The sequence below is a fragment of the Sphaerotilus montanus genome, from assembly GCF_013410775.1.
Taxonomy (GTDB): Bacteria; Pseudomonadota; Gammaproteobacteria; order Burkholderiales; family Burkholderiaceae_C; genus Sphaerotilus; species Sphaerotilus montanus.
The window spans coordinates 1-114,155 of record NZ_JACCFH010000001.1 but is presented as its reverse complement, the minus strand read 5'-3'; the positions used below and the strand labels follow the sequence as shown (position 1 = coordinate 114,155).

Below are 114,155 nucleotides of genomic sequence, written 5' to 3'. Positions count from 1 at the left end.
GGGACCGTGAACCGTTCTCCTGGGTGCGCGGCACCAACCGCTATCTGCCCGACGACATCGCGGTCCAGTGGTGTTCTCCGGTCAGTGACGATTTCCATGCACGCAACCTCGCCCGCGGGCGGCGGTATGCCTACATCGTGGTGGAGTCGCCGGTGCGACCGTCCATCGAGAAGGGCTCGGTCGGCTGGACCTTCCGGCCTCTGGAGGCCGAGGCCATGCGCCGCGCCGCGGCCCACCTGATCGGCGAACACGATTTCTCCGCGTTCCGCTCGTCCGACTGCCAGGCGCTGTCGCCGGTGAAGCTGATGCGCGAGATCTCCATCGTGCGCCACGGGGCCTACTGGCGCTTCGATTTCGAGGCGGTGGCCTTCCTGCACCACATGATCCGCAACCTCATGGGCTGTCTGATCGCGGTCGGCACGGGCACGCGGCCGAGCGACTGGGTGGCCGAGGTGCTCGCGTCCCGCCGGCGCGAGCGCGCTGCCCCGACCTTTGCCGCAGACGGCCTGTACTTTCTCGGACCCCGCTACGATGCGCACCATGGCTTGCCGACCCGCACGGCGGGGTTCGACTGGTTGCCTGGTGGCTGGCAGCGCTGAGCACTGCTCGCCCGGTTTCCCTTTTCTCGCTGGTGACGTCCGATGAGCGTTTCGATTGACTTTCCGCCGTCGGGCCTGACCGCGCGGACCCGCATCAAGATCTGTGGCCTGACCCGCGAACAGGACGTCGATAAGGCCGTGGCGGCCGGTGCCGATGCGATCGGGCTGGTGTTCTATGCCCGCAGCCCGCGGTACGTGTCGCTGGAGCGTGCCGTGCAGTTGGTGCGGCGCCTGCCCCCGTTCGTCACGCCGGTCGGTCTGTTCGTGAACGCGGAGCCGGCGCAGATCGCCGAAGCCTGCGCGGCCATCCCGACCTTGCTGCTCCAGTTCCACGGAGATGAAACTCTCGCACAGTGCGAAGCCCCCGGGCGCCCCTATCTGCGCGCCGCGCGCATGATGCCGGGCTTTGATTTGTTAGACTTTGCACAGTCTTGCTCCAGCGCCCAGGCCATCCTGCTCGACGCGCATGTCGAGGGGTATGGCGGAGGCGGAAAGGTTTTCGATTGGTCTCTCATTCCGTCAGGCGTGTCCCGTCCGGTCGTTTTGTCTGGTGGGTTGAATCATGCCAATGTGATCGATGGCGTGCTTCGCGTGCGGCCCTGTGCCGTGGACGTGAGTTCCGGCGTTGAAGTCGGCAAGGGCGTCAAGGACGCCGCGCTGATGCGCCAATTCTGCGAAGCGGTCCGCGAAGCCGATGCCCGACGGGCGGACGCCGACAGCGGATACTGAATTTCCCGAGAGTCACCATGTTTACCTACGACCAACCCGATGCCCGCGGGCATTTCGGGGTCTACGGCGGCAGTTTTGTCGCTGAAACCCTCAGCCACGCGCTCGACGAACTGCGCGGCGCCTATGAGCATTACCGCCACGATCCGCAGTTCATCGCCGAATTCCGGCGCGAGCTGAAGCACTTCGTCGGCCGCCCCAGCCCGGTTTACCACGCCGACCGCATGAGCCGCGAGATGGGCGGCGCGCAGATCTACCTCAAGCGCGAAGACCTCAACCACACCGGCGCGCACAAGGTCAACAACACCATCGGCCAGGCCCTGCTCGCCAAGCGCATGGGCAAGCCGCGCGTGATCGCCGAGACCGGTGCCGGCCAGCACGGCGTGGCGACCGCGACGATCTGCGCGCGCTACGGCATGGAGTGCGTGGTCTACATGGGCTCCGAGGACGTCAAGCGCCAGAGCCCGAACGTCTACCGCATGCACCTGCTGGGCGCCCGTGTCGTGCCGGTCGAGTCGGGCAGCAAGACGCTGAAGGACGCGCTCAACGAGGCGATGCGCGACTGGGTCACCAACGTCGAGAACACCTTCTACATCATCGGCACGGTCGCGGGCCCGCACCCGTATCCGGCCATGGTGCGCGACTTCCAGAGCGTGATCGGCACCGAATGCCTGACGCAGATGCCGGAGCTGATCGCCGAGCTGGGTGGCCCCGCAGGCCGCCAGCCGGACGCCGTGGTCGCCTGCGTGGGCGGCGGCAGCAACGCGATGGGCATCTTCCACCCCTACATTCCGCATGAAGGCACGCGCCTGATCGGCGTCGAGGCGGCGGGCGAGGGTCTGGACACGCTCAAGCATTCGGCTTCGCTGCAACTCGGCAAGCCCGGCGTGCTGCACGGCAACCGCACCTACATCCTGCAGGACGCCAACGGCCAGATCACCGAGACGCACTCCGTGTCGGCCGGGCTGGACTACCCCGGCGTGGGCCCGGAGCACGCTTATCTGAAGGACATCGGTCGCGCCGAGTACGTGGGCATCACCGACAAGGAGGCGCTGGAGGCCTTCCACTACCTCTGCCGCACCGAGGGCATCATCCCGGCGCTGGAGTCGAGCCACGCGGTCGCCTACGCGATGAAACTGGCGAAGACGATGCGTCCGGACCAGCACATCCTGGTCAACCTGTCCGGCCGTGGCGACAAGGACATCGGCACCGTCGCCGACCTGTCGGGGGCCGATTTCTACTGCCGCCCGTCGTGTCGCGGGCAGAGCGTCAAGGGAGGTGCGCTGTGAGCCGCATCCAGACCACCTTCGCGCGCCTGGCCGCGCAGGGCCGCAAGGCGCTGATTCCCTATGTGACCGCAGGCGATCCGTACGCCGATGTGACCGTCGACCTGATGCACGGCATGGTCGCGGCGGGCGCCGACGTGATCGAACTCGGCGTTCCGTTCTCGGACCCGATGGCCGACGGCCCGGTGATCCAGCGCGCCAGCGAGCGCGCGCTGCTCAAGCACATCAGCACGGCGCACGTGCTGGAGATGGTGCGCGCCTTCCGCGAGACGGATGCGACGACGCCGGTGGTGCTGATGGGCTATGCCAACCCGGTCGAGTGCTACGGGCCGGACCGCTTCGTGGACGACGCGAAGAAGGCTGGCGTCGATGGCGTGCTCGTCGTGGACTATCCGCCGCAGGAATGCGAAGCCTTCGCCGCACGGCTGCGCGCCGCGGACATGGATGCGATCTTCCTGCTCGCTCCGACGTCGACTGACCAGCGCATGGCCGAAGTCGGCCGCATCGCCACAGGCTACGTCTACTACGTCTCGCTCAAGGGCGTGACCGGCGCCGGTCACCTCGACACCGACGCGGTCGCGCGCATGGTGCCGCGCATCCGCGCCCAGGTGAGCGTGCCAGTGGGCGTCGGCTTCGGCATCCGGGACGCAGAAACCGCCGTCGCCGTGGCCCGTGTGTCGGACGCGGTGGTGATCGGTTCCCGTATCATCCAGTTGATCGAAAACGAACCGCGCGAGCGGGTGGTACCGGTCGCTGCCGGTTTCCTCCGCGAGATCCGTGCGGCATTGGATACCCTCCAAGGAGAAACCGCATGAGTTGGCTCGACAAGCTGCTGCCCCCCAAGATCCAGCAGACCAAACCCAGCGAGCGCCGCACGGTGCCGGAAGGCCTGTGGGTCAAGTGCGCGTCCTGCGAGACGGTGCTCTACAAGACCGACCTGGAGGGCAACCTCAACGTCTGTCCCAAGTGCGGCCACCACCACCGCATCGACGCCCGCGCCCGCCTGAACGGCTTCCTCGACGACGAAGGCCGCTACGAGATCGGCCAGGAAGTCCTGCCGGTCGATGCGCTGAAGTTCAAGGACAGCAAGAAGTACCCTGAGCGTCTGAAGGAAGCCATGGAGGCCACCGGCGAGACCGACGCACTGGTTGTGATGGGCGGCTCTGTGTTGAGCATTCCGCTGGTCGCCGCCGCGTTCGAGTTCGACTTCATGGGCGGCTCGATGGGTTCGGTGGTCGGCGAGCGTTTCGTGCGCGGGGTCGAGACAGCCATCGAGCAGAAGGTGCCGTTCGTCTGCTTCACCGCCACGGGTGGCGCGCGCATGCAGGAGGGCCTGCTGTCGCTGATGCAGATGGCCAAGACCAACGCCGCGCTGACCCGCCTCGGCAAGGCGAAGCTGCCCTACATCAGCGTGCTGACCGACCCGACCATGGGCGGCGTGTCGGCGGGCTTCGCGTTCGTGGGTGACGTGGTCATCGCCGAACCGAAGGCGCTGATCGGTTTTGCCGGCCCGCGCGTGATCGAGAACACCGTGCGCGAGAAGCTGCCGGAAGGCTTCCAGCGCTCGGAGTTCCTGATCGAGAAGGGCGCGCTGGACATGATCGTGGACCGCCGCGAGCTGCGCCAGACCGTCGCCCGCCTGCTGGCCATGCTGCAGCGCCAGAGCGCGGACGCGGTGTCCTGAACCCGCATTCCACGCGCTGTGCTCACGGGGGCGTCGCAAGACGCCCCTTCGGTTTTTCGAAGAGATCTTCATGCCCCAGACCCTGTCCGACTGGCTCGCGCACTGCGAGCGCCTGCACCCGGTGACCATCCAGCTCGGCCTCGACCGGGTGCAGCGCGTGCGCGAGCGGCTGGGCCTGCAGTTCGACGTGCCGGTCTACACGGTGGCGGGCACCAATGGAAAGGGCTCGACCTGCGCGATGCTCGAAGCCATCCTGCTGCAGGGCGGCTACCGCACCGCGGTGTACGGGTCGCCGCATCTGGTGCATTTCGAGGAGCGGCTGCGGCTCAATGGCGACGTGGTCCGGGCCGAGGTGCTGCTGCCGCACTTCGCCGCGGTCGAAGCGGCACGCCAGGGCGAATCGCTGACCTATTTCGAGTTCACGACGCTGGCCATCCTGCACTGCATCGCCGCGCAGCCGCTGGACGTGGTGATCCTCGAAGTCGGTCTGGGCGGGCGGCTGGACGCCGTCAACATCATCGATGCCGACTGCGCCATCATCACCAGCATCGACCTCGACCACATGGACTACCTCGGCCCGGACCGCGAGGCCATCGGCCGCGAGAAGGCCGGGATCATGCGGGCCGGTCGGCCGGTGATCGTGTCCGATCCGGTGCCGCCGCGCAGCGTGATCGACCATGCCGAAGCGCTGGGTGCAGACCTGTGGCGCTTCGGTCGCGATTTCAACTACGCGGGCGATCGCCAGCAGTGGAACTGGAGCGGGCGAGGGCGCCGCTACAACGCGATGGCCTACCCGGCACTGCGTGGTGCGAACCAGCTGATCAACGCGTCGGGTGTGCTCGCGGCGCTGGACGCGATGCGACCGCGCCTGTCGGTGCCGGCCCAGGCGGTGCGCAATGGTCTGGCGATGGTGGAACTGCCGGGGCGCTTCCAGGTCGTTCCTGGCCAGCCGGCGCTGGTGCTGGATGTGGCGCACAACCCGCATGCGTCCGCCGTTCTGGCACAGAACCTTGACCAGATGGGCTACTTCCCGCGCACGCATGCCGTGCTGGGTGCCATGGCCGACAAGGACCTCGCCGGTCTGGTCGGCCCGCTGCTGCCACTGGTCGATGTCTGGTACCTGTGCGACCTGCCGACACCCCGCGCTGCCACGGCCGAAGCGCTGTGTTCCGTCCTGCGGGCCGCCCGTGCCGCGCGACCTGCAGGCGCGGCACCGCTGCCTGTGGAAGTGCTGCATTGCAGCAGCGATCCGCAGCAGGCGCTCGACGCGGCGGTCAAGGCCGCCGACCCCACTGATAGAATCGTGGTCTTCGGATCCTTCCACACCATCGGCGGTGTCTTGCAACACGGACTGCCGCGCCTGGGCGCCGCACACGTCGGCTGATACGCCTGGCTCCACCACCCCGAGCAACATGGCCTGATGGCTGACACAGATGGGTTTGTTCTCCTTTCTCCAGCGCAAGAAACCGCCGGTTCCCGAAACCCGCAAGCGCACTCCGCCGCCCCAGGATCCTGTCACCGTCGAGGCGTTGCGCACCCGCGCGCGTCGGCGTCTGATCGGCGCGGCGGTGCTGGTCGGTGGCGCCGTCATCGGTTTGCCGACACTGTTCGACAAACCGCCGCGCCCGGCCGAGCAGAGTTTCAGCGTCCGCATGGCTGGTCCGGCAGGTTCGGACGGCTCGGCCAGCGTGTCGGTCAAGGCCCCGGCCGCGGCTGGTTCGGCCGCGCTGGCCCGGCAGGGCAGCGTCGAGGCAGCGCCCTCTGCGGGCGTCTCCGGTACCGCGGTCGCGGTGGCTGCGGCCGGCACGGCGGCAGCAGTCGGGCTGCTGCCGGGGACCGGCAAGAAGCCCCACGCCGATGACACCATCATCACCGAGACCAAGGCGGATCTGGAGGCGGACAAGCTCCGTGCCGACAGGGTCCGGGCAGAAAAGGACAAGGAAAAGGCCAGGGCAGAGCGGGCCAGGGCGGACAAGCTGAAGGCCGACAAGGCGCGCGAAGCCGAGAAGGCGCAGGAAGCCGAGCAGGCACGCGAAGCGGAAAAGGCCCGGCAGGAGCGCCTGGCCAAAAAGGCGAAGGAAGCCAAGGAAGCCAAGGCGGCCCGCGAAGCGCAGGATGCCCGTGATGCGGCCGATGCACGACGCGAAGCCGCCCGCAAGGCGCGCGACGCCCGAGAAGCCAAGGCGTTGAAGGATGCGAAAGAGGCCAAGGATGCGAAGGCGGCCAAAGCCACCAGACCGGATGGCGATGGCGAGAAGACCCGCCGCTACGTGATCCAGGCGGGCTCTTTCGCCGAGGCGTCTGCAGCGCGGGATCTGGGACGCCGCATCGGCAAGCTGGGACTGGATTCGCACGAACAGCGGGTCGAGACCGCCTCCGGCTCGGCCCGCACGCGGGTCCGGCTGGGGCCGTTCAATTCCAAGGAAGAGGCCCTGCGCGCTGCCGCTCGCCTCAAGGCGGCCGGGCTCAATGCCGCGGTGCTGCCGCTCTGAGAGTGAACCATGCTCGGTGACCTCGGCTGGATCGATCTGACGATGCTGGCGGTGCTGGCCTTGTCGGTGGTCGCCGGGATGTTGCGCGGGCTGGTCAGCGAGGTGATGTCGCTGGCGGGCTGGGTGGTGGCGTGGCTGCTGTCCCAGGCCTGGGCGCTGGATGTGGCTGCAGCGCTGCACATCGGCGAGCCGGGCGGGCAGGTCGCCCGCCTGTCCGGGCTGGTGATCACCTTCGTGGTGACGCTGCTGGCTTGGCGGGTGCTCACCTGGCTGCTGCAGCAGGTGATCCACGCGACGCCGCTGGCACCGCTCGACCGGTTGCTGGGTGCGGTGTTCGGCACCGTGCGGGGCGGGCTGATCCTGCTGGTGGCCGTGATGATGCTGGGCCTGACGCCGATGGTGCGCCAGCCGTCCTGGCAGGTGTCGGACGGGGTGCGCTGGCTGACGGCCGCGCAGGCGGTGCTGGCACCGTGGCTGCCCGGAGACTGGCGGCCGCTGACGGGCAGTGCACCGGAGCCGGCGGCCTCGGCACCGCGCTGAGCCGCAACGAATACACGAAGCACGAAGAGAACGAGGATGACCGCGCCGTCCGGCCCGGTGTCCGTTGGGAATGTCTTGAACAGATGGAGTGAGCGATGTGTGGCATCGTCGGTGTGATTTCCAAGTCACCAGTGAACCAGTTGATCTATGACGCGCTGCTGCTGCTGCAGCACCGTGGCCAGGATGCCGCCGGCATCGTCACGGCCATGGGCACGAAGTTCTTCATGCACAAGGCCCGCGGCATGGTGCGCGACGTCTTCCGCACCCGCAACATGCGTGCGCTGCCCGGCACGCTCGGTCTCGGCCAGGTCCGCTACCCGACCGCCGGCAACGCCTACAGCGAGGAAGAGGCGCAGCCGTTCTACGTCAACGCACCGTTCGGCGTGGTGCTCGTCCACAACGGCAACATCACCAACGCCCACGCGCTGAAGAAGGAACTGATCGACATCGACCGGCGCCACCTCAACACCGAGAGTGACACCGAGGTGCTGATCAACATCCTCGCCCATGAACTGCAGGCGGCTGCGCACGACCTGCCGCTGACCCCGGTGGAGGTGTTCAAGGCCGTCAGTGCGGTGCACCGCCGTGTCAAGGGCTCCTACGCCGTCGTGGCGCTGATCGCCGGCTACGGGCTGGTGGCCTTCCGCGACCCGAACGGCATCCGCCCGCTCTGCCTGGGCTCGATCGAGGTGGCTGGCAAGGACACCGAGTGGATGGTGGCCAGCGAGTCCGTGGCCCTCGAAGGCAATGGCTACCACCTCGTGCGCGATGTGGCGCCGGGCGAGGCGCTGTTCATCACGCTCGACGGCGAACTGCACAGCCAGCAGTGCGCGGTGGCGCCGTCGCTGAATCCGTGCGTGTTCGAGTTCGTGTACCTGGCGCGTCCGGACTCGGTCATCGACGGCATCTCGGTCTACCACGCCCGCCTCAACATGGGCGAGACGCTGGCGCAGCGCGTCATCAGCACGATGCCGCCGTCCGACATCGACGTGGTGATCCCGATCCCCGAGTCGAGCCGCCCGTCGGCGATGCAGCTCGCGCAGCGCCTGGGCAAGCCCTACCGCGAAGGCTTCGTCAAGAACCGCTACGTCGGCCGCACCTTCATCATGCCGGGCCAGGCCACGCGCAAGAAGAGCGTGCGCCAGAAGCTCAACGCCATCGGCATGGAGTTCAAGGGCCGCAACGTGCTGCTGGTCGACGACTCGATCGTGCGCGGCACCACCAGCCGCGAGATCGTGCAGATGGCCCGCGAGGCCGGCGCCAACAAGGTCTACATGGCCTCGGCCGCGCCGCCGGTGCGCTACCCGAACGTCTACGGCATCGACATGCCGACCTCGACCGAGCTGATCGCCCACGGCCGCACGATGGACGAGATCCGCGACTACATCGGCTGCGATGCGCTGATCTACCAGGACGTGGACGCGATGAAGCGCGCGGTGTCGTCGCTGAGCACCTCGCTGGCGGGGCTGGAGGCGTCGTGCTTCGATGGCCACTACATCACCGGCGACGTGAGCCCGGCCGATTTCGAGGCGATGAAGACCCAGCGCGCTGCCCAGCCCCAGGACGAGGAAGCGGGTGACCGCGGCCGTCTGGCCCTGCCGAATCCGAGCACCTGAGCGTCTCGATCCCCGACTTCTGGAGACCTGCCATGCGCAGCCGTGACCACACCGACCCGAAGCGCCTGCCGCGCGTGGACCTGCCCGCCGACGCGCGGCTGGACACCCTGGCCGTGCGCGAGGGGCTGCCGACGACGCCCTGGGGCGAAAACTCCGAGGCGCTGTTCCTGACCAGCAGCTTCGTGCACCCGGACGCGGCCACGGCCGCTGCCCGCTTTGCACAAGAAGAAGAAGCATTCGTCTACAGCCGCTTCACCAACCCGACGACGATGATGATGGAGCGCCGCCTGGCTGCGCTCGAAGGCACCGAGGCCTGCATCGCCACGTCGAGCGGCATGTCGGCGATCCTGCTGCTGGTCATGGGGCTGCTGAAGGCGGGTGACCACGTGATCTGCTCGCAGAGCGTGTTCGGCTCGACCATCAAGCTGCTGCAGGGCGAGTTCGGCAAGTTCGGCGTGCTGACCACCTTCGTGTCGCAGACCGACGTGGCCGAATGGCGCGCGGCCGTGCGGCCCGAGACGAAGCTGCTGTTCGCCGAGACGCCGAGCAACCCGCTGACCGAGGTCTGCGACATCCGCGCGCTGGCCGACGTGGCCCACGCCGCGGGCGCGCTGCTGGCGGTGGACAACTGCTTCTGCTCGCCCGCGCTGCAGCGGCCAGCCGATCTGGGCGCGGACCTGATCATCCATTCGGGCACCAAGTACCTGGACGGGCAGGGCCGCGTCGTGGCCGGCGCCATCTGCGGGCCGGAGGCGATCATCGACGGCAAGTTCATGCCGGTGATGCGCTCGGCGGGGATGTGCCTGTCGCCGTTCAACGCCTGGGTGGTGCTGAAGGGGCTGGAGACGCTGTCGATCCGCATGGAAGCGCAGGGCGCCCGCGCGCTGAAGCTGGCCGAGTGGCTGGAAGCGCAGCCGCAGGTGGCGCGGGTGTTTTATCCCGGTCTGCCCTCGCACCCGCAGCACGCGCTGGCGATGGCGCAGCAGAGCGGCAATGGCGGCGCGGTCGTCGGCTTCGTGACGCGCGGTGACACGCCCGAGGCGGCGCGTGCGAACGCGTTCGCGGTGATCGACGCGACGCGGATCTGCTCGATCACGTCCAACCTCGGCGACACCAAGACCACCATCACCCACCCGTCGAGCACCTCGCACGGGCGCCTCAACGAAGCGCAGCGCCTGGCCGCCGGCATCACGCAGGGCATGATCCGCGTCGCCGTCGGGCTGGAGCACGTCGAAGACCTGAAGACCGACCTCGCCCGTGGCCTGGCGTTGATCTGATCCGAACTGATCCCGAGTGAAGACCATGACCCAAGTTCGTACCCGTTTCGCGCCGTCGCCCACCGGCTTCATCCACCTCGGCAACATCCGCTCCGCGCTCTACCCCTGGGCCTGGGCGCGGGCCACGGGCGGTGTCCTGGTGCTGCGCATCGAGGACACCGACGTCGAGCGCTCGTCGCAGGCGGCGGTCGACGTGATCCTCGAAGGCATGCAGTGGCTGGGTCTGGACCACGACGAAGGTCCGTTCTACCAGATGCAGCGCATGGACCGCTACAAGGCGGTGCTGGCGCAGCTGGTGGAGCAGGGCTGGGTCTACCCCTGCTACATGTCCATGGCGGAACTCGACGCCCTGCGCGAGCGCCAGATGGCCAACAAGGAAAAGCCGCGCTACGACGGCACCTGGCGCCCGGAGTCGGGCAAGGTGCTGCCGGCAGTGCCGGAAGGCGTCCAGCCGGTGCTGCGGTTCAAGACACCGCAGGGCGGGTCGGTGGTCTGGGACGACAAGGTCAAGGGCCGCATCGAGATCAGCAACGACGAGCTGGACGATCTGGTCATCGCGCGTCCGGATGGAACGCCGACCTACAACTTCTGCGTCGTGGTGGACGACATCGACATGCGCATCACCCATGTGATCCGCGGCGATGACCACGTCAACAACACGCCGCGCCAGATCCACGTCTTCCGCGCGCTCGGTGTCGAGCCTCCGGTCTATGCCCACCTGCCGACCGTGCTGAACGAGCAGGGCGAGAAGATGAGCAAGCGCCACGGCGCCAAGCCGGTGACGCAGTACCGCGACGAGGGCTATCTGGCCGACGGCGTGGTGAACTATCTGGCGCGTCTGGGCTGGAGCCACGGCGACGACGAGATCTTCAGCCGCGAGCAGCTCATCGCCTGGTTCAACCTCGACCACCTCGGCCGCAGCGCCGCGCAGTTCGACGAGGCCAAGCTGCGCTGGGTGAACGCGCAGCACATGAAGGTCTGCGACAACGGCGTGCTGGCGGGGCTGGTCTCGGCGCAGTTCGCCAGCCGGGGTCTGAGCGTGCCGGCCGACGAGCGGCTGGCGGCCATGTGCGCGCTGTTCAAGGACCGCTGCAGCACGACGGTCGAGCTCGCCGACTGGCTGTCGGTCTACTTCGTCGATGTGCAGCCGGGCGAGGCGGATCTGGCGCAGCACCTGAACGAGGTGTCGCGCCCGGCCCTGATCGCGCTGCGGGATCGTCTGGCCGAACTGCCGGACTGGGATGCCCCATCGATCAACCAGGCGATCAAGAACACCATCGGTGAGCGGAAGGTGAAGATGCCGCAACTGGCGATTCCACTGCGCGTGCTGGTGTGCGGGCGTGCCCAGACACCGTCGATTGATGCGGTGCTGGCGCTGTTCGATAAAAATACTGTGCTCAAACGCTTGCAAGGCGTATGAATCCATTCCATAATCTTGTTCTCGCTTGAACAACGAAGCGCCTGACAAAAGAAACAAGCAATTGTGTCTTGAGGGGGTATAGCTCAGCTGGGAGAGCGCTTGCATGGCATGCAAGAGGTCAGCGGTTCGATCCCGCTTACCTCCACCATCAAAGCGCTTCGAAGTTCTTGAGACAAGTTTGAAGACTCCTTCGTCTAGAGGCCTAGGACACGACCCTTTCACGGTCGTTACAGGGGTTCGAATCCCCTAGGAGTCGCCAGATTTTGTGCCGCTGCGGAGTGGTAGTTCAGTTGGTTAGAATACCGGCCTGTCACGCCGGGGGTCGCGGGTTCGAGTCCCGTCCACTCCGCCACAAGTTGCGCAAGATGTATTTGGGGGTATAGCTCAGCTGGGAGAGCGCTTGCATGGCATGCAAGAGGTCAGCGGTTCGATCCCGCTTACCTCCACCAAATTTCCAGAATGACTCCTTCGTCTAGAGGCCTAGGACACGACCCTTTCACGGTCGTTACAGGGGTTCGAATCCCCTAGGAGTCGCCAAGTTTCAGATGGTTTTGCCACTGCGGAGTGGTAGTTCAGTTGGTTAGAATACCGGCCTGTCACGCCGGGGGTCGCGGGTTCGAGTCCCGTCCACTCCGCCATGTTTCAAGACCCGTCGAAGTTGACTCCTTCGTCTAGAGGCCTAGGACACGACCCTTTCACGGTCGTTACAGGGGTTCGAATCCCCTAGGAGTCGCCAGATTTTCAGTTTCGTACCACTGCGGAGTGGTAGTTCAGTTGGTTAGAATACCGGCCTGTCACGCCGGGGGTCGCGGGTTCGAGTCCCGTCCACTCCGCCAAAATTAGTTAGATCGTCTGTCCATGTGCCCGTTCATCTCCAGTGAGCGGGCATTTTGCATTGGTGGCTGCAGTTTCTGAACAACCGGCAGTCCGGTGGTGGCGCCCGAGGGGTACCTGCCTACAATGCGCGGGTTTCTTTCTATCGAACCAAGGTTCCTCTTTATGCAAGTGATCGCTTCTGCCTTCAAGGCCTATGACATCCGCGGCATCGTCGGCCAGGCGCTCGACGTCGTCTTCGCCGAACACCTGGGCCGTGCGTTCGGCACCGAAGCCCTGGCGCTGGGCGAGCGCGCCGTGGCGGTCGGTCGCGACGGCCGTGTCTCCGGCCCGGACCTGAGCGCCGCCCTGATCCGCGGCCTGGCCTCGACCGGCCTGGACGTGATCGACCTGGGTGCCGTGACCACGCCGATGCTCTATTACGTGGCGGCCACGCGCGGCGACATCGGTTGCCGCAGCGGCATCCAGGTGACCGGCAGCCACAACCCCAAGGACTACAACGGCTTCAAGATGGTGCTCGCGGGGGTGGCCATCTACGGCGACGCGATCCAGGGCCTGCGTGCCCGCATGGAATCCGAGACCTACACCACCTCGGCCACTCCGGGCAGCGTCACCGCCCACGACATCCTGCCCGAGTACACCGCCCGCATCACCGGCGACTGCAAGCTCGCACGCCCGATGAAGATCGTGGTTGACTCCGGCAACGGCATTCCCGGTGCCTCCTCGCCCGGCATCCTCAAGGCGCTGGGCTGCGAGGTGGTCGAACTGTACAGCCGTGTCGATGGCGACTTCCCGAACCACCACCCGGACCCCTCCAAGCTGGAAAACCTGGCCGACCTGATCAAGGTTGTCCACGCCACCGACTTCGAACTGGGCCTGGCCTTCGACGGCGATGGCGACCGCCTCGGCCTCGTCACCAAGGACGGCGAGATCATCTTCCCGGACCGCCAGATGCTGCTGTTCGCGCAGGACATCCTGACGCGCAACCCGGACGGGCTGATCATCTACGACGTGAAGTGCTCGCAGCGCCTGCCGGTGGGCATCCGCGCCGCAGGCGGCGTGCCGATGATGTGGAAGACCGGCCACTCGCTGATGAAAGCCAAGCTGCGCGAGACCGGTGCCCCGCTGGCCGGCGAGATGAGCGGCCACATTTTTTTCGGCGAGCGCTGGTACGGCTTCGACGACGCGATGTACACCGCTGCCCGGCTGCTGGAAATCCTGTCGCGCTTCGCTGACCCGAGCGCGGTGCTCAAGGCCCTGCCGACCAGCTTCAGCACGCCCGAGCTGAACGTCGCGGTGCCGGCGGGCAACCAGCACGCCATCGTCGAGCAGCTCATCGCCCAGGCCGACTTCCCCGGCGCCGAGATCGGCACCATCGACGGCCTGCGTGGCGACTACCCGGACGGCTTCGGCCTGATCCGCGCGTCGAACACCACGCCGGTGCTGGTGCTGCGCTTCGAAGGGCACACCGCCGAGGCGCTGGCCCGCATCGAGCACGACTTCATGGCTGCGCTGCGCAAGGTGATGCCGGAAGCCGAAGTGCAGGCCTCCGCGCATTGAAGGCGGAGGGCTCCTGTTGACCGTGCGGCGCGTCCTGATCGTCAAGCTGTCGTCCCTGGGCGACGTGATCCACGCGATGCCGGTGGTGGCGGACCTGCGCGCCGCACTGCCCGGTGTGTGCATCGACTGGGTGGTCGAGCCGGGCTTCGCGCCGCTGGTGCGCCGGGTCGAGGGCATCGGCGAGGTGATCGACTGTGCGCAGCGGCGCTGGCGCAAGCGCTGGTGGACGGCGGACGTGCAGCGCGAGAAGCAGGCCTTCCGCGCCCGCCTGCAGCAGCACCGCTACGACGTGGTGCTGGACCTGCAGGGCCTGACCAAGTCCGCGCTGGTGGCGCGGCAGGCCCGGACGACACCGGAGGGCCTGCGCTACGCACTGGGCAACCGCACCGATGGCTCGGGCTGGGAAGCGCCGACGCGCTGGCTGGCCGACCGGGCCATCACGCTGGCGCCGCACATCCACGTCGTTGACCGCTCGCGCCAGATGGCGGCCGAGGCGCTGGGCTACGCAGTGAGCGGGCCGCCGCACTTCGGTTTGCGCGCCCGCGTTGTGCCGTCGCCGCAAGCCCGCACGCTGGTCTTCGTGCACGGCACCTCCCGCGACGACAAGCTCTGGCCCGAGGCGCACTGGATCGCCTTCGGCCAGTCGCTGGTGCAGCGTGGTTGGCGCATCGCCCTGCCGCAGGCCAGCGAGGAAGAGGCGCAGCGTGCGCAGCGGATCGCCGCGGGCGTCGGCGCCGCGTCCTGTGATCTCTGGCCACGCATGGGGCTGGATGCGCTGGTGGACTGGATGGGCGGCACGCAGGGGGTTGTCGGCGTGGACAGCGGCCTGTCCCACCTGGCGGTGGCGCTCGACCTGCCGCACGTGCAGCTCTACAACTTCCCGACCGCCTGGCGCACCGGGCCGCTGCCCGAGCATGGCCACGCCCACCAGGTCAGCGTTGGTGGGGACCGTGTTCCCGCGCTGGAGGAGGTCGAGTCCGCCTGGCAGCGTGTGGCGGTGGCCCGCGGGGTGTCGCCTTGAACCTGCGGCAGCGACTGGCCTTGCTGGCCTACGGGGTATTGATGCGGCTGCTGGTGCCGCTGCTGCTGGTGCGCCTGTGGTGGCGCGCCCGGCAGGAGCCGCTCTATGGTCTGGCGATGCCCGAGCGCCTGGGCTTCGGGCCGGCCGCACCGCCCGGGGCGGTCTGGCTGCATGCCGTGTCGCTGGGCGAAACCCGCGCGGCCGAGCCGCTGATCCAGGCGCTGCGCCAGCTGCATCCGCAGGTGCATCTGTTGCTCACGCATGGCACGGCCACCGGGCGTGCGGCCGGTGCCACGCTGCTGAGCCCGGCGGACCACCAGTGCTGGCTGCCGCTGGACACGCCGGGCGCGACGCGCCGGTTTCTGCAGCGCCACCGGCCAGCGCTGGGCATCCTGATGGAAACCGAGGTCTGGCCCCGCCTGCTGTACGAGGCGCAGCGCGCCGCGGTGCCGGTGGTGCTGGCGAACGCGCGGCTGTCCGAGAAGAGCCTGCGCCAGTCGCTGCGTTTCGATGCGCTGCTGCGACCGGCTGCCGCGTCGCTGGTCCAGGCGCTGGCCCAGACGGAGGCCGATGCGCAGCGCCTGCGGCTGGCGGGCGTGCGCCATGTGCGGGTCGCCGGCAACCTCAAGTTCGACCAGCGGCCCTCGCCGGAGCTGCTGGCCGCGGGTGAAAGCTGGAGCGCTGGCCTGGCCCGGCCGGTGGTGCTGGCGGCCAGCTGGCGCGAGGGCGAAGACGCTCCGCTGCTGGCCGCCTGGCAGGCCATGCTCGCGCGTCGGGTGCTGGCCGGCGAGGCGCAGCGTGCACCGCTGCTGCTGCTGGTGCCGCGGCATCCGCAGCGGTTCGACGAGGTGGCGCGTCTGGTGTCGGATGCCGGGCTGACGCTGGTGCGGCGCAGCAGCTGGGGCGCCGGCGGGCCCGGTGCGCTGGCGCGCGAAGCACAGGTCTGGCTGGGGGACTCGATGGGCGAGATGCCGGCGTACTACGCCTGCGCCGACGTGGCGCTGCTCGGGGGCAGTTTTGCGCCGCTGGGTGGGCAGAACCTGATCGAGGCGGCGGCTTGCGGCTGCCCGGTGTTCATGGGCGCGCACACCTTCAATTTCACCCAGGCGGCCGAGCGTGCCGAAGCCGCAGGTGCGGCACGCCGGTGCGTCGATCTGGAGGAGGCCGTCTCCGCCGCCTGTGCACTGGCCGGGTCCCCGGCAGCGCGTGCGGTGGCGGTGGCCGCTGCGCAGACCTACGCGGGGCAGGACCAGGGGGCCGCGTGGCGCATGGCCGAAGCCATGCTGCCGCTTATTTCACCGACAGCAGTGCGTTGACGCCGTCGATGTCGCTGGCGGTCAGTACGCCTGCGGCCTGGCGCAGCTTCAGGCTGTTCACGAGCACGTCATAGCGGGCCTTGGCCAGATCGCGCTGGGTCGAGAACAGCTGCGTCTGCGCATTGAGCACGTCGAGATTCACCCGCACGCCCACCTTGTAGCCCAGCTTGGTGGCGTCCAGCGCCAGCTTGCTGGAGGCCTCGGCGGCTTCGAGCGCCTTGACCTGGGCGGTGCCGGACTGGACGCCGTAGTAGACCTGCCGCGTGGCCTGGGTCACGGCACGGCGGGCGGCTTCGAGTTCGTTGCGCGACTTCTCTTCGAGCGACACGGCTTCACGGACCTGGTTCTCGATGGCATTGCCGGTGTAGAGCGGCACCTTGAGCGTCACGCCAACCGACCGGCTGATCGAGGTGCCCGTGCCGCCGGACGAACTGGCGCCGGAGCCGCTGTTGTGCGCGCCGCCGAGCTGGCCTTGCAGATCGACGGTGGGCAGGCGGGTGGCGTCCGTGCGCTGAGTTTCCAGCTTCGCGATGTCGTAGGCCAGGCGGGCCTTGCGCACGGACGGGCTTTCGTCGGAGCGGTCCACCCAGGCATCGACCGGATCGGGCTGGGCCGGCAGCGTGACGGGCAGCATCAGGCCGTTGGGCTGCAGGCCGACGCGGCCGACGATCTGGTCCAGCGCCAGGCGGCGGGTGCGCACATCGTTGTCTGCCGCGATTTCCTGGGCCGTGGCCAGGTCGAAGCGGGCCTGGGCTTCCCGCGTGTCGGTGATGGTGGCCGTGCCGACCTCGAAATTGCGCTTGGCGGAGGCGAGCTGCTCGCTGATGGCGGTCTTGGACGCGCGGGCGGTGGCGAGCGTGTCCTGCGCGGCCAGCACGTCGAAATACGCCTGCGCGACCCGGACGGCCAGGTCCTGCTCGGCGCTGGCGAGGTCCGCCTGCGCGATGTCGAGGGCCTTGCGGGCCTTGTCGATGGTGAAGCCGTTGGAGCGGTTGAACAGCGGCTGCGTCGCCACCAGACCGAGCGAGGCGGTGTTGGTCGAGCGGGTGCCGAACAGCGGCGTGTCGGTGCCGGCATTCGCCACCCCGGCCTGCAGGCTGACGCTGGGGCGGACCAGGGCATCGGCCTGGGCGGCCTTGTAGCGGCTCGACTCGGCCGCGGCGCGCGAGGCCAGGTACGTCGCGTCGTAGGCCTTGGCCGCCTCGTAGACCTCCTTGAGGTTCTCTGCAGCCACCGGCGCGGACAGGGTTGTCAGGACGGCCGCAGCCAACAGGCCGAACGACAGGGGGTTCTTCAACACGGACATGGTCGCTTCCTCGAACTAGAACGGGAACTCAGTACACGGGCACACGCGGATCCACCTGTCGGGACCAGGCATCGATGCCCCCGGTGATGTTATACACCGAGGGGTATCCTTGCGCTTCCAGAAACAGGGCCACCTGCTGACTGCGCATGCCGTGGTGGCAGAGCGCAAGGATGGGCTGATCCCGGTCGATTTCGGCCAATCTGGCGGGAATTTGCTGCATCGGGATCGTGACCGATGCCGCACCGTCCAGCACTATCCGCGCGGTGGCGATTTCCCAGGGCTCCCGGACGTCCAGCAGCACCGGGTGCAGACCCTGTGCGGCGCAGGTGCGGACCAGCGCGGCGACCGCATCGACTCGGAGTTGCTGCATGGCCGCGTGTCCTGGTTCAGAACTTGAACGACGAGGGCTGCGCGAAGCCTTCGAGGCGCGGGGCCACGGTGTCGAACAGCACTTCGGTGGTGAAGTCGCGCTCGCTGACGCGGCGCACGCGCAGGGCGCGCATCATCGGCTCGTCGCCGACGACGGCCACGAGGCGGCCACCGACCTTGAGTTGCTGCAGCAGGGCCTTCGGCACTTCGGGCACCGAGCCGGACAGCACGATCGCGTCCCACGGGCCGCGGCCGGCGTCGCCGTTCGCACCGTCACCCTGGCGTACCTCGACGTTCATCACGGCGGCGTGGCGCAGGTTCTCGCGCGCCATCGCGACGAGTTCCGGGCGCTTCTCGTAGGTCACGACCTGCTGCGCCTTGTGGGCCATCAGCGCGGCCATGAAGCCCGAGCCGGTGCCGATCTCCAGCGCCTTTTCGTGGCGGTGCAGCTCCAGCTCCTGCAGCAGGCGGGCCTCCAGGCGCGGCGCCAGCATCACCTGACCGCCGGACAGCGGGATCTCCAGATCCGTGAAGGCGATGCTGCGGTGGGCGGCCGGCACGAAATCTTCGCGCTTGACGATGGCCAGCAGGGACAGCACCGACTGATCCAGCACGTCCCAGGGACGGATCTGCTGCTCGATCATGTTGAAACGGGCCTGTTCGACATTCATCTTGAATTCCTCGGGATCATGCGCAACGAAACCTGCCATTTTAGGAGCTGGCTGTGTCGTCGATCTGACGATCTGCAACCCGAGGCGCAATTCGGCGCCGCAGCCACGCCGCCAGATCGTCCATGTAGCCATAAACCACCGGCACCACCACCAGTGTCAGCACCGACGAGGTGACCACGCCGCCGATGACCGCCTGGCCCATCGGTGCGCGTTGCTCCGAGCCTTCCGACAGCGCGAACGCGAGCGGCACCATGCCGAAGATCATCGCCAGCGTGGTCATCAGGATCGGCCGCAGCCGCACCCTGGCCGCCAGCAGCAGGGCCTCCGAGCGCGCCAGCGGCTGCCCCGTCACCTCGCCGGTGCGGGCGCGGATGGCGAAATCGAGCAGCAGGATGGCGTTCTTGGTCACCAGCCCCATCAGCATCACCACGCCGATGATCGAGAACAGGTTCATCGTCGAGCCGAAGGCCAGCAGTGTCAGCACCACGCCCACCAGCGTCAGCGGCAGCGAACTCATCAGCGCGATCGGCTGCAGGAAGCTGCGGAACTGCGAGGCCAGGATCATGTAGATGAAGACCACGCCCATCGCCAGCGCCGACACGGCGTAGCCGAAGCTCTCGGCCATGTCCTTGGTCGAGCCGCCGAAGCGCCAGCGCATGCCGGGCGGCAGGGTCTGCGCCTCCAGCACCTGGCGCACGTCGGCCGAGACCTCGCCCAGCGAGCGGCCGTAGACGTTGGCAGTGATCTCCACCTCGCGGGTCAGGTCGCGGCGGTTGATCTGGTTGGCGGTGCTGTCGGCGCGCACGTCGGCGACCTGGCCCAGGCGGACGAGGCGCGGGCTGCCGTCGGCGTTGCTGCCGGCGACCAGGGTCAGGCGCTGCAGGTCGCCGACCGCGTCGCGGGCTTCGGGCGTCAGCCGCACCTTCACGTCGATGTTCAGGTCGTCGCTGGCGCGCCAGTTGCCGATCGTCTGGCCGGCCACCAGTGCGCGCAGGCTGCTGGTGACGCTGCCGACGCTCAGGCCCAGGTCGGCCGCCACGTCGCGCCGCACCTCGATCGCCACCGTCGGCTGGTTCGGCTTGGCGCTGGTGTCGAGGTCGACCAGACCCGGGATGCCGCGCAGCTTGTCCGCGATGGCGGCACTCTGGCGCTGCAGTTCGGCCAGGTCGCTGCCCTGGATCGACAGTTGCAGCGGCTTGTTGCCCCCGACCGCGTCGAGCAGGCCGACGTGCGTGACCGTGATACCGGGAATGCGCGCCAGCCGCTCGCGCAGCGGGCCGGTGAGCTGGTCCTGGTTGAGCGCGCGGTCCTTGCGGTCGACCAGGCGGATGTAGATCTGCGCGTAGATCTTGCCCTGCGCCTGGCCGGTGTTGATCGTCGCCAGCGTGTAGCGCACCTCGGGCCGCTCGCGGAGGATGGCCTCGACCTCGCGCACCTTGCCTTCGGTCACTTCCAGCGAGGAGCCGACCGGCGTGTTGAAGCTGACGAAGGTTTCCGAGTAGTCGGCCTTGGGCACGAATTCGGTGCCCAGCGACTTCACCAGCGCGAGGCTGGCGATGAAGGTGGCCAGCGCCAGGCCGAGGGTGGCCAGCGGGTGGCGCAGTGACCAGCCGAGCGCCGACTGGTACAGCGTCCCCAGCCCGTGCGCACCGCGGTCCACGGCGTGCGTGACGCGGCCGAGCGTGTGGTCGTAGAGCGTGCGCGGCTGGAAGGGCTGGCCTTCGCTGTGGATCGCCGGGTCGTGCCAGAGGGAGCTGAGCATCGGGTCGAGCGTGAAGCTCACGAACATCGAGATCAGCACTGCGGCCACGATCGTGATGCCGAACTCGTGGAAGAACTTGCCGATGATTCCGCCCATGAAGCCGATCGGCAGGAAGACTGCGACGATCGACAGCGTGGTCGCCAGCACCGCCAGCCCGATCTCTGAGGTGCCGTCCAGCGCGGCGTCGTGCGCCGACTTGCCCATCTGGACGTGGCGCACGATGTTCTCGCGCACGACGATGGCGTCGTCGATCAGCAGGCCCACGCACAGGCTCAGCGCCATCAGCGTGATCATGTTGATCGAGAAGCCGAAGAGCTGCATGAACAGGAAGGTACCGATCAGCGCGATGGGCAGCGTCAGCCCCGTGATGACCGTCGAGCGCCACGAGTTCAGGAACAGGAAGACGATCAGGATGGTCAGCGCAGCACCTTCGAGCAGCGTCTGGCGCACGTTGTTGACCGAGACGCGGATCGGCCGCGAGCTGTCGCGCACCACGCTCAGCTCGACCCCGGCGGGCACCTCGCCGCTGGCCTGCACCGCCGCGAGCGCCTTGTTCAGGCCGTCCACCACCTCGATGGTGTTCTCGCCCTGCGCCTTCTGGACTTCGAGCGCGATGGTGCGCTGGCCGTTGTAGAGGGCGAGCGAGTCGATCTCTTCCGGGCCGTCGACGACGCGGGCGACCTGGCCGAGGCGGATCAGCACCGTGCCGCGGCGGGCGACGACGAGCTGCGCGAAGTCCTCCGGGCGCTGCACCCGGCCGCGGATCTGCACCACGCGCTCGCTGTCGGCCGCGCGCAGCGTGCCGGCGGGCAGGTCCTGGTTCTCGGTCTTCACCGCCGCCATCACCTGCTCGGCGCTGACGCCGGCCGCTTCGAGCTGCTGCGGATCGAGGTAGAGGTTGATCTCGCGCCGCACCGCGCCGACCAGCGCCACCGAGCCGACACCGCGCGCGTTCTCCAGCCGCTTGCGCAGGGTCTGGTCGGCCCAGGTCGAGAGCTGCACGGCGTTGACCCGGGACGGATCGCTCGCACGCACGGCCAGCGTCCAGATCGGGCGGCTGGCCGGGTCGAAGCGCTGGACCTTGGGCTCCTTGACCTCCTCGCGCAGCAGCGGCTTGAGCACGGCCAGCTTCTCGCGCACGTCGTCGGCGGCGCGGCGGCTGTCGAGGTCGAGGTTGAACTGGACGATGACGACCGAGGTCCCCGAGTAGCTGCGGGAATTGATCTGGTTGACGCCCGCGATGGCATTGACCGCTTCCTCGACCTTGCGCGTCACCTCGGTCTCGACGATCTCGGCCGAGGCGCCGGGGTAGTCGATGCTGACCACGACGGTGGGGAATTCGACGCTCGGGAACTGGTCGACCTTGAGCCGCTGGAACGAGAACAGGCCGAGCACGACCAGCGCCAGCATGGCCATGGTGGCCATCACCGGGTTGGTGATGGAGATGCGGGTGAACCACATGGCCGGCGGCTCCGCTCAGTGCGCCGCGGCGACCAGCCGGGCGGGCGTGCCGTCGCGCACGGTGCCGAGGCTGCCGCGCAGGATGCGGTCACCGTCGCGCAGGCCGTCGGTGATCTCGACCGATTCGATCCGGTCCACCAGCCCGCGCGCGCCGGTTTTCACCGTGCGGCGACGCAGTGCGCTGCCGTCGAGCACGACCACGTAGGGCAGGGCGTCGTCCAGCCGCACCGCCGACAGCGGCAGGCTCAGCGCGCGGCGCTGCTCCAGCGCGACCGTGCCGCGGGCGAACAGGCCCACGCGCAAGCCCGGTGCCGGCTGCAGGCTCAGGTAGACCAGCACGGCGCGGGTGCCCGCCTGCGTGGCCGGATTCAGGCGCACGACCTGGGCGCTGACCGGATCGGGCAGGCCTTCGACGCGCAGCTCGGCGGTCGCGCCGGCCCGCAGCGTGCCGGCGTCCGCGGCGGGCAGGGCGGCTTCGAGTTCCAGCCGGCTCAGGTCGACCACTTCCAGCACGCGGGCATCCACCGCGACCCGCTCGCCCGGCTGCGCCAGCCGCTGCGAGACGGTGCCGCTGATCGGCGACTTGAGCACGGTGTCGGCCTGCGCCTTGCGGGCCAGATCGGCGGTGGCGAGGGCCGCCTGCAGACTGGCCTGCGCCGCGGCGTGGTTGGCGACCGAAGTGTCGAGCGCCGTCGCGGAAATGAAACCCTGCGCGACCAGCGCGCGGTTGTTGTCGAGCTGGCGCCGGGCGATGTCCACCTGCGCGCGGGCGGCTTCGGCCTGTTGCACGGCCTGCTTCACGCGCAGTTCGAACTCGGTGGTGTCGATGTCGCCGACCACCTGGCCGGCGCGCACGCTGTCGCCTTCGCGGGGTCCGAGGTGGCGCAACTCGCCCGCGACCTTGGCCTTGACGATGGCCGTGCTGACGGCCCGCACGCTGCCGGAGAGGGCCTGCGTGCGGGACAGGTCGGCCATCTGGGCCATGACCAGATCGCCATCGCGCAGGTCCAGCGCCGGCACCGGCGCCGATGCGGCGGCGCTGGTGGCGGGCGGCGCCGTCGGTGCATCGGACCTGCGACCTTGAACGAGCCGGAAGCCCAGCGCCAGGGCGCCGAGGACCAGAACGGCGAGCGCGAACTTGACGGAGCGGTTCATGGCGTGGGTGACGTCGTGGGTACAGGGGCGCGCAGGCCGCCCAGCAGGAGCTCGATGTGCTGGCGGATGAACTGATGCGGCGCCTGCACCAGCGGATCCACTGCGCTACAGGCGCCGAGGGAATGTTTGTGGATGCACAGCATCACCATGGGCAGCACCAGCGAATGCACCACCCCGCCGACGTCGACCGGACGGAACTCGCCGCGGTCAATGCCGCGCTGCACGACACCGCCGATCAGGTTCTGGCCCGGCTCCACCACCTCGCGGGCGTAGAACTCGGCGATGTCCGGGAAATTGCGCACTTCGGTGATGATGAGCTTGAACACGCCGGAGGCGTCGCTGTCGATCACGTCCTCCCACCAGCGGGAGAGCACCTCCAGCAGCAAGTCGCCGCAACTGCCCTCATGCTCCGCCACCTGGCGCGCCCCTTCGGCGATCTGGCTGGACAGGCGCTGTGCGATGACGGCCTTGAGCAGCTCTTCCTTGCTGGCGTAGTACAGGTAGAGCGTGCCCTTGGACACGCCGGCTCGGGCGGCGACCTCGTCGGTCCGCGTCGCCGCGAAACCCTTCTCCACGAACAGGCTCAGTGCGGCATCCAGCAGTTCCTGCGGACGTTCCGCCTTGCGTCGCTGGTGCGAGGTGGTGGAGGTAGGCTCGGGGGATGGGGTCAAGGTGCAGGTGCGTTAAGTGACTAACCGGTCAGTAATGTAGTCCGTCCCGGTGATCCGGGTCAATCAGGATCGGCCGCAGCGCAGGCTGGCCTGACTAGAATGCGCCGGACGATCTGTCCTGGGAGTGCATAGATGCCTGTTGAACCGATCGATTGCCCTGTTGGCGCGCTGGCCAGGAGCGACCGCCGCCGTTGCCTGCGGGGCGGAGCGGCACTGGCCCTGCTGGGCCTGTCCGCCGGCTGGACGGGCTGCGCCACCAGCGGTCCGCGCGAGTTCACGCTGAGCGAGCGGCAGATCCTCGCGGCGCTGTCCGAACGTTTTCCCGCCAACCGGCGGGTGCTGGAGGTCTTCGACGTGCGGCTGGCGTCGCCTCGGCTGAAGCTGCTGCCGGCCGAGGACCGGCTGATGCTGGGCTTCGACCTTGGCGTGCAGGAGCGCCTGCTCACGTCGCGCGCATTCAAGGGCCATCTCATGTTCAGCAGCGGGCTGCGCTTCGATGCGGGCGACGCGACGGTCCGGCTCGACCGGGTCCGCCGCGAGAACCTGTCGATCGACGGCCTGCCGAGCCTGCTGGCGTCGAACGTGAACCGCTGGGGCGGACTGCTCGCCGAGGAATTGCTGGAGGGGGCGGTCGTGCACACGGTCGACCGTGCCGCTATCGACCAGGCCGCCCGGCAGGGCCTGCGTCCCGGTGCGCTCAAGGTGACGGAGGGCGGTGTCAGAGTGACACTGGACCCCATCCGCGCCCAGGGTGCCTGAGGCATGGCGCGCCGCCGCGTCAAGCTGTCCCCGTTGCTGGCCTCGACCCAGCGATTGACCACCGCCGCTGGCAAGATGGTGCAGCGTGCAGTGAACAAGGCCGTGAAGCAGGGCGTCCGGCAGGCGGTCCAGCAGATCGGGCAGCAAACCAGGGCCCATGCCAAGGCCCACGCACCGCCCCGGACCGGCGACTGGTCGACGGGGCTCGTGTTCGGTCCGGCGGGCGCGAGGCGCTACCGGCTCTACCTGCCGCCGGGCCTGCGTGCCGGTGCAGCGGTGCCGCTGCTGGTGATGCTGCACGGCTGCAACCAGGACGCCGAGGGCTTCGCTGCGCTGACGCGCATGAACCGCCTCGCGGCGAAACAGGGCTTCGCGGTGCTCTATCCGGAGCAGGACCGGCTGGCGAATCCCCAGGGCTGCTGGAACTGGTATGGCACCCGCTCCCACCTGGCCGATGCCGAAGCCGCCACGCTGCTGCTGGCGCTGGACCAGGTGCTGCGCCTGCATCCGATCGATGGCACGCGGGTGGCGGTGGCGGGCTTGTCGGCGGGCGCCAGCATGGCCGCGCTGCTGGTCGCCCGGGCGCCAGACCGGTTCGTCGCGGTGGCGATGCACTCGGGTGTGCCACCGGGATCGGCCGATTCGTCGCTGTCGGCCATGCGCGCGATGTTCGGACATGGGACGCCGGATGCGCTGGGTGCCAGTGCCGCGCACTGGCCGCCGCTGCTGGTGCTGCACGGAACGATGGACTTTGTCGTGTCGACGAACAATGGTGTGGACGCCGCCGCGCTCTGGGCTGCAGCGCTCGATGCGCGTGCGACCGCGGAGCGCACGGTGCAGCGCGGCGAGCGACGGGCGATGCGCATCACCGACTACCGCGTGGGGCGGCAGACGGTGGTGACGCTGGCGCTGGTGACGGGCATGGGCCATGCATGGAGCGGCGCTGCCAAGTCGCTGCCCTTCAGCGATCCGACCGGGCCGGACGCTTCCGCGCTGATCTGGGCCTTCGTGCGCCGCCAGTTTCCACGCTGAAGGGGACTTCCGTCAGCGCAGGCCCGTGCTGGCTCGTTGAACTGGTCTGTTCGACCACAAGGGCGCCGTTGCGCGCTTTGACCGCCATGACAACGACCAAGGTGACTTTCCCGGTGCGACGTGCGCTGGCCGTGACGATGCTGGTGTTCGGCACCGGGCTGGCCGGCTGCGTGGTGGCGCCCTATCCGCATCAGCGAGGCCATGGGGATGGCGGCGTTGTCGTGGTCGAGCCGCCGCCGGTGCGCATCGAACGACCAGGCCCCCCACCGGCTGTTGGCTATCTCTGGATCGAGGGGTTCTGGAACTGGTCCGGCGGGCGCCATGTCTGGATGCCCGGGCACTGGGAGCCGCAGCGCCAGGGGCAGCGCTGGGAGCCACGACGCTGGGAACGTGGCCAGCGCGGCTGGGAGCAGCGCGGCGGCGAGTGGCGCAGGCACTGAGTCCCGTCGCATTGCAGGTGAAAAAAAACCGGCCATCACTGGCCGGTTTTTTCATGTCCTGGCGGTTTGCCCCGCCGGGATTCGATCAGCGCTCAGCGCGGACCGTTGCTGCGCGGACGCATGGCCGGGCGGCCCGCACCGAAGCCACTGCGCGGGGCGCCACGGTCGCTGTCGAAACGGGGCGCGCTGCGCGGAGCACCACGGTCGTTGTCGAAACGCGGGGCGTCGCCACCACGCGGGCCGTCGAACCGGCTGTCCGGACGCGGACCGTCGTGGCGCGGAGCGCCATAGCCGGGGTTCGCACCACGGTAGCCACCGCCAGGAGCACCACGGCCCGGGGCACCACGGAACGGCGGACGACCACCTTCACGCATCGGGCCACGGTTCGGGTTCATTTCCGGCGCCGGACGGGTCGGCTCCAGACCTTCGATGATGCCGATCGGGATGGCACGGGTCGTGAACTGCTGGATGCGGCGGATCATCGACACGTCACGGCGCTCGGCCAGCGTGATGGCGCGACCGGTGCGGCCGGCGCGGCCGGTACGGCCGATGCGGTGCACGTAGTCCTCGGCCTTCATCGGCAGACCGTAGTTGATGACGTGGCTGATGGTCGGCACGTCGATGCCGCGGGCAGCGACGTCGGTGGCCACCAGGATGCGCAGCTCGCCACGGCGCAGGGCCATCAGCGTGCGGGTGCGGCGGCCTTGCGGCATGCCACCGTGCAGCGGTGCGACGGCGTGGCCCAGGTCGTACAGGCGGGCGGCCAGGTCATCGGCGTCACGCTGCGTGCTGGTGAAGATCACTGCCTGCTGCATGTCCTTGTCGGTCAGGATGTGCTCCAGCAGCGCGGACTTGTGGTCCAGGCTGTCGGCCCACAGGAGCTGCTGCTCGATGCTGGCGTGGTTGTCGGTGTGGTTGGCAACCTCGATGCGCTGGGCGTCGTCCTTGAGGATCTGGTCGGCCAGACGGCCCACCTGACCTGCGAAGGTGGCGCTGACCATGACGGTCTGACGCTCGGCGGGCAGCGATTCGGCGATGCGCTCGATGTCCTCGATGAAGCCCATGTCCAGCATGCGGTCGGCTTCGTCCAGCACCAGCAGCTCGACCTGGCCCAGGATGGCCTTGCCGCTGTCGAGGTGGTCGATCAGGCGGCCCGGGGTGGCGATCAGCAGGTCGAGCTGACCACGCAGTGCCGCGAGCTGGGCGCCGTAAGGAACACCACCGACGACGGTGGCGACGCGCAGACCTTGCACGTGGCGGCCGTAGGTCATCGCGGCCTTCGAGACTTGCAGCGCGAGTTCACGCGTGGGGGTCAGGATCAGGACGCGGGGGCCCTTGTTCGGCTGGAAGCCCTTGACGCCGCGTGCAGCGGCGTCGGCACGGGCGGCGAGCACACGCTCCAGGGCGGGCAGGACGAATGCAGCTGTCTTGCCGCTGCCGGTGTTGGAGCACACGCGCAGATCGGAGCCGGCGAGGGCGGCGGGAATGGTGCGTGCCTGGACTTCGGTCGGGGTCTCGTAACCGGAATCGGTCAGGGACTTCAGCAGGACTTCGTTCAGGCCAAGGGTATCAAAGCTCATGGGTTCTCATCTGGCACCGTCGATGGGCGCCGTTCAGGCTAGCGCTGTCAGCACAATACGTGCGACAAGCGCAATGGCGGGCCAGCGTCCATGGGGCGTCATCCGTCAACGCGCCACGCTCGCAAGCTTCAAAGGGGTGGAGAAATAGCCCGCCCGGGTCGAACAGCATCGCCGCCGACCGCGCCTGCAGCCCCGCAAACAAGATCCTGAACAACATCAGGATTCGAATGCCGGAGGGATGAGGGGAAAGAGGAAGGTCAGAGGGGATGAACGAAACAGCTGTGCCTGTTGTCGTTGCTGCCATGCGAAGGTCGATGAAGACGTCGCGGCAGTTGCGTCAGAGACAGCAGCTGCGATTGTAGCGTATTCCCGGGGTTGATGTTGCGCCGCATCATCAAAATGAACACAGAATGAGTCCGTGGTGTAACCGCCGCTGGCTACGATCGGTCATCGAGATGCCTCATTGAGCAAGGACGGTCCTGCCATGCACCCCAACCACCGCCGAGTTGCGTTGATTGCCCACGACAGCAAGAAGAACGAGATGGTGCTGTTGGCCCGGGAGTTCCGCGAGCTGCTGGGCCAGTGCACCTTGTGCGCCACCGGAACGACCGGCTCGCGCCTGCAGGCGGAGGTAGGCCTGGACGTGGAATGTCTGCTGAGCGGCCCGATGGGCGGCGACCTGCAGATCGGGGCGCGGCTTGCGGTAGGACAGATCGACGTGGTGATTTTCCTGCGTGACCCGATGACGCCACAGCCGCACGAGCCGGACATCAATGCACTGGTGCGGGCCAGCGATGTGCACGACGTGCCGTGCGCCACGAATGTGAGCACGGCACGTCTGCTGCTGCGGCAGATGGCCAGCCAGCTGGCCGCAGCAGGATCTGATCAGCCCTGAACCACCTTGTGGTAGGCGGCAGGCACCGGCCAGCCGGCTTCCTGGCAGACCTTGATGATGGCTTCGTTGGTGTCGAAGTAGACCTGCCAGTAGTTGTCGGTGTGCGTGTACGGGCGCACCGAGATCACCGGGCCTTCGAGCTTGAAGTCGAGCAGGTTGACTTCCGGCGCCGGGCTGGCGACCACGTTCGGGATCCTGGCGACCGCCACCTTCAGGCGCGCGATGGCATCCAGCGGATCGACCCCCTGGGCCAACTGGGCGGTGCGTTCGACGCGGCGCGACGGCAGCGCCGAGAAGTTCTGCACCGTGTCACCGAAGACCTTGCCGTTGCCGACCAGGGTCATGACGTTGTCCGGCGTGATGATCGTGGTGGCGAACAGGCCGAGTTCGTGGATGGTGCCGGTCATGCCACCGATACTCACGAAGTCACCGACCTTGAACGGGCGCAGCACCAGCATGAAGGCGCCGGCGGCGAAGTTGCCGAGCATGCCGCTCCAGGCCGCACCGATCGCCACACCTGCACCCGCCAGCATCGCGGCGAACGACGTGGTCTGGATGCCGAAGTAGCCCAGGATGCCGAGCACCAGGGTGATGTTCAGGGCGATCGTGATGATCGAGCCGAGGTACTTGGTCAGCGTCGGGTCGATCGAGTTGCGGTTCATGCCCGCCTGGATCAAGCCCACCACCTTGCCGATCAGCCAACGGCCCACGATCCAGAAGGCAATCGCTGCCAGGATCTTGATGCCCAGGTCCAGAGCGGTCGTGCTCAGGAAATTCTGGATCGCGTTCATGTCCATCGCGGAAGTCCTCAGTCGCTAAGTGCGAAATTGCACGGCACAACTGTGAAGGAATTCCGGAATTAAATCCACCTTCTTTGGTCTGGGTTATTTTGGATCAATGCAGATAGACGCGACTGATCCAGGGTGCGTGCGGCGCCGAAGCCGGCCACGTGCCGGGCCTGAAGAGGACGCAGGCGCACCCAGCGGAAGTCGGGCAACTGCGTGAGTAGTTCCGCTGCCGGATGCCGGGCCAGATAGGTAGCCGACGCGGCCTGGGCGTCTTCGGAATCCACGATCGGCCAGTCTGCCTCCACGTCGAGGCTGACTCTGGCGAGGGCGTGCACGTTGTCGGCCTGGTCCTCGCTGTCGCAGACCAGCAGGCTGGCGCGCGGATGGGCCTGGAGTTGCCGGGTGTGTGCGGCGAGTCCGCTGATCAGGATCACGAAGGTGCCGCTGGCTGTGTCGATGGCGTAGGGAACCATCGACAGGGAGACCTCCCCGCTGTCCGTCAGCGTCCCGAGTGCGGCCGTGCTGCGGGCGCACAACATGGTCAGCAACTCACCGTCGAGGCGTGACAAAGGCAAGGATGGCGTGGCGGAAAACGCATCGGAAGATGTCAAGGGTGCCATGGAGATATTTTCAGTTCAGGCTGATGGATACTGCGCGACGGCCACAAGGCATGCAGGAGACACGCGGGGCGGGGGGCAACGCGGCACCACAGCAGCTTGTCGGCCAATGCAGTGTGACCATCATCCATTTGCCGACTGTCCTGATCGCCTTGGTGACTGGCTACGCCATGCTTGTGCTGGATCTGTTTCTGGCGCGTCGCTCGCTCATGGCCGACAGACCCGAGTTGCGCACCTGGGCCTACGGCAGCTTGCTGCTGCTCTTGGGCTTGTTGGCCATTCCGCTGCGACGCTGGATTCCGCTGGGTCCTGCGATTCTGCTCGGCAACGGTCTGATGGCGATGGGGCTCACGGTGTATGGCCAGGCGCTGCACCAGTTCGTCTGCCAGCGGAACCTGCCGCGTGCCACCTGGATCCTCTTTGGCAGCGGACTGCTTCTGATGGCCTGGACGGCTCTGCACACAACGTCCTACGCCTACTATGCGGCAGCGGCCAGCTTCTGGTTCGCGTTGCTGCTGGTTCCCACTCTCCATGTCCTGTGGCGAAATGCATGGAAACTTGAACCGTCCTTGCGGACCCTCTCCGTCATGTTGGGCGTGTGCTGTGCCGCGCTGACGGCACGCGGTGCACATGCCCTGATGGAACCGGGTCGCTATGTGGATCTGATGCAACCCGGATGGACGCAAGGCCTGACGCTCCTGACGGCATTTCTGGCATTGATCGGAGTCAGCTTCGGCTTTCTGCTGGCCAACTTCGAGCGCACGCAGCGGCAGATGGAACAACTCGCCTCGCACGACGAGCTGACGGGTTGCTACAACCGGGCGACGGCCCGGTCGATGCTGGAGCACCTGCTGGACCGCTGCCGGCGCGAGCGGACACCGATGGCCCTGGTGCTGCTCGATCTGGACCACTTCAAGCGGGTGAACGACGAACACGGCCATCTGGTCGGTGACCTGGTGCTGCGGCGATTTTCCGAGGCGGTGCGCCTGCGCTTGCGGGCGTCGGACGTGTTCGGCCGGATGGGCGGGGAGGAATTCTGCATCGGGCTGCCGCTGACGGACCGGGCCGGTGCGCTCGAACTGGCCGAGGACCTGCGGCAGACCATCGCGGCGCTGTTGATGCCCGGGCGGAACGGGCTGCCCCTGCAGATCACCGTCTCGGCCGGGGTGGTGGCCATTGGCTCGATGCAACTGGAGGATCTGGACACCACCGTGGAATTGCTCTACGGCACGGCAGACGATCTGCTCTACCGGGCCAAGCACCTCGGGCGCAACAGGGTCATGATCGCCTGAGTGCGCCCGAGGTCTGGTCCGGCCGTGGCTCAGCTGGCTTGCTGGATGCCCGCGATGGCCCAGTTGCGGCTGCGGTCACTCGGCTGGATCAGGTGCCACACTTCATCGAACGGCGCCGCCTGCGCACCGGCATCCTCGCGGATCAGCCCGGTGTAGCGCACGCTGACCACGTCGCGCTGCGCTTCGCGGTCGAAGTCGAGGATCTCGGCGTGCACTTCGACCACGTCGGTTTCCTGCTTGCTGCTGCCGCGGTCCTGCAGATCGGTGCGGATGCTCGCGAACATCTCGGGCGTCGTGAACTCGCGCAGATCATTCAGGTCGGCGCGGTCGTTGGCCGCCTGCATGCGGATGAAGATCATGCGGGCGATGCGCTCGAAACCCGGACGATCGAAATCAGGCGGCAGATGCGCGGCGGCGGGGGCCGGACCCGCCTGGGAAAAGCTTGCCGCAGCACTGCCGGCAGCCCCTGCGCCGACCGCGCCGGGCCAGCTCACGCTGTGCGCCGATCGCTCGGTGACACCTCCAGCCTGTGCTGCCGAGGTTCCGAAGCCACCGCCCGTCCCCGCGCCGGCAGAAGCACCTGCCAGTGCCGGACGCTGGCCAGCGCCGGTCGAGCGGCGCTTGAACCATGCGAAGGCCGCCAGTGCCGCCATGACCAGCAGCGCAACCATCAGGAAATTGCCGAAGGCTTCTCCCAGACCGAGATGGCTCATCAGTGCCGCGATGCCGAGGCCCGCTGCCAGACCTGCGAGAGGACCCATCCAGGAACGCTTGCCAGCCGCAGCCGCACCCGTGGCTGCCGCGCCAGCCATCGGGGCGGTAGGCGCAGCCTGTTGCGGAGTCTGAGCCGGTGCGTTCTGGGTGGGCGTGCTCTTGGACGGCAGGCTGCGCTGCATGCCGGAAGAGCCGCCACCGCCCAGGCGCTTGGCCTCGGACAGTGCGGGAGCCAGGGCCGTGCTCAGGGCAAGCACGCACACCGCGGTACGCCAGAATCGGTTCATCATTTCCTCTAGGGTGGACATGGAAGGGCAGGAGCGCCCGTTGACCATGCGGAGTGAGACTGCTCTGCTGCCAGAAAGTTCCGGCGGGTTGACCGGCATCAAGGATCCGGGTTCAGAGCGCAGGTGCGTGGACCCGGATGCGTGTATGCGCCATCTCGACCGTGACCACCTGTCCCGCGCGAATCTTGCAGGTCTTGCGCGATTCGGGCTGGCCATCGACCAGAACGTGACCATCGGCCACCAAGGTCTTGGCGGCGCCACCGCTGTGCGCGACAGCGGTGGCTTTCAGCAGGGCATCAAGGGGAATGAACTCGCCGCGGAGCTCGAAATCGATCAGGTTCATGGTCCGGATCGTACGCCATGCACGGGGCGATTCACTTGAAGATGCGCACCGAGGTCGGGCGACCTTTGCCGGGTGTGTCGACCGATTCGCCACGGGCGCGGCGTTCGGCATCGTCCCGGATCGCCGTGGGCAGACGTCCGAGCAGCCAGCGCATGGCCAGCGGGATCAGCACCAGATCATCGACCACGCCGAGCACCGGCAGCACGTCCGGGATCAGGTCGATGGGCGAGAGCAGGTACGCCACCATGCCGATGGCGCCAGCCTTGAGCCAGCGTGGTGACTGCGGGTGCTGCAGCGCGTACCAGAGTACCCGTGCATCGACCTTGACGAGGGTCCACACCACTGCGAGACGTTTCCACATGATCAACCTCCGGAGCGAACAGTCCACAAGCTGTCGAACAGCCCGTCGCCGCGATTCTGCGGCAGAAATCCGCCCGGTACCTGAAGCAGCCTGAATGGCCTGATTCCCTGGCGGCCAGCCCGTAACGCGGGCTGCACCACCCGAGATGACAGGCCGGATGCCCGGGTCAGCGTGGCGCGGTGACGAAACGCAACTGCGTGCCCCCGTTGGCCGCGATGACCCACTCGTTGCTGTCGGCCGTGACCGTGGCGCTGCCCGAGGTCACGAACGGCGTGCCGAACTTGCTGCGGGGCAGCACCCAGGTCTGGTCCTTCAGCGACGTCGGATGGCTGGCGTTGAAGGTGGTCAGGCCGCTGGCGGTGGTCGCACTCCAGGTGGTGGCCAAGCGCTGCTGCGAGAACGCCGCCATCTGGCCCATGGTGTACCACTTGAACTGTCCGAACAGCTGCAGCAGATCGGCACGTGCCAGCATCGGCTGCAGCGCCGGCAGGTGGCCGCGGGCGCCCGGCGGGTGGTTGTAGAACAGCCGGTTGGTGCGGTGGTTGATGACGAAGTCCTGCAGGTCGATCAGCCACTGGCCCGAGGTGGCGTCCGAGATGCCGAACAGGTCGAACTCCTCGAAGGTGGCGTACTTGCCCAGCGGCACGATCGGGTAGCTCCACAGCGCCTTCGACAGCCGGTTGCCCGCGCGCCACGAGCGCACGCCCGGCGCGCCCGTGTCGCCCACGAAGTACATGCTGTTGACGCCGCGGTTCTCCAGCCAGTTCACCGCCCAGGTCGGGTTGTTGCCGACGGGGGCCGAGTACTCGCGGATCTTCTTGCCGGTGGTGCGCTCGATGGCCGCGAAGTTCAGCTCCAGCCAGGGCAGGTAGGTGGCCTGGTTGGTCTCGTTGGCGCCGAGGCCGTAGAGGTCGTGGTTCCAGCCGCCATGCGAGCCCAGTTCGTGCTGCACCGGCAGCTTGCCCGCCCAGGCGCCCAGGTTGCCCAGGCGCCGCACGAGGTCCTGCGACTTCGCGTTGGTGTCGAGGAACATGCCGTTGTTGTCGCCGAGGGTGACGACGTCGTGGCCAGCCGTGAAGTGGATCGAGAACGGCCCGCGCTTGAGCACCGAGGTGGTGTCGAGCAGCGTCTTCACGTCGGTCAGCAGGTCGTCGCCGTCGTCGACGTGCCAGTTGTAGATCAGCCCGCCCTTGCCGCGCGGCTGCATCGACATCTTCGGCAGCCCGACCTGCTCGGTGGCGAACAGGTTCATGAAGCCGTGCAGCGGGGCGCTGTCGGTGCCGATGGCCTTGAAGTAGCCCAGCGGCAGGTTGACGAACATCACCTTGCCGCTGCCCGTCGGGCGCACGCCGGCCACCAGCCCGTGGTCGGGCGACGAAAGGTAGACCTGACCGGGGAAGGTGCCCTGCGTGATGTAGCTGAAGTAGTCGATCGGCCCGTAGCCGTAGCCGCTGATCGCGTTGAGCTGCTTGTCGGTGGCGGACGTGGTGCCGGTGACGTTCACGGTGCTGGTGCCCTGCAGCAGGGTTCGGATCAGCGTGGTGACGTTCAGCACGTTGTCGCCGAGGTGCTGCGTGATGGCGGGCGAGGCGGTCGACACCCTGGACGTGATCGTCACCGGGGTGCCCGTGACAGCGACCGGGTTGCTGGCCAGACCCAGCAGGTTGCGCAGGGTCTGGTCGCGCAGTCGGCGCACGTTGGCCGAGCCTTCATCGACGCCACGCCTGGCCCGCTCTTCGATGGCCGGGCGCATGTGTTTCGAGCCGCCGGCGTCCGCGGGGGAGGCCGGCACGAAGGTGGCCGCGGCGGCGGTGCCGGCCACGCTGGTCACCGTGCCCCAGGGCGTGTACTTGCCCGGTGGCAGCGACAGGCTGTCCAGCCGCGCCCGCGTGCCCACCACCGGACCGAAGCCGACCACGCGGTCGCGCAGGGCCTCGTACATCACGTAGTCCACGCCCACCAGGTCCGAGAAACGCGACTTGACCGGCGCGTAGACGGTGCTGTCGGTCAGCGCGCCGGCGTCATAGACCAGCATCAGCTTGCCGCCGAGGTTGGCGTACTGCTTGACGGCGGCGACCACCGCGTCGCTGGCCTGGATGTGGGCGCTGTCCGGCACGACCAGGCCGGCGATGTTGGCCGCCGACGTGGTGCCCAGCGCGAGGAACTGCGCGTCGGTCATCGTCTGCAGGCGATAGCCTTCTTCCTGCGCGGTGTCGGTCCAGACCTTGACCTGCCAGCTCGCCAGATCGGCGTTGTCGGGCACGAGCAGCACGAGGCTGTCCTTGATGGGCGCGGCGTGTGCGCTGGTGGCGAGGGCGGTCAGGCCAGCCAGCACCAGCGCGCCGGCGAGGCGTTGCAAGGGATGTCGGTTCATGTGGGCTCCTGCGTCATGTCGTGGTGGTGGATGCGGGGGCTCAGCGCTCCGCGGCGGTGAACTTGAGCGATGTGCCGCGGGTGGCCGTGACGATCCAGTCGGTGGCGTCCGTGGTGGTGACGGTGCCCGTGCCGGCGGTGATGCGCGGCGCGGCGTAGCGCGTCTTGGGCAGCAGCCAGGTCATGTCGGTCAGCGAGCTCGGGTGGGTGACCGTGAACGTCGCGATGCCGAGGTTGCTGGCCGCGTTCCAGGTGGTGGCCAGCCGGCGCTCGCTGAACTGGGCGAGCTGCGTCATCGTGTACCAGCGGAACTTGCCGGCGGCCTGCAGCGTGTCCGCCTTGGTCAGTAGCGGCGTGATGGCCGGCAGGTGGCCGCGCGCGCCGGGCGGGTGGTTGTAGAACATGCGGTTGGTGCGCTTGTTGACCACGAAGGTCTGCAGGTCGAGCAGCCACTGCCCGGAGGTGGTGTCGGAGATGCCGAAGTCCTCGAACTCCTCGAAGGTGCCGTACTTCTCGAACGGCGTCAGCGGGAAGCTCCACAGCGATTTCGTCAGCCGGTTGCCGGCCCGCCAGGAACGGACCGCTCCGGCGCCGGTGTCGCCGACGAAGTACATGCTGTTGACACCGCGGTTCTCCAGCCAGTTGACGGCCCAGGTCGGGTTGTTGCCCTGCGGCGCCGAGTATTCGGTGGTCTTCTTGCCGTACTGGCGCTCGACCGCCGCGAAATTCAGCTCCAGCCAGGGCTGGTAAATGGCCTGGTTGGTCTCGGTGGCGCCCAGGCCGTAGAGGTCGTGGTTCCAGCCGCCGTGCGAGGCCAGTTCATGACCGACCGCCAGTGACTTGATGCGCTTGAACTGCGTCTGCGAGGTGGCCTGGCTGTCCAGGTGCATGCCTTGCCCGTCACCGAGCGTCACGGTGTCGGGGCCGGCCGTGAAGTGGATCGAGAAAGGTCCCCGCCGGAGCACGGTGGTCGTGTCGAGCAGGGCCTTCATGTCGGTGGTCAGGTCGTCGCCGTCGTCGACGTGCCAGTTGTAGACCAGCCCGCCCACGCCCTTGGGCTGCACCGACATGGTCGGCATCTGCACGTGCTGGCGCGCGAACAGGCCGAGGAACCCGTGCAGCGGGGCGCTGTCGGTGCCGATGGCCTTGAAGTAGCCGAGCGGCAGGTTCACGAACAGCACGTTGCCGCTGCCCACCGGGCGGCTGCCGGCGACCAGGCCATGGTCGGGCGAGGTCAGGTAGGGCGTGCCGGCGTAGGTGCCCTGCGTCACGAAACTGAAGTAGTCGAGGTAGCCGTAGCCGTAGCCGCTGATGGCCTTGAGCGGCGCGGTGGCGAGGGCCGTGACCGCGGTGGTGGTGGCCGTGGTGGTGCGGGCGGCCGTGGTGCTGGTGGTCGTGCTGACCGTGGTCGTGTTCGTGACCTTGGGTGCCAGCTTGACGCTGCCGGTGGACGGCAGGCTGTTCAGGCCGAGCAGGTCGCGCAGCGCCTGGGTGGACGTGGTCTGCACGTTGCGCACGTTGCGCGAGCTTTCGTCGATGCGCTTGAGGGCCCGGGCTTCGATGAAGGCCCGCATGCCCTTGGTGCCCACGGGGTCGACCGTGCTGGTCTGCACGAACTGGGTGCTGGCGCTGGCGGTGCGGGCCAGGGTGGTCGGCGCGGTCCAGGTCATGGACTTGCCCGGCGGCAGGCGCAGGGTGTCGAGCGTCGTTGCATCGCTGACGACCGGGCCGAAGCCGACCATGCGGTCGAGCAGCGTGTCGTAGAGCGTGTAATCCACGCCGGCCAGGGCCGAGAAGCGCGACTTGCCTGCGGCATAGACCCCGCTGGCGGTCAGCGCACCGGCGTCATAGACCAGCATCAGCTTGCCACCGAGGTTGGCGTACTGCGTCACCGCGGCCACGACGGCGTCGCTGGCCTGCTGGTGGGCGCTGTCGGGCAGGATCAGGCCGGCGATCTGTGTCGCGGCACCGGTCCCGAGCGCCAGGAACTGCGTGTCGGTCATCGTCTTCAGCCGGATGCCTTCCTCGGCAGCCGTGTCGGTCCAGACCTTGACCGGCCAGTCGGCCAGATTGGCGGTGTCCGGCACCAGCATCACCAGCGTGTCGCGCACCACCGCCGCGTGGGCGACCGGTGCGAGCAGGCCGAGGCCCAGCAGCAGCGAGGCGGTCAGGGTGGTGAGTGTTCGGCGCTTTGGTTGCGGGGGGGTGTTCATTCGGGGCTCCTGAGGGTGGTTTTTTGGGGGAACGGGATCAGTTCGGGGTCGGCAGCGGGGCCTGCGGCGGGCCGGGTTCGGCCAGCCACAGCAGCCAGAGCAGGTCACTGACCTGGAACGGCCAGGCGAAGGGCGCCTGGGGCTTGAGCCAGGCGGCGCGGGCACGCGCCACCCAGTCCACGGCCGCGGCGGTGTCGCCGACGCAATGCGCCGCCACCGCCGCGGCCGGCCACCAGAAGCCGGCCGGATCGACGTTGCGGGTCTGCCACGCGTTGTCGTTGGTGCGCCACTGGGCGGCGGCGCGGGGCCAGGCGTTGCGGGACGCGGTGTAGCCGGCGGGCTGGCTGGCCGAGCTCCAGAGCAGCGGCCAGGCCTGCGCCATCGTGTCGGGATACCAGTGGGAGGTCTGCGGCGAGGCCGCGTCCAGACTGACCCGCCACAGACCCGCACCGGCGTCCCAGAGCTGTTGTTCGACGCCGCTGCTGGCCCGCTGGGCGCGGTCGCGGCTGGTCTGCGCCGCCTGGGGCTGGGCCCAGACCCGCTCCTGTACCGAGGCCAGCGCCCGCCAGCCGGCGGCCACTTCCACGGTGTCCATCAGGTAGGCCACCGGGTGGCTGCGCTTGGCCCAGCTCAGCCCGTTGGCCTGCTGCAGCCGGACCAGCGCGGTGGCCGCCCGCTCCAGCGCGAGGCGCACGGCCGGTTCGCGCAGCAGGGCGGCGTCACCGCCGTTGTCCAGATAGGCCTTGGCCATCAGGAAGACGGAGGCAATCGTGCTGTCGGTGGCGTCGATCTGCTTGCAGTGGCGGGCGTCGATGTCCGGCGGGCACATCGTCTCCTGCGAGCCGTCGGCGAGTACCCAGCGGTCGTAGAGCACACCCTGGTCGAGCCCGCGCAGCGGCAGGTGGCGCACCTGCCAGCGCAGCCAGTCCGCGGCCTCGGTGCGCAGGCTGGGATCGACCCGCAGCGCGCCGATCAGGCCGAGGTTGCCCTCGTAGGCGGCGATGTGGTACCAGGGGCGCTTCTGGGCATCGAGGTGGGCAGGGGCCAGCGCCCGGCGCACGGCGCCATGGCTGGGCTGGTTCGGTGCCCGCACGACCAGCTGCCGCATGGTCAGCACGGCGGCGTCGCGGAACGCCGCGTCCACCAGCGCCCCCGGCGGACACAGGCTGTCCATCGGGGGCGTGCTGGCACTGACCTGTGCACCGGCCGGAGCCAGCACGAAGGTGGCCGCTGCAACTGCAGCGGTCAGGCGCCACGGCAGATGCCGCAGGAACTGCAGGGAGGTCAGGATGGCGGACATGGGCAGCATGGGCTTTCAGGGGATGGGCGTGGATTGCAGGCGTGCGTTGGCCCAGCTCATGGCCCAGCCATAGATCGCCACGAAACCGATGATGGCCACCATCACGCCGAACAGGAGGTGCAGCAGCGGCATGGCGAGCAGTCCCCAGGCGTGCAGCACCAGGGCGTGCAGGGCCAGCAGCAGCGGCGCGAGCAGGAAGAGGTAGGCCCAGGTCAGCGCGGTCAGCGCGATCCGCTGTCCCCAGGTCACGGCGAACAGGTAATAGGTGCAGAGGTGGATCCACGGCGCCAGCAGCATCAGCGCCCAGCACTGCTGCAGGCCATTGCCGACATGCTCGTTGACCGAGTGCGGAAAGCTCGCCGGCCAGATCCAGAAGAACAGCACCGCGGCGCCGTGGATGATCGCGGCGAAGCGCAGCAGGTAGCAGCCGGGGCGCGCCACGTCGGGCAGCATCCCCGCCAGCCACCACACCGCCACCACGCCGATGGCGTTGAACATCAGCGTCGTGGTCTGCGGCGCGCTGACGAACAGCGTGACCACCGGGGTAGCGATCTGGAAGGGCAGGTGGCCGTGCTCCGCCACGGCCGTGAAGCGCCCGGACAGTTCCAGGCGGGTCAGCCACCAGAGCAGCTCGGTCGACCACAGCGTGGCGATCGACTCGCGCAGCAGCACCATGACCGCCGTCAGCGCGAGGGCCAGCAGCACGGACCCGGCCAGCCGGTTCGGCGGCAGGTGCAGGCCCCAGATCGAGCGGTGCATCTGCACCCGACCGCCGCGGGCGCCGCGCGGGGTGAGTTCGCCCAGCACGGCGTGGACCACCGAATGCTGGAAGTCAGGCCGGGCGGGGCGGGCGGATCTGCGGAACATGGACAAGGGCACTCCGTGGGGTCACAACTGCAGGAACAGGCCACCGCCGACCGTGGTGCGGCTGTAGCTCGGGTTCAGATAGCGCTCGGCGTGGACGGTCATGCCCCAGTCCGGCGCCAGCCAGTAGCGCCAGTCGAGGCTGAGCGACTGGCTGTCGAAATCGACCAGCTGCGCACCCGTGCCGACGCTCTGGTAGGCCTCGCTGCCGCGGCTGGCGCGCAGGCTGAGGAACTGCAGCCCTGGCGTGCCCAGCGTCACCGCCAGGTAGGGCATCTGCGAGCGCACCTGGCCGGGGTGGCTGGTGTTGAAGGTGGCGCCGCCCTCGAAGACGACGAAGTGGTTGAGGTAGTAGTTGGCCGAGACGCGCAGGCCCCGGTCACTGCGGCCGGCGTCGAAGTTGGCCCGGTAGCCGCCCAGCGTGGTGACGAACTGCCGCGATGCGCCCCACTTGCGCGAGACGGACGCGTCGATGCGGTGGCGTGCCCAGTTCGGGCCGCCCCAGCCGCGGCTCAGCGTGGCGCTGGCGAACCAGTCCTGGTCGAGGTTCCGGGTGGCACCGACAGCGGCCACGCCCCCGCTGGCGTCGAACTTCCGCTCGGACAGCAGCTCGGCGTTGAGGACCGTGTCCTGGCCGAGCGCCCAGTTGCCACGCAGGTGGGTTGCCCGGCCGCCGGGCAGGCCGGCGCTGTGCCGGCTGTCCTGTCGGCCGACTTCGATCTGGCCGCGGCGGACAGGGGGCGCCTCGTCGGCCTGGGCGGCGCTGCACAGCAGGGGCGCGAGCAGCAGGGTCAGGGTGGCCGCACGCATCTCAGATCCCCAGGTCGTGCTGCAGCACATCGGCGATCTGCTGCGCCGTGGTGCCGTTGCCGAACGGATTGACGGCGTCGCGCATGCGCTGCAGCGCCGTGGCGTCCCGCAGCAGGTGCGACACGGTCTGCACGATGCGCTGGCGGTCGGTGCCGACGATGACGCCAGCGCCGGCATCGATCAGCTCGGGCCGCTCCGTCGTGTTGCGCAGCACCAGCACCGGGCAGGACAGCGCCGCGCCTTCCTCCTGGATGCCGCCCGAGTCGGTCAGCGCCAGCACGCTGTGGTGCAGGCACCAGAGCAGCGCCGGGTACTCCAGCGGCGCACACAGCGTCAGCCGGCCTTCCAGGCGGCGGGCCTTCTCGCCCAGCGCGGCCTGCACCGCGTCGCTCACGGCCGGGTTGCCGTGCACCGGCCAGACCACGGCCAGATCCGGGTGTGCGTCCAGCAGGTCTGCCACGGCGCGGGCGATGTTCTCGATGCCTTCACCCCAGTTCTCGCGGCGGTGGGCGGTGACGGTGACCAGGCGCCACTGGCGGTGCGCCAGACCTTCGCGCAGCCCGTCCAGCTCGGGCGGCAGCACGGCGTGGCCGTCGGCGAGCAGGGATTCCACGCGCACCGTGCCGGCCAGCGCAGCATCGACGGCGGTGTTGCCGACGGTGTGGATGCCGGGCGGGCGCACGCCTTCGTTGCGCAGGTTGATCGCGGCCTTGGCGGTCGGCGCGAAATGCCAGTGCGCCAGGCGCGCGGTCAGCTCGCGGTTCATCTCTTCGGGGAAGGGCTCGCGGTGGTTGAAGGTGCGCAGGCCGGCTTCGACATGGCCGATCGGCACGCCCTGGTAGAACGCGGCCTGTGCCGAGGCCAGCGTGCTGGTGGTGTCGCCGTGGACCAGCACGGCGCGTGGCTGCACCTGCTCGAACACGGTGGACAGGCCCTCCAGCAGCAGCGCGTTCAGGTGCGAGAGCTGGCCGTTGCGGCGCTCCAGCGTGACCTCGTGCTCCGGCGCGATGCCGAAGAACTCGTAGAGCGGCTGCGCCATCTCGCGGTGCTGGCCGGTGTGGACCCAGGCCACGGGCAGGCCGCGGCGGCGCAGTTCGCTGTGGACGGGCGCCATCTTGATGATTTCAGGACGGGTGCCGACGGAGATGAGGATGGGTCGTTGCATGGCAGGGCGTGCTGGAGTGCAGGTCATGTGGTGGGGGTTCAGGAGGGCGCCCTGGCGCCGCGCGGCTCCAGGGGCAGGTGCAGCCGCAGTCCGGTGCCGGGGCCGGCGACCACGCGCCACTGGCCGTCGATCTCGTCGATGACGGCCTGGCCGCTGGCGATGGTCGGCGGGCCGTAGCGGCTGCGCGGCAGCAGCCAGGTCATGCCGTCGAGCGACTGGGGGTGGTGGGCTTCGAGCTGCTGGCTGGGCAGGCTGGCGCTCTGGCTGGAGTCGACGAGCGTCCAGCGGGTGCGCAGACGCTGGTTGGCGAATTCGCTGTACCGGGCCATCGTCATCCAGCGCAGGCGGCCCTGGTCGGCGAGTTCCTTGCCGTTCTCGAGCCAGCGCTGGAAGGCCTGCGGGTACATCACCAGCCCGATCGGGTGGAAATACACCAGCCGCAGCGTGCGGTGGTCGGCGCAGAAGCGGTTCACGTCGGTCAGCCAGGCGGCGACCTCGGTTTCCGGCATCTGGTCGGCCTTGGCTTCCTCGAACGAGGCATAGACGCCGAAGTTCAGCACCGGGTACGACCAGATGTCCGGCAGCGGCCGCACGCCGTCCTGGTAGCTGCGGGTCGGCGCCATGCCGGTGTTGCCGGTGAAGTAGTACGAACGCAGGCCGCGCTTCCTGAGCCAGGCCGTGGTCCAGGTCGGGTGGTTGCCCACGGGGGCCGAGTATTCGTGCACCGCCTTGCCGCCCACTTCCAGCAGCAGCGAGGAGTTGCGCTCGATGAGCGAGGCGGCCACCTCGCGGTCGAGCTTGTCGGCCCGCGAGCCGAACCAGTTGTGGATCCAGCCGCCGTGGCTGCCGATCTCGTGACCGGCCGCCCCCAGGCGGCGCACCCAGTCCTGCGCCTGCGGGTTGTTGGCCATGTCCATGCCCTTGCCGTCGCCTTCCTCGTTGACGTCAGGGCCGGCGGTGAAGTGGATGGAGTAGGGGCCTTGCTTGAACGCGCCCATCTCGGCGGCCCGCTCCAGTGCCGGCAGGGCCTTGCGGTCGTCGATGTGCCAGTTCATCACCACGGCGCCGCGGCCCTGCGGCATCGGCGAGAGCTGCGGCGTGCCGACCACGCGCTCGGCGTAGTACTGCAGGAAGCTGTGCAGCAGCAGGCCGTCGGTGCGCACCTTCAGCTGCGTCAGCGGCAGGTTGACGAAGAGCACCTGCCCCGCGCCGAAGCGGTGCAGTCCGGCCAGCAGGCTGCCATCGGCGGTGGTCATCAGCCGGGTGCCGTCGTAGTGGCCGCGGGTGACGAAGGTCGGGTACTTCAGCTCGCCGTAGACGTAGCCTGCGATCGACAGTGGCTCGTCCGGGCCGGGCGCCGGCTGCGCGCTGGTCTGCGGGCGGCCTTCTGCGCCGCGCACCAGCTTGCCCGGTGGAATGCCCAGCGCCTGCACCTGCTCCGGCAGCACCCAGGCAGGGGTGTCGCGCAGCATGCCGGTCTTCAGTTCGCCATACAGCCCGTACTGCACGCCCGCCAGATCCGACAGCCGCGAGCGTTCCGAACGGTAGCGGCCGTCGATGTCCGACAGGCCGGCGTCATGCACCAGCATCAGCGTGTCACCGGCCCGCACCCGCTCGCGCAGGTGGCCGATCAGCACGTCGCTCATGCGGCGGTGCAGGGTGTCGGGCAGGATGAAGGCGGTGCCCTGCGCCTGGCGACCGGCGCGCATCACCTGCGAGGCGGTCCGGGGGACGAGGTGGATGCCGAGTTCCTCGGCGGCGTCCTGCCAGGCCTGCACCTGGACCGGGTCGTTCGATTCGGCATCGGGCAGCAGCAGGACGATCTGCTGCACGTTGTCCGGCAGGCGGGCGGACCGGACCTGCCACCAGGTGCCGGCGGCGGCGCCGGCCAGTGCCAGCGCCATCAGCAGACGGCCCCAGTTCCATGCGGCCATCCGGGCCATGATTCCGGCGCTCATGCGGCAGCCCTCCCCGGCAGTGCCGGCTGGTGTGGCAGATCGGTCAGGTGCGCATCAAGGTCGACATCGGCGCCGATCTGCAGCGACCCCACCGCATCGCCGCTGGCACCTGCCCAGACCGTGCCGTGCACGACCACGCCGAGGGCGATCTCGATGCGGGGTGCGCAGACCGTGGCGTGCCGCTCGGGGGTGCCGATGGTGCAGCCCGGGCCGAGCACGACCGCGGTTTCCGACACCACCGAGCCACCCACCGTGCTGCCCGCGCCGACCAGGACATCACCCTGCGCGACCACGCTGCCATCGACCCGCACCCCGGCGCCGAGTCCGAGGTCGCCGTAGGCCTTCAGGCTGCCGCGTGCATGGCAGCGTGCGCCCAGTTCCAGGTCCCCCTGGCAGACCAGATCACCGCCCCACTGCCGCAGCGGGGGGATCTTCAGATCCGCGTTCGCCAGACCGCGTCCGGAGACGCTGTTCCAGCGCACCAGTGCCCCGAGGCCGGACTCGTCCATCGGATCGAGGTCCCGGTCGTCCGGGTGACCCACCGCCTGCAGGCGCTGGCCGGACCAGACCGTGCCGTGCACCACGACGCCCTTGCCGATCTCGACCCGCGGCGCGCGCACGGTCGCGTGCGCGCCGGGCACGCCGATCACGCAGCCGGCACCGAGCACGACCAGCGTCTCCGACACGATCGAGGACTGCACCTGCGCGCCGGCGGCCAGATAGATTTCTCCCGGTGCCATCAGCCCGCCTTGGATGGTGCAGCCGGCCCCGATGTTCAGCGAGCCGGCGCGCAGGCTGCCTTCCGCCTCGCAGCCCTCGCCGAGCGAGAGGTGGTGCGCGGCGACCAGATCGCCACGCCAGCGGCGCAGCGGCGGCACGTGCAGCAGGCCCGGCACCCGGCCGATGCCGGTGACGGCGTCCCACCGCACACCGTCCGACGTGCCGATCGACCAGCGGCCGTCCGGTGGAATGATCCAGTCGGCCGCGGCCTGGCCGGTGAACCGGATGGCGGGTGCGTGCAGCAGCGAGAAGCTCACCTCGCGTCCGACCATCAGCACCTGCGTGGCGCTGATGCGGGCGGGCAGCTGGCAGTGGTCACCGATGGCCATGCTGCGGGCGTGGGCCCAGCGGATGACCCGGGTGCGCGGCGACAGCGACAGCTGTGCACCGCTCAGCAGCGCCCGGTAGGTGTGGCCGGCGGCCGAGCGCATGGCCCCGCGGGCCGACATCTCGGCCAGGCAGTGCAGCCGTTCGGGCAGCATGCAGTCGCCATCGGTGTGCCAGATGCGCCGGGTGCGTCCGGAGCGGATCTCCTGGTCGTTCAGCGGCCAGGGCGCGTGGATGGCATTGGCCGGCAGGTGGACCAGCGGCACGCCGCCGAGTTCGATCTGGCCCTTCTCCAGCGCCGGCCCGATCAGGCCCGAAAAGCGCCGGGCCAGGTACTCGGGTTCCAGTGCATCGGTCTCGTCGATCGGCAGCGGCGTCACGTCGGTCGGCTTGCGCCATTCGCGGAAGGCCGGCACCAGCGGCAGCAGCACGATGCACAGCGTCAGCAGGATCAGCAGCAGGGTGGTTCTCATGCCTGTGCTCCCGGTTTCGGTGCCGCGGTGCGGTAGCGGATGGTCTTGTCCCACTGGAACTTGGGGGCACCGATGCGGTCGAGCACCATCTGCTCCAGCGCGCCGCGGGCGATCGCCACCGCGCTGACGATGAAGCCCAGCCAGTTGAACGCCAGCAGCCGGATGCGGTTGTGCGAGCGGTCCATGTGGGTCGCGGCCGCGATCTCGAAGAAGGCGGCGAAGTTGCCCAGCGCACCGTGGGACATGAACGCCAGCAGCAGCAGGGCCGGCGCGATCCACTGCACCGAGACCGTGAAGTACAGCAGCAGGCTCACCACCCAGCCGATGATCAGCACCGGCGCCATGATGTAGACGCCCAGCAGCAGTGCACCGTCGATGCGCTCGCGCCAGCTCAGGTCCGACTGCCGCAGCAGCGCGATGGTGTGGCGCCACATGGCCTGGTTGTGGCCCTTGGCCCAGCGCTTGATCTGGCGCGTGCGCACGGACCAGTTCTGCGGCACCTCCTCGTAGCACTCGGCGCGGTTCTGGTAGATGGTCTTCCAGCTGCCGAGCAGCAGGCGGTAGGTGAGGTCGGTGTCCTCGGCCAGCACGTCGTCGTGCCAGCCGCCCACGGCATGCAGGGCCGACAGCCGGATGCCGCCCACCGTGCCGCCGTACTGCGGCACCAGCCCCAGGTTCATGCGCGCCTGCTGGTCGACCTGGTAGCCGCCGGAGCGCTCCAGGTCGAGCAGCCGCGTCAGCAGGTTGGCGCCGCAGTTCTGCGGGACCACGCGGCCCATCACCGCGCCGACCTCCGGGTCGAAGAAGGGCGCCATCAGCCGCCGGATCAGGCCCTTGGAGGGCAGGTAGTCGGCGTCGAAGACGATGATGAAGTCGGTGTCCACCGTTTCGGTGGCGTCCTTGAGTGCGGCCGCCTTGCCGGGCTTGCCGTCCGTGCGGTGGAACGGCCGGATGCGCCCCGGGTAGCGGGTGACGACCTCGTCGATGATCTCCCGCGTGCGGTCCTTCGATCGGTCATTCACCGGCACCACGAGCATGCGGTCGGCGGGGTAGTCCACGCCCATCAGGTTGACCAGGCAGTCCTCGATCACCGCCTCCTCGTTGTGGGCGGCCACGAAGATGGTCACGCGCGGCCAGTCGGCGCTGACGATGCTGGCGTAGGGGTGGCGCTGGTCGCCGAAGAGCCGGTTCAGCGAGAACCAGTAGTGGCGGAAGGTGTAGGCCGCCAGCAGCACGACGATGGCCATCATCACGACCACCAGGGTCCAGGCCCAGGCCGGGCCGAGCGGACTTTCCAGGGACACGCTCAGCATCGGCGCGCGCGTTGCGGCATGGCTGCCAGCGGCCGACAGCAGCAGGACCGTGCCGATCGAACCACATCGGAACAGGGGAGGGGAATGGCGAGAGTGGGTGCGCAGCATGTGCAGTTCGGGGAATTCGGTGGCGGGACGACCGGTTGTGTCTGTTTGTTCTAAGGGTGTCTATTTGTAAGAATAACCGGAAGTGTGTGACTTTTTGTACGATCCGTGCCCCGTCTTAAGATCTGGTTCGCGTGAACCGGGCCGTTCCCGAGGGACGAATAAACGTGCACCTTCCCGCGAAGGTCTTGACAATCGCGGCTTCTCTGGCGTGGTGGGGTGGCGGCCTGACAGGGGGGCGCGACTTCAGGTTTCACAGGCACTGCCGATGTCCCGGTACCGCGAGGGGGATGGACGAGGACGCTCTTGACCGACAGAACAGCCAGACAGGACGGGTACGGCGTACCCGGTGATGCCCGGATCAGCCGGTGGCTCGGTCGCGGGCTGATTGCGCTGGGGTGCGTGGTCACGCTGATGGCCTGGGGCATGGTGGCGGGTCGCCTGGCACAGGATGCGCAGGCGCGCTTCACTGCGTTCGGGGAGGCCCGGGAGTTGCTGTTCGACCGCCACGTGAAGCGTCTGGTCGATGTGGCCCTCAGTTTCCAGGGCCTGTTCCTGTCCAGCGAGGACGTGTCGCAGGCCGAGTTCAAGACCCATTACGACATCCTCCAGGTGCGGGAGAACCTGCCGGAGGTGGTCTCCGTGCACCTGGATGTCTGGGATGCCGGAAGCCGTCGGCTCTTGACGCGCTACCGCCAGCCGGGTGACAGCGGCCCGCAGGCCGATCCGGCGGTCGATGCCGACCGCGCCCGGTGGATCGAACTGGCACGCGACAACAATGTCTGCACGCTGACACCGCCGTATCGACTGCCCGAAGGCTTCGAGGGCATCGACATCGGGGTACCGGTCTACCGGCAGACCGGCGGCCAGGGCGAACCGGGCTCGGTCGCGCTGCGTCGCCAGTGGTTCCTGGGTCAGGTCAACGTGTCCGTCGATCTGGGTCGGCTGATCGCCAACGTGATGCCCGAGGGGGTCACCTTGCCCTACCAGGTGAAGTTCAGCGACATCGGGACGACAGAAGGTGGCAGCGGGCAGCCGGAGATCATCCTGTTCGAGGGCGGGGGCGGCGCCGATGGCCGTCTGGTGGCACGGCCATGGCTGGACCCGCTGCGCGGGCCGGCACTGGAACGGCGCTACGTGATCGAGGTGGGGCAGCGGCTGTGGATGCTGTCGCTGCACCAGGATCCCGACCTGTATCTGCTGCGGCCCGAGGCGCTGCTGGTACTGCTGTCGGGCGCGCTGGGCACGCTGGTGCTGGCCATGACCCTGCGCCAGATGCAGCGCCGGGTAGACCGGTCGGCGGAGGTCGTTCGCGCCATGGACCAGCAGGCCGAATCCGACAGTGCCCGCCTGCGCGGCGTGATCGACCAGAGCACCGAGGGCATCATCACCTTCGACGCCGACAGCCGCGTGCTGGCGGCCAATCCCGCCGCGCATGGCATGTTCCAGCGCCGGTCGCTGTGCGGACAGCCGCTGCTCGACCTGATCGATCCGGCGGACCGGACCGTGCTGCTGGATTGCCTGCGCGGGCTGGTCCACGCGGGATCGCATGCAGAGGATGTCCGCATCGAGTTGCGGGCGCTGCGTGCGGACGGGTCCGGTTTCCCGGTGTCACTGACCTGCCGGCCGCTCGGACCCGCCGCGCCGCGTGGTGAATGGCTGGGCCTGCTGCGCGACCAGAGCGTGAGCCTGCGCGCGGCGGCGGCGATGCGCAAGCTGGCGCAGCATGACGGACTCACCGGCCTGATCAACCGCGAGGTGTTCCAGAAGCGACTGGCGCAGGCGCTGACCGAATTGCGTGCCAGCGCGGCCACCGGGACTTCGGTGCCGCTGGCCATGATGATCATCGACCTGGACCGGTTCAAGAAGATCAACGAGACGCTCGGGCACCTGGTCGGGGACCGGGTGCTGCTCGAGATCGCCGCACGCCTGCGCGGAGCGCTGGACGACAAGGCCGTGCTGGCCCGCCTCGGCGGCGACGAGTTCGCGGTGCTGCTGGTCGAGCCCGAGGCCTTGCGCCACATCGAGGAACACGCCCGCGGCATCCTCCGGCTGCTGTCCGAGCCCCTGGAGATCGATGGCCACCGGCTGCGCGTGAGCGGCAGCATCGGCATCACCGGGGTCGAGGGCGAAGAGGATCTGGCCAGCGTGGATGGCATCACCCTGATGAGCCAGGCCGATTCGGCGATGTACGTGGCCAAGAACGCCGGACGCAGCCAGCTGCACGTCCACCGCCGCGAGGACCGTCAGCACTCGCCCGCACAGCTCCAGCTCGAAGTCGATCTGCACCGGGCGCTGGAGCGCCGGGAGCTGGAGCTGTACTTCCAGCCCCAGTTCGATTGCCGCACCCGTGTGCTGGTCGGCGCCGAGGCCCTGCTGCGCTGGAACCACCACAGCCAGGGCATGGTCTCGCCAGCCGAGTTCATTCCCATGGCCGAAGAGTCCGGGCTGATCGTGCCGATCGGCCGCTGGGTGCTGGACGAGGCCTGCCGCCACGCGCTCACCTGGCAGGCGGTGGCCGGCCGGCCGCTGTCCGTGGCGGTGAACCTGGCGAGCCGGCAGATGGTGGACGACGACATCGTCAGCGCGGTGCGGGAGTCGCTGGCGCGGCATGCGTTGCCGGCCGCCCTGCTGGAGCTGGAAATCACCGAGAGTTCCGCCGTGACCGATACCGTGCAGGCCCGCGGGCTGCTGGACCGACTCGCCGATCTGGGTGTCGGTGTGTCGATCGACGATTTCGGGGTGGGCTATTCCAGCCTGTCCTACCTGCGCGACCTGCCGGTGCAGCGGTTCAAGATCGACCGATCCTTCCTGGTCAACGTGCCGCACGATGCAGGCAGTTCGCGGCTGGTGACCGCGATGATCGCCCTGGCGCGGAGTCTGGAGGTCGGGCTGGTCGCCGAAGGCGTGGAGACGCAGGCGCAACTCGACTTCCTGGCCCAGCAGCAGTGCGATGTGGCGCAGGGATTTCTGCTGGGTCGGCCGGTTCCGGCCCCTGAATTCATGCGGCGTCTGCGTGACGAGTGGCTGATCGGGTGAGCCTGCAGCTCTGGGGCTTCCCCCAGCCAGTCAGCCCCTGGAATGAACAAATACATGGTGCAACAGGCCTGAAACCCCGCGAAACAGGGGGTTACGACCGTGAATTACTCAGTCATTGTGCGCAGTCAGGCGCTGGAACTCCCCGCATTCAAGGGGTGAGCGAATGAAAGAATGCCGTGCGATCCCGTTACGGTTGGAGCCAGTGGCAGACACTGATCTTCAAACATAAATAGCTCAAGGTCTGAGCCACGCAGCCTTGGGTAAACACGGGAACTGGTATGAACAGCAAAATGATCACGGCACTGATTGCCGCTTCGATCTCGATGGCGGGGCAGGCCCAGACGTTGCACGCGGCGACGGTGACGCTGGACGGAGACTGGTATCTGCAGGCGGGGACGGTGTTGAACCAGTCCGATGCCGGGATATTGGTGACAGGTGTTACCTATTCGATGGGTGCGCAGGAGGATGGTGCTGGCGTATGGGAGGACTATCTCAGCGACGGCCACCACGCGGACCGTCTGGCTGGCAGCAGCACCCATTACTCGTCGCAGGTCTGGTCCGGCCTGCAACTGGCGAGTCAGGAGACCTGGACCTTCGACGGGCTGGATCTGGACCGCATCGTGCATGCGCCGACCGGGGAGGTCGACAGCCAGAACCTGGACTTCAGCGGCGCCTCGCTGCGCCATGCGTATGTGCAGGTGACCTTCAGTGATGGCTACCACGCCCAGGTCCGTCTGGCGGAACTGGGCTGGGACGTGACCCAGGTGCTTCGCATCGGGGAAACCATCGCCCCCGTCCCTGAACCTGCACTGGAGATGATGCTGGCGGCCGGACTGGGCGTGGTGCTGTTCGGCCGGCGCAAGGCCGGTCGACAGGCCTGACCGGATCACCCCGGCCGGGGATCAGCCTGCGCTGGCAGTCTCGCCCGTGCCGGACTGTGGCGGGGGGCCGCCCTCGGCGGGTGCTGACGGATCGGCCGAGACCTGGCCATCGTCGCGGCCGGGGTTGGACTTGCGATTGCGCTTCTCTTCCGTCTTCCGCTTCTTGGCGAGTTCGCGCTGACGTTTTTCGTAGGAATAGTTGGGTGTTGCCATGGCGTGCTCCTGAGCGTGGCGTGGACGAGGCATCCCCCGCGGATCACCCGGCGCAGCCTCGGCGTCGCGATCCGTGGTCGGAACGCGGTGTCGACCGGTTGGCCGGCCTCGCGCGAGATGCCGAAAAGTGGCTCGCAGCATAAGGCATCCCCGCGACCGCACTCCAGTGATGCGCATCGCACGCATGCCGGTGTCCGGGCCCGATCCCCCCGGTGCGTGCACCTTGTTTGTGCGATCGGCGGTATTGATCTGGTTTTGTCATCAATAGGCACTATCTTGGTGCGATTTGAATGCATTTATTTATGACGAGTCCGCGTCAAGTCATGAAAATGACCACGCTTCGGGATTACCCTTGAGCGCTTTGACAAGCCATCGGGAGCCCTCCGGCTCGACACCGCACATGACCTTCCTGAACGCTCCACTTTCTTCCGGACTCGCCACAGACCACGCCGAAGCCGCACTGCGCACTGCACCGTACATCGCAGGCGCCCACGGCTATCGCCTGGACGGGGACCAGATCACGCTCTGGGCGGAGGTCGCCGGGGGGCCTGCCGAGGTGCTGCTGGCGCTGTGGGCCCAGCCCGCCGAGGCCGCCGGGACGGCATCGCGCATCCTCGTCGCGCAGGTCTGCGCCAGGCTGGACGGTGCAGGGACTGCACTGGTCGAAGAGGTGGTCGCCGCGGCCGTGCCTTCCGGTCAGGCCGACTGGCAGATGGTGTTCACGCTGTCGGTGCCCGGCCCTGACGGGCAGGCGGTGGAGTGGGATGCCCGCATCTTCGCGATGACACAGTCGTTCCTGCAGCCGACCCTGGTGGGCGCGCATGCGCTGGTGGCCCGGCCGGTGGTGGGCGGGTTGCAGATCGATCCCGTGGCCGTCACCAATCCGCGCCCTGCGGACAACTTCAGCGGCAGCCTGTGCCTGGAGCTGTGGGCACTGGCGCAACCCTATGCGGGCGGCGCGTTTGCCGGACAGTGCCTCGGTACCCTCCATGTCGGGCAACTCGGCGGACAGACCGGCTGTGATGGCCTGGGCGACCACCTCTGGACCGAGCCGACCGACGCAGCGTCCGAACTGGTGCTGATGCTGCGCGAATGGACGCCGGACGGTCTGCTGACGCGCGATCACCGTGCGGTGGCGCTGGCGCCTGCACCGGCGCCTGCACCGGCACCGGCACCGGCACCGGCACCGGCACCGGCACTGGCAGTGACCCCGCTCCCGGTGGCCAAGCCCAGGATCCGGCCCGTGCACGCGCATCTGCTGAACGTCAATCTCGCGACCGAGGCGCAACTGGTGGCCATCGACGGCCTCAACCGCGCGCTGGCCCGGGCGGTGATCGCCGTGCGTCCGTTCGCGTCGATCGACGACCTGCTCGACATCAAGGGTGTCGGTGAAAAGCGCCTCGCACGGATGCGCCGCCACCTCTGCGTCTGAAGCGGCGCTGCGGCCGGCCTGGGTGGCGGGCGGGTGCCCGCCGGTTCGGAAGGTGAATTCAATCCGTGCTGGCGGTGCGGGCCTCGACCGAAGACAATCGAAGGTTGATTTCTTCACGCATCGAGAGCCCTGCCTTGGCCGCCACCCTGACCGCCCCCACCATGCCCCGCGCGCCCAGAGCCCTGGACGGCTACCGTCCGTACTGGGCCAAACGGTTTGGTGTGGCCAAGTTCCTGCCGATGAGCCGCACCGAGATGGAGCAGCTCGGTTGGGATTCCTGCGACATCGTGCTGGTGACCGGCGACGCCTATGTCGACCACCCCAGCTTCGGCATGGCCGTGATCGGCCGGATGCTGGAGGCGCAGGGCTTCCGCGTCGGCATCATCGCCCAGCCCGACTGGCAGAGCGCCGACCCCTTCAAGGTGCTCGGCAAGCCGAACCTGTTCTTCGGCGTCACCGCCGGCAACATGGATTCGATGATCAACCGCTACACCGCGGACCGCAAGATCCGCAGTGACGACGCCTACACCCCCGGCGGCCTTGGCGGCAAGCGGCCCGACCGCAGCTCGCTGGTCTACGCCCAGCGCTGCCGGGAAGCGTGGAACGACGTGCCGATCGTGCTCGGTGGCATCGAGGCCTCGCTGCGCCGCATCGCGCACTACGACTACTGGCAGGACAAGGTCCGCCGCTCGATCCTGGTCGACTCCAAGGCCGATCTGCTGCTCTACGGCAACGCCGAGCGCGCCATCGTCGAGATCGCCCACCGCCTGGCCGCGCGCGAGCCGGTCGAGCAGATCACCGATGTGCGTGGCACCGCCTTCATGCGCCGCACCAACGACCCGAGCGCCGAAGGCTGGTTCGAGCTGGATTCGAGCGAGGTCGACCTGCCCGGGCGCATCGACTCGCACATCAACCCGTACCAGACCACCTCCGAGCAGGCCGCCGAGCAAGGCACGACCTGTGCCAAGGAGGAGGGCGGCGACGCGGGTGCTGCGCAAGGCCATGTGCAGCCGATTCGCTTCATCCCGACGGCGCGCGCCACCGGCCGCCTGCAGATGCCGCCGCGCGAGCGCACCGTGATCCGCCTGCCGGCCTACGAACAGGTCAAGAGTGACCAGATGCTCTACGCCCACGCCAACCGCGTGCTGCACCTGGAGACCAACCCCGGCAACGCCCGCGCGCTGGTGCAGCGCCACGGCGAGCGCGACGCCTGGATCAACCCGCCGCCGATCCCGCTCACCACCGAAGAGATGGACCTGGTGTTCGACCTGCCGTATGCCCGCAGCCCGCACCCGGCCTACGCCGACGAGCAGGGCGGCCACGACGGCACGACCAAGATCCCCGCGTGGGAAATGATCCGCTTCAGCGTCAACATCATGCGCGGCTGCTTCGGTGGCTGCACCTTCTGCTCGATCACCGAGCACGAGGGCCGCATCATCCAGAGCCGCTCCGAGGACTCGGTGATCCGCGAGATCGAGGACATCCGCGACCGCGTGAAGGGCTTCACCGGCGTCATCTCCGACCTGGGTGGCCCGACCGCGAACATGTACCGCCTCGGCTGCAAGTCGCCCGAGATCGAGGCGGCGTGCCGCAAGCCGAGCTGCGTCTACCCCGGCATCTGCTCGAACCTGCAGACCGACCACGAGCCGCTGATCCAGATGTACCGCCGCGCCCGGGCGCTGCGCGGCGTCAAGAAGATCCTGATCGGCTCCGGGCTGCGCTATGACCTGGCGATCCGCTCGCCCGAGTACATCAAGGAGCTGGTCACGCACCACGTCGGCGGCTACCTGAAGATCGCGCCCGAGCACACCGAGGGCGGCCCGCTGTCCAAGATGATGAAGCCGGGCATCGGCACCTACGACCGCTTCAAGCAGCTGTTCGAGAAGTTCAGCGAAGAGGCGGGCAAGAAGCAGTTCCTGATCCCGTACTTCATCGCCGCCCACCCCGGCACCAGCGACGAGGACATGATGAACCTCGCCGTCTGGCTGAAGAAGAACGGCTTCCGCGCCGACCAGGTGCAGACCTTCTACCCCAGCCCGATGGCCACCGCGACCGCGATGTACCACTCCGGCTTCAACCCGCTCAAGGGCCTGAGCCGCGAGGCGGGCCGCGCCGAGAAGGTCGACATCGTGCGCGGTGACCGCCGCCGCCGCCTGCACAAGGCCTTCCTGCGCTACCACGACGCCAACAACTGGCCGCTGCTGCGCGAGGCGCTCAGCGAGATGGGCCGCGCCGATCTGATCGGCAACGGCAAGCACCACCTGATCCCCACCTACCAGCCCACCACCGACGGCAGCTACCAGAGTGCGCGGCGCAAGAACTCGACGCCGGTCGGCATCAAGACCTCGGTCGCCAAGCCGGCGGGCAAGGCGAAGATCGTGGTGCCGGGGGCGGGCCGCATCCTGACCCAGCACACCGGCCTGCCGCCGCGGGTCACCGGCGCGAAGGTGGCGCCGAAGAAGGGCCGCTGACGCCGCGGACCGGCGCCGAGGCGGGCCCGGTTGGTTCAGCCCTTGACGAGTCCGGTCATCTGGACCACGTCGAAGTGGCTGCCCTTGACCGTCTTCAGTTCGGCGATCAGCCGGCTGTTGTTCCACCGGGCATCTGGCACGCCGCTGAGGTAATAGTTGCTGCCGTGGTCGGCGACGAACATGCCGTAGGTCTTCAGCGCTGTCAGGATGGCCTTGGCCTCGTTGCTGAAGGTGCTCGGGATGACAAAGCCCGCCTTGAGCCGGAAGCGCGCCCCCATCGGCGGCAGGGCCGTGCTGATGTTGCTGGACGCCCAGTGGCTGGCCGGTGGCACATAGGCCTTGCGGGTCTTCGAGACCGTGAAACGCAGCGCATGGCGGATGCCGCCAGCGCCCTTGCTGGCTTCTTCGTAGCGGATCAGGCCGGGCAGGATCGGCAGACCCGCCGCGTCGGCGCTGGTCCAGCCGGGTTTGGCGCCCGGGCGGATCACCATGTTGTCGAGCGCGAAGACAGCGCCGCAGTCGGCATTCCAGCTGCCGTCGGCTTGCAGGAACGCCCGGTAGAGCTCGTAGAGCCGCTGGTTGTCGCGGTCGATGACGATCACGTGGCGGTCACCGGCACTGTTCGGTCCGCCCTCGATCGGCGCCGTGCGGGGTACCGGGTAGGGGCCAGGGTCGCTCTCGCTGCCGTAGGCCGTGAAGCGGATGGCGACCTTGGCCTGCGTGCCCGAGACGACGGTGTACGGGATGCCGATCGGCCCGCCATCCCAGGTGCCGGAGCCGAAGTCCGGGCGCAGGTTGGCGGTCAGGCCGATGCTGGTCAGGATGGAGGCCGACGCGGGATCGACCACGGCCCGGCTGATGTCGGTGTTGAAGGCGTGGCCCGCGGGGAACGCGACCGCGCCGTTCAGGTTGGCGTTGTCGCCCAGACTGGCGCCGCGGAAGTTGCCGTAGACCGGGGCGACCTGCGCGGCGGCGGTGGTCGGCCACAGGGCCGGGCCGGCGCCCATGGCGGCCAGTGCCATCAGCATCTGGCGACGCGGCAGGTCGGGTGCCGCAGCGGTGGGGAGGGGGTGGTGGTGTTGCATGCCTTGCAGTCTGGACGGGTCCGGCGCAAGTGTCTGTGTGGTCTGGTCGGAGCCGGGTAATGGTGGTGTCGCAGCCCCCACAATCCGCCCTTGAACGTTGCAGAGAGAACCAAGAAGTGTTTTTCGCTTTAGAGAAATTCGAGCGCCTGGTCGATCCGTTTCCGGCGGCCGAGATGGCCACGCCACCCCGCGGATTCCTGCGCTTCATGTGGAGCTGCACCGCTGGCGTGCGCCCCTACATCCTGGCCATGGCACTGCTGACCGCGGGCACGGGTGCCTTCGAGGCCTACCTGTTCGGGGTGCTCGGCGATCTGGTCGACTGGCTGGGCCGCACGCCGCCGCAGCAGCTCTGGGCCGAACAGCGGGGCCGCCTGTTCGGGCTGGCCGCCCTGGTGATGGGCAGCACCGTGCTGGTGCTGCTGCAGACCATGTTCAAGCACCAGACGCTGGCGGGCAACTTCCCGATGCGCCTGCGCTGGAACTTCCACCGGCTGATGCTCGGCCAGAGCATGTCCTTCTACCAGGACGAGTTCGCCGGCCGGGTGGCGGCGAAGGTGATGCAGTCGGCGCTGGCGGTGCGCGACACCGCCATGATCACCTGCGACATCCTGGTCTTCGTGGTCATCTACTTCGTCACCATGACCACGCTGGCCGGGCGGCTCGACCTCTGGTTGCTGTGGCCGTTCGCGGTCTGGCTGCTGCTGTATGCGCTGTCGGTGCGCTACTTCGTTCCGCGCCTGTCCCGCATCGGGCAGAAGCAGGCGGACGCGCGTTCGCTGATGACCGGGCGCATCTCGGACGCCTACACCAACATCGCCACCGTCAAGCTGTTCTCGCATGGGCGGCGCGAAGCCGGCTTTGCCCGCAGCGCGATGGGCGAATTCCTGGGCACGGTGCACGGGCAGATGCGCCTGGTCAGCGGCTTCGAGGTGGTCAACCACCTGCTGAGCATGGGCCTGATCGTGTCGACCGCGGGTGTGGCGCTGTGGCTGTGGATGCGCGGCGAGGTCGGCGTGGGGGCACTCGCGGCGTCCACCGCGATGGCGCTGCGCCTGAACGGCATGTCGCACTGGGTGATGTGGGAGATGACCTCGCTGTTCGAGCACATCGGCACCGTGCAGGATGGCATCGGCACGCTCGCGCGTCCGCGCACCGTGGTCGACCGGCCGGATGCGCCGCCGCTGGCGGTGCCGCATGGCGAGATCCTGTTCGATGACGTCACCTTCTCCTACGACGCCTCCGGCCCGCACCGCCCGGTGATCGAGGGGCTGCAGCTGCGCATCCGCCCGGGCGAGAAGATCGGCGTGGTCGGCCGCTCCGGCGCCGGCAAGTCGACCCTCGTCAACCTGCTGCTGCGCTTCTACGACGTGCAGTCGGGGCGCATCGTGATCGACGGCCAGGACATCGCCCGCGTTGCGCAGGACAGCCTGCGCGAGCACATCGGCATGGTCACGCAGGACACCTCGCTGCTGCACCGCTCGGTGCGCGACAACATTCTCTATGGCCGTCCCGATGCCGGAGACGCTGCCATGGTCGATGCCGCCGCCCGGGCCGAGGCCAGCGAGTTCATCCGCACGCTGAGCGACCCTGCCGGTCGCCAGGGCTTCGACGCGCATGTCGGCGAACGCGGGGTGAAGCTCTCGGGCGGGCAGCGCCAGCGCATCGCCATTGCCCGGGTGATGCTCAAGGACGCGCCCATCCTGCTGCTCGACGAGGCGACGAGTGCCCTGGATTCCGAGGTCGAGGCGGCCATCCAGGCCAGCCTGTACGCCCTGATGGAGGGCAAGACCGTGGTGGCGATTGCCCACCGCCTGTCCACCATCGCCGCGATGGACCGGCTCATCGTGCTCGACCAGGGCCGCATCGTGGAGCAGGGCGACCACCAGAGCCTGCTGGCGCAGGGGGGGCTGTATGCGCGGCTCTGGGCGCGGCAGAGCGGCGGGTTTCTGGGTGAAGAGGAAACTGAATGTAACGGTGAAAATTCACCGCTTTGATAATTCAGTTGACCCTTCTCGCTACAGTTCTCATTTGCGTGGCAAGGTGCGCCATTGCGGTGCCATCGAATGGGTACACTCGCCGAATTACCTGCCGTCGATTGATGTCACATGGCTCTAGCCTCTCCGGGAAATTCACCTGCTGTGTTTGATCTGAAAAGCGCCACGCTCACGCTGGTCGCTCTGGTAGTGAAGTCGCCCCACTTGTCGGAACTGGCAGAACAACTCAAGGCCCGCCTGGGGCCATCGACCGAATTTTTCAATCAGGACCCGGTCCTGATCGATCTGGCGCACATCCATGATTCTCCGGACGAGATCGATTTTCGCGGACTGATCGAACTCCTGCTCAACTACAGCATGGTACCGGTGGCGGTCCGGGGCGGATCGCCCGCGCAGATGGCTGCAGCTCAGGCTGCAGGCCTCTGCGAGGTGCCTCCGCAGGAGGGGCCGTCGCCTGCGCGGTCCCCCGCCATCGCGCCCCCGGTCGCCTTGCGTTCATCGGTGGCCATGGTGATCGATCGGCCTTTGCGCTCCGGACAGCAGGTCTATGCCAAGGGTTCTGACCTGGTCATTCTCGCGCTGGTCAACCATGGTGCGGAAGTGATCGCGGACGGCAGCATCCATGTCTATGCTCCGCTGCGCGGCAAGGCAATTGCCGGGGCGACCGGGGACGTGAATGCGCGGATATTCACCACGTGCATGGAGCCGGAATTGATCTCCATTGCCGGGATATACCAGACGACAGATCCGCCGCTGCCGCTGGAAGTACGCGGAAAACCTGCCCAGGTGCGGCTGGATGGTGACACCCTGATCATCGAGCCCATCAAGGGCTGAACCGTGCGCTGCATTTTCAGGGCTGGTGTTTTCCCCAAGTCAGTACATAACAAACAAGTCAACAGAAAGGACCTCGACGGATGGCCAAGATCATTGTGGTGACCTCCGGGAAGGGAGGCGTCGGCAAAACCACCACCAGCGCCAGCTTTGCTTCAGGACTGGCGATCAGGGGACACAAGACGGTCGTCATCGATTTCGATGTCGGTCTGCGCAATCTCGACCTCATCATGGGCTGCGAGCGCCGCGTGGTGTATGACCTCATCAACGTCATCAACAGCGAAGTGCATCTGCAGCAGGCCCTGATCAAGGACAAGCACTGCGAGAACCTGTTCGTGCTGGCAGCCTCCCAGACGCGGGACAAGGAAGCGCTGAACAAGGAAGGCGTCGGCCGGGTGTTCCAGGAACTTGCCGAGATGGACTTCGAGTACATCGTCTGCGATTCGCCGGCCGGCATCGAGACGGGTGCGATGATGGCCATGCATTTCGCCGACGAGGCGCTGGTGGTGACGAACCCCGAAGTCTCGTCCGTGCGGGACTCGGACCGCATCCTCGGCATGCTCAGCTCCAAGACCCTGCGCGCGATCGAAGGCCGTGAGCCCGTCAAGGAGCACCTGCTGATCACCCGCTACAACCCCACCCGGGTCCAGGGCGGCGAGATGCTGTCGATCGAGGACATCCACGAGATCCTGCGCATCAAGCTGATCGGCGTGATTCCCGAGTCGGAAGTGGTGCTGCAGGCCTCGAACCAGGGCGTGCCGGTGATCCACATGGCCGGAGCGGATGCTGCCGAGGCCTACAAGGATGTGGTGGCGCGGTTCCTGGGCGAAGAAAAGCCGATGCGCTTCATCGAACTGGTGAAGCCGGGTTTCTTCAAGCGGTTGTTTGGCGCGAGGTGACCCCATGGGGTTTCTATCATTCATGCTCGGTGAAAAGCAGAAATCCGCGACGGTGGCCAAGGAACGTCTGCAGATCATCCTGGCGCACGAGCGCACCTCGCGCAGTGCCAGCCCGGATTACCTGCCCGCACTGCAGCGCGAACTGCTGGCCGTGGTGACCAAATACGTTTCCATCCATCCGAACGACATCAAGGTCCATCTGGAGCGGCACGACAACCTCGAGGTGCTCGAAGTCAAGATCGAGTTGCCAGAAGGCCCCCGTGTCAGTTTCGACAGTCAGCGCTCCGGTGGCGGCGGTGCCTGACAACGCATGACCGTCGTTTCACCTCGCCAGCCGCAGGGCGTGTAGCGGTCCCAGCGTGGTGCGGGTGTTCCGGCGTCGTCCATCTGCGCTTCCACCGTGTCCCAGGCGCGCACGCCGCGTCTGTCCACCGTCATGCGCAGGACCCAGCCGATGCGTGCTGGCGGCAGGTCGAAACCGTCGAACACGAAATTCCCCAGACTCCAGATGATCGGCCGGCCCTTGTAGGTGTCGGCGCCCTGGGTGACATGGGGATGCCCGCCGACCACCGCGTCGGCGCCCGCGTCGATCAGGCGCCGGGCGAGCTGCTGCTGGCGGGCACTGGTGTGGGGTTCGCGCTCCCAGCCCCAGTGCATGAAGGGAATCACCACATCGGCGCCCGCCCGCCGCGCGGCCCGGATGTCGGCGACGACTTCGCGGTCGTCGCTCCACGCGACGCCCGGCCAGGTGGCGCCGGCCTCGAAGGCCCGCGGCTTGAACTCGTTGTAGCCCAGCACGGCGATGCGCAGGCCCTTGCGCTCGATCCACAGCGGTGCGTGCGCCGCCTGCAGGTTCTCGCCACCGCCGAAGACCGCGATGCCCGCCGCCTTCACGCGCTGCATGGTTTCCACGAAGGCGCCGCGGCCGTAGTCGCCGGCGTGGTTGTTCGACACCGCGAGCGCGTCAAACCGACCCTGCAGCACCGGCAGCACCCGCGGGTCGGCGCGAAAGTTGAAGATCTTGCTGTCCATCGGCTGGCCGGTGGTGGCGATCGGGCACTCCAGATTGCCGATCGTGTAGTCGGCATCGCGCAGCACGGCGTCGAAGGCTGCCAGCGGATCGCCGCCCGCAGCGATGGTCCGCCCTGGGCCATCGTCCAGCATGACGTCGCCGGCAAAGACCAGGCGCACGCTGGTGTCCTGCGCGCGGGGCTGGCCGGCCTGGGCCCCTGCACAGAGGGCGGCAGTCAGCACCAGCACGGCGACGGGTCGGGGCAGGGGGATCCTCATCGGGATGGTTTCCATTCGCACCAATATTGCAGTTCGCCATCGCGGACCGGTTCGTAGACGGCATGGTGTCCGGTGAAGCCGCTGCCAGGGCGACTGCCCTGGCGCTGCGGGGCGGTGTAGCGGCCCTGGTGGATCAGCACCGGCCCGTCGTCGCGGTCGGCGAAGGTCTCGATGCGGACGTCGTCGGGCAGGCCGCGCGTGCGCTGCAGCACGATCCGGAAGCGGAAGAAGGAGCCGATCTCGACCGGCGCGACCGACAGCGCACTGGCCACCGGGGTGGCCTCGATGGTGCGGGTCTCGCCGCCGTAGTCGACGTGGCAGCGCACCCGGTCTGTCGCGCCGGCCCCCAGCGGGAGGAGCAGGGCGGCAGCAGCCAGTGCGGCAAGGCGGGTGTGTTCAGGCTTGGGCATCGAACTGGTCGGCATGGCGCCCGCGGATGTTGGCATAGAAGGCCTTGATGGTGACCATGTCGCGGTCGATGTCCCCGGTCGGGTGAAAGACCGGACCGACGCCGCCCACCTTGCGCGTGTAGTCGAGGTAGGCCAGCACGATCGGCACCCGGGCCTGCAGGGCGATGTAGTAGAAGCCGGTCTTCCAGTAGCGCACCTTGCTGCGGGTGCCCTCGGGCGGCACGATCAGCTGCACCGGACCGTCGGCGTCGACCAGCGCCTGCGCCGCCTCGGCCACCAGGTTGTTGGAGGTTTCCCGGCGCACCGCGATGCCCCCCAGCCAGCGCATCAGGCCACCGAAGGGCGGGCGGAAGATCTGCCACTTGCCCATCCAGTAGATGCGCAGATCCAGCACGAAGGCCACCATCAGCGTGTAGGGCAGGTCCCAGTTGCTGGTGTGCGGGGCGGCGATGACCACGCACTTGCCGACATCGGCCGGCAGCCGGCCCTCGACCTTCCAGCCGGACAGTCGCAGGATGGCCGCGGAGAGGGCCCGGAAGACGCGGTTGACGCCGGGGGTGTCGAAGATGGTGCGGTGCATGGGGGGACATTCTCGCCTGCCCGGATAATCCGCCCATGCAAGAACCTACGAACGCCCCCGATTCCTTTTCGCGCCTGCCGCTCTCGCCGGCGATGCTGGCCAATCTGGAGCAGCTCGGCTACACCCGGATGACCCCGATCCAGGCCGCGAGCCTGCCGCTCGCGCTCGCCGGCCACGACCTGATCGCGCAGGCCAAGACCGGCAGCGGCAAGACGGCGGCCTTCGCGCTGGCGCTGCTGGCGCGGCTGGACGTCGCGCGCCAGGACGTGCAGGCCATGGTCCTGTGCCCCACCCGCGAACTCGCCGACCAGGTTACCCAGGAGATCCGCCGGCTGGCCCGCGCGCAGGACAACATCAAGATCCTGACCCTGTGTGGCGGCTCGACCATGCGCCCGCAGATCGACAGCCTGGCCCACGGCGCGCACATCGTCGTCGGCACGCCCGGCCGCATCGGCGACCACCTGGAGCGCGGCAGCCTGGTGCTGGGCGTGCTCAACACGCTGGTGCTGGACGAGGCCGACCGGATGCTCGACATGGGCTTCCACGACGACATCGCCTCCATCGCCCGCCAGTGCCCGCGCCAGCGCCAGACCCTGCTGTTCTCGGCCACCTACCCGGAAGGCATCGCCAACCTGAGCCGCGAGTTCATGCGGTCGCCGCAGGAGATCAAGCTGAAGGAGGTCCACGCGCCGTCCAAGATCCGCCAGCACTGGTACGAGATCGCCGAGGACCAGCGCCTGCACGCCGTGACGCTGCTGCTGAAGAAATACCGCCCGGACAGCGCGATCGCCTTCTGCAACACCAAGCAGCGCTGTCGCGATCTGGTGGATGTGCTGGTGGCGTCCGGCTTCGAGGCGCTGGCGCTGCACGGCGATCTGGAGCAGCGTGACCGCGACCAGGTGCTGATCCAGTTCGCCAACCGCAGTGCCTCGGTGCTGGTGGCGACCGATGTGGCCGCTCGCGGGTTGGACATCGCGCAGCTCGGCGCGGTGATCAACGTCGACATCACGCCGGACACCGAGGTGCACATCCACCGCGTCGGCCGCACCGGCCGTGCGGACGAGGAAGGCCTGGCCTTCAGCCTCGCCAGCCTGGACGAGATGGGCCGCGTCGGCCGCATCGAGGTGCTGCAGGGCCGCGAGACGGTGTGGTCGCCGCTGGCGGAGCTGTTCAACGCCGAGGTCGAGGATGCGCCCCCGCTGGTGCCGCCGATGCAGACCATCCAGATCCTGGGCGGCCGCAAGGACAAGATCCGCCCAGGCGACGTGCTGGGTGCACTGACCGGCGAGGCCGGCTATGTGTCAGCGCAGATCGGCAAGATCAACGTCACCGACTTCCACACCTATGTGGCCGTGGACACCAAGGTGGCGCGCCAGGCGGCCGAGCGCCTGAGCAAGGGCAACATCAAGGGCCGCAAGGCGAAGGCGCGGCTGCTCAAGGACGTGCTGGCCGAATCGGCCGCACGCGGTTGACCGCCGGGCAGACTGATGGACTGACGGACGGACGCACACAAGGAGCGCAGACCATGGGCAAGGACAAGAACGGCAAGAAGTCGGACGACCACCCCGACCAGGACCGCCTCGGCAAGTCGGACTACGCCGACGCACTGGAGCCGCTGGAGGTGGAACTCGACCGCCTGGCCCGCTGGGTCGCGCACCACGGCAAGCGCGTGCTGGTGATCTTCGAGGGCCGCGACACCGCCGGCAAGGGCGGGGCGATCAGCGCGGTCAGCGACTGCCTGAATCCGCGCCAGTGCCGTGTCGTCGCGCTGGCCAAGCCGACCGAGGTCGAGCGCACGCAGTGGTACTTCCAGCGCTACACCGCGCACCTGCCCGCGGCCGGCGAGATCGTGCTGTTCGACCGCAGCTGGTACAACCGCGCCGGCGTCGAGAAGGTGATGGGCTACTGCAGCGAGGACGAGGTGCAGCGCTTCCTGAAGCAGGTGCCCGTGTTCGAGCAGCAGCTGGTCGACGACGGCATCCTGCTGTTCAAGTACTGGCTCACCGTGGACCAGGCCGAGCAGGAAGAGCGCTTCGCCGAGCGCCGCAGCGACCCGCTCAAGCGCTGGAAGCTGTCGCCGATCGACCTGAAGGCGCGCCTGAAGTACCGCGAATACGGCGCCGCCCGCGACGCGATGCTGGACGCCACCCACACGAAGTCCGCCCCCTGGACGCTGGTGGACTTCAACGACCAGCGCCGCGGCCGGCTGACGCTGATCCGGCACTTGCTGGACCAGTTGCCCGACTGCGACGTGCCGGAACAGCGCATCGAGTTCGAACCGTTGCCCGGTCCCCCGGCGCGAGAGTCGTTCACCGGGCCGCTGAAGCCGATTCCGTCTTTCTGAACGCACCACCACCATGAAACACCTGTTCACCCGCGGCGTGCTGCCGCTCCTGCTGGCCGCCGCGGCGCTGCTGGCCGGCTGCGATCAGCAGAAAATTGCGAAGCTCGAAGAGGGCGTCGCGACCGAGATGGACGTGATGCGCGAGTTCGGCACGCCGCTCGACATCCAGCGCCTGGACGATGGCACGCGGGTCTTCGAGTACACCCGTCAGCCCGAAGGCAGCACCAACTACTTCATCACCATCGGCCAGGATGGCAAGATGACCGGCCTGCGCCAGGTGCTGCACCCGAGCTACTTCGCCAAGGTCCAGCCGGGCATGACCGTGGCCGAGGTGCGCCGGCTGCTGGGCCAGCCCGCCGAGAAGCAGGCCTTCCAGCTCAAGAAGGAAGAGGTCTGGGACTGGCGCTGGCTCGATGGCCAGACGCGCAAGGTCTTCCGCGTCACCTATGACTTCGAGGGCAAGGTGCTGAACGCCGCGTCGCTCGATGACCCGCGCGACCTTTCCCAGAACGGCACCCGATGAGCGCCAGTGCCACCACCACACTCAAGTACCTGCGCGGCTACCCGGCCGAGCTGCAGGCGCAGGTGCTCGAACTGGTCGCCGAGGACAAGCTGGGCGCGCTGCTGGCCCGGCGCCATCCCGAGCCGCACGAGGTCCGCACCGACCGGGCGCTCTACGACTACACCCAGGAACTCCGGAGCCGCTACCTGCGCAGCGCCGAGCCGGTCACCAAGGTGCTCTACGACCAGAAGCTCAAGGTCATCCAGCACGCGCTCGGCACCCACACCACCATCTCGCGCGTGCAGGGTGGCAAGCTCAAGGCCAAGCGCGAGATCCGCATCGCCAGCCTGTTCCGCGAGGCACCGGCGGCCTTCCTGAAGATGATCGTCGTGCATGAACTCGCGCACCTGAAGGAGCGCGAGCACGACAAGGCCTTCTACGCGCTGTGCTGCCACATGGCGCCGGACTACCACCAGCTGGAGTTCGACCTGCGGCTCTACCTGACGCACCTGGACCAGCGCGCTGGTCCGCGGTCAAGCTCCAGTCAAGGGGCCGTTGCGGCGGCCGACACTGCGGAGGCAGCGGGCTCCGCCAGCGGTGCGCTTGCCGCAGCGGGTACGGCGTCGATGCCAATCCGCGCGACCTGACCACCCTGCGCCCATTCGGCATAGCGCCAGTCGTCGCCGACGCGCACGAGGCCGTCCGGCACGACCGGCGTGGCTTCCGGCACCCCGGCCAGGGCCTTGTCCATGAAGCCGATCCAGATCGGCAGGGCCAGCGCGCTGCCGGAGGCCTGCTCGCCCAGGCTGCGCGGCTCGTCGAAACCCACCCAGGCCACCGCGGCGACACTGGGGTGGAAGCCCGCGAACCAGGCGTCGACGGCGTCGTTGGTCGTGCCGGTCTTGCCGTGGAGGTCGCCGCGCTGCAGGGTGCGCTGGGCGAGCGCAGCGGTGCCGCCAGCGCGGGTGACGTCCAGCAGCATCGAGTTGACGAGGAAGGCGTTGCGCGCCGGAATGGCGAGGCTGTCGGCTTCGTGGGGAGGCAGAGGCGGTGGCTGGAACACGACCACGCCCTGTGCATTCGTGATGCGGTCGATGAAGACCGGGGTCGTCTCCCGACCGCCGTTGGCCAGCAGGGCGTAGGCCTGCGCCAGTTGCAGCGGTGTGGTGCTGCCCGAGCCGAGCGCCAGTGTCAGGTCATTCGGCAGGCGTGCCGGGTCGAAACCGAAGCGGTGGATCCAGTCGCGGGCGCTGCCCAGGCCGATCTGCTGCAGCAGGCGCAGGCTGACAAGGTTCTTCGAGCGCACCAGCCCCTGCCGCACGGTGATCGGGCCATCAAACTGGCCGTCGGCATTGCGTGGCTGCCAGCCGGTGACGGCGGTTTCGGTGTCGCCGGTGCCGGTGGGGAGCAGCGGCGCATCGTTGACCAGGGTGTCCGGCATGACGCCCTGTTCCAGTGCAGCGGAATACAGGAAGGGCTTGATGCTGGAGCCCGCCTGTCGCCAGGCCTGCGTCGCCCGGTTGAAGGGGCTGCGCGTGAAATCGAAACCGCCGACGAGGGCCTGCAGCCGCCCGCTGGCTGGTTCCAGCGCGACGAACGCGGCCTGCACCTGTGGCCACTGCGCGATGGCCCAGCCGAAGTCCCGCCGCTCCAGCCGGACGACGGCGCCACGGCGGATCGCACGCTCTTCGGGGGCGTCCGGCAACAGCGCGGCCCGCACGCGGGCGATCCCGGCGCCGGTCAGCTGGATGGTTTCGCCGGTGGCAAGCTGTGCGGTCACGACTCGCTGGGTGGACTCGGTGACGATGGCCAGGCGCAGGTCGGTGTCATCCTGGTGGTCGCGCAAGGCCTGGGCCGCAGCGCGCTCCAGTTCGACACCGCGCAGGAAAGGCAGCGTCTCGTGCGCTTCGGGGCCGCGCCAGGGCTGGTGGCGCTCGTGGTCCAGCACGGTGGCGCGCAATGCGGCGTAGGCGGCCTGCTGCTCGGCGGCGCGCACGGTGGTGTAGACCTTGTAGCCCTGCGTGTTCGCGGTCTCGCCGAAGCGGGCCACCACCGCCTGGCGCACCATTTCGGCGAGGTATTCGGCGTGGACCTCGGTGTGCGTGGGCAACTGGATGGCCAGCGTCTCGGCCAGTGCGGCGGTGCGCTCGTCCGGGGTGATCAGGCCGATCTTTTCCATCCGGGCGAGCACCAGTGCCTGCCGGGCACGGGCACGCGCGAAGTTGGTGACCGGGTTGGCGTAGCTCGGGTTCTGCGGCAGTCCGGCGAGCATCGCGGATTCGGCGATCGACAGCGCCGACAGCGGCTTGCCGAAGTAGACCTGCGCTGCAGCGGCGAAGCCATAGGCGCGCTGGCCGAGGTAGATCTGGTTCATGTACAGCTCCAGGATCTGCGCCTTGCTGAGCCTGCGCTCGATCTGCAGGGCCAGCAGGACTTCCTTGAGCTTGCGCTCCAGCGTCTTGCTGGGCGAGAGGAAGAAATTGCGCGCCACCTGCTGCGTGATGGTCGATGCCCCCTGGCGCATGCCGCCGCCGACGTTGGCCAGCAGGGCCCGCGCGATGCCGATCGGGTCGATGCCGAAGTGCTGCTCGAAGCGGGTGTCCTCGATCGCGAGCACGGCGCCCTGCAGCATCGCCGGGATGGCTCCGATCGGCACGAACTGGCGCCGCTCGGCACCGAACTGCCCGATCTGCACGCCGTCGGCGGTGTAGACGATCAGGGGCTGCTGGGGTTCGTAGTGGGTGACCTTGTCGAGCGGAGGCAGGTCGGGCCACAGGCGGGCGACGGCCAGGCCGAGTCCGAGCGCGGCGACCAGTGCCACGGCCAGCACAAGACCAAACACGATCTTGCCCGTCGTGCGCACAGCCTGCCACCGGCGCCGGGGCGTGGGGGAAATCGACTTCACGGCAGGGCGCGGCTGGTGTGGCAGGAGTGGGTTGGCACACCGACTGTAGCCGTCCGTGCTGTGGGCCGATCCTCGCCTAAGGAATGGGATGAGGGTTTTTCAGTACACACTGGAGCCCATTTTCCGCCTACACCGATGACCGAGCCTTTCAAGCTGTTGCTGGACCCTGCCGTGGTCCGGGCCATCGGGGCGCACCTCCAGCGGGTGGCCCCCACGTTTGACCGCCCCCGGTTCGAGCAGCTGGCGCTCGACGGGCTGGACGCGCTGGAGCTGAAGGCCCGAGCGATGCAGCTCGCCGATGCGCTGGAATCGACGCTGCCCGCCAACTTCGCGGCGGGCGCGGAACTGCTGGAAGCGGCCCTTGCGCCAGTGACCGTCGGTGATGCACCCGGCGGCGTGCGCACCGGCCCGGAGGGCCTGGCCGGCTGGGCGCTCTGGCCGGTGGGCGAGTGGGTGGCGCGCCGCGGGCTGGACGATCCGCACCGCGCGCTGCAGGCGCTGCACGCCCTGACGCAGCGCTTCACCGCCGAGTGGGCGATCCGACCCTTGCTGCTGCGGCATCCGGACACGGTCTTCGCCACGCTGCAGCGCTGGTGCGCCGATCCCAGCCCGCACGTGCGCCGCCTCGTCAGCGAAGGCAGCCGGCCGCGTCTCCCATGGGGCCTGCAACTGCGCCCGCTGATCGCCGATCCGGCACCGACGCTGCCGCTGCTGGCGGCCCTGCAGGACGATCCGAGCCCCTGCGTGCGCCGCTCGGTGGCGAACCACCTCAACGACATCGCCAAGGACCACCCCGCGGTCATCGCGGACTGGCTGCAGCGCCACCTGCCGGAGGCCTCGGTCGAGCGCCGTGCGCTGCTGCGCCATGCCAGCCGGTCGCTGATCAAGGCGGGTGACGCGGCGGTGCTGGCTGCCTGGGGGCAGGGCGAGGCGCTGCTGGGCCGTGCCGAGCTGGCCATCACCCCGGCGCAGATCACGCTGGGCGAACGCGTGCAGCTCTTGGCCACGCTGACCTCGCTGTCACGCCGGCCGCAGGCGCTGGTGGTCGACGTCGTGATCCACCATGTGAAGGCCAACGGCAGCACCTCCCCCAAGGTCTTCAAGGGCTGGAACCTGACGCTGGCACCGGGCGAGACGCGCACGCTGGCGAAGCAGCACGCGGTGCGGCCGATCACGACCCGGGTCTACTACCCCGGCGCGCACCGGGTGGACTTGCAGGTCAACGGCGCCGTGGTGGCCTCCGCCGTCTTCGAGCTGCGCGTGCCGGGTGGCTTCACGCCAGCAACTGGCCGAAGCGCTCCGGGCTGAAGCCGACGGTGTGGCGGCCGTCCGGCCACTGCACGACCGGGCGCTTGATGACACTCGCCTGCGCCAGCATCAGTGCCCGGGCGCTGGCGGCATCGGTGACCGCGGCCCGGGTGGCGTCATCGAGCCGGCGCCAGGTCGTGCCGCTGCGGTTGAGCAGCGTTTCCCAGCCGATCTGGGCGAGCCAGGTGTCCAGCGCCGCTTCGGGCACGCCCTGTTTCTTGAAGTCGTGGAAGGTGACCGCCACGCCGCGCTCGGCCAGCCAGGCGCGGGCCTTCTTGACGGTGTCGCAGTTCGGGATGCCGTACAGCGTGAGGGCGACCGGGTGGCTCATTGGCGCGCCGTCCGGACGTTGACGGGCGCAGCCGCGGGGTGGCTGGTGCGCCAGGGGTTGATGTCCAGGCCGCCGCGGCGGGTGTAGCGGGCGTAGACCTGCAGCTTGACGGGCTGGCAGCGGGTCAGGATGTCCATGTAGATCCGCTCGACGCACTGCTCGTGGAACTCGTTGTGCCCGCGGAAGCTCACCAGGTAGCGCAGCAGGCCGGCCTGGTCGATCTGCGGGCCGCTGTAGGTGATCTGCACGCTGCCCCAGTCTGGCTGGCCGGTGACCAGGCAGTTGCTCTTGAGCAGGTTGGAGGTGAGTGTCTCGGTGACGGGCAGCTCGTCGAGCGCCGCCGTGAGCAGCTCGGGTGCGGGCTGGAAGACGTCGCAGTCGATGTCCATGCGGTCCAGGCACAGGCCGGAGAGTTCGTGGATCGGCTGCGCGTCGAAGGCCTCGGGCAGCACCAGCTTCACGCCGACCCGCACGCCGGTGGCCGCGCTCAGGTCGCGCACCAGCACCTCGCGCACCGCGTCGATCGACGCGAAGCGGGTCATGTTGAAGCTGTTGAGGTAGAGCTTGAGCGACTTGCTCTCGATGATGTTCGGCGATTCGCAGGGCACCGTGAACGTTGCCAGTGCCACCTCGGGCTTGCCGCGCAGCGTGAGCCAGGACAGCTCGTATGCGGTCCAGAGGTCGGCGCCCATGAAAGGCAGGTGGCCTCTGGTGTTGTCGGTGGTGAGGCCGATCTCCTCGCGCTTGGGCGTGCGCGAGATCGGATACAGCAGCTCGGGGGCGTAGGTGTCGCGGTAGGTGGCCACCACCTTGCCGAGGGGCGAGGCGTCGGGGTCGCTGTGGGCGTGGGCTTGGTCGGTCATGGTTCGGGATGGTAGCCAAGCAGCTCGACCGGCGGCTGCAGGCCCAGGCGCTGGGCGTGGCGGGCCAGCAGGGGATCGGCGGTGACAAAGCCGGTCGCGCCCGCCTCGGCGCTGATCGCCAGGTGCAGCGCGTCTGCGAAGTCCATGCCGGCGGTGTGGGCCATCTGGGCGGTCCAGACGGCTTCGATGTCGGGGCAGTGCAGGTTGGGCAGCGCCAGGATGGCGGCGATGGCGCGGCTGAGGTCGTTGTTGCCGATGCGCTTGCTCTTGAGCAGCCAGACCAGTTCCAGCAGCACGGTGCCGGTGACGCCGTAGCGCTTCGGCTGGCGCAGCAGCTCGCGTGCGGCGAGGTAGGCGGCGGGCTGGTCGCGCAGGATGAGCCGTGCCAGCACGGAGCTGTCGAGGAAGATCATGGCTGGCCCCGGCCCAGGCGGCGGTCTTCGCTGCCCAGCAGGGCGACGATGGCCGCCTCGTCCTCGGGGGCGCTGGTCGGCACGGCGTCCGGGCGGTACAGGCAGCCCGCGAGCTGGTCGACCGCCGCGTGGATGGCGTCCAGGTCGAACTCCGGCTCGCGCAGCGGCTCCAGCACGAGGCGGCCGGCGTCGACACTCAGCGCGAACCGGGTGCCGGGCAGCAGGTTCAACTCGTTGCGCAGCGCCTTGGGGATGACGATCTGGCCCTTGCTGGAGAGGCTGGCGGTGTGCATCGGGGTGACTCGGACGTGGGTCGGTCGGTGGAGGACGGGGACAGGCGTGAAGCGTGTGTGAAGTTTAGCGAGTTCTTCACCGGCGGCCGGCAGCGCCCGCGCGTCAGGCCATGCCGGTCAATATCCGCATTCCTCCTGATTTCCGCCGGTTCTCGCCAGATGGAGGCAGGGGCATGCCGGCTTGTTCAGGGGCCGTGCACATGGCCCGTCCTATACTGCCCGATCGATTCATGGTGTGCAGGCTGGCGTGGCCTGCAACGCAAGAGGTGTCCGAAATGGGTAGCAAATTGAAGGTTGCGGGTTGGGTGGCTGTCGGGGCCGTCGCCGGTGCGCTGGCCACGATGCAGTTGCAGGCCACGGCGCGCAGCGCGCTGTCGCCGCTGCCGCTGGAGGACATGCAGCAGCTCGCCGCGGTGTTCGACCTCGTCAAGCGTTCGTACGTCGAGCCGGTGGACGAGAAGAAGCTGATCCGTGACGCGATCGGCGGCATGGTGTCCGGGCTGGACCCGCACTCGGCCTACTTCGAAGGCCAGGCCTACAAGGAATTCCACGAAGGCATCAGCGGCAAGTTCACGGGCGTGGGCATCCAGATCGAGATGGAAGAGGGCCTCGTCAAGGTGGTCTCGCCGATCGAGGGCTCGCCGGCCTTCCGTGCCGGTCTGCAGACGGGCGACCTGATCACCCGCATCGACGAGACCGCCGTCAAGGGCCTGAACATGGACCAGGCCATCAAGCGCATGCGTGGCCCGAGCGGCTCCAAGGTGCTGCTGACCGTCTACCGCAAGGCCGAGAACCGCACCTTCCCGGTCACGATCATCCGCGAGGAGATCAAGACCAAGAGCGTGCGCTCGAAGGTGATGGAGCCGGGCTATGCCTGGATCCGCGTCAACCAGTTCCAGGAGCCGACGCTGCGCGACTTCGTCGAGCAGCTGAAGGAGATCTTCCGCGCCGAGCCGAACCTGAAGGGCCTGGTGCTCGACCTGCGCAACGACCCGGGCGGCCTGCTCGACAGCGCGGTGGGCATCTCGGCGGCCTTCCTGCCCAAGGACGCGGTGGTGGTGTCGACCAACGGCCAGATCGCCGAGTCGCGCAGCGTGCTCAAGGCCTCGCCGATGTTCTATTCGCGGGACGGCAGCGACGTGCTGGCGGGCCTGCCGGCGCTGATCAAGTCGGTGCCGGTGGTGGTCCTGGTCAATGAAGGGTCGGCCTCCGCCAGCGAGATCGTGGCTGGCGCGCTCAAGGACCACAAGCGGGCCATCATCATGGGCTCGCAGACCTTCGGCAAGGGCTCGGTGCAGAGCGAGATGGCGCGCCTGCCGATGCCCAACACCTCGCTGAAGATCACGACCGCGCGCTACTACACGCCGTCCGGCCAGTCGATCCAGGCCAAGGGCATCCTGCCGGACATCCCCGTGGACGAGACCGCAGAAGGCAGTCCGTATGCCGCGCTGCGTCTGCGCGAGGCCGATCTGGACAAGCACCTGATCAACGGCCCGGAAGCCGACAAGAAGGATGCCGCCCGCGAGAAGGCCCGCGAGGAGGCGCTCAAGAAGCTGGAAGAGGCCAACGCGAAGGCCAAGGATGCGAAGGACAAGGACAAGCCGGTCGCCCGGCTGCCCGAGTACGGCGCACCCGATGACTTCCCGCTGCAGCAGGCGCTCAACCGCCTGAAGGGCAAGCCGGTGGTGGCGTCGAAGACGCAGGTCGAGCGCAAGGCCGACGAGCCGAAGCCGAATTGAGCGTGAGCGGGAGCCTGCGTTTGGATACCCTCGACGAGATGAACGACAACCAGCTGCTGCGCTACAGCCGCCACATCCTGCTCGACGAGATCGGGGTGGAAGGCCAGCAGCGGCTCCTGGCGGGACACGTGCTGGTGATCGGCGCCGGCGGGCTGGGCTCGCCGGTGCTGCTCTACCTGGCCAGCGCGGGCGTCGGCACGGTCACCGTGGTCGACCACGACACGGTGGACCGCACCAACCTGCAGCGCCAGATCGCCCACACCGAGGAGCGTGTCGGCCAGCCCAAGGTGCTGTCCGCCGCGGCCTCGATGGCGGCGATCAACCCGGAGGTGCGCGTCCACACCATCGCCGAGCGCGCGGATGCTGCGATGCTCGACACGCTGGTGGCCCGGGCCGACGTGGTGCTGGACTGCAGCGACAACTTCCCCACCCGGCACGCCGTCAACGCGGCCTGCGTGCGCCACGGCAAGCCGCTGGTCTCGGGCGCGGCGATCGGGCTGGATGGCCAGATCTCGGTCTGGGATCCGCGTGGTGCAGCCGACCCGTGCTACGCCTGCGTGTTTCCGCCGTCGGCGGAGGTGCCCGAGGTGCGCTGCGCCACGATGGGCGTGTTCGCGCCGCTGGTCGGCATCATCGGCACGATGCAGGTGGCCGAGGCACTGAAGATCCTGGCCGGTTTCGGCACCTCGCTGGCCGGACGCCTGCAGATGCTCGACGTGCGCCGCATGGAATGGACCGAGATCCGCATGGGCCGCGACCCCGCGTGCCCCGTCTGCGCGGGTCGTCACACCGAAGAACATGGACCAACTTCATCCTGACCTGAAAGCCCGCAACTTCCCCAGCGCGGAGGAAGAAGCCCTTGCCGCTCAGCCGGTGTCCCGCTACAGCGGACCGGAAAGCGCCTACCGGCTGGCGTTCACCGACAACGACTTCCTGCTGCGCGATGAACTGCGCCCGGTCCGCATGCAGCTGGAGCTGCTCAAGCCGGAGCTGGTGCAGCGCGAGCAGGGCATCGAATCCACCATCGTCATCTTCGGCAGCGCCCGCATCCTGCCGCTGGACATCGCTGCCGCCCGCCTGGACGCGGCCGATGCCAGCGGGGATGCTGCGGCGACGGCCCGTGCGCGCACGCAGGTGCAGATGAGCCGCTATTACGAGGAGGCGCGGGCCTTCGCCGCCATCGTCACGCGCGAATCGGCGCAGCTCGACACGCCCATCCATGTCGTCACGGGCGGTGGCCCCGGCATCATGGAGGCGGGCAACCGTGGCGCACACGAGGTGGGCGGCCGCAGCATCGGCCTGAACATCGTGCTGCCGCACGAGCAGGAGCCGAACGCCTACATCACGCCCGAACTGTGCTTCCAGTTCCACTACTTCGCGCTGCGCAAGATGCATTTCCTGATGCGCAGCATCGCGCTGGTGTGCTTCCCCGGCGGCTTCGGCACGCTCGACGAGCTGTTCGAGACGATGACCCTGATCCAGACCGGCAAGTCCCGCCGGCGGCCGATCCTGCTGTTCGGGCGTGACTTCTGGAGCCGGCTGATCGACTTCGACTGGCTGATCGAGACCGGCATGATCGGCCCGCGCGACACCGAACTGTTCCAGTTCGTCGAGACCGCCGAAGAGGCCTGGGCCTACCTGTCGAGCCACTATGGCTTCGATCTCCCCGACACGCAGACCGGCAAGTTCGCCGAGGACATGTGAGCATGGTGCAGACCCGCAAGACCGTGGTGTCCCTGATCGGTGTACCGACGGATGCCGGAGCCTCGGCCCGCGGCGCTTCGATGGGGCCCGAAGCCTTGCGGGTCGCCGGACTGCGCGAGCGTCTGGAGGCCCACGGGCTGTCGGTGCGCGACACCGGCAACCTCGCCGGCCCGCCCAATCCCTGGCAACCACCGGTCGATGGCTACCGCCATCTGGCCGAAGTCGCCGAATGGAATCGCCTGACGCACGAGGCCGTGCATGCCGAACTGGCGGCAGGCCACCTGCCGATCATGCTGGGCGGTGACCACTGCCTGGGCATCGGCTCGATCAGTGCCGTGGCGCGCCATTGCCGCGAACAGGGCCGCAAGCTGCGTGTGCTGTGGCTGGATGCCCACGCCGACTTCAACACCAGCACCATCACCCCGAGTGGCAACATCCATGGCATGCCCGTGGCGTGCCTCTGCGGGTTCGGCCCGGACGAGCTGACCCGCATCGGCGGCCACGTGCCAGCGATCTCGCCCAAGGTGATCCGCCAGATCGGCATCCGCAGCGTGGACGAGGGCGAGAAGCGCTTCGTGCACCAGCAGGACCTCGAAGTCTTCGACATGCGCTACATCGACGAGATGGGCATGCGACACGCCATGGAGCTGGCGCTGGCCACGCTCGATGACCACACCCACCTGCACGTGAGCTTCGACGTCGATTTCCTCGATCCGGACATCGCACCCGGCGTGGGCACCACCGTGCCGGGCGGGCCGACCTACCGCGAGGCGCAGCTCTGCATGGAGATGATCGCCGACACCGGGCGTCTGGCCTCGCTGGACGTGGTCGAGCTGAATCCGGCCTTCGACCACCGCAACCGGACGGCTGAACTCGCCGTCGATCTGATCGAAAGCCTGTTCGGCAAGAGCACCCTGATGCGCAAGTGAGGGGCTTGCAGCGAGTCCGAGGCGCTGGCCAAGCCTGACGTCATCGGGACGACGGACAGCGCGGCGACAATCCCCGGATGGCCTCTGCTCTGGGGGCCCTTTCTCATCCACGATTGCGCATGACTGTTCGGACCTCCACTCCTTCGCCCTCCGATTCCCGAACCGCGTACGCCCTGTCCCTGACGCCTCTGCCCGAGCGCTCCCGGCTGCAGGCCGACTGGCTGGCGCTCGAAGCGCGCTCGCGCGCGAGTTTCTTCACCTCCTGGGCCTGGATCGGGGTGTGGCTGGACACGCTGCCGCCGACGGTGCAGCCGCGCCTGCTGCAGGCCCGACAGGGCGCGCAGCTGGTCGGACTGGCGCTGGTGGTCGATGGCCCTGCCCGCCAGCGCTTCGGGCTGCGCTTCTGCAGCACCGCCTTCCTGCATGCGACCGGCCGGCCCGAGTTCGACATCCTCACCGTCGAGCACAACGATTTTCTGCTGGACGCTGACCAGGCGGACGCCGTGCGCGCGGCCATGCTCGGCCACTGGCTGGAGCAGCTGCGCGGCGTGACCGAGGTGACGCTGCCCGGTCTGGCGGGCAGCGGCTGGCCGGTCGGTGCCGAGCAGACCGGGCGGCGCCAGGTGACGCGCGAGGACTGGGTGCGTCGCTCCTACGCGGTGGACCTGCCGGCGGTGCGCGAGGCGGGCGGCGACTTCCTCAAGCTCATCAGCGCCAACAGCCGCTCGCAGATCCGCCGCAGCATGAAGGAGTACGCGCGCCTTGGCCCGCTCACGCTGGAGGCCGCGACCACGGTCGCGCAGGGCCTCGACTGGCTGGACCGGCTGGCGGCGCTGCACCAGGCGCACTGGGTGGCGCAGGGCGAGCCGGGGGCGTTCAGCAATGCGTTCTTCACCCGCTTCCACCGCACCCTGGTGGAGCGGCATCTGCTGGACGGCGGGGTGCAGTTGCTGCGCGTCGCCGTGGGCGAACACGACCTGGCGTTCCTTTACAGCTTCGTGCGCGGCGGCCGGGTGTATTTCTACCAGTCGGGGCTGGAGTACGGCCTGATCGAGAAGCACGCGCGGCCCGGTCTGGTCGCCCATGTGCTGGCCGCCCAGTACAACGCGGCCCAAGGCCACGGTGTCTATGACTTCATGGCCGGCGAGTCGCGCTACAAGGTCAATCTGGCCACGCTGGACGAGCAGATGACCTGGACGACGCTGCGCACCTCGGCCTGGCGCTTCGATCTGGAAGCCGCACTGCGGCGGCGACGCCAGCGCAAGGCGGCAGCAGCAGCGGATGCCACGCCTGCCGTGGCCGAGGCGCCGTCCGCCGACTGATCCATCCTGCGCCGGGCTGGCTGCGTCAGGCTGTGTGCAGGGCCTGGCGGCTGCGCTTGGCCGCCAGGGCCCAGGCGGGGGTCAGGATCTTGAGCAGCACCCGCAGCGTCAGCGCATCGACGCGCCCGAACCGCACCACGCTGCGGGTCAGCAGCTGGGCCGCTTGCCACTTGTCGTGGTCGACTTCGGCATCTGCGGCATCGGCACAGAAGAAGCCCAGATCAGCCCGGAAGCGGGGGAGTTCGGCCAGGTAGAGCGCCTCGTCACGGCGGCAGATGCGCTCGGCTACCCGCAGCGTGTCCTGGCTGGCCCGGATGCGGTGGCGTGCTGACGACATCTGGGTCGAGGACAGCCGGTATTCCAGCAGCGGGCGTTCCACGAAGGCGATCGAACCCACGGCGGCCACGCGCGTGATCCAGTCCCAGTCGCACATCGAGCCGGCTTCGGTGTCGAAGGTGCCGGCCGTGTCGAGCAGTGTGCGCCGGAACATGATCGTCGGTGGATGGACGAAGTTGCCATGTGCCAGCGCACGGTAGGCGTTGCCACGGTGGACGGTGGTCTGTCGGTCGGATTCGGTGGCGGCTGGAGAAGCCGGCAGGCAGCCCTTCAGGTCCAGGACTTCGGCCTGGCCCAGCAGCGACTTCACGCCCTCCGGTGCACGCCCGATGCTGGCGTAGTAACGGCTTGCGTAGGCGGTGCCGACCACGCCCTGTTCATTGAACGCATCGAAGTCGCTGCAGCACAGCACGACCTCCGGCCACCGCTGCAGCACCCGCGCCTGCACGGCCAGGCGTTCCGGTCGGCACAGGTCATCTGCATCCATGATGGCGATCCATTGACCGCCGGCCGCGGCCACGCCGGTGCGGCGCGCGCTGGCGAGGCCACCGTTCGGTTGGCGGATCGTGCGGATGCGGTCTCCGTAGCTGGCGAGAACGTCGGCCGTGCGGTCGGTGGACCCATCGTCCACGACGATGATTTCGAGTGTTGGCCAGGTCTGGGCAAAGAGGCTGTCCAGCGTTGCCGGCAAGGACTGCTGCGCGTTGTAGGCCGGTATGACGACGCTGATCAGCCCGGGTGGACTGACGGAAACTCCTGACATGGCTTCGGGCTCCGGAATGCCCTTGAGGGCAGTGTGGTACTACGTCTATTCTCGCGGATGATTTCAGAAGTCACGCGAAAAGGGAAGTTTTCCCACTTCGAATCAGCGCAGATCAAACACCGCAGGGCCCGACATTCAGATTCATCAAAGGTTGGCGGCCTGTCTTCGAGATTCAGACATGGCGGACCCAGGGAATCAGCAGGAAAGCCAGTCGCTTGAATGCGGGAATCCGATGGCCGAGATTACCGAGCATGGCCAGATCGTACTGGTTCCAGACCTTGAAGATCAAGGTGCACGCCAGGTAAGTCAGGACGTAGAGGATGCCGACCAGAATCTGGTGCAGCGACGAGGGCGAGTCGGTGGCGATCAGCGCCCCCATCGACACGGCGGCAGCGCTGAGGGCTGCGGCGGTCATGCGGGCGGCGTCGCCATAGGGCAATGGCACCTTCAGCACCACCCGCACACAGCCGAACGAGAAGAGGAACACGGCCGCGGTCGACAGCATGTGCGCAAGGATGGCGCCCTGCAGACCGTAGAGCGGCACCAGCCACAGCGCAGCCGCCGCGCTGACGATGACCGCGAAGATCGATTCGGCCGCCCGCAGGCGCTGGTTGTCGGTGATCGACAGCAGTGCGCCGAAGGCCGCGTGCGACAGGGTGAAGCCTCGGATGATCACCATCATCTGCAGGGCAAACGCGGCGGGCGCGTACTTGTCGCCATACATCAGCGCAATGACCGGCGTGGCCCAGAAGAAGCCCACGCCCGTGAGCAGGAGTCCGAGAAAATGGAAGTACCGGACGGCATCGCCGGCGATGCGGTTGACCCGCTCGCGCCCGCCCGCCCCGAAGGCATTGGCCATCATCGGCATCAGCACCGTGGTGAGCCCGGTGGACAGCAATTCGACTCCTCCGCGTGTCAGGGTGGCCGCGATGGTGAAGAAGCCCACGGCCTCCGCGCCGGCCAGCTTGTTCAACAGGAAGGTCTCGACCGCCTTGTTGCTGAAGGCGAAGACGAAGGTGGACACCATGGTCCAGAAGAGATGGGGGCGAACCCGCTGCAGCAGGGTCTCCTGGCAGTCTCGCCCGCCCTTGCGGATGTCTGCGCGGCGCAACTGCAGGGTGGCCATGACCGGGTGGGCCACCGAAACCAGCAGGAACAGCAGCATGAAGCCTTCCAGCGGCACCCCCATCATCGCCAGAATGCCGGCACCGACGAGGTTCACCAGACTGAGGGCGCTCACCGAGCTGGCCTCGACGCCGAAGCGCCCGTGGCCTTTGGCGACCGAGATGCTGAACAGGTACCAGGCCTTGGTCGCGGAGGCCACCAGCGCCACGAAGGCGAAGTAGGTCAGGTGGCCTTCCCAGCCCGCGGGCTTGAGGATGGGCACCCCGAGCAGGAAAAGCGCACCGATCAGGAGGATCGACCAGCCCTGGCGCTTCTGGAACCAGCGGTGCAGCGCCTGCGCTCCCGCGAGGTCGTCGCGACCAAGGGACTCGGAGACGAAGCGGATCGCGGACGTGGTGAGGCCGTGGTTCATCAGCAGCACCAGCACGCCTGACAGCCAGATCAGGTAGGCATAGCGGCCGAAGTCGGCCGGACCGAGTCCACGCGCCACCAGCATGCTCGCCACCAGACCGGCGGCGTACGCGACGTAGGTCGACCCCGTCATCAGCAATGCCGAGCGCAGCATGGCCTTGGCACCGAACTGGTTGCTCATCGCTTCACTCCGACTGGCAGGGGCGTCATCCAGCCCGGTGCAATAGAAAACCCTGCCATCAATCGGACCTGACGGTCTCCGTGAACTCTGAAAGCGCAGAAGTGTAGGTCAATCGGCGACCTGTCGATGTCGGTGGGTGGCCATGCGCACCATGCGTGCCACGAACTGTGCGGCACTGCGTTCGCGTGGCATGAAGCGGGGCAACTGGAAGGTGTCCGCATCGTCGGATGCCACGCCGACCGCCGTGGAAACCGCCGCCTTGTAGCCGGCACCGTTCACCATGCGTGCGTGCGCGGAGGTGTAGTCCAGGTTCGGCTTGCCGTTCGGGTAGGCGAAGCACAGCGGCTGCCGGCCGGTCAGTGCGGTGAGGTGGTCGCGGTTGCTCTCGATCTCGCGCTGGGCCGCCGGGCCATCGACGCGGGCCAGGATGGGATGGCTGACCGTGTGCCCGCCGATGTCGACGCCCGCATCGGACATCGCCTTGACGTGCCTGTCGTCCATCATGAGGTCGGTTGGCAGGCGCGATCCGGCGCGGCGGCACAGGTCTTCGCAGAAATCGTCGCGTTCGACCGGGTCCAGGTACTTGACCGCCTTGGTCAGCTCGCCGATCAGTGTGCGGCGCGAGGCCATGTCGCTCACCAGACGCTTGCCGAGTCCGACGCGCGACAGGTCGATCTCGCCGGTGTCGAGTCGCCGCACCGTCTCGACCACCGAGTCGTTGAACATGCGACCGCCATTGAGAAAGCCGGAGGCCACGAACACGGTGGCGGGCAGCTTGTACTCGCGCAGCAGCGGCAGTGCCAGATCGTGGTTGTCGCGGTAGCCGTCGTCGAAGGTGATGCAGGCCGCGCCCGGCGGCAAGCCGCCGTTGCGCAGGAGTTCCGCTGCCTCGTGCAGCGGGAGCACATTGAAGGCGCCGGCCAGCGTGCGGAACTGCTCCGCCAGCAGCGCCTGGTGCGGCACATCAGGCTGCAGCGGATCGGGTTCGGTCAACACCCGGTGGTACATCAGGATGGGCAACAGATTGGTGCCCGATGGATACCGGGCCTGCACGAACCAGCGTGCAATCGGACGTGAAATCCTGATCATCAGAGGTGCTCCCACTCCCCGGGTTGCGTACCCGTAGCATTCATATTATGCGTAACGTAACTTGATGTTTCCACTTGGCAAGCCAGATCCTGCAAGTCGAGCGCTGAATCGCCTTGACATGCGATGTAAATGAAAATTACACATCCGTGCATGCAGGATCGGGACTGCCTTGGGCCGTGTTTGCTGAAAATGCCTGACCGCCGCGACCCGAACTGAACGTGCGTTGGCCAGTCGGCCGGCCGTATTGTGAAGCTTGCCAGCCAGTCGGACGTTGAAACGGTCATGAAATTCGCGCTTGCATGCACCTGTATTCGCTTTTTGGTGTCGAATCGTGACAGATCCGGCTGCTGCAAAGCTGACTCCAAAATGAAGCGTTTGATTGAGTGCCATTCCATTGTAGACCGCAACATTTGTTGAGATTAGCATCGTCTCAGGCAAGAAAAGTAACTTGCTTGTGACCGGGTTCTCGAATGAGCCTGATGATTGGTGATTGCGAGCTTGACAAGTGATTGAAGTATCTATAGTCCTTCCAACGTTCAATCGGTTGGACGTGATCGGGCGCGCCGTGGCCAGCATCCTGATGCAGTCCCACCAAGACTGGGAGCTGATCGTGGTCGATGATGGCTCGACCGACGGCACACGCGCCCGCATCGAGTCGCTCGACCCGCGCATCCGCTACATCGAGCAATCCAATCAGGGCGTGTACGTCGCCCGCAACACGGGCTTGCGCGCTGCGCGCGGACGATTCGTGACCTTCATGGATTCCGACGACGAGTGGTTGCCGCACTTTCTGGCGCTGACCACGGCATTCCTGAACGCGCATCCGGACCGGCATTGGGTGACCACCGAGTTTGTCGAGGACCTGGGCGATGGTTCGCCTCCTATCCTCCATGATCGGCATGACATCGGCGTTCTTTATGACGGATTTGCCCGGGCGATCCGTTCGCGTGCGTTGCTGCTGCCGACGGGCGTGAAGGATGACTACCTGCGCGTCTACGACCGCAAGCGCATCGTCGGGGCCTGGGGCCGCGCGATCGTCGAGTCGCTCGGGCGGCCGGATGCGATGGTCTACGAGGGCATGTTGTTCCAGCACATGCGCTGGGGCTATCTGAACTGGCTCCCGGTGACCATGTGCCGGCGCGAGGCCATCGCGCAGATCGGCCCGTTCGCCACCCGCACGCGCAGTGCGGCCGATTACCACTTTCTCGCCCGGCTGGCGCGCGAGTTTCCGGCCAGCATGATCGCGGTGCCCTCGGCGATCAAGTACGAGCGTGCCGCTGGCAACCAGCCGCTGGCGCAGGCCCATCTGGCCACGGGCAGCGGAGCCTACCGGTTCGAGGTGAACAAGCTGGGGTTCTTCGACGAGCTGTTTGCCGGGCCGGACTGCACCGACGAGGAGACGCTGCGATTGCGCCGTCACTACTGTCTGGCGGCCGGTCACCGCGCCCTGGCGCTGGGACTCCGGCAGGACGCCATCGGCTATCTGCGCCAGGCGGCGGCGTGGCAGCGGGGGCTGTGGGTGGCCTGGCCGCGGCTGGCGCTGGCGCGGCTGGTGCCCGGAGATGCGGCGGCGGGGCGCCTCTACAGCGGCTGGATCCGGGGGACCGATGTCTTGCGGCGCCTGCTCACCGGGCGCCTGTCGCCTGCCACGGCCTTGCGCAAGGCGCTGCGCCGTGTCCTGAAACCCTCGGCGCCGCTGCACCAGATGCAGGGCGAGGGACAGACGGTGACCGACGCCGCGCTGGACAGTTTCCAGCAATCACGCGCCCGCTGACTCAGGGCGCGGGCGGAGTCTGGTCGTTGCCGTCGGCGTAGCGGCGCCAGTCGTCCAGCGCGCCGTGCATCAGCCGCACCTGCCTGGAAAAGCGGGTGCAGCCCTTGCACATGCGCTGGTGGAGGTGTATCAGGACGCGCTCGCCCAGCGGCAGCGTGCGGTCTTCGCCTTCGAGCACGAGGCGGGTGGTTTCCTTGCAGGTCAGCAGCAGTCGCATGGCGTGTTCCGTTCAGGTCGGCTTGTGGTGGCCGGTGAACCAGTTCACCTGGAGGCATTCGCGCAGGCGCAGCCTGGCGCGGTGCAGCAGCACAAACAGGTTGGTCGCGCTCACGCCGGTTTCCTTACAGATCTCGTCGGTGTCCAGCTCCAGCCACTCGCGCATCATGAAGACACGGCCCTGCTGACCCGGCAGATGCTCCATGCAGGCTTCGAGCACCTCGAAGAACTGCCGCTGCCCCAGCGCCGCGCCCGGATTGCCCCAGTCGGCAGGCATCTCCCGCCAGTGGCCATCGGCCCGGAACAGCCACTCGTCCAGATCCTCCCGGTCCTCGTCGTCCGAGGTGGTCGAGACCTCGCGCCGGTGCCGGCGGAGTTGGTCGATCACCTTGTGCTTGAGGATGCCGATCAGCCAGGTCTTCAGCTGGGCCGCGCCGGTGTAGGCCTGGGGCTTCTCCAGCGCGGCCAGCAGCGTCTCGGACACGGCGTCTTCCGCCCAGGCGTCGTTGCGCAGCTGGTTGCGGGCGTAGCGCAGCAGTTGCGGGCGCAGGGCTTGCACCTGCCGGGCGAAGTCACTCATGGGGGGCGGGATCGGCGCATGCCGAAAAATTTGTTGTCGGCAGTGTAAGGACTCCGGGGTGCCGTGCGACAGAGTCCTGTCCGCTGAACATTCCCGCCGCACAGGCAGATCAGCGAGATGCTCTCCCTGACCAACCAGCCATCTTTTCACCGGAGTTCCGACATGAACCAGCGCCTCATCCTCTCTTCCGCCCTCGCTTCCGTGCTCGCCATGGGCGCCATCGCTCCGGCCGCCGCGCAGGACAAGGCCAAGGAAAAGTGCTACGGCATCGCCAAGGCCGGCCAGAACGACTGCGCCAACCTCTCGGGCACCCACTCCTGCGCCGGCCAGAGCAAGGCCGACATGGGCGCCGACGAATGGAAGTACGTGCCCAAGGGCACCTGCAAGGACATGAAGGGCATGACGGCCGACGAGGCCAAGATGGGCATGAAGAAGTAAGGAGCCCGCCATGCCTGCACCGACCGCTGCGGGCATCGGCCTGCGCCAGCCCCACGCGGCGCTGCTCCGGCAGCAGCGCCCGCCGCTGGGCTTCCTCGAAGTCCACAGTGAAAACTACTTCGCGCCGGGTGGCGCCGCCCGCGCCGTGCTCGCCGATCTGCGCCAGGACTACGCCGTCAGCCTGCACGGGGTCGGCCTGTCGCTCGGCAGCGCCTGCGGGCTGGATGCGTGGCACCTGGACCGGCTGGCCGAGCTGGTCGCCGCCGTCGAGCCGGTGCGGGTGTCCGACCACGCCAGCTTCGCCCGGGTGGATCCGGGGCGGGGCGCGCCGGTCTGGCATGGCAGCGACCTGCTGCCGATCGCCTTCACCGACGCTGCGCTGGCGATCATGGTCAGCAACGTGCAGCAGGTGCAGGAGCGCCTGCGCCGCCCGATCCTGGTCGAGAACCTGAGCGCCTACCTGGCCTGGGCCGACGATGGTCTGACCGAACCCGATTTCTTCAACGCCCTGGCGCAGCGCAGCGGCTGCGGCGTGCTGCTCGACGTGAACAACCTCGTTGTCAACGCGCTCAACGCGGGCGACGACGAGGCTGCCGCCGTGCGCCGCGCCTGCGCCTGGGTCGACCGGCTCGCGCCCGGTGTGGCCGGCGAGATCCACCTCGCCGGCTATGTCGAGACCGACACGCTGGTCATCGACGACCACGGCAGCCGCGTGCACCCGCCCGTCTGGCAGGTCTACGCGCACGCCGTGCGGCGCCATGGTCCGGTGCCGACGCTGATCGAGTGGGACACCGACCTGCCGACGCTCGACGTGCTGCTGGCCGAAGCGGCGCAGGCCGACGCCGTGCAGCAGGGGGCCCGCGCATGAGCCCCGACGACGCACGCCGGCGCGAGCAGATCCGCCAGCGGATGCTGATGCAGGCGCTGCGCACGGGCCAGCCCGGTGCGCTCACCGGCTGGACCCGCGCCCCGGCGCGTGCCGATCTGGCCCGCGGACTCACGGTCTACGCCGCCAACGCCGCCGTCAACGCGGAGCAGGCGCTGGCGGCCCGCTACCCGACGGTGCAAGCGATGCTGGGCGACGAGACCTTCGCGCCGATGGCCCGCGCCTTCTGGCGCCACTCGCCGCCCGCGCGGGGCGATCTGGCGCAGTGGGGCGACGACTTGCCCGCCTTCCTTGCCGACGCCGCGCAACTGGCCGAGCTGCCGTATCTGGCCGACGCGGCGCGGCTGGACGACGCAGTCGCGCGAGGCGAGGGCGCGGCCGATGTGGCGCCGGACCTGTCCACGCTGATGCGGCTGGGCGACACCGATCCGGAGCGCCTCGTGCTGCGCCCGGCGCCCGGGCTGGCGCTGGTGGAAAGCGCCCACCCGGTCGTCACGGTCTGGCGCGCCCACCACGACCCGCAGCAGACCGCCTTGGCCGATCCCTTTGCCGAGGCCCGTCTGGCCCTGGCGGAGCAGCGTGCCGAGACGGCGCTGGTCTGGCGCCAGGGCTGGGTCGTGCGGGTGGCCGCGGTCGATGTGCCGACCACGGATTTCCTGCGCCGCACCCTGCTGCAAGGGCAGGCGCTGGCCGGGGCGCTGGAGGTGCCCGATTTTGATTTTGCGCACTGGCTCGCGCCTGCGGTGGCCGATGGCCTGCTGGTGCACATCGACGTGACCCCGTGAGCACCTGACCCCTGTCTGGAGACCCCCATGCTGACCGACCTCCTCCCCACCCTTCGCCGCGGCCATGCCCGCCTGATCGATCTCTGCGAATCGCTGCAGCCGCTGGCGCAGCTGGCGGCGCGGCTGTTCGTCGCCAAGGTCTTCTTCCTGTCCGGCCTGACCAAGCTGCGCGACTGGGAGACGACGCTCGCGCTGTTCAGCGAGGAGTACCACGTGCCGCTGCTGTCGCCCGAGGTGGCGGCCTTCGCCGGCACGGCGGGCGAGATCGTCCTGCCCGTCCTGCTGGTGCTCGGGCTGGGCGGGCGCTTCGCGGCGCTGGGGCTGTCGGTGATGAACGTGGTCGCGGTGCTGAGCGTGCCGGAGATGCCGGAAGCGGCGTTTGCACTGCACGTGTTCTGGGGCAGCCTGCTGGCCGGGCTGGTGCTGTGGGGGCCGGGTCGGTGGTCGGCGGATGCGGTCATCGGGCCGCGCTTCGTCCCTGGCCGTCCGGCACTGGCATGATCGACCGCCGGTGTCCGATCAGCCGGCGTTTTTCCATGCTCGAGGATTCCGTGAACCGACTTTCTGCTGCCCGTGCACTGTCCCGCCGTACCTTCCTGTCTGCTGCGGTCGCCTCCGGTGCCTGGCCAGCCTGGGCCGCGCCTGCCGATTCGGCTGCATGGAAACGCACCGAGGCCGACGCGCGCGGCCAGACGGTCTACTTCAACGCCTGGGCCGGCAGCGAGCGCATCAACGCCTACCTGCAGTGGGTCGCGGGCGAGGTGCAGCGACTGCATGGCGTGACGCTCCAGCACGTCAAGATCACCGACGCGGCCGAAGTGGTGCGCCGCGTGCGGGCGGAGAAGGCGGCGGGGCGCACGGCAGACGGCTCGGTCGATCTGCTGTGGATCAACGGCGAGAACTTCCTGACCATGAAGCGCGAGGCGCTGCTGTTCGGTCCCTGGGCGGAGGCGCTGCCGGCATTTGCCGCCGTGGACGTGGTCGGCAAGCCGACGACGCGGCTGGACTTCTCCGAGCCGGTGGACGGCCTGGAAGCGCCCTGGGGCATGGCGCAGCTCACCTTCTTCGCCGACGGCCAGCGCGTGACAACCGTGCCCGACAACATCACCGAGCTGACCGCCTGGGCGCTGCGCCACCCGGGGCGCTTCACCTATCCGCGGCTGCCGCAGTTCCATGGCACCACCTTCGTCAAGCAGGTGCTGATGGAAACCACCGCCGACCGTGCCGCGCTCGGCAAGCCCTACAGCGCCGAGGCCTTCGGCCGCGTCACGGCGCCGCTGTGGAAGGCGCTCGACGCGCTGCACCCGCACCTGTGGCGCCAGGGCCGGCTGTTCCCTGCCAGCGACGCGGTGGCGCGGCAGATGCTGGCCGATGGCGAGCTGTGGATCAGCCTGACCTTCAACCCGAACGAGGCGGCCAGCGAGATGCTGGCAGGCAAGCTGTCGTCCTCGGTGGTGAGCTACCAGCACAGCGGCGGCACGGTCGGCAACACGCACTTCGTCGCGATCCCGTTCAACGCCCGCGCCAGGGCGGGCGCGCAGGTGGTGGCGAACTTCCTGCTCTCGCCCGCGGCGCAGGCGCGCAAGGCGGACGTGCGGCAGTGGGGCGATCCGACCGTGCTGGCGATGAACCGGCTCACGCCGGCCGAGCGGGCGCTGTTCCAGGCGAACCCGGTGCCGGGCATCGTGCAGCGTGTCGCGCCGGTGTGGCCGGAGCCGCATGGCTCGTGGGTCGATCCGATCGAGCAGGAATGGCTGCGGCGTTACGGGCGCTGAGCGCGCCGTCGCCGGTCGCGTGGCGCCTGGCGCGCTGGGCGGCACGGGGGGCGGGCATCGGGTTGGTGGCGTTGCCGCTGGGTCTGGCCCTGGCGGTGGCCTTAAGCGAAGCGGGGCAGCCCGCGGCGTGGCAGGCGCTGCGGGACGATCCGCAGACAGGGCCCGCCCTGCGTTCCTCGCTGGTGTCTGGCCTGGGCAGCACGCTGATCGCCACCGCACTGAGCCTGTGGCTGACGACCTGCCTCTGGGCGCATCCGCGCTGGACGGCGCTGCAGCGGCGCCTGCCTGCGATGCTGGCCGTGCCGCACGCGGCGCTGGCCATCGGGCTGCTGCTGCTGTGGATGCCGGGCGGCTGGATCGCCCGGCTGCTGGCGCCGCTGGCAGGCTGGGACGTGCCGCCGGACTGGACCACCGTGAACGATCCGCACGCACTGGCGCTGACGCTGGCGCTGGTGCTGAAGGAGACACCGTTCCTGCTCTGGACGATCGCGGCGCTGCTGGCGCGGCCGGACGTCGCGCCGCGGCTGCGCCAGCAGCTCGCGCTCGGCCGCAGCCTGGGCTACACGCCGGCGCAGGTCTGGTGGCGCGTGGTGTGGCCGGGGTGGGGCGGGGCGCTGGTGTGGCCGGTGGCGGCGGTCGCCGCGTACGGGCTGACGGTGGTGGACATGGCGCTGGTCCTCGGGCCGGGGGCACCGCCGACGCTGGCGGTGCTGGCCTGGCAGTGGCTGCTGGATGCCGATCCGCTGCGCAATGCGCAAGGCGCAGCAGCGGCGTGTGTGCTGGTGGGCGTGATGGCGGTGGGCGCGGGGGTGGGGCTGGCGCTGTGGCGTGTACTGCGTCCAGTGCGCCAGGCCTGGTCCGTGCGCGGACCTCGCCACTCCGTCATCCCCGCGCAAGCGGGGACCCACGCAAGGAACGGACGCTGGAGATCGTGGGTCCCCGCTTGCGCGGGGATGACGGAAGGGGGGCTGGCAGCGCTCTGGCTGGCGGCGGGGCTGGCGCTGGTCGTCGCCTCGGTCAGCGGCGTGTGGCGCTTTCCGGCGCTGTGGCCGACCGTGTGGACGCTGGCCGCGTGGACGCAGGTCGGCGCCGCGGCCGGCACGCTGTGGACGACGCTGGCCGTGGCGCTGGTGGCGTCCGCGCTGTCGGTGGCCCTGGTGGTGCTGTGGCTGGAGGCGACCCCGCCCGCCTGGGACCGTGCCGCGACCGCTGTCGCGCTGGTGCCGGTCGTCGTGCCGGGCCTGCTGCTGATGGTGGGCGTCTACCGGATCGCGCTGGCGCTGCGGCTGGACGGCACCTTCGCCGGGCTGGCACTGGTCCACGCCTGGATGGCGCTGCCCTATGTGCTGGTGACGCTGCTGCCGGCGTGGCGGCGCTTCGACCCGCGGCACGCCTGGGTGGCGCAGACCCTCGGCCGTTCGCGGCTGGCGTTGGCGTGGCAGGTGAAGGGCCCGCTGCTGGCCGCGCCGCTGGCCTCGGCGCTGGCGGTGGGCTTCGCGGTCAGCGTGGGGCAGTACCTGCCGACGCTCTTCATCGGCGCCGGCCGGCTCGCCACCGTGACGACCGAGGCGGTCACGCTGTCCGCCGGTGGACAGCGGGCGACCGGGGCAGCGTTCGCGGTGCTGCAGGCGCTGCTGCCGCTGCTGGGATTTGCGCTGGCCGGCATGGTCGGTCGCGCGCAGGCGGTGCGGCCATGACGCTGCGGCTGGTCGATGTGACCGTCACGCTGCACGGCCGGGTGCTGGTCGGGCCGGTGAATGCGGTGGTGGCGCCCGGCGAGGTGCTGGTGGTCACCGGGCCGAGCGGCTGCGGCAAGAGTTCGCTGCTGCAGGCACTGGCCGGGCTGGCCGCACCGCCGCTGCAGGCCAGTGGCGGGCTGTGGCTGGACGACCTGCCCTTGCACACGCTGCCGGTCGAGGCCCGCCGGCTCGGGCTGATGTTCCAGGACGACCTGCTGTTTCCGCACCTGACCGCGCTCGACAACCTGCTCTTTGCCGTGCCCGCCGGCTGGCGTGCCGAGCGTGTCGCCCGCGCCGAGGCAGCGCTGGCCGAGGCCGGCCTGTCCGCGCACGCGGCCAAGCGCCCGCACCAGTTGTCCGGCGGCCAGCGGCAGCGGGTCGCCTTGCTGCGCACCTTGCTGGCCGCGCCGCGGGCGCTGCTGCTGGACGAGCCGTTCTCGCGGCTGGATGTGTCGCTGCGGGCCGCCATGCGGGCGCTGGTCTGGCAGACGCTGGCCCGCCACGGCCTGCCGGCCGTGCTGGTCACGCACGATCCGGCCGACATCCCGCCCGGCGCGCAGGTGCTGGCCTTGCCGGATCTGGGCCCCGATTTCCATGGAGGCCCGGATGCTTGATCGACTGGTGCTCTCCTGGCTCACGCCCGCGGTGCAGCGGCTCGCCGGGGCGCTGGTGCGGCGTGGCGTGTCGGCGGACGCGGTGACGCTGGCGGGTGCGGTGGTCGGCCTGTCGGGCAGCGGGCTGGTGGCGCTGGGGCATCCGCTGGCGGGGCTGCTGCTGATGGCGCTGGGCCGGCTGGCCGACGGGCTGGACGGCGCGGTTGCACGGCTGACCACGCCGACACCGCGCGGCGCCTTCCTCGACATCGCGCTCGATTTCCTGTTCTACGCCAGCGTGCCGCTGGCCTTCGCGGTGCTGGATCCGGCGCACAACGCGCTGGCCGCCGCCGTGCTGCTGGCCGCGTTCATCGGCACCGGGTCGAGCTTTCTCGCCTTCGCCATCCTGGCCGAGCGGCAGGGCCTGAACAGCGCGGCCTATCCGCAAAAAGGCTTCTATTACCTTGGTGGCCTGACCGAAGGCACCGAGACGCTGCTGTGCTTCGCGGCGATGTGCCTGTGGCCGGCGGCGTTCCCCGCACTGGCGCTGGGCTTTGCGGCGCTCTGCGGCCTGACGATTGGCACCCGGCTGCTCGCGGGATGGACGCTGCTCGACGCGGCACCGAACAAGGACCCCCTCCCATGACCCGACGCCAATGGCTGATCCTGCTGACCGTGGTGGCGCTGGCCGCCGCGTTCTGGTTCTTTGACCTCGGCCACTGGCTGCGGCTGGAGACGCTGAAGGCCCGTCAGACCGAACTGCTCGCCCTCTACGACGCCCGCCCGCTGACGGTGATCGCTGTCTACATGGCGGTCTACGTCACCGTCACCGCGCTGTCGCTGCCCGGCGCGGTGATCCTGACGCTGGCCGGCGGGGCGCTGTTCGGGCTGTGGACCGGGCTGGTGGTGGTGTCGCTGGCGTCCACCGCGGGCGCGACGCTGGCCTTCCTCGCCGCACGCTACCTGCTGCGTGACAGCGTCTCCCGCCGCTTCGGCGCGCGGCTGGACGAAGTCCACCGCGGCATGGACCGCAACGGCGCCTTTTACCTCTTCACGCTGCGCCTGGTGCCGCTGGTGCCGTTCTTCGTGATCAATCTGGTGATGGGCCTGACGAAGATGCCCGCACGCCGCTACGCCTGGGTGAGCCAGCTCGGCATGTTGCCGGGCACGCTGGTCTACGTGAACGCGGGCACGGCGCTGGGTGGTCTGCAGTCGCTGTCGGGCATCGTGTCGCCGCAGCTGCTCGGGGCGTTTGCGCTGCTGGCGGTGTTTCCGTGGATCGCGCGGGCGGTGCTCGCCGGCTGGCAGGCGCGCCGGGTGCAGCAGCCCTGGGCGGCGCAGCGGCCGAAGCAGTACGACCGCAATCTGGTCGTCATCGGCGCCGGTGCGGCGGGGCTGGTGACGAGCTACATCGCCGCCGCCGTGCGGGCCAAGGTGACGCTGGTCGAGGCGCACCAGATGGGCGGCGACTGCCTGAACACCGGCTGCGTGCCGAGCAAGGCGCTCATCCGCGCCGCGAAACTCGCCCACGAGGTGACGCGGGCCAACGAGTTCGGCCTGACGGCGGCGCCGGCCACGGTCGATTTCGCGGCCGTGATGGACCGGGTCGCCGACGCCGTGCGGGGCGTGGCGCCGCACGACTCGGTCGAGCGCTACACGGCGCTGGGCGTCGATGTGCGGCAGGGCCACGCGCGGCTGGTCGATCCGTGGCATGTCGAGATCACGGCCGCGGACGGCACGCGCGAGGTGCTGAGCACCCGCGCCATCGTCATCGCCACGGGCGCTGCGCCGACGGTGCCGCCGCTGCCGGGGCTGCAGGACGTGGCCTTCCTGACCAGCGACACGCTGTGGGGACTGCGCACGGCGCCGCGGCGGCTCGCGGTGCTGGGTGGCGGCCCGATCGGCTGCGAACTCGCGCTGGCGCTGGCGCGGCTGGGCTGCGGGGTCACGCTGGTCGAGCAGGCGCCGCGGCTGCTGGCGCGCGAGGACGATGCGGTAAGCGCGCTGGCCGCCGACAGCCTGCGTGCGGCGGGCGTCGACCTGCGGCTGGGTGTGGCCGTGCAGCGCGCGGAGGCCAGCGCGGCCGGCGCGCCGGACGGCGTGCTGCAGCTGGCGGACGGCGCGGCGGTGGCCTTTGACCGGCTGCTGGTCGCGGTCGGCCGCTCGGCGCGGTTGCAGGGCTTCGGGCTGGAGGCGCTCGGCATCCCGGCGGGCCGCACCATCGAGACGAATGAATACCTCGAAACGCTGCACCCCAACATCTATGCCTGCGGAGACGTGGCCGGGCCGTGGCAGTTCACGCACGCGGCGGGTCACCAGGCGTGGTCGGCGGCGGTCAACGCGCTGTTCGGGCAGTTCAGGCGCTTCCGTGTCGATGGCCGGGTGATGCCGGCGGTCACCTTCCTGGATCCCGAGATCGCCCGCGTCGGTCTGAACGAGCGCGAGGCGGCGGCGCAGGGCGTGGCGGTCGAGGTGACGCGCTACCCGCTCGGCGATCTGGACCGCGCCATCGTCGAGCGCGAGACCACCGGCTTCATTCAAGTGCTGACCGAACCAGGCCGCGACCGGATGCTCGGCGTCACCATCGTCGGCGCCCACGCGGGCGAGTTGCTCGCCGAATTCACGCTGGCGATGCAACACGGGCTGGGGTTGAACAAGATCCTCGGCACGGTCCACCCGTATCCGAGCTGGTCCGACGCAGCCAAGCTCACCGCCGGGCGCTGGAAGGACGCGCACAAGCCGGAAGGCGCCCTGCGCTGGCTGGCGCGTTACCACGCGTGGCGCAGGGGAGGCTGAGATGGCTGGACGCACTTGGTGCACGGGGTGGGTGCTCGCGTTCGCGGGCTTGGTGAGCACGGCGGACGCGCAGCAGACGGTGTTGCCGCCGCTGGTCACGGGGGACCGGGTCGGCGCCGGCTGGCAATTCAACGGCCTGCCTCGTCAGCAGTTGCCGTCGACCCAGTACGACAGCGTGCTGCTCGATGGCCAGCGCGTGCTGCGTGTCGAGGCCCGGGGCAGCTACGGCCATCTGGTCCACGACCTCTCGCCGCGCACCGTGCCGGCTGCCGGCCAGCTGGTCTGGCGCTGGCGGCTGGACAGGCCCAATCCCCGCGTCGATCTTCGCCAGAAGTCGGGCGACGATGTGGCGCTCAAGGTGTGCGCCTCCTTCGACTTGCCGCTGACGCAGGTGCCGTTCATCGAGCGCCAGGTGCTGCGTCTGGCGCGCAGCCGCACCGGGCAGGCGCTGCCGGCGGCCACGGTCTGCTATGTCTGGGATCCATCGCTGCCGGTCGGCACCGTGCTCGACAACGTCTACAGCCGGCGCCTGCGCATGGTCGTCGTGCGCGGGCAGGGCGATCCGCTGGGGGCGTGGGCAGACGAGCGGCGCGATGTGGCGGCGGATCTCCGCCGCCTGTTTGCGGACGAGCTGGGGACCGTGCTGCCGCCGCTGAGCGCGGTGGCCGTGTCGGGCGATGCCGACAACACCGGCGCGGACAGCCTGGGCTACGTCGCCACACTGGCGTGGCAGCCGTGAAGGCGGCGCAACGCCTCGTCCTGCTCGGTGGCGGTCACGCGCAGCTCGCGGTGCTGCAGGCCCTGGCGCGGCAGCGGCCGGCGCAGGTCGAGGTGGTGCTCGTCACCCCGGCGCCGCGGCAGGTCTACTCCGGCATGTTGCCCGGCTGGCTGGCCGGGCACTACACCGAGGCGCAGTGCGTGATCGCGCTGGCGCCGCTGGCCGCTGCGGCCGGGGTGACGCTGCGGCTGGCCGCCGCCGTGGGGCTGGATGCCGCGGCGCGCACGGTGCGGCTGGACGACGGTGGCGTGCTCGGCTACGACGTGCTGTCGGTCAACACCGGCCCGGTGCAGGACGCCGGTCGGTTCGGTGGCGGCGTGCCCACGCTGCGGCCGATCGAGGACTGGCTGGCCCGCACCACGCGCCGGCTGGCCGAGGCCTCGCCGCGGCGGGTGGTCGTGGTCGGCGGTGGCGCGGCGGGCTTCGAGCTGGCGCTGGCGTGGCGGCACCGGCTGGGGGCGGCGGCCGAGGTGGTCCTCGTGGCGGGCGCCTCCGGGCTGCTGGCGAACTACCCCGCGGCCGTGCGGCGGCTGGGGGCGCAGGCCCTGGCGGACCGGGGCGTGCGCTGCATCGAGGGTGCCGCACGCGAGATCGCCGCCGACGCCGTGGTGACCGCGGACGGGCGGATCTGGCCCGCCGACGAAGTCGTGCTGGCCACCGGCACGGTCGCGCCGCGCTGGCTGCAGGGCAGCGGGCTGGCGCTGGCACCAGACGGCGGGCTGGCGACCTTGCCGACGCTGCAGAGCGTGTCGCACCCGGCGGTGTTCGCCGCGGGCGACGTCGCCAGCCGGCTGGACCGGCCGCTGCCGAAGAGCGGGGTCTACGCGGTGCGGGCGGGTGCCACGCTGGCGGCGAATGTGCTCGGGCGGCTGGCGGGGCGGGCGCCGGTGCCCTGGGATGCCCCCGTGCGCACGCTGAACCTGCTGTCGCTCGGCGAGCGCCGCGCCATCGCTGCCTGGGGGCCGCTGGCGGTGCAGGGGCGCTGGGTCTGGCGCTGGAAGGACCGGATCGACCGCGGCTTCATGGCGCGCCACCGCGTGGGCGCCGACCCGGCGGCGACATAAAACGAAACACGACGATACCTGCGAGAAAGGACAGCGCAGCATCGGGCAGGCACGATGGAGTCCATGTTGCAGCCGGTCCCCGACCGGGCGACACGTCTCCAGCCAGTCCATACCGAAGAAGGAATTCTCACCATGCGTCCCCTGATCAAGCGCTCCCTGTTCGCCCTGGCCACGGCCGGTCTCGTGGTCGGTCTGTCCGCTTGTGGACACAACCCGTTCAACAGCGACGGCCGTGGCGAAGGCCGCGGCGGCCGCGAGCACCACATGGGCATGATGGGCCACGGCCAACACAGCCCGGCCGACATGCAGAAGCACCGCGACCGCATGATCGAGCGCGCCACCACCGAGCTGTCGCTCGACGCTGCCCAGAAGGCCCGGCTCGTCACCCTGATGGACACCATGCACGCCAAGCGCATGGCCATGATGGCCGCCAGCGGCGGGCAGATGGGCCAGGGGCAGGGCCAGGGCAAGGGTGAGATGAAGGGCCACGAAGGCCATGGCGGCCCCGGTGGCATGGGCGGCGGCATGATGCCGCGCGCCGAGATGCAGGCGCTCATCAAGGGCGAGAAATTCGACCGCGCCGGCGCCCAGGCCCTCGTCGACCAGAAGGCCAACGCCATGCGCTCCTCCGCGCCCGACGTCATCACCGCCATGGGTGACTTCTACGACAGCCTCAAGCCCGAGCAGCAGGCCAAGGTCCGCGCCTTCATGGAGCGTGGTCCGATGGGCCGCGGCATGATGGGTCGCCACGGCGGCTGATCGACCGTCCACAAGCCGACAGCAGACGCGCGCACGGCGCTAGGATCCCGCCATGCCCCGCCTGCTGCTCATCGACGACGACGAACACCTGGCCGCCCCGCTGGCGGCCTACCTGAAACGCTTCGACCTCACGCTGGAGAGCGCGCTGCGCCCGAGCGTGGGCCTGGCGCGCCTGCGCGAGGGCGGCTTCGACGCGGTCATCCTCGACGTGATGCTGCCCGAGATGGACGGCTTCGACGTCTGCCGCGCGATCCGGCGCGACCCGGCGCTGGCCGGCCTGCCCATCCTGATGCTCACCGCGCGTGGCGACGTGATGGACCGCGTCATCGGCCTCGAACTCGGCGCCGACGACTACCTGCCCAAGCCCTTCGAGCCGCGCGAACTCGCCGCCCGCCTGCAGACCATCCTGCGCCGCCGTCAACCGGCGGCGCCCGCCGTGGTGCCGCCTGAAAACGGCCGGCGCCTGGTCTTCGACGGCATCGAGATCGACCTGGACCGCCGGCAGGTGCTGCGCGACGGGGCCGAGGTCGAGCTGACCGGCACCGAGTTCGAGCTGCTGGCGCTGCTGGCCGGCGAGCCCCACAAGGTCTTCACCCGCGACGAGATCCTCTCCCGGCTGCGTGGCCACGACGCCGACGTCTACACCCGCGCCATCGACATCCTCGTCAGCCGCATCCGCAGGAAGCTGGAGCCGCTGGACTGCATCAAGACCCTGCGCAACGCCGGCTACACCTTCGCCGGGGCGCGCCAGCCATGAACGCGGCGCTGCAGGCATTCCGGCGCGTGACCGGCGCGCTCGGCGTGCGGCTGGTGCTGCTGTTCCTGGTGCTGGCACTCGCGCTGACGGCGGTGTTCACCGGCGGGATGCAGCGCGCCATCGGCGGTGGCTGGCGGGCGCTGGTGCGTCCGCTGGTGGCCGATTACGTGGACCGGCTTGCCGACGAGCTGGGCTCTCCGCCGGACGTCGAGCGCGCCAAGGCCCTGGTCGAGCGCCTGCCACTGTCGGTGCGCATCGCCGGGCCGCAGGTCCAGTGGGATTCACACCCCCATCTGCGCGCGCTGCGTGCGCAGCGCCAGGGCCTGTTGCCGCCGTGGATGGCGAGCGAGCCGCCGCGGCCGTTGCCCATGCCGCCGATGCACCGCAGGATGCATCCCGAGGACGACGAGGCCCCCACGGCCGGCGACGACACCGAGCGCGGCTGGCTGCTGCTCACCCGCACCACCGCCGACGGCCACACGCTCGAATTCGGCCTCGGCGACGTGCCCTGGCGCCACCGGCCGCGCGCGATCGGCTGGTTCACGCTCGGGCTGCTGCTGGTGCTGACCGGGCTCGCCTACCTCGTGATGCGGCACTGGCTGCGGCCGCTCGGCGACATCCGCGCCGGGGCGGTGCGCTATGGACAGGGCCAGTTCGACCCGCCGATTCCCGTGCGCAGCGACGACGAGCTCGGCCGGCTCGCCGGGCAGATCAACACCATGGCGGGCGAGCTGCGCCACATGCTGGACGCCAAGCGGGCGCTGCTGCTGTCGATCAGCCACGAGCTGCGTTCGCCGCTCACGCGGGCGCGGCTGAATGCCGAACTGGTCGACGAAGGCCCCTCGCGCGATGCGCTGCTGCGCGACCTGGGCGAGATGCGCGAACTCATCAGCGACCTGCTGGAGAGCGAGCGCCTGGCTGCCGGGCACGCGGCGCTGCAGCGCGAGCCGGTCGATCTGGCCGCACTGGTCGAGATCGCCGTGCACGAGCAGGTGCCGGCGGACGTGGCGCTGGAACTCGATCTGGACGCGGACCTCGGTCCCGTGGCGGTCGACCCGGCGCGCTGGCGGCTGCTGGTGCGCAACCTCGTCGGCAATGCGCTGCGCCATGGCCAGCCGCCGCTGCAGATCCGCTTGCGCCGGGAAGCGGACGAGCTGGTCTTCACGGTGCGCGACCACGGACCGGGTGTCGCTCCCGAGGCGCTCGCCCAGCTCGGCGAGGCCTTCTACCGGCCCGATGCCGCGCGCGGTCGCAGCAGTGGCGGGGTGGGGCTGGGGCTGTACCTGTGCCGGCTGGTGGCGCAGGCCCACGGCGGGCGGCTGGTGGCGCGGGCGGCCGCGCCGGGGCTGGAGGTCACCGTGCGGATGCCGATGGCGCTGGCGTGAGCCGCCTACGCAGGACGTTCAGTTCGATGGAAGCCAGTCGCTGGACAGGATCTCCGCGCTGGTCCACGGGCACACGTCCGGGTACCGATCAAACCCGATGCCGGTTTCCCTGGCGGCCTCGGTGCGGGCGTCCAGCCAAGCATCTTCCCACCATTCCTTGTCGTTCAGACAGTGCTGCAGGCTGGGCGTCTTCTGCAGCCGGCGGGCGAGTGCCTTGCGCTGCTCCCGGATCGTGCTGTCCCAGCTGCTGCCGCGCCGCTCGGGCTGGTGCAACCACTTGAGCAGATGGGCCAGCAGGACGGCCATCCGGTTGGCGAGTTCCCGCTGTTCGCTCTTGCCCACGTCTTCAATCTCCTCGGCGATGTGTTCCAGATCGACCTGATCGAAACGACCCGCCCGGATCAGGCGCGCCTGTTCGGCCGCCCAGGCGACGATGTCGGTGTCGTAGTTGGTGTGCATCGTTTCAGCATAAATCCGAAGCCTGCGGCCGTCCACTGACGCCGCCGACACCGGCACCGACGGCACGGCGAAGGTCCTGGCGGCGGGTGATACGCTCGCGGCCCATGAACGCCCCCATCCAGACTGATTCCACCCGCACCGAGCCGCTGTCCGCCACCGAACTCGACCAGCTCGACGCCTTCCTCGCCAGCCTGCCCACCGGGGCGATGAACGTCGAGATGCTCGACGGTTTCTTCTGCGCGCTGCACTGCACGCCCGACCTCGTCGGCCCGGCCGTGTGGCTGCCGCTGGTCTGGGGCGAGACCGCGGACGCCGAAGCCTCGTTCGACGACGAAGGCCAGGCCCGCACGATCGTCGGACTGGTGACGCGCCACTGGAGCGCGGTGGCCGAAGAGCTGGTCGAGGCCGATGCGGCCGACACCCCGCGCGTGCCGCGCCTGAGCGCCGGCACGGATGGCCGCGTCACCGGCAATGCCTGGGCGACCGGCTTCACGCGCGGGATGCACGTGTCGCCGGAGGGCTGGCAGGAGGTGCTGGGCGACGACGAGGCCGGCGAGGTGCTGGTCCCGATGATGATGCTGCACCACGAACACGACCCCAACGAGGCCATGCGCCCGCCGCCGTTCGACGACGCGGTGCGCGCCGAGGTGATCGAGGCGATGGTGATGGGCGCGGCGCAGCTCTACCGCCATTTCGCGCCGGCCCGCCGGGCCGCATCCCGCGCCGACCGTCAGGCGCTGACCTTCCGCCGCACAGGCGCCAAACCCGGGCGCAACGACCCCTGCACCTGCGGCAGCAGCAAGAAGTTCAAGGCCTGCTGCGGGCGCAATTGAGCGGATCCGGCGTCAAAGGTGCATCCAGGCGGCCCCGCCCAGCAGCACCCCGCCGCCAGCCACGGCGTACATGGCGACCTTGAGCCAGCCCTGCTTCGTGAGCAGCGAGATGGCCGCCAGCGCGATCGAGACCTGCAGCGCGGTGGTCGCCTGCGCCCAGCGGTGGTGCAGGTGCATCTGCTCGTCGGACCGGTGGTCCCAGTCGGCGGATTCCTTTTCCAGCGCGTCGGCCCGGACCTTGATGTCGTCCTTTTCCGCCTTGTAGCGCTGGATTTCCTTGGCGTAGCTGTCCCGCACGTCGCCCTGCGTCAGCTGCACGCCCAGTTCGGCCAGGTTCTGCTTGCTGCTCTTGGCCTGGTAGTAGTTCCACTGGTTGCTGGCCTCGGTCTTCTTGATCGCGGCGTTGTTCTTGTACAGGCCCGCGTTCGCTTGCGTCGCCCCGCCCATGTAGGAGAACAGTGCGCCGACCGTGGCGATCACCGCAGTGGCCACCGCGATCGAATTGGTCGAGGCATCGCTGCTGCCGTGGTGGGCGACGTGCTCCAGTTCGTGGTCGTGGGGTCCGTGGACGTGGAAATGGTTACCGGACATGGGGTGCGTTTTCCGTCATTGGAGTGGTGAGGAGGGGAGGGTGCGGGCCGCGATCAGCGTCTCCAGACACTGCTCCCGGATCCCGTAGAACTGCTTGATGTCCCGGATCTGCGCGCGCACGGCGTCGGCATGGCCATCCGGCGTCTCGCTGCGCTTCACGGCCAGGATCATCTTGTTCTTGTTCGTGTGCTCCAGCGAGACGAACTCGAAGACCTGCGTGTCGTAGCCGGCGGCGTCCAGCAGCAGCGCGCGCAGGCTGTCGGTGACCATCTCGGCTTCCTGCCCCAGATGGACACCGTGCTGCAGCATCGGGCGCAGCAGCGGTGGCGTCTTCATCTGCGGGCGGACCTGCTTGTGGCAGCACGGCGAGCACATGATGATCGACGCCCCGGCGCGCAGCCCGAAGTCGATGGCGTAGTCGGTGGCGATGTCGCAGGCGTGCAGCGCGACCATCACGTCCAGCCCGACCGGCGTGTAGTGCCGCACATCGCCCGCGTCGAAGCGCAACCCGTCCAGTCCGTGGCGCGCCGCAGAGTCGTTGCACAGCGCGACCAGTTCCTCGCGCAGTTCCACGCCGGTGACCTGCGGCACGCGCCCCTGCGCGCGCAGCCAGTCGTGCATCGCGAAGGTCAGGTAGCCCTTGCCGCAGCCGAAGTCGAACACGCCGACCGGTCGCTCCTTGGCCGCACCCGCCAGCGGGGACGCGGCCATCGCGCTGGCGAAGACCTCGGTGAACTTGTTGATCTGGCGCCACTTGCGCGACATGGCCGGGATGAGCTGGTGCTGCGCGGTGGTGACACCCAGGTCGGCCCAGAAGGGGCGGTCGAGTGACAGCAGGCGGTGTTTCTCGCGGTTGTGCGCGGGCGCGCCGTCCTCGTCCTCGGGCGTGTCGTCTGCCACGGCTCCCTCGGTGGCAGCGGCCTTGCCGACCCGCAGCAGGCTCTTGTCGCGCCCGCCCTTTTCCTTGACGGTGAGCTGCACCTCCTGCGTGCGGGTGTGCAGGTGGGCGTTCTGGAACGACGGCCCGAGCAGGGCGTCGAGCACCGCCAGTGCCTCGGCGACCGGGTGGTTCTTGGTGATGTCCTTGGTGGTGTGGCGGTAGACCAGCTGCAGATGCGCCTCGCCACGCAGTTGCACCGGCCGCACCAGCAGCCGCTCCAGCCCCGCCTCGCTGCCACGGTACTTGCCCAGTGTCAGGCGCACGAATTGCCGGGTGGCCAGCGCCGTCTCCAGCAGTTGCAGGAACCGGGCGCGTGCGGTCGGCTCGACAGGGGGGGTGATCAGATTCGAGAACATGGGGCGGATTGTCCCGCATCGCCCTGGACGGCCGCGGGAGGCCATGGCACCCCCCTGTTCGCGGGGGGTGGTGTCTGAAGTTGAACCAGCGCACCCCCAAATAAAAAATCTGAATATAGATTGAGCGAACAACCCGAAGTTTCCCGTCCAGTTCCCGAGATCCACATGACCATCCGCCCCACTTCCCCGATTTCTCGCCCTCTTGCCACCGTGGATCTGCCCGCCGCGATCCTCGCGACAGGGGCGGTGGGTGCAGCCGCCATCCCGCCCGTGATCAGCATCGCCGCCACCAGCGCGGGCAAGGCCGAGGGCTTGTCCGGCACGACGGCGTTCACCTTCACCGTCACCCGCGACAGCGGCGAGGGCGTGTCATCGGTGAGCTGGTCGCTGGTCCACGGCACCACCGCAGACACGGATTTCAGCGGGCTGACCAACGGTGACGTCACGTTCGCCGCGGGCGAGACGAGCAAGGTGATCACGCTGAACGTGGTCGGTGACACGGCGATCGAGCTGGATGGCGCCTTCAGCGTCATGCTGTCGGGTCCGGAAGGGGCCACGCTCGGCACGGCAACGGCCACCGGCACCATCCTCAACGACGACTTCGGCAGCATCGGCATTGCCGCCGTGGTCGGCAGCCGCCAGGAAGGGCAGAGCGGCGCATCTGCCTTCACCTACGCCGTGACGCGCACGACCGATGTCGGCACCGCCTCGGTGAACTGGGCCGTGGCCCATGGCACCACGGTGGCGGCCGATTTCAGCGGCGCCACCAGCGGCACGGTGACCTTCGCGGCGGGCGAGATGGTCAAGCTGGTCACGGTGAGCGCACTCGGCGACACGGTGGTCGAGTCGAACGAGGCGTTCAACGTCGTGTTGTCGGGCGCGGTCGGTGCGACGCTGGGCACGGCGTCGGCGGCCGGCACCATCCTGAACGACGACCTGCCCGCGGTGTCCATCGTCGCGACCGCCGCCAGCAAGGCCGAGGGCACGGGTGGCACGACGCCGTTCACCTTCACCGTCAGCCGCAACAACGCGCTCGGCACCTCGCTGGTGTCGTGGACGGTGCTGCATGGCACGACCACTGCCGCCGACTTCAGCGGCGCCACGAGTGGCGTGGTCAGCTTCCTGGCGGGCGAGACCAGCAAGACCATCACCGTCAACGTGGTCGCCGACAGCACCATCGAGCTGAACGAGAGTTTCAGCGTGCGCCTGTCCGGGACGCGCGGCTCCGCGCTGGGCACGGTCAGCGTGGCCACGACCACCATCGCCAACGATGACCTGCCGACGGTGAGCATCGCCGCCACCAGTGCCAGCCTGATCGAGGGCAACAGCGGCACGACGCCGTTCACCTTCACCGTGACCCGCAGCAGCGCGGTGGGCGCGTCGAGCGTGAACTGGGCGGTGCAGCACGTCGGCACCAGCGCGGCCGATTTCACCGGCGCGACCAATGGCACGGTGAGCTTCCTGGCCGGCGAGACGAGCAAGGTCATCACCCTGACGGCGGTCGGCGAGACGGCGGTCGAGCTGGACGAGGCGTTCAACGTGGTGCTTTCGGCGCCAGGTGGTGCCCAGCTGGGCACGGCAAGCGCCGCCGGCCTGATCCGGGCGGACGACCTGCCGACGGTGGGCATCGCCGCCGCCAGCGCGAGCAAGTCCGAAGGAACCTCCACCCTGGTCGGGGCGACGACCGCCTTCACCTTCACCGTCAGCCGCAACACCACGCTGGGCACCTCGTCGGTGAACTACGCGCTGGTGCTCGGCACGGCCACCGCCGACGACTTCAGCGGCGCCACGACCGGCACCGTGAGCTTCGCGTCCGGCGAGTCGAGCAAGACGGTGACGGTCAACGTGGCCGCGGACAGCACGATCGAGCTGGCCGAGACCTTCAGCGTGGTGCTGTCCGCGCCGGTCGGCGCGCTGCTCGGCACGGCGACCGCCGCGGGCACCATCGCCAACGACGATCTGCCGATCGTGGGCATCGCCGCCACGGCGGCCGTGGTCGCGGAGGGTGCGACCGGCGGCACGACGCCCTACACCTTCACCATCTCCCGCAACAGTGGCGTGGGGGTCTCGTCGGTGAACTGGGCGGTGGCCCATGTCGGCACGGCCGCCGATGATTTCACGGGCGCCCTGTCGGGCAGCGTGGCCTTTGCCGCCGGCGAGACGAGCAAGGTCATCACGGTCACCGCGGTGGGTGACGCGACGATCGAGCTGAGCGAGAACTTCAGTGTCGTGCTCTCGACCCCCGTGGGTGCGAAGCTCGGCACCTCGTCGGCCACCGGCACCCTCGTCAACGACGACCTGCCGACGGTGAGCATCGCCGCGACCAGCGCCGACAAGGCCGAAGGCAGCACCGGCACGACGCCCTTCACCTTCACCGTGACCCGCACCAGCGGCGTGGGTACGGCCTCGGTCGGCTGGGCGGTGGCCCATGTCGGCACGGTGGCGGCCGACTTCTCGGGCGCCACCAGCGGCACGGTGAGCTTCCTGGCGGGCGAGACGAGCAAGGTGCTCACGCTGAACGTGGTGGGCGACACCGCGGTCGAGCTGAACGAGGGCTTCAATGTCGTGCTGTCCGCGCCGACCAACGCGCTGCTCGGGACGACGACCGCCGCAGGCGTGGTCCAGGCCGATGACGTGCCGACGGTGAGCATCGCCGCCACCAGCGCGAGCAAGGCCGAAGGCAGCACCGGCACGACCGCCTTCACCTTCACGGTCACCCGCAGCAGCAGCCTGGGCACCTCGTCGGTCAACTACGCGCTCGCCCACGGCACCACCACGGCGGACGACGTCAGCGGCACCACGTCGGGCACGGTGAGCTTCGCCTCGGGCGAAACGAGCAAGGTGGTGACGATCAACGTGGTGGGCGACACCACGATCGAGCTGAACGAGACCTTCAGCGTCGCGTTGACCAACCCGGTGGGCGCCACGCTGGGCACGGCGACGGCCACCGGCACCGTGGTCAACGACGACCTGCCGACCGTGAGCATCGTCGCCACGAGCGCGAACCTGTCCGAAGGCAGCACCGGCACGACGCCGTTCACCTTCACCGTGACCCGCAGCAGCGGGGTCGGTGCTTCGGCGGTGAACTGGGCGGTGGCCCACACGTCCACCTCCTCCACGGACTTCAGTGGCGCCACCAGCGGCGCGGTCAGCTTCCTGGCGGGCGAGACCAGCAAGACCGTCACGGTCAACGTGGTGGGCGACACGACGATCGAGCTGAACGAAGGGTTCAACGTGGTGCTGTCCGGCCCGACGGGCGCCTTGCTGGGCACGGCCACCGCCGCCGGCACCATCTTCAACGACGACCTGCCGACCGTGAGCATCGCGGCCACCAGCGCGAACAAGGGCGAAGGCAATACCGGCACGACCGGGTTCACCTTCACCGTGACCCGCACCAGCAGCGTGGGCACGTCGTCGGTGAACTGGGCCGTGGCCAACACCGGCACGGTGGCCGCTGACTTCTCGGGGGCGACCAGCGGCACCGTCGTGTTTGCCGCTGGCGAGCTGAGCCGGGTCCTCACCATCAGCGTGGTGGGCGAGACCACGATCGAGCTGAACGAGAATTTCAGCGTCGTGCTGTCCAGCCCGACCGGCGCCCTGCTGGGCACGGCCACTGCCACCGGCACCATCGTCAACGACGACCTGCCGACCGTGAGCATCGCGGCCACCAGCGCGAGCAAGGTCGAAGGCAGCACCGGCACGACCCCGTTCACCTTCACCGTGACCCGCAGCAGCGGGGTCGGCACCTCGTCGGTCAACTACGCGGTGGCGCATGTCGGCACCAGCGCGGACGATTTCAGCGGAGCGACCAGCGGCACGGTGAGTTTCCTGGCGGGTGAGACGAGCAAGGTCATCACGCTGAACGTGGTGGGCGACACCACGATCGAGCTGAGCGAGGCCTTCAACGTGGTGCTGTCCTCGGCCGTGGGGGCGAAGCTCGGCACGGCAACGGCCGCCGGGCAGGTCACCAACGACGACCTGCCGACGGTGAGCATCGCCGCTACCAGCGCCGACAAGGCCGAGGGTTCGACCGGCGGCACGACCGCGTTCACCTTCACGGTGACGCGCAGCAGCGGTGTCGGCACCTCGTCCGTCGGTTACGCGCTGGTCCATGGCACGACGGTCGCCGCCGACTTCAGCGGCACCACCACGGGAACGGTGAGCTTTGTCGCCGGCGAGACCAGCAAGGTCATCACCGTCTACGCGGTGGCCGACACGGTGATCGAAGGCAACGAGACCTTCAGTGTCGCGCTGTCGGCACCGGTGGGTGCCACGCTGGGCACGGCGACTGCGGCGGGCCGCCTCGTCAACGACGACGTGCCGGTCCTGAGCCTGTCCGCGACCAGCGCCGACAAGGTCGAAGGCAACACCGGCACGACGCCGTTCACCTTCACCGTGACGCGCAACGTCGGCACGGGCGTGTCCTCCGTCGGCTATGCGGTGGTGCATGGCTCCACCAGCGCCGCCGACTTCAGCGGCAGCACCACCGGCACCGTCAGCTTCGCCGATGGCGAGACGAGCAAGGTCATCACGCTGAACGTGGTGGGTGACACGGTGGGCGAGGGCAACGAGACCTTCAGCGTGGCCTTGTCCGGGGCCAGCAACGCCACGATCAGTACCGCGACCGCCGCGGGCACCATCCGCAACGACGACTCGGGTGGCACGGGTGGCATCAACAGCTCCGTCTCGCAGGTCACCTACATCACGGTGCCGACCTCGGTGTCCGACAACATCGAAAACCTGGTGGATGGAGCCAAGTGGGGCGGCGCGATCGGCACGGGCGCGCAGCTGACCTACAGTTTCTCGACCTCGGCCTCGGTCTTCACCTACTCGAACTCGACCCACGACCCCTACACCGCCCTGAACGTCAACCAGCAGGCGGCGGCCCGCATGGCGATGAACGCGCTGTCCTCGGTCTGCAACATCACGTTCACCGAGGTGGCCGACACGGCGGTCGGTGCCGGCGACATCCGCTGGACCCTGTCGCAGAACAGCACGCTGTCCACCGCCCACGCCTACTACCCCTCGACCAGCGCGGCGGGTGGCGACATCTGGTTCGGCCCGAGCGGCTCCTACACCACGCCGGTGGTTGGCGGCTACAGCTACCACACCTTCATCCATGAACTCGGCCATGCGGTCGGGCTGGAGCATCCGCACGACGGATCGCCCGCGCCGGTCGTCGGCGAGGACCAGCTGAAGTACAGCGTCATGAGCTACAAGGACAACGCCACCGACACCAACGATGGCTACGGATCCTCGTACTTCCCGACGTCCTACATGCTCAACGACATCGCGGCGCTGCAGTACATGTACGGCATCAACGGGACGTCCAACCAGGGGGACACCGTCTACGCCTGGACCGCGGGCAGCAAGGTGTACGAATGCCTCTGGGACACCGGCGGCAATGACACGGTCGACGCCAGCAGCCAGACGCTCGGTGTCACGCTCAACCTGAATGGCGGTACCTGGTCGACCATCGGCTCCAGCTACTCCAACCAGGCGGCCCAGGTGCGCGACAGCCTGGGCATCGCGTTCGATGTGGTGACGGCGACCGTCGACAGCCGCATCGAGAACGCCATTGGCACAGGCGTCGCCGATGCGCTGATCGGCAACGCCAAGGCCAATGTGCTGACCGGTGGCGCGGGGGCGGACACGCTGACGGGCGGCGCTGGCGCCGACGTGTTCCGCTTTGTCACCACCGCCCAGGGCGGCGACACGCTGACCGACTTCACCAGTGGCAGCGACAAGATCCAGGTCGTCAGCGCGAACTTCGGTGCGCTGCCGGTGGGAACGCTGGCCAGCACGCGTTTCGTGTCGGGCAGCGCGCCGGTGGCGCTGGATGCGAATGCCGTGTTCCTCTACAACGCGACGACCGGCGTCCTCACGTTCGACAGCAACGGCTCCGGTGCGGGCGGGACTGCGGTGGTGGCGACGCTGGCATCCGGCTTCCGCACGCTGGTGGCCGGAGACCTCCAGGTGGTGGCGGCCTGACGCTGGCGCAGGCCCGGGCCGCATCCGGCCCGGGCCTTGATGTCGCGCAGGTCCTGCGACCTGCCGGGCCGGGACAATCACGGCATCCCCTGCCTGCGAAAGGCCCGTCCCGTGCCCAGTGCCTTCAATTTCGACGCATCGCCCTTCGATGCGCTCCACCCCGACGAGCGCCAGCTGGTGCGGCGCAGCGTGGACATCGAGTATTTCCGCGAGGGGGCCGTCATCCTGTCGCCGGGCACCGAGCCGACCCACCTGTTCGTGGTCATCAAGGGCCATGTCCAGCAGTGGGATGGCGACGAGCAGCAGACCAGCTTCGGCCCCGACGACTGCTTCGATGGCCGTGGCCTGGTGGCCGGGCAGGTCAGCAGCCGCTTCATCGCCAGCGAGGAGGTGGTCGTCTACCGGCTGGCCAAGGCGGCGGTGTCGACGCTGATCGCCAGCAATGCCACCTTCGGCGCGCTGCTGTTCGCCGACCTGTCGAACAAGCTCGGCGCGCTGGCCGAGCGCCGCAGCCAGCACGAACTGCAGTCGCTGACCATGGCGCGGGTCGATCAGGCCTACCTGCGCCCGGTGTACTTCGTGGATGCCGACGATGACATCGCGACGGTGGCGCGGGCCTTCCACGAGCAGCGCACGACCAATGTGCTGGTGCGCGACACCGCCTGCACGCCGCCCCGGCTCGGCATCTTCACCGTGACCAGCCTGCCCAAGGCGATCATGAGCGGTGTGCCGCTGGACCAGTTGCCGGTGCGTGAACTGGCCAATTTCAAGCTGGTGACGATCCGGCCGAGCACGCCGCTGTTCGACGCGCTGGCGCTGATGATCCGGCACCGCATCCACCGGCTGGTGGTGGCCGAGGGCGAGCAGATCCTGGGTTTCCTGCAGCAGCTGGACCTGCTGAGCTACCTCTCCAACCACTCCTACCTCATCACGCTGCAGATCCTGGAGGCGACCGACATCGCCACCCTGCGGACTGCGGCCGAGCAGATCACCCGGCTCATCGGTGTGCTGGAACACAGCGGCACCAAGGTCGGCATGATCGCCCGGCTGGTGCAGGAGCTGAACGCGACGCTGTTCGAGCGCGCCTGGCAGCTCATCGCGCCCGCCGACCTGATCGCCAACAGCTGCCTCTTTGTCATGGGCAGCGAGGGCCGCGGGGAGCAGCTGCTCAAGACGGACCAGGACAACGGACTGATCCTGCGCAATGGCTACCAATGCACGCACGATCTGGCCGAACTCTGCGATCGGTTCTCGTCCGCGCTGGCCGAGTTCGGCTATCCGCCATGCCCGGGCCGCATCATGGTGAGCAACCCGGACTGGCGCCACAGCGAGGACGATTTCGCCCGCACGGTGCGCGACTGGCTGTTCACGCCGACGGCCGACCACCTGATGTCGCTGGCAATCTTCCTGGACGCGCACAGCGTGGCGGGTGACGCGGCGCTGCTGGCGGGGGTGCGCGAGCAGATCTGGCGGTTTGCCAGCGACAACGCGGGCACGCTCGGGCGTTTCGCCGGTGCCATCGACGCCTTCAGCACCGACAGCGGCTGGTGGAACCGCATCCTGCACCGGGGGGATGGTGGCAAGGAACAGCTGGATCTGAAGAAGGCGGGCATCTTTCCGCTCGTGCATGGCGTGCGCAGTCTGGCGTTCGAATACCGGATCCCCGCGACGGGCACGGTGGAGCGCATCGAGGCGCTGCTCGCCGGCGGGCACCTGCCGGCCGATCTGGGGCCGGTCCTGGTCGAGAGCCTGCACTTTTTCATGGGCCTCAAGCTGCGTGCGGGACTGCAGGCGCTGGAGCAGGGACGCGTGGCCGGTTCCGGCATCGCGCTGGACAAGCTGGGCAGCCTGGACCGCGATCTGCTGAAGGACACGCTCGCCGTGGTCAAGCGCTTCAAGGTCTACCTGCGCCAGCACTTTCACCTGGACGTGATCTGATGCGCGGCGGTCCTGGAGGGTTGTTCGGCCAGTGGGCGGCGCTCAAGCGGGCGTGGATGCTCTGGCATCTGGCGGACCAGCGGCTGCGGTTCCTGTATGACGAACCGCCACCGAATGAATGGGTGTCGGTGGATTGCGAAACCACCGGGCTGGATACCCGGCGCGACGACATCATTTCCATCGGCGCCGTGCGCATCGTCGGCGACCGGGTGATGACCAGCGAGGCGCTGTCGCTGCTGGTCCGGCCGAGCAAGGCGCTCACGGCCGACAGCGTGCGGGTGCACCGCCTGCGCGACCAGGATGTGGCCGATGGACTGGCGCCCGAGGAGGCGATGCGGCAGTTGCTGACCTTCATCGGCAGCCGGCCGCTGGTGGGCTATTTTCTGGAATTCGACGTGGCCATGATCAACCGCGTGCTCTGGCCGATGCTGGGCGTGGCGCTGCCGCAGCCGAAGATCGAGATCTCGACGTTGTTTTACGAATACAAGTTCCGCCAGTTCCACGGCCACGAACAGGACCGGCACATCGATCTGCGCTTCGACACGGTGATGACCGAGCTGGACCTGCCGCGGCGGGACGCGCATGACGCGCTCAACGACGCGGTCATGGCGGCACTGGCGTTCATCAAGCTGCGGCAGCTTCCATAAAAAAACCCGGCGGATGCCGGGTTTTTTGTGGCCGCTGGACCGGGAAGGTCAGCGGCCGGTGGGTTCCCGCTTGCGCGGGAATGACAGCAGGGGATCAGTGACCCGATGCGCCGTCGGCACCCAGGCCGGTTTCCGAGCGCACTTGCTGTGCTTCGAAGGCCGCACGTTCCGAAGTCGCTTGCGCGCTGCGGTCCATGATCGACACGATCCAGATCACCACGAAGGCGATGGTCATCGAGAACAGCGCAGGCGAGCTGTACGGGAACCAGGCCGAGCCCTTCGGGTTGCCGAGCGTGGCTTCCCACACCGACGGCGACACGACGGTCAGCACGACCGACGAGATCAGGCCCATGAAACCACCAGCGACAGCACCCTTGGTGGTGCAGTCCTTCCACAGCACGCTCATGAAGAGCACCGGGAAGTTGGCCGAGGCCGCGATCGCGAAGGCCAGCGACACCATGAAGGCGATGTTCTGCTTCTCGAACACGATGCCCAGCGTCACGGCCAGCACACCCAGGCACAGCGTGGTGATGCGCGAAACCTTCAGCTCCGCCGCACTGTCCGCCTTGCCCTTCTTGATCAGCGTGGCGTAGATGTCATGCGACACCGCCGATGCGCCCGACAGCGTCAGACCAGCCACGACCGCCAGGATGGTCGCGAAGGCCACGGCCGAGATGAAGCCGTAGAACACGTTGCCACCGACGGCCTTGGCCACCAGCACGGCCGCCATGTTGGCCGTGCCCGCGCCACCATTGATGACGCCCTTGGCGACATTGGCGTACTCGGGGTTGGTCAGCACCAGCGTGATCGCACCGAAGCCGATGATGAAGATCAGCACATAGAAGTAGCCGATCCAGGTCGTCGCCCAGAACACCGACTTGCGGGCTTCCTTCGCGTCAGGGACGGTGAAGAAGCGCATGAGGATGTGCGGGAGACCGGCGGTACCGAACATCAGCGCCATGCCGAAGCTGATGGCCGAGATCGGGTCCTTGATGAAGCCGCCAGGGCCCATCAGCGACAGGCCGATCTTCTCCGGGTTCATCGCTTCTGCCTTGGCCATCGCGACCGAAGCCGCCGAGGCGGCTTCCGGCGTCATGGCAGCGGCAGCGGACGCGGCAGCACCGGCCACAGCCGCTGCCTTGGCGTTCACGGCGATCGCGGTCTTGACGGCGACACCCTTGGCGAACAGCGCTTCCGGCGAGAAGCCGAACTGCGACAGCACCATGATGGCCATGAAGGTCACGCCCGACAGCAGCAGGCAGGCCTTGATGATCTGCACCCAGGTGGTGGCCGTCATGCCGCCGAACAGCACGTAGATCATCATCAGCGCGCCGACGATCACGACCGCCATCCAGTATTCGAGACCGAACAGCAGCTTGATGAGCTGGCCGGCACCGACCATCTGGGCGATCAGGTAGAACGCCACCACGACCAGCGTGCCCGAGGCCGCGAACGCGCGGATCGGACCCGGCTTGAAGCGGTAGCCGGCCACGTCGGCAAAGGTGAACTTGCCGAGGTTGCGCAGGCGTTCTGCCATCAGGAAGGTGATGACGGGCCAGCCGACCAGGAGGCCGATCGAGTAGATCAGGCCGTCGTAGCCAGTGGCCATCACTGCCGCGGAAATGCCCAGGAAGGAGGCGGCCGACATGTAGTCGCCCGCAATCGCCAGACCGTTCTGGAAGCCGGTGATGCCGCCACCGCCGGTGTAGAAGTCAGCCGCCGACTTGGTCTTGCTGGCTGCCCACTTCGTGATGTAGAGCGTGCCCGCCACGAACGCCGCGAACATGCCGATCGCGGTCCAGTTGGTCTCTTGCTTGGCGATCTGGCCCATGTCGGCACCAGCGGCCAGCGCGGCCCCCGCGCCCAGCAGCCCGACCAGGGCCATCAGGGTTTTGAATGTGCGGCTCACTTCGAGACCTCCTGCAGGATTTCGCGGGTCAGGCGATCGAACTCGTCGTTCGCACGACGCACGTAGATGCCGGTGATGATGATCGTGAAGACGATGATGCCCATCCCGATGGGGATGCCGATCGTCGTCACACCTGCGCCGATGGGCTGCGCGAGGAATTCCTTGTTGAACGCGATCAGCGCGATGTAGCCGTAGTACACGACCATCATCAGCAGTGTCAGCATCCAGCCGAATCCGCCGCGCTTTTGTTTTAGTTCCGCATACTTAGGGTTTGACCTGATGCGGGCGATCACAGGATCTGCCATGGATTGCTCCTATTAAATACAGGTGAATCAGATAATTCGAAATGCAGTCTAGGATCGGAGTCTGACCAAATACTGACCAGAATGCGGGCAAATATCTGACGCGAAACTTTCTGGATGCCCCGCATGAAGAGCCGACTTTTGTCAATCCTGACTGAATCCTGACTCGGCCTGGGCGATCTGGAAATTACTTGGATACTGGCCGCCAGCGTCGTTCCTCTGCGTGACCTGGTATCGGATTTGCATTCTGGTTCCAGACGGGACCAGCACAAGCGGCGGATGATCGTGTTTAATTCACGGTTCATGCCGATGCGGGCCCCTTGTTCGAGGTGCTCTTGGCCTCGTTGCAGGGGGTGCTTTCGCTTATAAATTGGAGTCGATTTTCATTTCGGCTTCTTATCTTCGCCTTGCGCAGATAAAACAAGACCGAATAAGAATCGCTGGTTATTCGGGAAATCCCGTAAATCGGGATGCATCAAAAACAAGCGACTAGGTTCCCCCAATGAGTTCCAGAACGATCACTGCTTCCATCGCTGCATCTGCCAGCACCACTGGCGCCACCGCTGTCGCCATGCCCGCCGCTGCCGCGCTGGTCTCCAGCCTGATTTCAGGCACGTCTGCGGCGGAAACCCTCGGCGGCACGGCCGGTACGGACGAGATATTCGGCTACGGTCAGAACGACCTGATCAACGCCGGCGACGCAAATGACACGCTGTGGGGCGGTAACGGTGACGACACGCTGAACGGTGGTGCGGGTGACGACCTGCTGGTCGGCGAAGGTGGGAACGACCGTCTGGATGGCGGCCTGGGCAGCGACACCTACCGTGTCACAGGCAATGCCGCGAGCGGATTCGGCGGCCACGACACCTATGCGGACACCGGCTCCAGTGGTGTCGACAGGGTCGTCGTGGTCGGCACGGGCGCGGTGGACATCGGCATCAAGGGCTGGAGCGCGACCGGCATCGAGCAGATCGATGCGACCGGCACGACCGGTGCGGTGCGCCTGCTGGACACGGGCGACGCCAACCTGATCGATCTGCGCACGACGACGCTGACCGGCAGCAACCTCGTCATCGACGGCAACTACGGCGACGACACCATCTACGGCAGCGCGGCCGGCGACACCATCGTCGCCAGTTTTGGCCACGATGTCGTGGATGGCGGCGAGGGCGGCGACACCTACCGCATCAGCGGCAACGAGGCTGCTGGCTGGGGCGTTTTCCAGAATCACGACACCTACAAGGACACGGGTTCCGCCGGGACCGACCAGATCGTGGTGGCGGGGACGACGACGGGTGCGGTGGACATCGGCATCAAGGGCTGGAGCGCGACCGGCATCGAGCAGATCGACGCGACCGGCACGACCGGCGTGGTGCGCCTGCTCGACACCGGGGATTCGAACCTGATCGACCTGCGGACGACGATGCTGACGGGCAGCAACCTCGTCATCGACGGCAACTACGGCAACGACACGGTCCACGGCAGTGCTGCGGCAGACACCATCGTGGGCGCCAGCGGCAACGACCTGCTGGACGGCGGTGCCGGTGGCGACACCTACCGCGTCACCGGCAACGAGGCCGGCGGCTGGAGCAGCTTCCACAGCTTCGACACCTACGCCGACACCGGCACCAGCGGCATCGACAGGATCGTGGCACTGGGCACGGGGGATGTGGACGTGGGTTTCCTGGGCAGCTTCGGCGCCAGCAGCGGCATCGAGGAGATCGATGCCACCGGGGTGACCGGCACGGTGCGGCTGTATGGCGAAGGCAGCGGCTCGACGCTGGACTTCCGCAACGTCACGATCACCGGCGGCAACGTGGTGATCGACAGCAGCTACGGCAACGACACCGTCCATGGCAGTGCGGGTGCGGACACGATCCTCGCCAGCTGGGGCGACGACGTGTTCGATGGTGCGGGCGGCAGCGACACCTACCGGGTCAGCGGCAACGCGACCACCGCGTTCCAGGGCCACGACACGTACAAGGACAGCGGGACGGCCGGCACGGACAAGATCGTGGTGACGGGCGGGACGCTGGCGGTGGACATCGGCATCAAGGGCTGGAGCGCAACCGGCATCGAGCAGGTCGACGCGACCGGCACGACCGGTGCGGTCCGCCTGCTCGATACCTACGACGCCAACCTGATCGATCTGCGCACGACGACCCTGACCGGCAGCAACCTCGTGATCGATGCGAGTTTCGGCAACGACACGGTGTACGGCAGCGCGGCGGCGGACACCCTCGTCAGCGGCGGTGGCAACGACGTGGTTGATGGCGGCGCGGGCGGTGACACCTACCGCGTCACCGGCAACGAGGCGGGGGGCTGGAGCAGTTTCCAGAACTTCGACACCTACGCGGATACCGGCACCAGCGGCACGGACAAGATCGTGGCGCTGGGCACGGGCAACGTGGACATCGGCCTGCTGGGCAACTTCGGTGCGACCAGCGGCATCGAGGCGATCGATGCCACCGGCGCGACCGGCACGGTGCGGATCTACGGCGACGGCAGCGGCTCGACGCTGGACTTCCGCGGCGTCACCGTCACCGGCAGCAACGCCGTGATCGACAGCAACTACGGCAACGACACGGTCTACGGCACGGCGGGCGCGGACACCATCCTCACCAGCCACGGTGACGATGTGCTGGACGGCGCGGGCGGCAGCGACACCTTCCGTGTCACGGGCAACACGACGACCGCGTTCCAGGGTTACGACATCTACAAGGACAGCGGCACGAGCGGCACCGACCGGATCGTGGTGGCCGGCGCCGACGTGGACATCGGCGTCAAGGGCTGGAGCGCGACGGGCATCGAGACGATCGATGCCACGGGAGCGACCGGCGCAGTGCGGCTGATCGGCACGAACGGCGCAGAACTGTTCGACCTGCGCACGACGACGCTGACGGGCAGCAATCTGGTCATCGACGCGGGCTGGGGCAACGACACGGTGTACGGCAGTGCCGGCAACGACACGATCGCCAACAACCAGGGCGACGATGTGCTGGACGGCGCGGGTGGCAGCGACACCTTCCGGGTGACCGGCAATCTGCTGGCAGGATTCCAGGGCTACGACACGTACAAGGACAGCGGCACGAGCGGCACGGACCAGATCGTGGCGCTGGGCACGGGGGACGTGGACATCGGCACCCGTGGCTGGAGCGGCACCGGCATCGAGACCATCGACGCCACGGGCGCGGCCGGCACCGTGCGCCTGATCAGCACCAACGCGGCCGATGTGTTCGATCTGCGCACGACGACGCTGGTCGGCAGCAACATCGTGCTGGACGCGGGCTGGGGCAACGACACGGTGTACGGCAGTGCTGGCAACGACACGATCGCCAACAACCAGGGCGACGATGTGCTGGACGGTGCCGGGGGCAGCGACACCTTCCGCGTCTCGGGCAACACGACCCTGGATTTCCAGGGCTACGACACGTACAAGGACAGCGGGACGGCCGGCACGGACAAGATCGTGGTGACGGGCGGGACGCTGGCGGTGGACATCGGCATCAAGGGCTGGAGCGCAACCGGCATCGAGCAGGTCGACGCGACGGGCACGACGGGCGCGGTGCGGCTGCTGGACACGGGAGACGCGAACCTGCTGGACTTCCGCACGGCGACGCTGACGG

Annotated in this window: 98 protein-coding genes and 8 tRNA genes (1 of these 106 running past the window's edge); 65 read left to right on the top strand and 41 right to left on the bottom strand. The window is 68.6% G+C overall.

Features of this window, described 5'->3' with window-relative positions; genetic code table 11:
- The 22 genes from truA to BDD16_RS00425 all read left to right on the top strand — a co-directional run.
- Positions 1–599 carry the 3' portion of a tRNA pseudouridine(38-40) synthase TruA gene (gene truA, locus BDD16_RS00530; RefSeq protein ID WP_179632054.1) on the top strand. 199 nt of this gene lie to the left of the window's left edge, so 599 of the gene's 798 nt are visible here — the last part of the coding sequence; its start codon lies beyond the left edge, outside the window; its stop codon occupies positions 597–599.
- Positions 600–641: 42 nt separating this feature from the next.
- Positions 642–1,328 (top strand): phosphoribosylanthranilate isomerase, encoded by a 687-nt coding sequence (locus BDD16_RS00525; protein WP_179632052.1) that lies wholly within the window; start codon positions 642–644, stop codon positions 1,326–1,328.
- 17 nt (positions 1,329–1,345) lie between these two features.
- Positions 1,346–2,614, top strand: coding sequence for a tryptophan synthase subunit beta (trpB, locus tag BDD16_RS00520; RefSeq protein WP_179632050.1), 1,269 nt, complete (start codon positions 1,346–1,348; stop codon positions 2,612–2,614).
- Positions 2,611–3,426 carry a tryptophan synthase subunit alpha gene (trpA, locus tag BDD16_RS00515; protein ID WP_179632048.1) on the top strand — a complete coding sequence of 272 codons (816 nt, stop codon included), beginning with the start codon at positions 2,611–2,613 and terminating at the stop codon, positions 3,424–3,426. The genes trpB and trpA overlap by 4 nt, the downstream gene beginning before the upstream one ends.
- A complete protein-coding gene (gene accD / locus BDD16_RS00510; protein ID WP_179632046.1) occupies positions 3,423–4,295 on the top strand; it encodes an acetyl-CoA carboxylase, carboxyltransferase subunit beta in 873 nt (290 codons plus the stop codon). The genes trpA and accD overlap by 4 nt, the downstream gene beginning before the upstream one ends.
- 70 nt (positions 4,296–4,365) lie before the next feature.
- Positions 4,366–5,679, top strand: coding sequence for a bifunctional tetrahydrofolate synthase/dihydrofolate synthase (gene folC, locus BDD16_RS00505; RefSeq protein WP_179632044.1), 1,314 nt, complete (start codon positions 4,366–4,368; stop codon positions 5,677–5,679).
- Between the two features lie 49 nt (positions 5,680–5,728).
- Positions 5,729–6,787, top strand: a complete 1,059-nt coding sequence (locus BDD16_RS00500; protein WP_179632042.1) for an SPOR domain-containing protein — start codon at positions 5,729–5,731, stop codon at positions 6,785–6,787.
- 9 nt (positions 6,788–6,796) lie between these two features.
- Positions 6,797–7,327 (top strand): CvpA family protein, encoded by a 531-nt coding sequence (locus BDD16_RS00495; RefSeq protein ID WP_179632040.1) that lies wholly within the window; start codon positions 6,797–6,799, stop codon positions 7,325–7,327.
- A 95-nt stretch (positions 7,328–7,422) separates the two neighbouring features.
- Positions 7,423–8,943: an amidophosphoribosyltransferase gene (gene purF, locus BDD16_RS00490; protein WP_179632038.1), complete on the top strand. Its 1,521-nt coding sequence runs from the start codon at positions 7,423–7,425 to the stop codon at positions 8,941–8,943.
- A gap of 32 nt (positions 8,944–8,975) precedes the next feature.
- The gene (locus BDD16_RS00485; RefSeq protein WP_179632036.1) at positions 8,976–10,220 is read left to right on the top strand and encodes an O-succinylhomoserine sulfhydrylase; all 1,245 of its coding nucleotides are present in this window, start codon (positions 8,976–8,978) and stop codon (positions 10,218–10,220) included.
- A gap of 25 nt (positions 10,221–10,245) precedes the next feature.
- On the top strand, positions 10,246–11,640 hold the full coding sequence (gltX, locus tag BDD16_RS00480; RefSeq protein ID WP_179632034.1) for a glutamate--tRNA ligase: 1,395 nt from the start codon (positions 10,246–10,248) through the stop codon (positions 11,638–11,640).
- Positions 11,641–11,712: 72 nt separating this feature from the next.
- Positions 11,713–11,788 (top strand) — tRNA-Ala (locus BDD16_RS00475).
- Between the two features lie 35 nt (positions 11,789–11,823).
- Positions 11,824–11,899: transfer RNA gene (locus BDD16_RS00470), tRNA-Glu, on the top strand.
- Between the two features lie 16 nt (positions 11,900–11,915).
- Positions 11,916–11,992, top strand: a tRNA-Asp gene (locus tag BDD16_RS00465).
- 21 nt (positions 11,993–12,013) lie between these two features.
- Positions 12,014–12,089: transfer RNA gene (locus tag BDD16_RS00460), tRNA-Ala, on the top strand.
- A 12-nt stretch (positions 12,090–12,101) separates the two neighbouring features.
- Positions 12,102–12,177: transfer RNA gene (locus BDD16_RS00455), tRNA-Glu, on the top strand.
- 24 nt (positions 12,178–12,201) lie between these two features.
- Positions 12,202–12,278 (top strand) — tRNA-Asp (locus BDD16_RS00450).
- 22 nt (positions 12,279–12,300) lie between these two features.
- A tRNA-Glu gene (locus BDD16_RS00445) sits at positions 12,301–12,376 on the top strand.
- Between the two features lie 23 nt (positions 12,377–12,399).
- Positions 12,400–12,476: transfer RNA gene (locus BDD16_RS00440), tRNA-Asp, on the top strand.
- 163 nt (positions 12,477–12,639) lie between these two features.
- Positions 12,640–14,034 carry a phosphomannomutase/phosphoglucomutase gene (locus BDD16_RS00435; protein ID WP_179632032.1) on the top strand — a complete coding sequence of 465 codons (1,395 nt, stop codon included), beginning with the start codon at positions 12,640–12,642 and terminating at the stop codon, positions 14,032–14,034.
- Positions 14,035–14,056: 22 nt separating this feature from the next.
- Positions 14,057–15,055 carry a lipopolysaccharide heptosyltransferase I gene (gene waaC / locus BDD16_RS00430; protein ID WP_179635926.1) on the top strand — a complete coding sequence of 333 codons (999 nt, stop codon included), beginning with the start codon at positions 14,057–14,059 and terminating at the stop codon, positions 15,053–15,055.
- The gene (locus tag BDD16_RS00425) at positions 15,052–16,371 is read left to right on the top strand and encodes a 3-deoxy-D-manno-octulosonic acid transferase (RefSeq protein ID WP_310732755.1); all 1,320 of its coding nucleotides are present in this window, start codon (positions 15,052–15,054) and stop codon (positions 16,369–16,371) included. Before waaC ends, BDD16_RS00425 begins: the two co-directional genes overlap by 4 nt.
- Here BDD16_RS00425 and BDD16_RS00420 read toward each other — a convergent pair.
- Genes BDD16_RS00420 through BDD16_RS00395 form a run of 6 tightly spaced genes read right to left on the bottom strand, consistent with a single transcriptional unit; the run spans position 16,346 to position 23,766 of the window.
- Positions 16,346–17,677 carry a TolC family outer membrane protein gene (locus BDD16_RS00420; RefSeq protein WP_179632030.1) on the bottom strand — a complete coding sequence of 444 codons (1,332 nt, stop codon included), beginning with the start codon at positions 17,675–17,677 and terminating at the stop codon, positions 16,346–16,348. The two genes, BDD16_RS00425 and BDD16_RS00420, sit on opposite strands and share 26 nt — an antisense overlap.
- A gap of 28 nt (positions 17,678–17,705) precedes the next feature.
- The gene (locus tag BDD16_RS00415; RefSeq protein ID WP_179632029.1) at positions 17,706–18,047 is read right to left on the bottom strand and encodes a rhodanese-like domain-containing protein; all 342 of its coding nucleotides are present in this window, start codon (positions 18,045–18,047) and stop codon (positions 17,706–17,708) included.
- 16 nt (positions 18,048–18,063) lie between these two features.
- Complete coding sequence (locus BDD16_RS00410) at positions 18,064–18,717, bottom strand: protein-L-isoaspartate O-methyltransferase family protein (protein ID WP_179632028.1); 654 nt, start codon at positions 18,715–18,717, stop codon at positions 18,064–18,066.
- Between the two features lie 40 nt (positions 18,718–18,757).
- Positions 18,758–21,940, bottom strand: coding sequence for an efflux RND transporter permease subunit (locus BDD16_RS00405; RefSeq protein WP_179632026.1), 3,183 nt, complete (start codon positions 21,938–21,940; stop codon positions 18,758–18,760).
- 15 nt (positions 21,941–21,955) lie between these two features.
- Positions 21,956–23,095, bottom strand: a complete 1,140-nt coding sequence (locus tag BDD16_RS00400) for an efflux RND transporter periplasmic adaptor subunit (RefSeq protein WP_179632024.1) — start codon at positions 23,093–23,095, stop codon at positions 21,956–21,958.
- On the bottom strand, positions 23,092–23,766 hold the full coding sequence (locus tag BDD16_RS00395) for a TetR/AcrR family transcriptional regulator (protein ID WP_179632022.1): 675 nt from the start codon (positions 23,764–23,766) through the stop codon (positions 23,092–23,094). The genes BDD16_RS00400 and BDD16_RS00395 overlap by 4 nt, the downstream gene beginning before the upstream one ends.
- A gap of 132 nt (positions 23,767–23,898) precedes the next feature.
- On the opposite strand from BDD16_RS00395, the gene BDD16_RS00390 reads away from it, so the two are divergent.
- The 3 genes from BDD16_RS00390 to BDD16_RS00380 all read left to right on the top strand — a co-directional run bounded on the left by BDD16_RS00390 (position 23,899) and on the right by BDD16_RS00380 (position 25,997).
- Positions 23,899–24,525 carry a YceB family lipoprotein gene (locus BDD16_RS00390; RefSeq protein ID WP_179632020.1) on the top strand — a complete coding sequence of 209 codons (627 nt, stop codon included), beginning with the start codon at positions 23,899–23,901 and terminating at the stop codon, positions 24,523–24,525.
- A gap of 3 nt (positions 24,526–24,528) precedes the next feature.
- On the top strand, positions 24,529–25,557 hold the full coding sequence (locus BDD16_RS00385; protein ID WP_179632018.1) for an extracellular catalytic domain type 1 short-chain-length polyhydroxyalkanoate depolymerase: 1,029 nt from the start codon (positions 24,529–24,531) through the stop codon (positions 25,555–25,557).
- A gap of 86 nt (positions 25,558–25,643) precedes the next feature.
- The gene (locus BDD16_RS00380; protein ID WP_179632016.1) at positions 25,644–25,997 is read left to right on the top strand and encodes a YXWGXW repeat-containing protein; all 354 of its coding nucleotides are present in this window, start codon (positions 25,644–25,646) and stop codon (positions 25,995–25,997) included.
- Positions 25,998–26,089: 92 nt separating this feature from the next.
- Here the strand turns inward: BDD16_RS00380 and BDD16_RS00375 are convergent, their stop codons facing one another.
- The gene (locus tag BDD16_RS00375) at positions 26,090–27,577 is read right to left on the bottom strand and encodes a DEAD/DEAH box helicase (RefSeq protein ID WP_179632014.1); all 1,488 of its coding nucleotides are present in this window, start codon (positions 27,575–27,577) and stop codon (positions 26,090–26,092) included.
- A gap of 484 nt (positions 27,578–28,061) precedes the next feature.
- Between BDD16_RS00375 and BDD16_RS00370 the strand changes: the two genes are divergently transcribed.
- Positions 28,062–28,472 carry a methylglyoxal synthase gene (locus BDD16_RS00370; protein ID WP_179632012.1) on the top strand — a complete coding sequence of 137 codons (411 nt, stop codon included), beginning with the start codon at positions 28,062–28,064 and terminating at the stop codon, positions 28,470–28,472.
- On the opposite strand, the gene BDD16_RS00365 is transcribed toward BDD16_RS00370, so the two are convergent.
- A complete protein-coding gene (locus tag BDD16_RS00365) occupies positions 28,463–29,269 on the bottom strand; it encodes a mechanosensitive ion channel family protein (RefSeq protein WP_179632010.1) in 807 nt (268 codons plus the stop codon). The two genes, BDD16_RS00370 and BDD16_RS00365, sit on opposite strands and share 10 nt — an antisense overlap.
- 62 nt (positions 29,270–29,331) lie before the next feature.
- Entirely contained in the window at positions 29,332–29,880 is a 549-nt protein-coding gene (locus tag BDD16_RS00360) for a HugZ family pyridoxamine 5'-phosphate oxidase (protein WP_179632008.1), read from the bottom strand.
- A 50-nt stretch (positions 29,881–29,930) separates the two neighbouring features.
- Between BDD16_RS00360 and BDD16_RS00355 the strand changes: the two genes are divergently transcribed.
- Positions 29,931–31,169, top strand: a complete 1,239-nt coding sequence (locus tag BDD16_RS00355) for a GGDEF domain-containing protein (RefSeq protein WP_179632006.1) — start codon at positions 29,931–29,933, stop codon at positions 31,167–31,169.
- Positions 31,170–31,198: 29 nt separating this feature from the next.
- On the opposite strand, the gene BDD16_RS00350 is transcribed toward BDD16_RS00355, so the two are convergent.
- The 12 genes from BDD16_RS00350 to BDD16_RS00295 form a co-directional block, all read right to left on the bottom strand.
- Entirely contained in the window at positions 31,199–32,170 is a 972-nt protein-coding gene (locus BDD16_RS00350) for a Tim44 domain-containing protein (protein WP_179632005.1), read from the bottom strand.
- Positions 32,171–32,282: 112 nt separating this feature from the next.
- Positions 32,283–32,513: an RNA-binding S4 domain-containing protein gene (locus tag BDD16_RS00345; RefSeq protein ID WP_179632003.1), complete on the bottom strand. Its 231-nt coding sequence runs from the start codon at positions 32,511–32,513 to the stop codon at positions 32,283–32,285.
- Positions 32,514–32,544: 31 nt separating this feature from the next.
- On the bottom strand, positions 32,545–32,874 hold the full coding sequence (locus BDD16_RS00340) for a YkvA family protein (RefSeq protein ID WP_179632001.1): 330 nt from the start codon (positions 32,872–32,874) through the stop codon (positions 32,545–32,547).
- A 166-nt stretch (positions 32,875–33,040) separates the two neighbouring features.
- A complete protein-coding gene (locus BDD16_RS00335) occupies positions 33,041–35,248 on the bottom strand; it encodes a polysaccharide deacetylase family protein (protein ID WP_179631999.1) in 2,208 nt (735 codons plus the stop codon).
- A 40-nt stretch (positions 35,249–35,288) separates the two neighbouring features.
- The gene (locus BDD16_RS00330; RefSeq protein WP_179631997.1) at positions 35,289–37,460 is read right to left on the bottom strand and encodes a polysaccharide deacetylase family protein; all 2,172 of its coding nucleotides are present in this window, start codon (positions 37,458–37,460) and stop codon (positions 35,289–35,291) included.
- Between the two features lie 37 nt (positions 37,461–37,497).
- Positions 37,498–38,769 carry a hypothetical protein gene (locus BDD16_RS00325; protein WP_179631995.1) on the bottom strand — a complete coding sequence of 424 codons (1,272 nt, stop codon included), beginning with the start codon at positions 38,767–38,769 and terminating at the stop codon, positions 37,498–37,500.
- Positions 38,770–38,775: 6 nt separating this feature from the next.
- Complete coding sequence (locus BDD16_RS00320; protein ID WP_179631993.1) at positions 38,776–39,627, bottom strand: hypothetical protein; 852 nt, start codon at positions 39,625–39,627, stop codon at positions 38,776–38,778.
- Positions 39,628–39,648: 21 nt separating this feature from the next.
- Positions 39,649–40,434: a YaiO family outer membrane beta-barrel protein gene (locus BDD16_RS00315; protein ID WP_179631991.1), complete on the bottom strand. Its 786-nt coding sequence runs from the start codon at positions 40,432–40,434 to the stop codon at positions 39,649–39,651.
- Position 40,435: 1 nt separating this feature from the next.
- The gene (gene wecB, locus BDD16_RS00310; RefSeq protein ID WP_179631990.1) at positions 40,436–41,599 is read right to left on the bottom strand and encodes a non-hydrolyzing UDP-N-acetylglucosamine 2-epimerase; all 1,164 of its coding nucleotides are present in this window, start codon (positions 41,597–41,599) and stop codon (positions 40,436–40,438) included.
- Positions 41,600–41,637: 38 nt separating this feature from the next.
- On the bottom strand, positions 41,638–43,557 hold the full coding sequence (locus tag BDD16_RS00305) for a polysaccharide deacetylase family protein (RefSeq protein WP_179631989.1): 1,920 nt from the start codon (positions 43,555–43,557) through the stop codon (positions 41,638–41,640).
- Entirely contained in the window at positions 43,554–45,137 is a 1,584-nt protein-coding gene (locus BDD16_RS00300; protein ID WP_179631988.1) for a polymer-forming cytoskeletal protein, read from the bottom strand. Before BDD16_RS00300 ends, BDD16_RS00305 begins: the two co-directional genes overlap by 4 nt.
- Positions 45,134–46,558 carry a glycosyltransferase family 2 protein gene (locus BDD16_RS00295; protein ID WP_246332433.1) on the bottom strand — a complete coding sequence of 475 codons (1,425 nt, stop codon included), beginning with the start codon at positions 46,556–46,558 and terminating at the stop codon, positions 45,134–45,136. Before BDD16_RS00295 ends, BDD16_RS00300 begins: the two co-directional genes overlap by 4 nt.
- A 303-nt stretch (positions 46,559–46,861) precedes the next feature.
- On the opposite strand from BDD16_RS00295, the gene BDD16_RS00290 reads away from it, so the two are divergent.
- Positions 46,862–49,594, top strand: coding sequence for a bifunctional diguanylate cyclase/phosphodiesterase (locus BDD16_RS00290; protein WP_179631987.1), 2,733 nt, complete (start codon positions 46,862–46,864; stop codon positions 49,592–49,594).
- A 278-nt stretch (positions 49,595–49,872) separates the two neighbouring features.
- Positions 49,873–50,475: a hypothetical protein gene (locus BDD16_RS00285; RefSeq protein ID WP_179631986.1), complete on the top strand. Its 603-nt coding sequence runs from the start codon at positions 49,873–49,875 to the stop codon at positions 50,473–50,475.
- A 21-nt stretch (positions 50,476–50,496) separates the two neighbouring features.
- Here BDD16_RS00285 and BDD16_RS00280 read toward each other — a convergent pair whose 3' ends face one another.
- Complete coding sequence (locus tag BDD16_RS00280) at positions 50,497–50,688, bottom strand: hypothetical protein (RefSeq protein WP_179631985.1); 192 nt, start codon at positions 50,686–50,688, stop codon at positions 50,497–50,499.
- Between the two features lie 400 nt (positions 50,689–51,088).
- Between BDD16_RS00280 and BDD16_RS00275 the strand changes: the two genes are divergently transcribed.
- Together BDD16_RS00275 and BDD16_RS00270 are read left to right on the top strand one after the other, a co-directional pair.
- Positions 51,089–52,120 (top strand): ComEA family DNA-binding protein, encoded by a 1,032-nt coding sequence (locus BDD16_RS00275; RefSeq protein ID WP_179631984.1) that lies wholly within the window; start codon positions 51,089–51,091, stop codon positions 52,118–52,120.
- A 161-nt stretch (positions 52,121–52,281) separates the two neighbouring features.
- Positions 52,282–54,591, top strand: a complete 2,310-nt coding sequence (locus tag BDD16_RS00270) for a YgiQ family radical SAM protein (protein WP_179631982.1) — start codon at positions 52,282–52,284, stop codon at positions 54,589–54,591.
- 35 nt (positions 54,592–54,626) lie between these two features.
- Here the strand turns inward: BDD16_RS00270 and BDD16_RS22855 are convergent, their stop codons facing one another.
- Positions 54,627–55,676 carry a hypothetical protein gene (locus BDD16_RS22855; RefSeq protein ID WP_179631980.1) on the bottom strand — a complete coding sequence of 350 codons (1,050 nt, stop codon included), beginning with the start codon at positions 55,674–55,676 and terminating at the stop codon, positions 54,627–54,629.
- 173 nt (positions 55,677–55,849) lie between these two features.
- Between BDD16_RS22855 and BDD16_RS00260 the strand changes: the two genes are divergently transcribed.
- The 4 genes from BDD16_RS00260 (at position 55,850) to minE (ending at position 59,704) form a co-directional block, all read left to right on the top strand.
- Complete coding sequence (locus BDD16_RS00260; RefSeq protein WP_246332643.1) at positions 55,850–57,670, top strand: ABC transporter ATP-binding protein; 1,821 nt, start codon at positions 55,850–55,852, stop codon at positions 57,668–57,670.
- Between the two features lie 111 nt (positions 57,671–57,781).
- Positions 57,782–58,504: a septum site-determining protein MinC gene (gene minC, locus BDD16_RS00255; RefSeq protein ID WP_179631976.1), complete on the top strand. Its 723-nt coding sequence runs from the start codon at positions 57,782–57,784 to the stop codon at positions 58,502–58,504.
- Between the two features lie 80 nt (positions 58,505–58,584).
- Positions 58,585–59,400 carry a septum site-determining protein MinD gene (gene minD / locus BDD16_RS00250; RefSeq protein ID WP_179631974.1) on the top strand — a complete coding sequence of 272 codons (816 nt, stop codon included), beginning with the start codon at positions 58,585–58,587 and terminating at the stop codon, positions 59,398–59,400.
- 4 nt (positions 59,401–59,404) lie between these two features.
- Positions 59,405–59,704, top strand: coding sequence for a cell division topological specificity factor MinE (gene minE / locus BDD16_RS00245; protein WP_179631973.1), 300 nt, complete (start codon positions 59,405–59,407; stop codon positions 59,702–59,704).
- Here minE and BDD16_RS00240 read toward each other — a convergent pair.
- From BDD16_RS00240 to BDD16_RS00230, 3 genes are read right to left on the bottom strand one after another with little or no spacing between them, the layout of a single operon-like run.
- The gene (locus BDD16_RS00240; protein ID WP_179631972.1) at positions 59,677–60,690 is read right to left on the bottom strand and encodes a CapA family protein; all 1,014 of its coding nucleotides are present in this window, start codon (positions 60,688–60,690) and stop codon (positions 59,677–59,679) included. The two genes, minE and BDD16_RS00240, sit on opposite strands and share 28 nt — an antisense overlap.
- Positions 60,687–61,100 carry a hypothetical protein gene (locus BDD16_RS00235; RefSeq protein ID WP_179631970.1) on the bottom strand — a complete coding sequence of 138 codons (414 nt, stop codon included), beginning with the start codon at positions 61,098–61,100 and terminating at the stop codon, positions 60,687–60,689. Before BDD16_RS00235 ends, BDD16_RS00240 begins: the two co-directional genes overlap by 4 nt.
- On the bottom strand, positions 61,087–61,680 hold the full coding sequence (locus tag BDD16_RS00230; protein ID WP_179631969.1) for a lysophospholipid acyltransferase family protein: 594 nt from the start codon (positions 61,678–61,680) through the stop codon (positions 61,087–61,089). Before BDD16_RS00230 ends, BDD16_RS00235 begins: the two co-directional genes overlap by 14 nt.
- A 35-nt stretch (positions 61,681–61,715) precedes the next feature.
- Here BDD16_RS00230 and dbpA point away from each other — a divergent pair, with 35 nt between their 5' ends.
- Genes dbpA through BDD16_RS00210 form a run of 4 tightly spaced genes read left to right on the top strand, consistent with a single transcriptional unit; the run spans position 61,716 to position 65,173 of the window.
- Positions 61,716–63,152, top strand: a complete 1,437-nt coding sequence (gene dbpA / locus BDD16_RS00225; RefSeq protein ID WP_179631967.1) for an ATP-dependent RNA helicase DbpA — start codon at positions 61,716–61,718, stop codon at positions 63,150–63,152.
- A 53-nt stretch (positions 63,153–63,205) separates the two neighbouring features.
- Complete coding sequence (gene ppk2 / locus BDD16_RS00220) at positions 63,206–64,024, top strand: polyphosphate kinase 2 (protein WP_179631966.1); 819 nt, start codon at positions 63,206–63,208, stop codon at positions 64,022–64,024.
- Between the two features lie 13 nt (positions 64,025–64,037).
- Positions 64,038–64,547: an outer membrane protein assembly factor BamE gene (locus tag BDD16_RS00215; RefSeq protein ID WP_179631965.1), complete on the top strand. Its 510-nt coding sequence runs from the start codon at positions 64,038–64,040 to the stop codon at positions 64,545–64,547.
- Complete coding sequence (locus tag BDD16_RS00210; RefSeq protein ID WP_179631964.1) at positions 64,544–65,173, top strand: YgjP-like metallopeptidase domain-containing protein; 630 nt, start codon at positions 64,544–64,546, stop codon at positions 65,171–65,173. The genes BDD16_RS00215 and BDD16_RS00210 overlap by 4 nt, the downstream gene beginning before the upstream one ends.
- On the opposite strand, the gene BDD16_RS00205 is transcribed toward BDD16_RS00210, so the two are convergent.
- Complete coding sequence (locus tag BDD16_RS00205; protein WP_310732856.1) at positions 65,071–67,431, bottom strand: penicillin-binding protein 1A; 2,361 nt, start codon at positions 67,429–67,431, stop codon at positions 65,071–65,073. The two genes, BDD16_RS00210 and BDD16_RS00205, sit on opposite strands and share 103 nt — an antisense overlap.
- 135 nt (positions 67,432–67,566) lie before the next feature.
- On the opposite strand from BDD16_RS00205, the gene BDD16_RS00200 reads away from it, so the two are divergent.
- Positions 67,567–68,739: a DNA alkylation repair protein gene (locus tag BDD16_RS00200; protein ID WP_179631963.1), complete on the top strand. Its 1,173-nt coding sequence runs from the start codon at positions 67,567–67,569 to the stop codon at positions 68,737–68,739.
- Here BDD16_RS00200 and BDD16_RS00195 read toward each other — a convergent pair.
- Genes BDD16_RS00195 through BDD16_RS00180 form a run of 4 tightly spaced genes read right to left on the bottom strand, consistent with a single transcriptional unit; the run spans position 68,705 to position 70,639 of the window.
- A complete protein-coding gene (locus BDD16_RS00195) occupies positions 68,705–69,070 on the bottom strand; it encodes an ArsC family reductase (RefSeq protein ID WP_179631962.1) in 366 nt (121 codons plus the stop codon). The two genes, BDD16_RS00200 and BDD16_RS00195, sit on opposite strands and share 35 nt — an antisense overlap.
- Positions 69,067–69,933, bottom strand: a complete 867-nt coding sequence (gene queF, locus BDD16_RS00190; protein WP_179631961.1) for an NADPH-dependent 7-cyano-7-deazaguanine reductase QueF — start codon at positions 69,931–69,933, stop codon at positions 69,067–69,069. The genes BDD16_RS00195 and queF overlap by 4 nt, the downstream gene beginning before the upstream one ends.
- A complete protein-coding gene (locus BDD16_RS00185; RefSeq protein ID WP_179631960.1) occupies positions 69,930–70,346 on the bottom strand; it encodes a type II toxin-antitoxin system VapC family toxin in 417 nt (138 codons plus the stop codon). Before BDD16_RS00185 ends, queF begins: the two co-directional genes overlap by 4 nt.
- Positions 70,343–70,639: an AbrB/MazE/SpoVT family DNA-binding domain-containing protein gene (locus BDD16_RS00180; RefSeq protein WP_179631959.1), complete on the bottom strand. Its 297-nt coding sequence runs from the start codon at positions 70,637–70,639 to the stop codon at positions 70,343–70,345. The genes BDD16_RS00185 and BDD16_RS00180 overlap by 4 nt, the downstream gene beginning before the upstream one ends.
- A gap of 275 nt (positions 70,640–70,914) precedes the next feature.
- Here BDD16_RS00180 and BDD16_RS00175 point away from each other — a divergent pair, with 275 nt between their 5' ends.
- The 5 genes from BDD16_RS00175 to BDD16_RS00155 all read left to right on the top strand — a co-directional run bounded on the left by BDD16_RS00175 (position 70,915) and on the right by BDD16_RS00155 (position 76,333).
- Positions 70,915–72,378 (top strand): S41 family peptidase, encoded by a 1,464-nt coding sequence (locus BDD16_RS00175; protein ID WP_179631958.1) that lies wholly within the window; start codon positions 70,915–70,917, stop codon positions 72,376–72,378.
- Between the two features lie 38 nt (positions 72,379–72,416).
- Positions 72,417–73,196, top strand: a complete 780-nt coding sequence (locus BDD16_RS00170; RefSeq protein ID WP_179635922.1) for a HesA/MoeB/ThiF family protein — start codon at positions 72,417–72,419, stop codon at positions 73,194–73,196.
- Positions 73,177–74,082 carry an LOG family protein gene (locus tag BDD16_RS00165; RefSeq protein ID WP_179631956.1) on the top strand — a complete coding sequence of 302 codons (906 nt, stop codon included), beginning with the start codon at positions 73,177–73,179 and terminating at the stop codon, positions 74,080–74,082. Before BDD16_RS00170 ends, BDD16_RS00165 begins: the two co-directional genes overlap by 20 nt.
- Before the next feature lie 2 nt (positions 74,083–74,084).
- On the top strand, positions 74,085–75,011 hold the full coding sequence (rocF, locus tag BDD16_RS00160) for an arginase (protein ID WP_179631955.1): 927 nt from the start codon (positions 74,085–74,087) through the stop codon (positions 75,009–75,011).
- A 119-nt stretch (positions 75,012–75,130) separates the two neighbouring features.
- Positions 75,131–76,333: a GNAT family N-acetyltransferase gene (locus BDD16_RS00155; protein ID WP_179631953.1), complete on the top strand. Its 1,203-nt coding sequence runs from the start codon at positions 75,131–75,133 to the stop codon at positions 76,331–76,333.
- A gap of 25 nt (positions 76,334–76,358) precedes the next feature.
- Here the strand turns inward: BDD16_RS00155 and BDD16_RS00150 are convergent, their stop codons facing one another.
- From BDD16_RS00150 to BDD16_RS00140, 3 genes are all read right to left on the bottom strand, one after another.
- Positions 76,359–77,432 (bottom strand): glycosyltransferase family 2 protein, encoded by a 1,074-nt coding sequence (locus BDD16_RS00150; RefSeq protein ID WP_179631952.1) that lies wholly within the window; start codon positions 77,430–77,432, stop codon positions 76,359–76,361.
- A 172-nt stretch (positions 77,433–77,604) separates the two neighbouring features.
- Complete coding sequence (locus BDD16_RS00145; RefSeq protein ID WP_179631950.1) at positions 77,605–79,149, bottom strand: lipopolysaccharide biosynthesis protein; 1,545 nt, start codon at positions 79,147–79,149, stop codon at positions 77,605–77,607.
- A 108-nt stretch (positions 79,150–79,257) separates the two neighbouring features.
- The gene (locus tag BDD16_RS00140) at positions 79,258–80,238 is read right to left on the bottom strand and encodes a polysaccharide deacetylase family protein (protein WP_179631948.1); all 981 of its coding nucleotides are present in this window, start codon (positions 80,236–80,238) and stop codon (positions 79,258–79,260) included.
- Between the two features lie 505 nt (positions 80,239–80,743).
- Between BDD16_RS00140 and BDD16_RS22760 the strand changes: the two genes are divergently transcribed.
- On the top strand, positions 80,744–82,012 hold the full coding sequence (locus tag BDD16_RS22760) for a glycosyltransferase family 2 protein (protein ID WP_310732855.1): 1,269 nt from the start codon (positions 80,744–80,746) through the stop codon (positions 82,010–82,012).
- A 1-nt stretch (position 82,013) separates the two neighbouring features.
- On the opposite strand, the gene BDD16_RS00130 is transcribed toward BDD16_RS22760, so the two are convergent.
- Positions 82,014–82,229, bottom strand: coding sequence for an anti-sigma factor family protein (locus BDD16_RS00130; protein WP_179631946.1), 216 nt, complete (start codon positions 82,227–82,229; stop codon positions 82,014–82,016).
- Positions 82,230–82,241: 12 nt separating this feature from the next.
- Entirely contained in the window at positions 82,242–82,808 is a 567-nt protein-coding gene (locus BDD16_RS00125; RefSeq protein ID WP_179631944.1) for a sigma-70 family RNA polymerase sigma factor, read from the bottom strand.
- Between the two features lie 162 nt (positions 82,809–82,970).
- On the opposite strand from BDD16_RS00125, the gene BDD16_RS00120 reads away from it, so the two are divergent.
- The 14 genes from BDD16_RS00120 to BDD16_RS00055 all read left to right on the top strand — a co-directional run bounded on the left by BDD16_RS00120 (position 82,971) and on the right by BDD16_RS00055 (position 96,563).
- A complete protein-coding gene (locus BDD16_RS00120; protein ID WP_179631942.1) occupies positions 82,971–83,246 on the top strand; it encodes a BufA1 family periplasmic bufferin-type metallophore in 276 nt (91 codons plus the stop codon).
- Between the two features lie 10 nt (positions 83,247–83,256).
- A complete protein-coding gene (locus tag BDD16_RS00115; protein WP_179631940.1) occupies positions 83,257–84,114 on the top strand; it encodes an MbnB/TglH/ChrH family RiPP precursor modification enzyme in 858 nt (285 codons plus the stop codon).
- On the top strand, positions 84,111–84,917 hold the full coding sequence (locus tag BDD16_RS00110; protein WP_179631938.1) for an HvfC/BufC N-terminal domain-containing protein: 807 nt from the start codon (positions 84,111–84,113) through the stop codon (positions 84,915–84,917). Before BDD16_RS00115 ends, BDD16_RS00110 begins: the two co-directional genes overlap by 4 nt.
- Positions 84,918–84,944: 27 nt before the next feature.
- A complete protein-coding gene (locus BDD16_RS00105) occupies positions 84,945–85,418 on the top strand; it encodes a DoxX family protein (RefSeq protein WP_179631937.1) in 474 nt (157 codons plus the stop codon).
- 50 nt (positions 85,419–85,468) lie between these two features.
- On the top strand, positions 85,469–86,692 hold the full coding sequence (locus tag BDD16_RS00100; protein ID WP_310732854.1) for an ABC transporter substrate-binding protein: 1,224 nt from the start codon (positions 85,469–85,471) through the stop codon (positions 86,690–86,692).
- Positions 86,668–88,389 (top strand): ABC transporter permease, encoded by a 1,722-nt coding sequence (locus BDD16_RS00095; RefSeq protein WP_246332431.1) that lies wholly within the window; start codon positions 86,668–86,670, stop codon positions 88,387–88,389. The genes BDD16_RS00100 and BDD16_RS00095 overlap by 25 nt, the downstream gene beginning before the upstream one ends.
- Positions 88,386–89,045, top strand: coding sequence for an ATP-binding cassette domain-containing protein (locus BDD16_RS00090; protein WP_179631933.1), 660 nt, complete (start codon positions 88,386–88,388; stop codon positions 89,043–89,045). The genes BDD16_RS00095 and BDD16_RS00090 overlap by 4 nt, the downstream gene beginning before the upstream one ends.
- Entirely contained in the window at positions 89,038–89,670 is a 633-nt protein-coding gene (locus tag BDD16_RS00085; protein ID WP_179631932.1) for a CDP-alcohol phosphatidyltransferase family protein, read from the top strand. Before BDD16_RS00090 ends, BDD16_RS00085 begins: the two co-directional genes overlap by 8 nt.
- Complete coding sequence (locus BDD16_RS00080; RefSeq protein WP_179631930.1) at positions 89,667–91,820, top strand: FAD-dependent oxidoreductase; 2,154 nt, start codon at positions 89,667–89,669, stop codon at positions 91,818–91,820. Before BDD16_RS00085 ends, BDD16_RS00080 begins: the two co-directional genes overlap by 4 nt.
- Before the next feature lies 1 nt (position 91,821).
- Positions 91,822–92,559, top strand: a complete 738-nt coding sequence (locus BDD16_RS00075) for a DUF3047 domain-containing protein (RefSeq protein WP_179631927.1) — start codon at positions 91,822–91,824, stop codon at positions 92,557–92,559.
- Entirely contained in the window at positions 92,547–93,662 is a 1,116-nt protein-coding gene (locus tag BDD16_RS00070) for an FAD-dependent oxidoreductase (protein WP_179631925.1), read from the top strand. Before BDD16_RS00075 ends, BDD16_RS00070 begins: the two co-directional genes overlap by 13 nt.
- A 132-nt stretch (positions 93,663–93,794) precedes the next feature.
- Positions 93,795–94,421: a Spy/CpxP family protein refolding chaperone gene (locus tag BDD16_RS00065; protein WP_179631921.1), complete on the top strand. Its 627-nt coding sequence runs from the start codon at positions 93,795–93,797 to the stop codon at positions 94,419–94,421.
- A gap of 52 nt (positions 94,422–94,473) precedes the next feature.
- Positions 94,474–95,178, top strand: a complete 705-nt coding sequence (locus BDD16_RS00060) for a response regulator transcription factor (RefSeq protein WP_179631918.1) — start codon at positions 94,474–94,476, stop codon at positions 95,176–95,178.
- Entirely contained in the window at positions 95,175–96,563 is a 1,389-nt protein-coding gene (locus BDD16_RS00055) for a sensor histidine kinase (RefSeq protein WP_179631916.1), read from the top strand. The genes BDD16_RS00060 and BDD16_RS00055 overlap by 4 nt, the downstream gene beginning before the upstream one ends.
- Before the next feature lie 18 nt (positions 96,564–96,581).
- On the opposite strand, the gene BDD16_RS00050 is transcribed toward BDD16_RS00055, so the two are convergent.
- Positions 96,582–97,022, bottom strand: coding sequence for a DUF29 domain-containing protein (locus BDD16_RS00050; protein WP_179631914.1), 441 nt, complete (start codon positions 97,020–97,022; stop codon positions 96,582–96,584).
- Positions 97,023–97,126: 104 nt separating this feature from the next.
- Here BDD16_RS00050 and BDD16_RS00045 point away from each other — a divergent pair, with 104 nt between their 5' ends.
- Positions 97,127–97,855, top strand: coding sequence for a UPF0149 family protein (locus BDD16_RS00045; protein ID WP_179631912.1), 729 nt, complete (start codon positions 97,127–97,129; stop codon positions 97,853–97,855).
- Positions 97,856–97,867: 12 nt separating this feature from the next.
- Here the strand turns inward: BDD16_RS00045 and BDD16_RS00040 are convergent, their stop codons facing one another.
- Together BDD16_RS00040 and BDD16_RS00035 are read right to left on the bottom strand one after the other, a co-directional pair.
- Complete coding sequence (locus BDD16_RS00040; RefSeq protein WP_179631910.1) at positions 97,868–98,446, bottom strand: DUF4337 domain-containing protein; 579 nt, start codon at positions 98,444–98,446, stop codon at positions 97,868–97,870.
- Between the two features lie 15 nt (positions 98,447–98,461).
- Positions 98,462–99,742 (bottom strand): class I SAM-dependent methyltransferase, encoded by a 1,281-nt coding sequence (locus tag BDD16_RS00035; RefSeq protein ID WP_179631909.1) that lies wholly within the window; start codon positions 99,740–99,742, stop codon positions 98,462–98,464.
- A gap of 165 nt (positions 99,743–99,907) precedes the next feature.
- Between BDD16_RS00035 and BDD16_RS00030 the strand changes: the two genes are divergently transcribed.
- From BDD16_RS00030 to BDD16_RS00020, 3 genes are all read left to right on the top strand, one after another.
- Positions 99,908–105,733, top strand: coding sequence for a Calx-beta domain-containing protein (locus BDD16_RS00030; RefSeq protein WP_179631907.1), 5,826 nt, complete (start codon positions 99,908–99,910; stop codon positions 105,731–105,733).
- Positions 105,734–105,844: 111 nt separating this feature from the next.
- A complete protein-coding gene (locus tag BDD16_RS00025; protein ID WP_179631905.1) occupies positions 105,845–107,671 on the top strand; it encodes a DUF294 nucleotidyltransferase-like domain-containing protein in 1,827 nt (608 codons plus the stop codon).
- Entirely contained in the window at positions 107,671–108,318 is a 648-nt protein-coding gene (locus BDD16_RS00020) for a 3'-5' exonuclease (RefSeq protein WP_179631898.1), read from the top strand. The genes BDD16_RS00025 and BDD16_RS00020 overlap by 1 nt, the downstream gene beginning before the upstream one ends.
- 94 nt (positions 108,319–108,412) lie before the next feature.
- On the opposite strand, the gene BDD16_RS00015 is transcribed toward BDD16_RS00020, so the two are convergent.
- Both BDD16_RS00015 and BDD16_RS00010 read right to left on the bottom strand, forming a co-directional pair.
- Complete coding sequence (locus BDD16_RS00015) at positions 108,413–110,203, bottom strand: cation acetate symporter (protein WP_179635920.1); 1,791 nt, start codon at positions 110,201–110,203, stop codon at positions 108,413–108,415.
- A gap of 20 nt (positions 110,204–110,223) precedes the next feature.
- The gene (locus tag BDD16_RS00010) at positions 110,224–110,532 is read right to left on the bottom strand and encodes a DUF485 domain-containing protein (RefSeq protein ID WP_179631897.1); all 309 of its coding nucleotides are present in this window, start codon (positions 110,530–110,532) and stop codon (positions 110,224–110,226) included.
- A 499-nt stretch (positions 110,533–111,031) separates the two neighbouring features.
- Here BDD16_RS00010 and BDD16_RS00005 point away from each other — a divergent pair.
- Positions 111,032–114,155, top strand: a 3,124-nt coding sequence (locus BDD16_RS00005) for a beta strand repeat-containing protein (RefSeq protein WP_179631895.1), incomplete at its 3' end; no start/stop codon positions are given.

Coding starts and splice junctions, on each gene's coding strand:
- BDD16_RS00035 (WP_179631909.1), bottom strand. CDS start 99,742: ATGTTCTCGAATCTGATCACCCCCCCTGTCGAGCCGACCGCACGCGCC.
- ppk2 (WP_179631966.1), top strand. CDS start 63,206: ATGGGCAAGGACAAGAACGGCAAGAAGTCGGACGACCACCCCGACCAG.
- BDD16_RS00115 (WP_179631940.1), top strand. CDS start 83,257: ATGCCTGCACCGACCGCTGCGGGCATCGGCCTGCGCCAGCCCCACGCG.
- BDD16_RS00365 (WP_179632010.1), bottom strand. CDS start 29,269: ATGGACATGAACGCGATCCAGAATTTCCTGAGCACGACCGCTCTGGAC.
- BDD16_RS00215 (WP_179631965.1), top strand. CDS start 64,038: ATGAAACACCTGTTCACCCGCGGCGTGCTGCCGCTCCTGCTGGCCGCC.
- BDD16_RS00210 (WP_179631964.1), top strand. CDS start 64,544: ATGAGCGCCAGTGCCACCACCACACTCAAGTACCTGCGCGGCTACCCG.
- BDD16_RS00325 (WP_179631995.1), bottom strand. CDS start 38,769: ATGCTGCCCATGTCCGCCATCCTGACCTCCCTGCAGTTCCTGCGGCAT.
- BDD16_RS00080 (WP_179631930.1), top strand. CDS start 89,667: ATGACCCGACGCCAATGGCTGATCCTGCTGACCGTGGTGGCGCTGGCC.
- BDD16_RS00010 (WP_179631897.1), bottom strand. CDS start 110,532: ATGGCAGATCCTGTGATCGCCCGCATCAGGTCAAACCCTAAGTATGCG.
- BDD16_RS00125 (WP_179631944.1), bottom strand. CDS start 82,808: ATGAGTGACTTCGCCCGGCAGGTGCAAGCCCTGCGCCCGCAACTGCTG.
- BDD16_RS00315 (WP_179631991.1), bottom strand. CDS start 40,434: ATGCGTGCGGCCACCCTGACCCTGCTGCTCGCGCCCCTGCTGTGCAGC.
- BDD16_RS00360 (WP_179632008.1), bottom strand. CDS start 29,880: ATGGCACCCTTGACATCTTCCGATGCGTTTTCCGCCACGCCATCCTTG.
- accD (WP_179632046.1), top strand. CDS start 3,423: ATGAGTTGGCTCGACAAGCTGCTGCCCCCCAAGATCCAGCAGACCAAA.
- BDD16_RS00065 (WP_179631921.1), top strand. CDS start 93,795: ATGCGTCCCCTGATCAAGCGCTCCCTGTTCGCCCTGGCCACGGCCGGT.
- BDD16_RS00230 (WP_179631969.1), bottom strand. CDS start 61,680: ATGCACCGCACCATCTTCGACACCCCCGGCGTCAACCGCGTCTTCCGG.
- BDD16_RS00015 (WP_179635920.1), bottom strand. CDS start 110,203: ATGGCCCTGGTCGGGCTGCTGGGCGCGGGGGCCGCGCTGGCCGCTGGT.
- BDD16_RS00435 (WP_179632032.1), top strand. CDS start 12,640: ATGCAAGTGATCGCTTCTGCCTTCAAGGCCTATGACATCCGCGGCATC.
- BDD16_RS00385 (WP_179632018.1), top strand. CDS start 24,529: ATGGCGCGCCGCCGCGTCAAGCTGTCCCCGTTGCTGGCCTCGACCCAG.
- trpB (WP_179632050.1), top strand. CDS start 1,346: ATGTTTACCTACGACCAACCCGATGCCCGCGGGCATTTCGGGGTCTAC.
- minE (WP_179631973.1), top strand. CDS start 59,405: ATGGGGTTTCTATCATTCATGCTCGGTGAAAAGCAGAAATCCGCGACG.
- folC (WP_179632044.1), top strand. CDS start 4,366: ATGCCCCAGACCCTGTCCGACTGGCTCGCGCACTGCGAGCGCCTGCAC.
- BDD16_RS00140 (WP_179631948.1), bottom strand. CDS start 80,238: ATGATCAGGATTTCACGTCCGATTGCACGCTGGTTCGTGCAGGCCCGG.
- BDD16_RS00095 (WP_246332431.1), top strand. CDS start 86,668: ATGGCTGCGGCGTTACGGGCGCTGAGCGCGCCGTCGCCGGTCGCGTGG.
- BDD16_RS00165 (WP_179631956.1), top strand. CDS start 73,177: ATGGACCAACTTCATCCTGACCTGAAAGCCCGCAACTTCCCCAGCGCG.
- BDD16_RS00485 (WP_179632036.1), top strand. CDS start 8,976: ATGCGCAGCCGTGACCACACCGACCCGAAGCGCCTGCCGCGCGTGGAC.
- queF (WP_179631961.1), bottom strand. CDS start 69,933: ATGACCGACCAAGCCCACGCCCACAGCGACCCCGACGCCTCGCCCCTC.
- BDD16_RS00495 (WP_179632040.1), top strand. CDS start 6,797: ATGCTCGGTGACCTCGGCTGGATCGATCTGACGATGCTGGCGGTGCTG.
- BDD16_RS00500 (WP_179632042.1), top strand. CDS start 5,729: ATGGGTTTGTTCTCCTTTCTCCAGCGCAAGAAACCGCCGGTTCCCGAA.
- BDD16_RS00110 (WP_179631938.1), top strand. CDS start 84,111: ATGAGCCCCGACGACGCACGCCGGCGCGAGCAGATCCGCCAGCGGATG.
- BDD16_RS00305 (WP_179631989.1), bottom strand. CDS start 43,557: ATGAGCGCCGGAATCATGGCCCGGATGGCCGCATGGAACTGGGGCCGT.
- BDD16_RS00275 (WP_179631984.1), top strand. CDS start 51,089: ATGACCTTCCTGAACGCTCCACTTTCTTCCGGACTCGCCACAGACCAC.
- BDD16_RS00075 (WP_179631927.1), top strand. CDS start 91,822: ATGGCTGGACGCACTTGGTGCACGGGGTGGGTGCTCGCGTTCGCGGGC.
- minC (WP_179631976.1), top strand. CDS start 57,782: ATGGCTCTAGCCTCTCCGGGAAATTCACCTGCTGTGTTTGATCTGAAA.
- BDD16_RS00030 (WP_179631907.1), top strand. CDS start 99,908: ATGACCATCCGCCCCACTTCCCCGATTTCTCGCCCTCTTGCCACCGTG.
- BDD16_RS00280 (WP_179631985.1), bottom strand. CDS start 50,688: ATGGCAACACCCAACTATTCCTACGAAAAACGTCAGCGCGAACTCGCC.
- BDD16_RS00170 (WP_179635922.1), top strand. CDS start 72,417: ATGAACGACAACCAGCTGCTGCGCTACAGCCGCCACATCCTGCTCGAC.
- BDD16_RS00155 (WP_179631953.1), top strand. CDS start 75,131: ATGACTGTTCGGACCTCCACTCCTTCGCCCTCCGATTCCCGAACCGCG.
- BDD16_RS00105 (WP_179631937.1), top strand. CDS start 84,945: ATGCTGACCGACCTCCTCCCCACCCTTCGCCGCGGCCATGCCCGCCTG.
- BDD16_RS00260 (WP_246332643.1), top strand. CDS start 55,850: ATGGCCACGCCACCCCGCGGATTCCTGCGCTTCATGTGGAGCTGCACC.
- BDD16_RS00235 (WP_179631970.1), bottom strand. CDS start 61,100: ATGCCCAAGCCTGAACACACCCGCCTTGCCGCACTGGCTGCTGCCGCC.
- BDD16_RS00145 (WP_179631950.1), bottom strand. CDS start 79,149: ATGAGCAACCAGTTCGGTGCCAAGGCCATGCTGCGCTCGGCATTGCTG.
- BDD16_RS00400 (WP_179632024.1), bottom strand. CDS start 23,095: ATGAACCGCTCCGTCAAGTTCGCGCTCGCCGTTCTGGTCCTCGGCGCC.
- minD (WP_179631974.1), top strand. CDS start 58,585: ATGGCCAAGATCATTGTGGTGACCTCCGGGAAGGGAGGCGTCGGCAAA.
- BDD16_RS00420 (WP_179632030.1), bottom strand. CDS start 17,677: ATGTCCGTGTTGAAGAACCCCCTGTCGTTCGGCCTGTTGGCTGCGGCC.
- wecB (WP_179631990.1), bottom strand. CDS start 41,599: ATGCAACGACCCATCCTCATCTCCGTCGGCACCCGTCCTGAAATCATC.
- BDD16_RS00150 (WP_179631952.1), bottom strand. CDS start 77,432: ATGTCAGGAGTTTCCGTCAGTCCACCCGGGCTGATCAGCGTCGTCATA.
- BDD16_RS00330 (WP_179631997.1), bottom strand. CDS start 37,460: ATGAACACCCCCCCGCAACCAAAGCGCCGAACACTCACCACCCTGACC.
- BDD16_RS00050 (WP_179631914.1), bottom strand. CDS start 97,022: ATGCACACCAACTACGACACCGACATCGTCGCCTGGGCGGCCGAACAG.
- BDD16_RS00335 (WP_179631999.1), bottom strand. CDS start 35,248: ATGAACCGACATCCCTTGCAACGCCTCGCCGGCGCGCTGGTGCTGGCT.
- rocF (WP_179631955.1), top strand. CDS start 74,085: ATGGTGCAGACCCGCAAGACCGTGGTGTCCCTGATCGGTGTACCGACG.
- BDD16_RS00345 (WP_179632003.1), bottom strand. CDS start 32,513: ATGAACCTGATCGATTTCGAGCTCCGCGGCGAGTTCATTCCCCTTGAT.
- BDD16_RS00130 (WP_179631946.1), bottom strand. CDS start 82,229: ATGCGACTGCTGCTGACCTGCAAGGAAACCACCCGCCTCGTGCTCGAA.
- gltX (WP_179632034.1), top strand. CDS start 10,246: ATGACCCAAGTTCGTACCCGTTTCGCGCCGTCGCCCACCGGCTTCATC.
- purF (WP_179632038.1), top strand. CDS start 7,423: ATGTGTGGCATCGTCGGTGTGATTTCCAAGTCACCAGTGAACCAGTTG.
- BDD16_RS00270 (WP_179631982.1), top strand. CDS start 52,282: ATGCCCCGCGCGCCCAGAGCCCTGGACGGCTACCGTCCGTACTGGGCC.
- BDD16_RS00355 (WP_179632006.1), top strand. CDS start 29,931: ATGCAGGAGACACGCGGGGCGGGGGGCAACGCGGCACCACAGCAGCTT.
- BDD16_RS00055 (WP_179631916.1), top strand. CDS start 95,175: ATGAACGCGGCGCTGCAGGCATTCCGGCGCGTGACCGGCGCGCTCGGC.
- BDD16_RS00410 (WP_179632028.1), bottom strand. CDS start 18,717: ATGAATGTCGAACAGGCCCGTTTCAACATGATCGAGCAGCAGATCCGT.
- BDD16_RS00195 (WP_179631962.1), bottom strand. CDS start 69,070: ATGAGCCACCCGGTCGCCCTCACGCTGTACGGCATCCCGAACTGCGAC.
- BDD16_RS00090 (WP_179631933.1), top strand. CDS start 88,386: ATGACGCTGCGGCTGGTCGATGTGACCGTCACGCTGCACGGCCGGGTG.
- BDD16_RS00390 (WP_179632020.1), top strand. CDS start 23,899: ATGCCTGTTGAACCGATCGATTGCCCTGTTGGCGCGCTGGCCAGGAGC.
- BDD16_RS00060 (WP_179631918.1), top strand. CDS start 94,474: ATGCCCCGCCTGCTGCTCATCGACGACGACGAACACCTGGCCGCCCCG.
- BDD16_RS00375 (WP_179632014.1), bottom strand. CDS start 27,577: ATGAGCTTTGATACCCTTGGCCTGAACGAAGTCCTGCTGAAGTCCCTG.
- BDD16_RS00020 (WP_179631898.1), top strand. CDS start 107,671: ATGCGCGGCGGTCCTGGAGGGTTGTTCGGCCAGTGGGCGGCGCTCAAG.
- BDD16_RS00340 (WP_179632001.1), bottom strand. CDS start 32,874: ATGTGGAAACGTCTCGCAGTGGTGTGGACCCTCGTCAAGGTCGATGCA.
- BDD16_RS00120 (WP_179631942.1), top strand. CDS start 82,971: ATGAACCAGCGCCTCATCCTCTCTTCCGCCCTCGCTTCCGTGCTCGCC.
- BDD16_RS00300 (WP_179631988.1), bottom strand. CDS start 45,137: ATGAGAACCACCCTGCTGCTGATCCTGCTGACGCTGTGCATCGTGCTG.
- BDD16_RS00380 (WP_179632016.1), top strand. CDS start 25,644: ATGACAACGACCAAGGTGACTTTCCCGGTGCGACGTGCGCTGGCCGTG.
- BDD16_RS00175 (WP_179631958.1), top strand. CDS start 70,915: ATGGGTAGCAAATTGAAGGTTGCGGGTTGGGTGGCTGTCGGGGCCGTC.
- BDD16_RS00040 (WP_179631910.1), bottom strand. CDS start 98,446: ATGTCCGGTAACCATTTCCACGTCCACGGACCCCACGACCACGAACTG.
- BDD16_RS00525 (WP_179632052.1), top strand. CDS start 642: ATGAGCGTTTCGATTGACTTTCCGCCGTCGGGCCTGACCGCGCGGACC.
- BDD16_RS00085 (WP_179631932.1), top strand. CDS start 89,038: ATGCTTGATCGACTGGTGCTCTCCTGGCTCACGCCCGCGGTGCAGCGG.
- BDD16_RS00285 (WP_179631986.1), top strand. CDS start 49,873: ATGAACAGCAAAATGATCACGGCACTGATTGCCGCTTCGATCTCGATG.
- BDD16_RS00320 (WP_179631993.1), bottom strand. CDS start 39,627: ATGTTCCGCAGATCCGCCCGCCCCGCCCGGCCTGACTTCCAGCATTCG.
- BDD16_RS00405 (WP_179632026.1), bottom strand. CDS start 21,940: ATGTGGTTCACCCGCATCTCCATCACCAACCCGGTGATGGCCACCATG.
- BDD16_RS00240 (WP_179631972.1), bottom strand. CDS start 60,690: ATGAGGATCCCCCTGCCCCGACCCGTCGCCGTGCTGGTGCTGACTGCC.
- BDD16_RS00045 (WP_179631912.1), top strand. CDS start 97,127: ATGAACGCCCCCATCCAGACTGATTCCACCCGCACCGAGCCGCTGTCC.
- BDD16_RS00370 (WP_179632012.1), top strand. CDS start 28,062: ATGCACCCCAACCACCGCCGAGTTGCGTTGATTGCCCACGACAGCAAG.
- BDD16_RS00415 (WP_179632029.1), bottom strand. CDS start 18,047: ATGCAGCAACTCCGAGTCGATGCGGTCGCCGCGCTGGTCCGCACCTGC.
- BDD16_RS22855 (WP_179631980.1), bottom strand. CDS start 55,676: ATGCAACACCACCACCCCCTCCCCACCGCTGCGGCACCCGACCTGCCG.
- BDD16_RS00350 (WP_179632005.1), bottom strand. CDS start 32,170: ATGAACCGATTCTGGCGTACCGCGGTGTGCGTGCTTGCCCTGAGCACG.
- dbpA (WP_179631967.1), top strand. CDS start 61,716: ATGCAAGAACCTACGAACGCCCCCGATTCCTTTTCGCGCCTGCCGCTC.
- BDD16_RS00295 (WP_246332433.1), bottom strand. CDS start 46,558: ATGCTGCGCACCCACTCTCGCCATTCCCCTCCCCTGTTCCGATGTGGT.
- BDD16_RS00180 (WP_179631959.1), bottom strand. CDS start 70,639: ATGCACACCGCCAGCCTCTCCAGCAAGGGCCAGATCGTCATCCCCAAG.
- BDD16_RS00200 (WP_179631963.1), top strand. CDS start 67,567: ATGACCGAGCCTTTCAAGCTGTTGCTGGACCCTGCCGTGGTCCGGGCC.
- BDD16_RS00185 (WP_179631960.1), bottom strand. CDS start 70,346: ATGATCTTCCTCGACAGCTCCGTGCTGGCACGGCTCATCCTGCGCGAC.